This is a genomic window from Oceanobacillus chungangensis (assembly GCF_003369565.1).
Taxonomy (GTDB): Bacteria; Bacillota; Bacilli; order Bacillales; family Amphibacillaceae; genus Oceanobacillus; species Oceanobacillus chungangensis.
Genome location: NZ_PIOD01000016.1, coordinates 80252 through 195594 on the forward strand (window position 1 = coordinate 80252; position 115343 = coordinate 195594).

Annotated in this window: 92 protein-coding genes (2 of these 92 running past the window's edge); 34 read left to right on the forward strand and 58 right to left on the reverse strand. The window is 38.2% G+C overall.

The annotated features are described in order from the left end of the window. The 3 genes in view from CWR45_RS13680 to CWR45_RS13690 are tightly spaced (at most 56 nt apart) and all read right to left on the reverse strand, a layout consistent with a single transcriptional unit that may run on beyond the window. Positions 1 to 677 carry the 5' portion of an ABC transporter ATP-binding protein gene (locus CWR45_RS13680; protein WP_115750423.1) on the reverse strand. 82 nt of this gene lie to the left of the window's left edge, so only the first 677 of its 759 coding nucleotides appear in the window; it begins with the start codon at positions 675 to 677; its stop codon lies off the left edge, out of view. Positions 678 to 681: 4 nt separating this feature from the next. Then, a complete protein-coding gene (locus CWR45_RS13685) occupies positions 682 to 2988 on the reverse strand; it encodes an ABC transporter permease (RefSeq protein WP_115750424.1) in 2307 nt (768 codons plus the stop codon). 56 nt (positions 2989 to 3044) lie between these two features. Next, on the reverse strand, positions 3045 to 3677 hold the full coding sequence (locus CWR45_RS13690; protein ID WP_115750425.1) for a TetR/AcrR family transcriptional regulator: 633 nt from the start codon (positions 3675 to 3677) through the stop codon (positions 3045 to 3047). A 647-nt stretch (positions 3678 to 4324) separates the two neighbouring features. On the opposite strand from CWR45_RS13690, the gene CWR45_RS13695 reads away from it, so the two are divergent. The 4 genes from CWR45_RS13695 to CWR45_RS13710 all read left to right on the forward strand — a co-directional run bounded on the left by CWR45_RS13695 (position 4325) and on the right by CWR45_RS13710 (position 8027). After that, positions 4325 to 5293: a type I phosphomannose isomerase catalytic subunit gene (locus CWR45_RS13695; RefSeq protein ID WP_115750426.1), complete on the forward strand. Its 969-nt coding sequence runs from the start codon at positions 4325 to 4327 to the stop codon at positions 5291 to 5293. Between the two features lie 33 nt (positions 5294 to 5326). Beyond that, positions 5327 to 6856, forward strand: coding sequence for a sodium:solute symporter family protein (locus tag CWR45_RS13700; RefSeq protein WP_115750427.1), 1530 nt, complete (start codon positions 5327 to 5329; stop codon positions 6854 to 6856). A gap of 86 nt (positions 6857 to 6942) precedes the next feature. Beyond that, complete coding sequence (locus CWR45_RS13705) at positions 6943 to 7491, forward strand: short-chain dehydrogenase (RefSeq protein WP_115750428.1); 549 nt, start codon at positions 6943 to 6945, stop codon at positions 7489 to 7491. Between the two features lie 197 nt (positions 7492 to 7688). Then, positions 7689 to 8027: an ASCH domain-containing protein gene (locus CWR45_RS13710; protein ID WP_115750429.1), complete on the forward strand. Its 339-nt coding sequence runs from the start codon at positions 7689 to 7691 to the stop codon at positions 8025 to 8027. A 279-nt stretch (positions 8028 to 8306) separates the two neighbouring features. On the opposite strand, the gene bla is transcribed toward CWR45_RS13710, so the two are convergent. After that, on the reverse strand, positions 8307 to 9233 hold the full coding sequence (gene bla, locus CWR45_RS13715) for a class A beta-lactamase (protein WP_115750430.1): 927 nt from the start codon (positions 9231 to 9233) through the stop codon (positions 8307 to 8309). Between the two features lie 17 nt (positions 9234 to 9250). Further along, complete coding sequence (locus CWR45_RS20330) at positions 9251 to 9382, reverse strand: hypothetical protein (RefSeq protein WP_281271857.1); 132 nt, start codon at positions 9380 to 9382, stop codon at positions 9251 to 9253. 666 nt (positions 9383 to 10048) lie between these two features. On the opposite strand from CWR45_RS20330, the gene CWR45_RS13720 reads away from it, so the two are divergent. The 7 genes from CWR45_RS13720 to CWR45_RS13760 all read left to right on the forward strand — a co-directional run bounded on the left by CWR45_RS13720 (position 10049) and on the right by CWR45_RS13760 (position 16747). After that, positions 10049 to 10648: a trimeric intracellular cation channel family protein gene (locus tag CWR45_RS13720; RefSeq protein ID WP_115750636.1), complete on the forward strand. Its 600-nt coding sequence runs from the start codon at positions 10049 to 10051 to the stop codon at positions 10646 to 10648. Positions 10649 to 10829: 181 nt separating this feature from the next. Then, positions 10830 to 11561 (forward strand): ZIP family metal transporter, encoded by a 732-nt coding sequence (locus tag CWR45_RS13725; RefSeq protein WP_115750431.1) that lies wholly within the window; start codon positions 10830 to 10832, stop codon positions 11559 to 11561. A 132-nt stretch (positions 11562 to 11693) separates the two neighbouring features. Further along, the gene (locus tag CWR45_RS13730; RefSeq protein ID WP_115750432.1) at positions 11694 to 11975 is read left to right on the forward strand and encodes a hypothetical protein; all 282 of its coding nucleotides are present in this window, start codon (positions 11694 to 11696) and stop codon (positions 11973 to 11975) included. A gap of 179 nt (positions 11976 to 12154) precedes the next feature. Next, positions 12155 to 12859, forward strand: a complete 705-nt coding sequence (locus CWR45_RS13735; RefSeq protein WP_115750433.1) for a hypothetical protein — start codon at positions 12155 to 12157, stop codon at positions 12857 to 12859. A 36-nt stretch (positions 12860 to 12895) separates the two neighbouring features. Continuing rightward, positions 12896 to 13414, forward strand: coding sequence for a general stress protein (locus tag CWR45_RS13740; RefSeq protein WP_115750434.1), 519 nt, complete (start codon positions 12896 to 12898; stop codon positions 13412 to 13414). Positions 13415 to 14457: 1043 nt separating this feature from the next. Next, positions 14458 to 15132: a hypothetical protein gene (locus CWR45_RS13755; RefSeq protein WP_115750437.1), complete on the forward strand. Its 675-nt coding sequence runs from the start codon at positions 14458 to 14460 to the stop codon at positions 15130 to 15132. An 88-nt stretch (positions 15133 to 15220) separates the two neighbouring features. Beyond that, complete coding sequence (locus CWR45_RS13760) at positions 15221 to 16747, forward strand: glycine betaine uptake BCCT transporter (RefSeq protein ID WP_115750438.1); 1527 nt, start codon at positions 15221 to 15223, stop codon at positions 16745 to 16747. A gap of 270 nt (positions 16748 to 17017) precedes the next feature. On the opposite strand, the gene CWR45_RS13765 is transcribed toward CWR45_RS13760, so the two are convergent. The 4 genes from CWR45_RS13765 to CWR45_RS13780 all read right to left on the reverse strand — a co-directional run bounded on the left by CWR45_RS13765 (position 17018) and on the right by CWR45_RS13780 (position 21311). Then, entirely contained in the window at positions 17018 to 18286 is a 1269-nt protein-coding gene (locus CWR45_RS13765) for an OFA family MFS transporter (RefSeq protein ID WP_115750439.1), read from the reverse strand. A 186-nt stretch (positions 18287 to 18472) separates the two neighbouring features. Continuing rightward, complete coding sequence (locus CWR45_RS13770; protein WP_115750440.1) at positions 18473 to 18763, reverse strand: hypothetical protein; 291 nt, start codon at positions 18761 to 18763, stop codon at positions 18473 to 18475. Continuing rightward, positions 18763 to 20226 carry a protein adenylyltransferase SelO gene (locus tag CWR45_RS13775; protein WP_115750441.1) on the reverse strand — a complete coding sequence of 488 codons (1464 nt, stop codon included), beginning with the start codon at positions 20224 to 20226 and terminating at the stop codon, positions 18763 to 18765. Before CWR45_RS13775 ends, CWR45_RS13770 begins: the two co-directional genes overlap by 1 nt. A 236-nt stretch (positions 20227 to 20462) precedes the next feature. Next, on the reverse strand, positions 20463 to 21311 hold the full coding sequence (locus CWR45_RS13780) for a pyridoxamine kinase (RefSeq protein ID WP_115750637.1): 849 nt from the start codon (positions 21309 to 21311) through the stop codon (positions 20463 to 20465). A gap of 318 nt (positions 21312 to 21629) precedes the next feature. On the opposite strand from CWR45_RS13780, the gene CWR45_RS13785 reads away from it, so the two are divergent. Next, positions 21630 to 22169, forward strand: a complete 540-nt coding sequence (locus CWR45_RS13785) for an ECF transporter S component (RefSeq protein ID WP_115750442.1) — start codon at positions 21630 to 21632, stop codon at positions 22167 to 22169. A gap of 218 nt (positions 22170 to 22387) precedes the next feature. Further along, positions 22388 to 22804, forward strand: a complete 417-nt coding sequence (locus CWR45_RS13790) for a CBS domain-containing protein (protein ID WP_115750443.1) — start codon at positions 22388 to 22390, stop codon at positions 22802 to 22804. A 99-nt stretch (positions 22805 to 22903) separates the two neighbouring features. Here CWR45_RS13790 and CWR45_RS13795 read toward each other — a convergent pair whose 3' ends face one another. From CWR45_RS13795 to CWR45_RS13805, 3 genes are all read right to left on the reverse strand, one after another. Continuing rightward, positions 22904 to 23260, reverse strand: coding sequence for a hypothetical protein (locus CWR45_RS13795; protein WP_115750444.1), 357 nt, complete (start codon positions 23258 to 23260; stop codon positions 22904 to 22906). A 310-nt stretch (positions 23261 to 23570) separates the two neighbouring features. After that, positions 23571 to 24620 (reverse strand): DUF5050 domain-containing protein, encoded by a 1050-nt coding sequence (locus CWR45_RS13800; RefSeq protein WP_115750445.1) that lies wholly within the window; start codon positions 24618 to 24620, stop codon positions 23571 to 23573. 54 nt (positions 24621 to 24674) lie between these two features. Continuing rightward, positions 24675 to 25058, reverse strand: coding sequence for a hypothetical protein (locus CWR45_RS13805; RefSeq protein WP_115750446.1), 384 nt, complete (start codon positions 25056 to 25058; stop codon positions 24675 to 24677). Positions 25059 to 25987: 929 nt separating this feature from the next. On the opposite strand from CWR45_RS13805, the gene CWR45_RS13810 reads away from it, so the two are divergent. After that, complete coding sequence (locus CWR45_RS13810; protein ID WP_211315973.1) at positions 25988 to 27244, forward strand: dicarboxylate/amino acid:cation symporter; 1257 nt, start codon at positions 25988 to 25990, stop codon at positions 27242 to 27244. A 69-nt stretch (positions 27245 to 27313) separates the two neighbouring features. On the opposite strand, the gene CWR45_RS13815 is transcribed toward CWR45_RS13810, so the two are convergent. From CWR45_RS13815 to CWR45_RS13835, 5 genes are all read right to left on the reverse strand, one after another. Next, entirely contained in the window at positions 27314 to 32869 is a 5556-nt protein-coding gene (locus CWR45_RS13815) for a pullulanase (RefSeq protein WP_115750447.1), read from the reverse strand. Positions 32870 to 33229: 360 nt separating this feature from the next. Then, positions 33230 to 34495, reverse strand: coding sequence for a cytosine deaminase (locus CWR45_RS13820; RefSeq protein ID WP_115750448.1), 1266 nt, complete (start codon positions 34493 to 34495; stop codon positions 33230 to 33232). Then, positions 34485 to 35765, reverse strand: coding sequence for a cytosine permease (gene codB, locus CWR45_RS13825; RefSeq protein WP_115750449.1), 1281 nt, complete (start codon positions 35763 to 35765; stop codon positions 34485 to 34487). Before codB ends, CWR45_RS13820 begins: the two co-directional genes overlap by 11 nt. A 395-nt stretch (positions 35766 to 36160) precedes the next feature. Then, entirely contained in the window at positions 36161 to 36556 is a 396-nt protein-coding gene (locus tag CWR45_RS13830; RefSeq protein WP_115750450.1) for a VOC family protein, read from the reverse strand. Positions 36557 to 36830: 274 nt separating this feature from the next. Then, positions 36831 to 37199: a winged helix-turn-helix transcriptional regulator gene (locus CWR45_RS13835; protein WP_115750451.1), complete on the reverse strand. Its 369-nt coding sequence runs from the start codon at positions 37197 to 37199 to the stop codon at positions 36831 to 36833. A 75-nt stretch (positions 37200 to 37274) separates the two neighbouring features. Here CWR45_RS13835 and CWR45_RS13840 point away from each other — a divergent pair, with 75 nt between their 5' ends. The 3 genes from CWR45_RS13840 (at position 37275) to CWR45_RS13850 (ending at position 40401) form a co-directional block, all read left to right on the forward strand. Continuing rightward, positions 37275 to 38582 (forward strand): MFS transporter, encoded by a 1308-nt coding sequence (locus CWR45_RS13840; protein ID WP_281271860.1) that lies wholly within the window; start codon positions 37275 to 37277, stop codon positions 38580 to 38582. Between the two features lie 51 nt (positions 38583 to 38633). Further along, positions 38634 to 39476 carry an aldo/keto reductase gene (locus CWR45_RS13845; protein ID WP_115750453.1) on the forward strand — a complete coding sequence of 281 codons (843 nt, stop codon included), beginning with the start codon at positions 38634 to 38636 and terminating at the stop codon, positions 39474 to 39476. Positions 39477 to 39777: 301 nt separating this feature from the next. Then, positions 39778 to 40401 (forward strand): hypothetical protein, encoded by a 624-nt coding sequence (locus tag CWR45_RS13850; protein ID WP_115750454.1) that lies wholly within the window; start codon positions 39778 to 39780, stop codon positions 40399 to 40401. Positions 40402 to 40571: 170 nt separating this feature from the next. Here the strand turns inward: CWR45_RS13850 and CWR45_RS13855 are convergent, their stop codons facing one another. The 23 genes from CWR45_RS13855 to CWR45_RS13965 all read right to left on the reverse strand — a co-directional run bounded on the left by CWR45_RS13855 (position 40572) and on the right by CWR45_RS13965 (position 69301). After that, positions 40572 to 41192, reverse strand: coding sequence for a hypothetical protein (locus CWR45_RS13855; RefSeq protein ID WP_115750455.1), 621 nt, complete (start codon positions 41190 to 41192; stop codon positions 40572 to 40574). Positions 41193 to 41523: 331 nt separating this feature from the next. Next, positions 41524 to 42030: an LURP-one-related/scramblase family protein gene (locus CWR45_RS13860; RefSeq protein WP_115750456.1), complete on the reverse strand. Its 507-nt coding sequence runs from the start codon at positions 42028 to 42030 to the stop codon at positions 41524 to 41526. A gap of 468 nt (positions 42031 to 42498) precedes the next feature. Then, positions 42499 to 43929, reverse strand: coding sequence for a 6-phospho-beta-glucosidase (locus CWR45_RS13865; RefSeq protein WP_115750457.1), 1431 nt, complete (start codon positions 43927 to 43929; stop codon positions 42499 to 42501). 96 nt (positions 43930 to 44025) lie between these two features. Beyond that, complete coding sequence (locus CWR45_RS13870; RefSeq protein WP_115750458.1) at positions 44026 to 45459, reverse strand: glycoside hydrolase family 1 protein; 1434 nt, start codon at positions 45457 to 45459, stop codon at positions 44026 to 44028. A gap of 27 nt (positions 45460 to 45486) precedes the next feature. Next, positions 45487 to 47412, reverse strand: coding sequence for a beta-glucoside-specific PTS transporter subunit IIABC (locus tag CWR45_RS13875; RefSeq protein ID WP_115750459.1), 1926 nt, complete (start codon positions 47410 to 47412; stop codon positions 45487 to 45489). A gap of 212 nt (positions 47413 to 47624) precedes the next feature. Next, positions 47625 to 48491 (reverse strand): BglG family transcription antiterminator LicT, encoded by an 867-nt coding sequence (licT, locus tag CWR45_RS13880; protein WP_115750460.1) that lies wholly within the window; start codon positions 48489 to 48491, stop codon positions 47625 to 47627. Positions 48492 to 48859: 368 nt separating this feature from the next. Next, positions 48860 to 50308: a dihydropyrimidinase gene (gene hydA / locus CWR45_RS13885; RefSeq protein WP_115750461.1), complete on the reverse strand. Its 1449-nt coding sequence runs from the start codon at positions 50306 to 50308 to the stop codon at positions 48860 to 48862. Positions 50309 to 50452: 144 nt separating this feature from the next. Continuing rightward, positions 50453 to 51196 (reverse strand): isochorismatase family protein, encoded by a 744-nt coding sequence (locus CWR45_RS13890; RefSeq protein ID WP_115750462.1) that lies wholly within the window; start codon positions 51194 to 51196, stop codon positions 50453 to 50455. A 267-nt stretch (positions 51197 to 51463) separates the two neighbouring features. Beyond that, a complete protein-coding gene (locus CWR45_RS13895) occupies positions 51464 to 52879 on the reverse strand; it encodes a sigma-54 interaction domain-containing protein (protein ID WP_170138869.1) in 1416 nt (471 codons plus the stop codon). A 420-nt stretch (positions 52880 to 53299) separates the two neighbouring features. After that, entirely contained in the window at positions 53300 to 53506 is a 207-nt protein-coding gene (locus CWR45_RS13900) for a hypothetical protein (RefSeq protein ID WP_115750639.1), read from the reverse strand. A gap of 285 nt (positions 53507 to 53791) precedes the next feature. Continuing rightward, on the reverse strand, positions 53792 to 54919 hold the full coding sequence (locus CWR45_RS13905) for a 5-methyltetrahydropteroyltriglutamate--homocysteine S-methyltransferase (RefSeq protein WP_115750464.1): 1128 nt from the start codon (positions 54917 to 54919) through the stop codon (positions 53792 to 53794). Between the two features lie 407 nt (positions 54920 to 55326). Further along, positions 55327 to 56031: a YesL family protein gene (locus CWR45_RS13910; protein ID WP_170138870.1), complete on the reverse strand. Its 705-nt coding sequence runs from the start codon at positions 56029 to 56031 to the stop codon at positions 55327 to 55329. 78 nt (positions 56032 to 56109) lie between these two features. After that, on the reverse strand, positions 56110 to 57153 hold the full coding sequence (locus CWR45_RS13915; protein WP_115750640.1) for a Gfo/Idh/MocA family protein: 1044 nt from the start codon (positions 57151 to 57153) through the stop codon (positions 56110 to 56112). Between the two features lie 45 nt (positions 57154 to 57198). After that, positions 57199 to 58020, reverse strand: coding sequence for a carbohydrate ABC transporter permease (locus tag CWR45_RS13920; protein WP_115750466.1), 822 nt, complete (start codon positions 58018 to 58020; stop codon positions 57199 to 57201). Then, positions 58017 to 58967, reverse strand: coding sequence for a carbohydrate ABC transporter permease (locus CWR45_RS13925; protein WP_245975426.1), 951 nt, complete (start codon positions 58965 to 58967; stop codon positions 58017 to 58019). Before CWR45_RS13925 ends, CWR45_RS13920 begins: the two co-directional genes overlap by 4 nt. Positions 58968 to 59036: 69 nt before the next feature. Then, positions 59037 to 60308 carry an ABC transporter substrate-binding protein gene (locus CWR45_RS13930; protein WP_115750467.1) on the reverse strand — a complete coding sequence of 424 codons (1272 nt, stop codon included), beginning with the start codon at positions 60306 to 60308 and terminating at the stop codon, positions 59037 to 59039. Between the two features lie 30 nt (positions 60309 to 60338). After that, positions 60339 to 61109, reverse strand: a complete 771-nt coding sequence (locus tag CWR45_RS13935) for a sugar phosphate isomerase/epimerase family protein (RefSeq protein ID WP_115750468.1) — start codon at positions 61107 to 61109, stop codon at positions 60339 to 60341. Between the two features lie 416 nt (positions 61110 to 61525). After that, the gene (locus tag CWR45_RS13940; protein ID WP_115750469.1) at positions 61526 to 62854 is read right to left on the reverse strand and encodes a GntT/GntP/DsdX family permease; all 1329 of its coding nucleotides are present in this window, start codon (positions 62852 to 62854) and stop codon (positions 61526 to 61528) included. A 146-nt stretch (positions 62855 to 63000) separates the two neighbouring features. Continuing rightward, the gene (locus CWR45_RS13945) at positions 63001 to 64038 is read right to left on the reverse strand and encodes a DnaB helicase C-terminal domain-containing protein (protein ID WP_115750470.1); all 1038 of its coding nucleotides are present in this window, start codon (positions 64036 to 64038) and stop codon (positions 63001 to 63003) included. Positions 64039 to 64077: 39 nt separating this feature from the next. Further along, entirely contained in the window at positions 64078 to 64254 is a 177-nt protein-coding gene (locus tag CWR45_RS13950; protein WP_115750471.1) for a helix-turn-helix domain-containing protein, read from the reverse strand. A gap of 176 nt (positions 64255 to 64430) precedes the next feature. After that, entirely contained in the window at positions 64431 to 67334 is a 2904-nt protein-coding gene (locus CWR45_RS13955) for a DEAD/DEAH box helicase (protein WP_115750472.1), read from the reverse strand. Between the two features lie 120 nt (positions 67335 to 67454). Next, complete coding sequence (locus CWR45_RS13960; protein ID WP_115750473.1) at positions 67455 to 67853, reverse strand: (deoxy)nucleoside triphosphate pyrophosphohydrolase; 399 nt, start codon at positions 67851 to 67853, stop codon at positions 67455 to 67457. 86 nt (positions 67854 to 67939) lie between these two features. Beyond that, entirely contained in the window at positions 67940 to 69301 is a 1362-nt protein-coding gene (locus CWR45_RS13965) for an MFS transporter (protein WP_115750474.1), read from the reverse strand. 285 nt (positions 69302 to 69586) lie between these two features. Here CWR45_RS13965 and CWR45_RS13970 point away from each other — a divergent pair, with 285 nt between their 5' ends. Then, positions 69587 to 71362 (forward strand): PhoX family protein, encoded by a 1776-nt coding sequence (locus tag CWR45_RS13970; protein ID WP_115750475.1) that lies wholly within the window; start codon positions 69587 to 69589, stop codon positions 71360 to 71362. Positions 71363 to 71648: 286 nt separating this feature from the next. Here the strand turns inward: CWR45_RS13970 and CWR45_RS13975 are convergent, their stop codons facing one another. The 5 genes from CWR45_RS13975 to CWR45_RS13990 all read right to left on the reverse strand — a co-directional run bounded on the left by CWR45_RS13975 (position 71649) and on the right by CWR45_RS13990 (position 77970). Next, entirely contained in the window at positions 71649 to 72194 is a 546-nt protein-coding gene (locus CWR45_RS13975) for a histidine phosphatase family protein (protein ID WP_115750476.1), read from the reverse strand. A gap of 350 nt (positions 72195 to 72544) precedes the next feature. After that, entirely contained in the window at positions 72545 to 74374 is a 1830-nt protein-coding gene (locus tag CWR45_RS13980) for a hypothetical protein (RefSeq protein WP_115750477.1), read from the reverse strand. Between the two features lie 242 nt (positions 74375 to 74616). After that, entirely contained in the window at positions 74617 to 76290 is a 1674-nt protein-coding gene (locus CWR45_RS13985; protein ID WP_115750478.1) for a glycoside hydrolase family 13 protein, read from the reverse strand. 194 nt (positions 76291 to 76484) lie between these two features. Beyond that, on the reverse strand, positions 76485 to 76616 hold the full coding sequence (locus tag CWR45_RS20595; protein ID WP_484203127.1) for a substrate-binding domain-containing protein: 132 nt from the start codon (positions 76614 to 76616) through the stop codon (positions 76485 to 76487). Then, positions 76603 to 77970 (reverse strand): SLC45 family MFS transporter, encoded by a 1368-nt coding sequence (locus tag CWR45_RS13990; RefSeq protein ID WP_115750479.1) that lies wholly within the window; start codon positions 77968 to 77970, stop codon positions 76603 to 76605. Before CWR45_RS13990 ends, CWR45_RS20595 begins: the two co-directional genes overlap by 14 nt. 680 nt (positions 77971 to 78650) lie before the next feature. On the opposite strand from CWR45_RS13990, the gene ggt reads away from it, so the two are divergent. After that, a complete protein-coding gene (gene ggt, locus CWR45_RS13995; protein ID WP_115750480.1) occupies positions 78651 to 80426 on the forward strand; it encodes a gamma-glutamyltransferase in 1776 nt (591 codons plus the stop codon). Between the two features lie 133 nt (positions 80427 to 80559). Here the strand turns inward: ggt and CWR45_RS14000 are convergent, their stop codons facing one another. Both CWR45_RS14000 and CWR45_RS14005 read right to left on the reverse strand, forming a co-directional pair. Further along, positions 80560 to 82548, reverse strand: a complete 1989-nt coding sequence (locus CWR45_RS14000; protein WP_211315974.1) for a methyl-accepting chemotaxis protein — start codon at positions 82546 to 82548, stop codon at positions 80560 to 80562. Between the two features lie 275 nt (positions 82549 to 82823). Next, on the reverse strand, positions 82824 to 83786 hold the full coding sequence (locus CWR45_RS14005) for a helix-turn-helix transcriptional regulator (RefSeq protein WP_115750482.1): 963 nt from the start codon (positions 83784 to 83786) through the stop codon (positions 82824 to 82826). A gap of 418 nt (positions 83787 to 84204) precedes the next feature. On the opposite strand from CWR45_RS14005, the gene CWR45_RS14010 reads away from it, so the two are divergent. Beyond that, positions 84205 to 84684 (forward strand): GyrI-like domain-containing protein, encoded by a 480-nt coding sequence (locus CWR45_RS14010; protein WP_115750483.1) that lies wholly within the window; start codon positions 84205 to 84207, stop codon positions 84682 to 84684. A gap of 105 nt (positions 84685 to 84789) precedes the next feature. Here the strand turns inward: CWR45_RS14010 and CWR45_RS14015 are convergent, their stop codons facing one another. Then, positions 84790 to 85344, reverse strand: a complete 555-nt coding sequence (locus CWR45_RS14015) for an NADPH-dependent FMN reductase (RefSeq protein ID WP_115750484.1) — start codon at positions 85342 to 85344, stop codon at positions 84790 to 84792. Positions 85345 to 85517: 173 nt separating this feature from the next. On the opposite strand from CWR45_RS14015, the gene CWR45_RS19880 reads away from it, so the two are divergent. Then, positions 85518 to 85718, forward strand: coding sequence for a hypothetical protein (locus CWR45_RS19880; protein WP_170138871.1), 201 nt, complete (start codon positions 85518 to 85520; stop codon positions 85716 to 85718). A 105-nt stretch (positions 85719 to 85823) separates the two neighbouring features. Here CWR45_RS19880 and CWR45_RS14020 read toward each other — a convergent pair whose 3' ends face one another. Beyond that, a complete protein-coding gene (locus CWR45_RS14020) occupies positions 85824 to 86972 on the reverse strand; it encodes an ArgE/DapE family deacylase (RefSeq protein WP_115750485.1) in 1149 nt (382 codons plus the stop codon). 455 nt (positions 86973 to 87427) lie between these two features. Continuing rightward, positions 87428 to 88336 (reverse strand): MerR family transcriptional regulator, encoded by a 909-nt coding sequence (locus CWR45_RS14025; RefSeq protein ID WP_115750642.1) that lies wholly within the window; start codon positions 88334 to 88336, stop codon positions 87428 to 87430. A gap of 252 nt (positions 88337 to 88588) precedes the next feature. Between CWR45_RS14025 and CWR45_RS14030 the strand changes: the two genes are divergently transcribed. The 6 genes from CWR45_RS14030 to CWR45_RS14055 all read left to right on the forward strand — a co-directional run bounded on the left by CWR45_RS14030 (position 88589) and on the right by CWR45_RS14055 (position 94486). Next, a complete protein-coding gene (locus tag CWR45_RS14030) occupies positions 88589 to 89656 on the forward strand; it encodes an ABC transporter permease (RefSeq protein ID WP_115750486.1) in 1068 nt (355 codons plus the stop codon). Positions 89657 to 89659: 3 nt separating this feature from the next. Further along, entirely contained in the window at positions 89660 to 90370 is a 711-nt protein-coding gene (locus CWR45_RS14035; protein WP_115750487.1) for an ABC transporter ATP-binding protein, read from the forward strand. A 185-nt stretch (positions 90371 to 90555) separates the two neighbouring features. Continuing rightward, positions 90556 to 91500 carry a methyl-accepting chemotaxis protein gene (locus CWR45_RS14040; protein ID WP_115750488.1) on the forward strand — a complete coding sequence of 315 codons (945 nt, stop codon included), beginning with the start codon at positions 90556 to 90558 and terminating at the stop codon, positions 91498 to 91500. Positions 91501 to 91730: 230 nt separating this feature from the next. Beyond that, the gene (locus CWR45_RS14045) at positions 91731 to 91904 is read left to right on the forward strand and encodes an asparagine synthase (protein ID WP_115750489.1); all 174 of its coding nucleotides are present in this window, start codon (positions 91731 to 91733) and stop codon (positions 91902 to 91904) included. 352 nt (positions 91905 to 92256) lie between these two features. Then, the gene (locus CWR45_RS14050) at positions 92257 to 92742 is read left to right on the forward strand and encodes a staygreen family protein (RefSeq protein WP_115750490.1); all 486 of its coding nucleotides are present in this window, start codon (positions 92257 to 92259) and stop codon (positions 92740 to 92742) included. A gap of 562 nt (positions 92743 to 93304) precedes the next feature. Beyond that, positions 93305 to 94486 (forward strand): NupC/NupG family nucleoside CNT transporter, encoded by a 1182-nt coding sequence (locus tag CWR45_RS14055; protein WP_115750491.1) that lies wholly within the window; start codon positions 93305 to 93307, stop codon positions 94484 to 94486. 205 nt (positions 94487 to 94691) lie between these two features. Here the strand turns inward: CWR45_RS14055 and CWR45_RS14060 are convergent, their stop codons facing one another. After that, positions 94692 to 95540 (reverse strand): MBL fold metallo-hydrolase, encoded by an 849-nt coding sequence (locus CWR45_RS14060; RefSeq protein WP_115750492.1) that lies wholly within the window; start codon positions 95538 to 95540, stop codon positions 94692 to 94694. A gap of 832 nt (positions 95541 to 96372) precedes the next feature. On the opposite strand from CWR45_RS14060, the gene CWR45_RS14070 reads away from it, so the two are divergent. Next, the gene (locus tag CWR45_RS14070) at positions 96373 to 96780 is read left to right on the forward strand and encodes a GNAT family N-acetyltransferase (protein WP_115750494.1); all 408 of its coding nucleotides are present in this window, start codon (positions 96373 to 96375) and stop codon (positions 96778 to 96780) included. Between the two features lie 160 nt (positions 96781 to 96940). Here CWR45_RS14070 and CWR45_RS14075 read toward each other — a convergent pair whose 3' ends face one another. Together CWR45_RS14075 and CWR45_RS14080 are read right to left on the reverse strand one after the other, a co-directional pair. Then, positions 96941 to 98608: a right-handed parallel beta-helix repeat-containing protein gene (locus CWR45_RS14075; protein WP_115750495.1), complete on the reverse strand. Its 1668-nt coding sequence runs from the start codon at positions 98606 to 98608 to the stop codon at positions 96941 to 96943. A 181-nt stretch (positions 98609 to 98789) separates the two neighbouring features. Then, positions 98790 to 101309 (reverse strand): beta-glucosidase, encoded by a 2520-nt coding sequence (locus tag CWR45_RS14080; protein ID WP_115750496.1) that lies wholly within the window; start codon positions 101307 to 101309, stop codon positions 98790 to 98792. A gap of 502 nt (positions 101310 to 101811) precedes the next feature. Here CWR45_RS14080 and CWR45_RS14085 point away from each other — a divergent pair. Continuing rightward, positions 101812 to 103407 (forward strand): acetolactate synthase large subunit, encoded by a 1596-nt coding sequence (locus tag CWR45_RS14085; protein WP_115750497.1) that lies wholly within the window; start codon positions 101812 to 101814, stop codon positions 103405 to 103407. 184 nt (positions 103408 to 103591) lie between these two features. Here the strand turns inward: CWR45_RS14085 and CWR45_RS14090 are convergent, their stop codons facing one another. Both CWR45_RS14090 and CWR45_RS14095 read right to left on the reverse strand, forming a co-directional pair. Beyond that, the gene (locus CWR45_RS14090) at positions 103592 to 105187 is read right to left on the reverse strand and encodes a long-chain-fatty-acid--CoA ligase (RefSeq protein ID WP_115750498.1); all 1596 of its coding nucleotides are present in this window, start codon (positions 105185 to 105187) and stop codon (positions 103592 to 103594) included. 199 nt (positions 105188 to 105386) lie between these two features. Then, positions 105387 to 107240 (reverse strand): 6-bladed beta-propeller, encoded by a 1854-nt coding sequence (locus CWR45_RS14095; protein ID WP_170138872.1) that lies wholly within the window; start codon positions 107238 to 107240, stop codon positions 105387 to 105389. A 379-nt stretch (positions 107241 to 107619) separates the two neighbouring features. Here CWR45_RS14095 and CWR45_RS14100 point away from each other — a divergent pair, with 379 nt between their 5' ends. After that, positions 107620 to 108231 carry a TetR/AcrR family transcriptional regulator gene (locus CWR45_RS14100; protein WP_115750500.1) on the forward strand — a complete coding sequence of 204 codons (612 nt, stop codon included), beginning with the start codon at positions 107620 to 107622 and terminating at the stop codon, positions 108229 to 108231. A gap of 208 nt (positions 108232 to 108439) precedes the next feature. On the opposite strand, the gene CWR45_RS14105 is transcribed toward CWR45_RS14100, so the two are convergent. Then, positions 108440 to 109576 carry an ArgE/DapE family deacylase gene (locus CWR45_RS14105; RefSeq protein WP_115750501.1) on the reverse strand — a complete coding sequence of 379 codons (1137 nt, stop codon included), beginning with the start codon at positions 109574 to 109576 and terminating at the stop codon, positions 108440 to 108442. Positions 109577 to 110194: 618 nt separating this feature from the next. On the opposite strand from CWR45_RS14105, the gene CWR45_RS14110 reads away from it, so the two are divergent. After that, entirely contained in the window at positions 110195 to 111094 is a 900-nt protein-coding gene (locus tag CWR45_RS14110) for an SDR family NAD(P)-dependent oxidoreductase (RefSeq protein WP_115750502.1), read from the forward strand. A gap of 50 nt (positions 111095 to 111144) precedes the next feature. Continuing rightward, positions 111145 to 111738: a TetR/AcrR family transcriptional regulator gene (locus tag CWR45_RS14115; protein ID WP_115750503.1), complete on the forward strand. Its 594-nt coding sequence runs from the start codon at positions 111145 to 111147 to the stop codon at positions 111736 to 111738. Positions 111739 to 111941: 203 nt separating this feature from the next. On the opposite strand, the gene rlmH is transcribed toward CWR45_RS14115, so the two are convergent. Then, a complete protein-coding gene (gene rlmH, locus CWR45_RS14120; RefSeq protein WP_115750504.1) occupies positions 111942 to 112421 on the reverse strand; it encodes a 23S rRNA (pseudouridine(1915)-N(3))-methyltransferase RlmH in 480 nt (159 codons plus the stop codon). A gap of 348 nt (positions 112422 to 112769) precedes the next feature. Here rlmH and CWR45_RS14125 point away from each other — a divergent pair, with 348 nt between their 5' ends. Continuing rightward, entirely contained in the window at positions 112770 to 112934 is a 165-nt protein-coding gene (locus CWR45_RS14125) for an aspartyl-phosphate phosphatase Spo0E family protein (RefSeq protein WP_245975427.1), read from the forward strand. A gap of 48 nt (positions 112935 to 112982) precedes the next feature. Here CWR45_RS14125 and CWR45_RS14130 read toward each other — a convergent pair whose 3' ends face one another. Further along, a complete protein-coding gene (locus tag CWR45_RS14130) occupies positions 112983 to 114236 on the reverse strand; it encodes an MFS transporter (RefSeq protein ID WP_115750505.1) in 1254 nt (417 codons plus the stop codon). Between the two features lie 270 nt (positions 114237 to 114506). On the opposite strand from CWR45_RS14130, the gene CWR45_RS14135 reads away from it, so the two are divergent. Next, positions 114507 to 115343, forward strand: the 5' portion of a protein-coding gene (locus CWR45_RS14135) for an MFS transporter (protein WP_115750506.1). It continues 390 nt past the right edge of the window; only the first 837 of its 1227 coding nucleotides appear in the window; its start codon is at positions 114507 to 114509; its stop codon lies off the right edge, out of view.

Here is a 115343-nt window from a genome sequence, read left to right on the forward strand (position 1 = left end):
AGTTCGCTAACGATCTTTCCATCCCGCATAAACATAATACGCTCCGTCCTTGCCGCAACCTTTGCGTCATGAGTTACAAGCATAACTGCAGTACCTTCCGTGTTAATTTCGGATAAAATATCCATAATCTCCTGGGCAGACTGCGAATTGAGCGCCCCTGTTGGCTCATCCCCAAAGATAATCTTTGGACTGTTCATCAGGGCTCGACATATCCCAGCACGCTGAAGCTGCCCTCCCGAAACTTGGGTAATATTACGCTTTTCAAGCTCTGAAATGCCTACTTTTTCCATAAGAGTTCTAGCCTTCTCCGAAATTTTTAGGGCGTTCTTTCTATTATCCCTAATTGATGGAAGGATGATATTATCAAGAATGTTTAGGTTTTTTAGCATCGTCGGTTGTTGAAAAATAAATCCCATTTCAGATCGGCGTATATCTGAAAGTTGCTTTTCCCCGATTGCCGATAAATCTTTGTTGTCAAAAACTACTTTTCCACTGTTAATACCATCCATCCCACTAAGTGCAAACATTAGCGTCGATTTCCCAGAGCCAGAAGGCCCCATAACCGAAACGAACTCATCCTCGTTTATTTCTACAGACACTCCGTCGAGAATATTACGTTGCTCAATTCCCTCTCCAAACGATTTAACGATATTATCACCAATCACGATCTTATTCATATTCCTACTCCTTTATATTTTCGGATATTTTTATTTGTCCAGCTCGTGCTATGCCAATCACTGTTGCAATAAGTACCATAGAGATCATCATCAATGGACTTACCAGATATGCTGATAACGGATTTACTGCAAAATTAAATGTCGATGCCCCAAAAGAAGAAATTAGCGCGCCTGCAAATATTTCTCCGACTGTGTTTGCCAGAAGTGTGCCAAGAATAATTCCGACAATCAAAACGAAAACCGAACGGGAAACATATTGCACCTTAATATCCGAGTTTGTAAAACCGAATGCTTTCATGACGGCAATAGAATACCTGTCCTTTGCAACAAGCATTTTCATGAATAGCAGTGTAACCAGTGTCGTTATAACTAGCGCAACGGCAACTGCTGCGTAGGAAGCAATTTCGACGGAATTTATTGTCGATCCCAGGGTCTGCGAAACAAATTCATTGATGTCTGAAGTCTTCGCAAAATCAAATTCGCTTGAATACCCTAAAACTTTGCTGTCAACGAAAGATTTATCGGATAGCTCAACACAGACAATAGTCCACATGACATTCGCTGAATTATCGGTGAATACAGCCTTTGCTGTTTTACCACCATTGGTAACATCAGAATATATTCCACTTACCTTAAGCTCTTTCTCCTTCCCTTCATTTATCAGTGTAATGACATCACCGACCTTTTTGCTCATCTCATCAGCATTTATAGCCGAAAGCGCGATTTCGTCATCACGGACAGGGGCCCTACCCACAGAATACTCTATTGGAAATGCGGAGTGATCACCGAGTTCAACCTTCATGTTTTCCCCAGACTCGTTGCTTGTTTTCACTTTGAAAGTTTTTGTTGTCAGAACAGCATACTTCGAAACGTCACTGTCGCTTTCAATCGTCTGTACAATGTCATCGGTTTTTTCATGATCACTAGTCTGAATACGCAGATCGTAGCTCCCGATTCCCATATATTGAATAAAGCTTTTGGAGGAGATTGTGTTGTACAGGTTTTGCGGAACAATAATAATAAAAGCGGAAATTACCAGGACCAAGAGCATTGTCCCATAAAGTCTTTTTCTCGCCAGAACATCCTTGATTCCGAGAAAAATATTCGTGCTAAACACTCTGTTACTACTTAACGTAAAACGCTTAGCGCCAACTTTCTTTTCTTTAGAAGTACCAAAACGTATCGCTTCCGCTGCAGATATTTTCCGAAAGCGTTTTAAAACCAAGTTTACATACGCAACAATTGCAAGAAATACAAGTAATATACCAATGATTCCTAAACCGATGGCTAAGGGAGCGTTTTCGCTTTCGCCCATGTAAACCCTTATATTTTCAAGAAGCACACCTTGGAACATAAGCGAAAGAATAAACCCAAGAATACTGCCTGCTGCTGCAATAACTGCATATTTCGCAAGATAAATCTTTTTTATATCTGAAAGACGAAGCCCTATAGCTTTCATAACACCAATTTCACGATAGTCGTCCTCTATTTTCGCAAGGAGAGTAAAGCGTATACTCATAAAAGCAATAGCTATTACAAGTACACTAACAAGAAGGATAACTGCGATCATCAACCCGTCTGAAATGGCGTTCATCGTTTTGAAAAGCGTATAGGTCACCGTTGGCCCATTCGCTTCTAGTCCAGCCGAAGCGTAAGCTGTTTCGAACTCACCTATCTTAGAGTAATCCTTTAATCTAAACTCAATCAAATACTCAATATTTCCGAGGTCTTTTATTTCAACAAAATCATTGCTGCTTACAAGAAATCGCTTCGACGCGGAGAGTGACGAATTCATGGTAGAATCACGGAGAAATCCCGCAATGGTAAATTCCTTCCCGCTTATTACGGCCGTGTCACCGAGTTCTGCAGTATTGTCCTTCATATAGGCTACTGGAACATAAATTTCGCCGTCAGATATGTTGATGATGTCGCCATTAAGATCAAGGAGGTAATCGAACTTTTCGCTCTGTATGCTAAAGCCGTTATCCTGAACACTATTTGTAAGTGAATTATCGCCTAAAATAATCTGCGAGCCGTCCATGCCTAGAAACTCTACTACCTGATATTCTTCGACGTTGTTATTTTGCTCAGCAAAGGCTGTAAGTCGATGCCTATCAATTTCACCTGAATGCATTTGCATAAAATGTGGTGTTTCGGCCTTTTCCATAAGTGTATCCAGCGCTCCCGTTAGATTGATAACGAGTATTGCCGCTAGTGAAACAAGCATAGCTGCTGCAGCGACAAATATCACGGTAGTCAATGTTATCGCTTTACTCTTTAGAATATCGTTACGGATAATTCTGTTATACATAAGTCACCTCATTTTAATAATTTTTTTCCTAATTATTAATTATGGAATTATAACGGTTATTCTTCGTTTTTAAACATCTGCATAACTTCCATTAAACTTCCACTTTCAGCACCGAGAAGTCTTTCTGCATTGAAAATGAACGCTTGAATTCGCGAAGCACGCACATCCCCTATCATTTCCACCATATCATTATCAAAAATAGTGTTCAGATAGGTCACAACCATTTCCATGCACTCGTATGGATATGGTGTCTGGAATATTCCTTGGTGAATTCCTTCACGGATTAATTCCGTCATGATAGGTGTAACTCCACTAATGATGACGCATTGTATTTTCTGATGCATTAGCGCATTCTGTGGCTTGTGAATATGCTCCATTATTTCCTTGCTGCTCCCACCACTTATGTTTAGTGACATGACAACCTGAACAATGCGCTGGATTATGGGTATACGCTTGTCTGCAGCAATTTCTTGCGCTTTGTTTAGAATACTGCAATTATATCGATCTATTAACGCATCCATAATATCCTCTTTCGACTTGAAGTAATAATATAGTGTTCCTCGTGCAATTCTGACCTTATTAATAATATCTTTGGTCGTTGTACCATCAAAGCCTTTCCGAGCGAAAAGTTCATCTGCTGCATCCAGTATTTCAATCCTCCGTTCCTCGGCCTTTTTAACAACTCTCATATTCGCACCCCCATATTATCGACCGACTGCCTGTCGATAATAGAATAGCATCGTATTTGAAAGAGTAGTGTAAAGGTTTTGTAAAATCAGATTGAAATAGGACATGGCTTTATCTGTCAGCAAGCAGTGAGAGTCATGACTTATTCAGCTGCAATTCTCATCAGTACCTATGCCTTCATCTCTCCCAATCGCTCTTCGTGACTACCTTACATTACTTTAACGCTAACCTTCACTTATTAAATCTAGTTAATATTTTTATTATTTAATTCCACTTAATAAGCCATTTGAAAAAAATAATAACTTGATTAATTAAACGCTTACACATATAATAAAATCAGTTTTATAGTTTGTTTAGTCTACAAATCAATTAGTGAAGCAGAAAATCTAAAAGTTAAACGTCTACTATAATTGCATCTAGTTTATTTGTAGGTATGGGGTTAGTTGAATTGTAAGCGCTATACAATCGATGTCTTATCATTCAAAGATGGGGGGATTATTTTGGGGTAAACAAGGTAGATATTCAAGTAGATTCATCTATTAAACTATCACCAACTAGAGCATGGCGCACATATTTAGGCGGGAAATTAATCGACACGCTGCATCGGGCAGAGCAGCCAGAAGACAGTCATTTCCCAGAAGAGTGGATTATGTCAATCGTTTCCGCTCGAAATGCTGGAAGAGAGCATATTCTTAATGAAGGACTAAGTAAGATAGACAAGCTAAATCAAGATTGCTATTTAAAAGACTTGATCGAGAAAAATCCTAAAGATTTTTTAGGAAAGGAACATATAGAGAGGTATGGTAATCATACAGGGGTGCTTGTAAAAGTAATTGACTCGGCAGAACGGTTAACTGTTCAGGTACATCCGGACCGGGAAAAAGCGAAAGAATTATTTGATTCTAGCTTTGGTAAGACAGAGTGCTGGCATATAATTGGGGGCAGAGAAATTGATCGGGAAAAGCCGCATGTCTATCTTGGTTTTAAGCCGGGTGTTACGAAAGAACAGTGGATAAAGCTTTTTGAACAGCAAGATATCAACGGAATGTTGGATTGTCTCCATAAATATGAAGTAAAACAAGGAGATACGTTTTTGATTGAGGGAGGTACCCCTCATGCGATTGGGGCCGGATGCCTATTAGTGGAGATACAAGAGCCGACAGACTATACGATTCGCATCGAAAAAACCTCACCATCTGGTTTTACGATAGATGATGAGATGTGCCATCAAGGGCTTGGTTTCGAGAAGATGTTTGATTGCTTTAATTATGACGGTTATTCCCGGGAAGAAACGCTTGAGAAATGGAAGATTCCAGCTTCTTTAATAAACGAATCTGAAGACTGGAAGGAAGAAGAAATCATTGGGTATAAGGACACACATTATTTCCGTATGACACTTGTCGAAGTGGAAAATAATCTGGAAATTAAAGGGAATGGTATATTTTCTGGTTTATATATTCTATCTGGAGAAGCAGACATTATTGCAGGGAAAACCAGGCAGTCAGGCAAAACAGGGGAACAATTTTTTATTCCAGCGTCAGTAACCAGTTATACAATAAAAAATTATGGGGATAAAGCCATTCGCGCTTTAAGACTGTTTGGACCTAAAGTAAGATAAATATTGGGATGGGGAAAGGAAAGGTGAAAATTAATGCATGCGCTTGATTGGGTAGTTGTAGGGGTTTTCTTCTTAGTCATGATTGGAATAGGGATATATAGTTATACTAAAAACCATAGCTCTGATGACTTCTTTGTTGGTGGTGGAAAGGTGCCTTGGTGGCTTTCTGGAGTATCTCATCACGTATCAGGTCACAGTGGGGTAGTATTCGTGGCTTACGCAGGAATTGCTTACACTTATGGGATTACCATTTATTTCTGGTGGGCAGTTGCAATCGGGCTTGCTTTATTAGTAACGGCGAAATGGGTTGCGCCGAGATGGCCAAGACTACGTGAAAAATTAGGGATTCAATCGCCTACAGAATATATGGCGCTTCGTTTTGGACTCCCAGCACAACAAGTAACAGCATGGACTGGAGTTCTTATTAAACTTCTTGACATTGGTGCTAAGTGGGCTTCAATGGGTATTTTATTAAGCGGTTTCACCGGCTTGCCAATTTGGACGGGAATTATCTTATCTGGTGCCGTATCGCTTATTTACGTCGCCATTGGCGGACTATGGGCCGACTTGGTGACCGACTTTGTTCAATTTATCGTGCAATTAATTGCTGGTATTGTTATTTTTGTTGGGGTATTCAGCTATCTTGGTGGACCAAGCTCTTTAATTACAATGTGGGGCGACTTACCTGAAGGACATGCTAGTCCATTCAATGGCTCTTATACACCACTATGGATCTTCCTATTTATCATTGTTAAATTCTTTGATTATAGCGGAGGTAACTGGAACTTAGCAGCACGATTCATCTCGACTCCAAATGGGGACGATGCAAAAAAGGCAGCTAGGTTATCTGCAGTATTATACTTTGTATGGCCATTATTAATCTTTTTACCAATGGTTGCAGCACCGTTAATCTTCCCTGATCTAACAGACCCTGCACAACAATTGTACCCTATGCTGACTACAACATTCATGCCAGCAGGTTTAGTTGGGCTTGTATTAGCGGCTTTGTTTGCAAGTACTATGGGTATGACGGTCTCGGATATTAACGCATTGACCGCTGTTGTCCAAAGAGATATCTTACCTACAATGAACAAGAAATTTAAGGAAATTAAGAATGATACAGGGAAACAATCCTTGCTTATCGCAAGATTATTGACGATTTTATTTACGATATTAACAATTACTGTTGGATTAAACCAAGAAAGATTCGGTGGGGTTATCGGTCTGATTATCACATGGTTCTCTGCACTAGTTGGGCCAATGGCAGTACCATTAATCTTTGGTCAATTCTCTAGATTTAAGTACAGTAATGGACCAGTAGCAATCTATTCAATCCTAAGTGGGGTAATTGGCTTCGCAATTACTCAACTAACGAATATAATACCAGCTGATATTGCAACAGCCTTCCCGCTCTTAGTCACATTGATAGTCTTCTTCTTAGGCGGATATATTAATAAGAAGAGAGGACTTGAAGTATCTGCGGAAGTGGATGAATTGCTGAATTATTTAGCAACTGGTAAAAATGATACAATTAAAGAAGAGAATAAAACAGTGAATATGTAAGAGCGTTAGCTGGATCAGTAGGGAATATAAACCCCTGCTGATTCTTTTTTAGTAAAGTATGAATAATAAATAAGGAGAAATTAGAAATGAAACATGCATTAATCATTGGCGGAACAGGTATGTTATCGACAGTATCACTTTGGTTATTAGATAATGGCTATTACGTATCGATCATTGCACGAAATTCTGGACGTATGGAAAGGCTGATAGAAAAGACAAATTTTAAAGGCCATGTAACACCTATATTCGTTGATTACACCAATAGTAAGGATTTGCAGGAGAAAGTAAGGCATGCGATTAAGGAGAATGGCAGCATCGATCTTGTCGTCGCATGGATCCATTCGATTGCTGAAGATGCACTTCCAACAATAGCTGAAGTGGTTTCGAAACAAAGGAATGAATGGGACTTATTCCATGTTTTAGGAAGCAGTTCAAATTTAGAGACAATAAAGCGAAAAGCTAGTGTACCTATTAATTGTATATACCATCAGGTGCAACTAGGATTTGTTATTGAAGGTAATCACTCAAGGTGGTTAACAAATCAAGAAATCTCAAATGGTGTTATTGAAGCGATTAAAACGGGAAAGCAAGTACTTAAGGTTGGTGTAATACAACCGTGGGAAAGACGTCCTTAACAAGTGGATAATGTTTTGAGGTTAGGGAAAACTCGCTAATGCTTTAGTGCTGGATCTGGAAATGGGCTCTCCTGTCGAAGGATAGGGAATTTTTAAATATTTATTTTTTCTTATTCCATGAGAAAGAACTCTGGCTATACTTGTTAGAAATCGTTATGATAGAGTGTAGAAAACAACAGATGAAATGAGGAATTAAGATGAATGAATTTCCCCAAAAAACATGCTCCATTGAACGGCTAGTCACGATTCCAGAGGATATACAAAAAGTATTAAACGGAAAAAAATCTGCTACAAGGAGAAATGGTGTATATGCATACCCAGGTGAAATCATGGTGCTGGATGGCAAAGAGTTTTTAATTGATGCACTATATAGACAGACGCTTGGCGAATTAACTGATGAACACGCACAGCAAGAAGGTTACACAAGTCTAGAAGATTATAAACAATCGATGATGTCCATGCATGCACATGCAAAAATGCCTTGGCTTCCGCAAATGAAGGTTTGGGTACACGAATACAGCCCAGTCGATAAATGACGATTTAACAAGGAATATTATCTCTCTTCAATTAAGCTTTCCAACATACTCACTTCCTTTCTATCCTAGAGGCTTGATTAATCTCTATTTTAGAAGAAGGTGAGTTTTTTTGACGTTTCCATTTATTCCAGCCCTTTCTGCAGATGCTTGGTTTCAATATGCTGCCTCGTCCATAATTCAGTTCGTTATATTAGAAAGCGTTGATTTTATAGCGAGGATGTTAAGGACCAGCGAGAAAGCTATACCCCCTTCTAGTCCTGCATATAAGGTAAATTATTTTTATTTATCTTTAAGAGCATCGAGCACTACCCTCGTTGCCTGTTCGATCAACTTATCATCATAGGTGGCATCCTTTGTATTGCGATCAGAAAGAATTGCCAGAACAATCGGATTTCCTTTCGGCGGCCAAATGATAGCAATATCATTTCGCGTACCATATAATCCCGCTCCAGTTTTATCAGCTACTTCCCAACCTTCTGGCACTCCAGCACGAATTAATGTGTCTCCAGTAGTATTTCTCTTCATCCAATCGATTAATAGTGCACGCTTCTCTGTTGGCAGTACATCTCCAAGTGTGAATGCTTGAAGGCTAATGGCAAGTGCTCTTGGTGTACTAGTATCATGAGTCTCTCCTGGGTTAACCTCATTCAACTCGGGTTCAATTCGTTCAGGATTGGTAACATTATCACCAATTTCACGCAGTGCTTTTTTAAACCCACTAGGACCACCCACTTGTTGTAGGATAAGATTGCCAGCGGTATTGTCACTGTATCGTAGTGAAGCATCGGCAAGTTCCTTAAGGGTCATTCCTGTATCAACATGCTTCTCAGTTATTGGATTATAATTAACAAGATCATCATGTGTATAGGTAATCCTTTGATTAAGGTCGCCTATCGACTTCTGCTGTAAAAGCACTCCTACAGCTAGAGCCTTATGAGTAGATGTATACGCAAATCGCTGATCTGGTCTATAGGTTACGGTTTCGTTTGTGCCAGTGTCTAATGCAAAGACACCAAGTGTAGCGTCAAATTCATCCTCAAGTTTGGAAAAATCATTGTTAGTTGCAGTTTCTTGACTCTTTTGTTTAGGTTGAAAAGATTGAGCATTATCGTCTGAACATCCTACAAGCGTCACAAATGAGAGAAGCAGCAGGGGCGCAATGTTTTTGAATGTTAACGTACGAAGAATTTTGTTCGATAGTTTCATTGGAATCTAACCTCTTTCTAAAAATAGTGTTTATTACTATTAGGCAGACCAGGTATTATTGAATGTATACTCGTTTTAATTCCATTTTCAGCTACATTGATTTCCTGATTTCTATCAAAAAAATTCACTTTCTCGCCTTTTTTCTCCAAGTATGCCTCCTATTTATTATCCTAAAACCATACCTTATCAGATTAATGTAAAGATAGTTTATTGATAAGATTACTATTCTATTAAAAGTATTACTGTTATTATCATATCCTTAGAATAGTCATGGAAGGGCTCGCTTAAACATTAAGCTATAGCGTGCTAACTGAATAGTAATGCAATTCTTTTGAATCAGCCCATTCGCTAGGACGGGATTGCAGTTTTATCTTTCCGAAGAATCAGCTAGTGGGGCAAAAAAAGATTTAAATACGGCCCTGAAAAAAAGAGCCGCCGTTAGTTATTGCATTAATTTTACTAGGAACGCCCAGTTAACCCAAGGACAGGCCCATCTTCTTCACCTTTTAAACGAGCAATTAAATTGGACCGATTGTCATCGTATTCAACTAGTTCGGTCTCTATGCCATGTTCATCAAAAAGGCTATTTTACTTTTTAGCGACCTCTGTTTCATTTCCAGGAGGATTGACGCTTTTGATTTGAATGATTTCTTTTAAAAATGATTTGGCTTGTTCCTGATCCATATGATCACCTGATCACCTCTAAATTCCTTTACCCCTCTTTTCCCCATATTAATCGTATGACCAATGTTTGGATAAATACTGCAGGGGAATTATAAGGAATTATAATAAATAAAAAAGGATGAAAGACGATGATGACATGGGAAGTGCTTAATATTATAGGCACCCTTGCCTTTGCAATTAGTGGTGCTATTATTGCGATGGAAGAGGATTATGACATATTAGGTGTCCAAGTGTTAGGATTCACTACTGCATTCGGGGGCAGTACGATTCGTAATTTGTTAATTGGCATACCAATTGAAACCATTTGGACGCAAGGGGATTTATTTATGGCAGTTTTCCTGACAAATATCTTTGTATTTCTAATACCAAATCGGTGGCTGCAATATTGGAATAAGTGGGGCATTCTTTTTGACGCAATGGGTTTGGCATCATTTGCGATACAAGGAGCTCTTAGTGCTGTTCACGCCGGCGCAACGTTAAGCGCGGTGCTTGTTGCAGCGACATTGACTGGCACAGGCGGAGGAATGATTCGGGATGTTCTTGCAGGGAGAAGACCGATGATTCTCCACAAGGATATTTATGCAATTTGGGCAACACTAGGCGGATTATTCATTGGTCTCGGTTTCATCCAGGGACCTTGGACGACAGGTGCTCTCTTTGTTGCAATTGTTACATTGAGGATGTTATCGGAGCATTACAAATGGGAGTTACCTCAGCGTTCAATCTCTTAATTGGCATGTTTACTAAAATCTATTCTATATGCTTCTTTCATACATTCTATTTCATTATCACCAACTAACGAGCTGATCGGATCGTTGGACTTTAAACTCCCTATAATTAATAGTTTATTATTCTTCTAAAATTCTTTTACAAACATAAAATAAAACAACTATTAATTTCCGGAGGATTATTATGAGCCTGCTCGTTCTAACTAACATTCTGATTTCTTCTTTTTGTACAAGCATAGGTGCTATGGTTGTGCTAATGATTAAAGATGTTTCCCATAAAGGAAGGGATATATTATTGGCCTATACTGCAGGCATTATGGTCTCAGCCTCAGCATATGGGTTAATTCCTTCCGCCATTAAACTCTCTAATATTACAGTCTTAGTTATCGGTATTTTAATAGGTACTTTGGTACTCACCATTTTAGAAAGCCTTTTACCTCATACTGATTTACACCATTCCGAGAATAATTTACCCAAACCGAACATAATGTTATTTTTGATAGCCATGTCGATACATAATATACCGGAGGGATTATCTGTCGGCACTAGTAATATTAGTTCTTCACAAGAATTGGGAGCAGTGGTTACCTTTGCTATTGGTTTGCAAAATATCCCTGAGGGTTTTTTAGTCTCCTTATTTTTATTCACTCAGGGGATGAATCAATTTAAGGCAATTTTGCTTTCCACTATGACTGGGATAATTGAATTTTTTTCAGGAATCATTGGTATATTATTTGGTCAATTATTTGAAGGCGTTGTTCCATATGCTCTTGCTTTTGCAGCGGGATCTATGCTTTTCGTTGTTTATAAAGAGTTAATTCCTGAAAGTCACGGGGATGGTAACGAAAGGGCATCTACTTTTGCTTTTATTATTGGATTTATTACCATGGTTTGGCTAACAAATTGGTTTAGGTAACGGTTGAAACTTTGAGAACTTTTATTATCCCCCATTGAAAACAACTCGACAGGGCGTTGAAAACTGCAAAAATAGATATTAATTTTTTGGTTAAACTATCAGAATCTAGCCTTATCGCTTAGGAGTGATAATATGTTTCTGACAGGGAACATTATTTCTGGAGAGTTTGATAAACAATTGAACGAATTTTCCTTACAGAAAGTCAAACATTTCACTACAGAATCAAGTATTAAAGAAAGCCAGTTAAAAAGCCTCTATAATTATTTGATAAATCATCGAGAAGAAACAGATGGTCAAATTATTACTTTATATGATCAAATGCCTATACGGTTAAGCCAAGAGGAAATTAACCTCTTTATTAGTGATCTAGAAAAAGTTCAGACCATGTACACGCAAGGTGATCAAAGCATTTGATCACCTTTTTCTTTTGAGGAAATCAAGTAAAGAATTTGGAAATTTATGTTAATATTGATGTGTAGAGCTATTGAGCCAACACTGCAGATTGATGCAATCAATCAAGTAAACTTAAGGCCTTACATACAAAACTTGGAACTTTAATTGGTTCTTCAATAATGAAAGGAATGGTTTGACGAATGAAAAAGCTTAAGATTAACCAGATTATTTATTTTATTGTTGCTCTATTTATCCTAGTAGGATGTGCTGACAACACAAACGAAGAGTCTACCACTGATTCTTCGGAAAACAGTTCCGTAATAAAATCAACAGAAGAGAAACCAACCGAAACAGATGAGAGTAAAACAACAAGTGAGTTAGAGGAATCAGGCACTGATGATGCAAATGATGTCTCTTCAGAAGTACCTGCTAATGATGACACGGATAATACCACATCAGAAAATAGTGACTCAGCTGTAGAAGTTAAGGAAGACAATGAAGCACTATCTCCGTATTCTAATGAACAAATTGAATACGCGAGAGTTTGGTTGCAACTTGGACCAAATCAAGATATAGATGGATTATACGCGCAACATCTTCCTGCCGGCACACCACTTGATCCTGATGATGAGACAAGTGTCGCTTATCCAGAAGATGTTATCCAGTTAACAGGCGGTCGATTGGTAGATGGGATAGTAACTTATAGTGGTAATGGGGACGGCACAATCAATGTATACAATGTTCCCAGCCGTTGGTATGGTGGCGTTGCCCCTCCTGAGAATTTGGATAAAGACAAAATCCAAGACCAAATGAATGACATTATTGAGAATACAAAGCTAGTATACGTTGACCCAGGTGACAATGAAGAAATCATAAAATTAATCGAAGTGCTAAATATTCATTAAGCTTTAGCATTAATCGATTGTCAAAGGGGTGGTCCTATGAAGAACAAAATAGAAAATCGATTTAAATATTTATATCAAGGCGAAAGATTTTCAATAATTTTATTTATACCACTCAGTTTCATAATTCATTACGCATTCCCTAACCTGCAATTATATTCACTGCTTTCCTTTTGGATTTCCTTTTTCTTATTAGAGCTAATACTCATTCAAGGAGCTTATTATTGGTATTCCAAGTGGTGGCGTCTAACTACTGAGAATAAATCAACAACTCCAATTAGGACTGTTAGACTGCTGAAAAAAACGAAAATAATAACTATTGGTATGATTATTTTATCTATTATTGTATTTTTTATTGACGTATATATTCACTATCCATTTCTGCCGATTGGAGGATTCTTGGTTAGTGGTTTTATATTCATTTTCGCTATTCTAGAGTTTATTAATTACTTCTACATTCAATTGTCCTATGATAATCCTTCTGATATTAGATTTTTATTAAAAACAAAGAAATTTAAACGCTCTTGTTTAAGGAAGGATTTTAAGCGTATTGCATAATTAGAAGTATTATATTTAATTACTTACCGGTGCTTTTCTTATTTTACGAACGGATGATGCAGTAAAATAAACTAATCTAAGATAGTCGAATCCTTAGCATACTGGGATTTGACTTTTTAGGTTGAAATCAATTAGTTTTCAAAATCCCCTAAATGTTGGCGATGCCCTACATGCAATATATCAAATAGAATAGATCGTCGAAAAGTGAAGACATAAGCTCCATAAATTTCAGCATAGCGCCTCTCACTCACAGTCATCATCCTTACGTACGTCCGAATGCGGGTCATCCTGCTGGAACTCACTGCGCTTTCCATAGCGGATCAAATCATAAACTATCCTACCATTGCTAGGCTGCCCATCCGGGTAGTACATAGGAATAGCATCAAACATAAGAAAGTAAAAGGCGTAAAAGACAAACTGGTTCCAGAACGTCTGATTTTGCAGTATGCCATTTGCCAACAAAGCATTGATGGTCAATGCAACTGCTAAATTGGTCAGCATGGGTGCACTCTAAACAAATACATTCGTCCACCTAGTATTTAATTTAAGCGAATCGTAGTGAGACCAGCAGTACATAAAATAATATTTCCGAACATCAAATATTAGGAATTTTATAATGCTTGGTCCTGATCCAATCGTAATAGTCATACCCTTCCCGCCTAGTAATTTCCCTGCAATAATATACCCCAATTCCCTGATAAGTGATACGGCAGGCAGAATGATGAGCACGGATAAAGTTAGCCTTAGGAAGTCACTGAGGCCAAACATTCTAACCCACCTTCCTTAAAGTTAAATCAATCTGCAGGTGCTATATGTGCTTTTCTCCGACACTCTCATATGATTCATTTGCCCGTTTTCCGGGTAGTAGAGTAGTATGCTGTGGTTAGGTACCTTTTACTTCCTATAAAACCTTTCCCATTCTTTAATTTTCACATTAATATCATTTTTTTTTGAAAATAAGGCATGCTATTAATGAATCAAAGCGAAAAGAAAGAAACCGTAATCGTTATTTTCAAAACCTATGCACGAAGGGAGATTTTCTTGTGAAATTGTATCAAATACGAAGAGGACAATTTGTGTATTACAATAATGCATTACACAAGGTTTATGGGATAAAAGCAATGTATAAACAATCCGTTCATCTTATAAGGCTGAGAGATTTAACACAGCATTTGACCAAAGCAGTACATGTGGAGAGATATAAACCAAAGGAACTTGATAGCTTTAATTTCAATCAAAAAGCATATACGCTAAGAAATCAAAAAGCGGAAGAAGGAGACTATATTTTAATTCATAATCCAAGGCCCGATTCCTTGGATACATATTCGCTAAATGAAATTGAAATGGTTGAAACCGCTGATAATAAAGGAATCATCACAAGTAATTCTCACGGTGTCAAGCACAACGAGTACCTTTTAATGGAACCGGGGCGTGATAAGAACGGCCACCCAATTGATTTTAAAGACATCGAAACTGCTGATTCTGCAAACCTGCAGGACATGGAATCTCAGGAATTAAGTAACCTAACCAGTGAATTATTACCATCTATTGGCGACATCTATAAGCGGGTGGACAATACGGAACTATATGAAGCGATGGTAGTTGCAGTTACGGACGATTTAGTTTATCTGGGCAATGGTACAGTTGTATCACCATTGGAGCTATTGAACGCCGATGAATGGGAATATCTTTATAATCTTCAAGACGATGATACGTAATTATTTTATCTATAAATCAACCCTATTTTTACTAACTAGAAAGCTTGGTTTCCACCCATCAACGCTTTTACTTTACTAGGAGGTTTCTATGGCCAGCAAAAGTCAAAAAGGAAATAGTGTTTTTATTATTTCATTATTACTCACCCTCATTTTTATTATATGGGGAGTCTTTTTTACAGATAATCTAGCATATGTCACTGATATCATCTATAACGGGTCAATCGATTACCTTGGATGGTTATATCTTAGTGCTACCCTATTCTTTGTCGTTTTCTCTGTTTTTTTACTGTTTTCCAAATATGGTAATATACGACTCGGTAAAAAAACAGACCGACCTGATTTCAATACCGCTTCTTGGCTTGCGATGTTGTTCGGTGCTGGGATGGGGGTAGGAATTGTATATTGGGCTGTCGCGGAACCAGTCACCCATTTTACAAACCCACCTTACGGGGAACCTTACACGGTAGACGCGGCAAATACCGCAATGAAATATACCTTTTTCCATTGGGGTTTGGATCCATGGGCAATCTATACTGTTATTGGGCTTGCCCTTGCCTTTTTTCAATATAATAAACGACTCCCTGCAGCTATTAGCTCGGCGTTCTATCCAATACTTGGCGATAGAATTTACGGACCGATCGGGAAAACGATTGATATACTTTCTATTTTTGCTACGGTTTTCGGCATTGCCACATCATTAGGACTGGGTGCGATGCAGGTTACAGCTGGAATGCATTACATATTCGGTGTTCCTAATGAGTTATTCGTCCAGCTGATTGTTATTGCGGTCGCAACAGTCATTTTTACCATCTCAATTAATACAGGCTTAGAGAAAGGGATCCAATACTTATCAAATACAGCGATGGTTTTATCCTTTGCTATTATGCTGTTGATTTTAATTGTTGGTCCTACCCTGACGATTATAAAGGTTTTGTTTAATACGACAGGCCTTTATATCAGTGACTTTATTCAGATGAGTTTACGGCTGGTCCCTTTTGGTGAAGGAGCAGATTGGATTGCAACCTGGACTTTATTTTATTGGGCATGGTGGATCGCCTGGGCACCATTCGTCGGCATGTTTATTGCCCGTGTTTCGAAAGGAAGAACAGTAAGGGAGTTTGTTATAGGCGTATTGATTGTTCCTACGCTTGGGACCTGTCTATGGATGTCCGTATTCGGGGGGTCAGCATTAGAACTTGTTCAACAAACAGGAAATCATAACCTTGCAACTTATATTACTGAAAACGTCTCATTGTCTATTTTTACATTCTTCGATTACTTCCCATTAAGTTCGTTGTTGAGTATTTTGGGATTCGCTGTCGTGGCCATTTACTATATAACAGTTGCAGATACCGCCACATTTGTACTTGGCATGTTAAGTGAAGGTGGAACATTAAATCCTTCCAATAAAATTAAAGTGACATGGGGCGTTATTCAATCAGCTTTAGCTGCCGTATTACTTTTAGCTGGTGGCTTGAACATATTGCAAACAGCTTCGATTGCAGCTGCCCTGCCGTTTACGGTCATCCTGATTATTCTGTGCTTCTCATTACTGAAGGGGTTAAAAAGTGAATTGGAAGTGCAGAAAGGGAGTAAAAGAATTAGGCATCCTTAGATATTAAAAAATCAGGTTGAGCTAGTTTAACTGGACGATCACCAAATTGATCGTATTAACTGGTATAAAAATAATAGACGAACAATGCACTAAATTAGCGGAGGAAATATACCAAGACTCCTATGAGCGTAAAGGAATAGGTGAGTCTCCTGTGGAAAACGAAGTATATTTCCGAAGCGGCTATCTCCGCTAATTTTAGTTCGTTCGGCTTTTTCTTTTGAAAAACTCTTATTCCAACTTCTTTTTTTCTTTTTGCTGATGAATAAACACTTAACCTGCTGCCATTTCCTCTTTAACATTGGACTCTTCACTGTGCAAGAACACCTTATCAGGTTTAACAACGAAAATACTAATTAAAGTCGCAATCACGAAGAAAGCCATAATCACATATAGAACGATTGTATAGGACCCAGTCTTGTCCAGAATAAAGGCACTTAGCTGATTGCCTGTCAGTCCTGCCAATGCCCAGGCAGATAACGCTAATCCATGTACAGTAGAAATACTATGTAAACCAAAACGGTCAGATAATAGCGGCGGTAAGGATGAGAATCCTCCACCGTAACCTGCATTAACGATACATAGCAAGGCGATAATAAGGAACGGAATAGAATTATTAATCCCATCAAGCACAATAGTTAATAAAATGGATGCAATAGATGATATAAAAATAATTTTATAGATCGAGTTACGATCTTGTAATCGGTCTGCCCATGAAGAAAGAGCGAGCCGCCCTCCTGCATTGAAAATGGCTGTTAACGAACTTACAAAACCAATCGCCCCAAATCCAATGTACGCTAAAATGCCTTTTTCTTGTGATATTAAAGCCAATCCGCATGTGATATTAATATAGAACATCAGCCAAATACCGATAAATGTTTTATTTCTTAACACCTTACGATAACTAAATCCCCCAGTTTGCACACTTACCTCTTCATATCCAATGGGTTTCTTTAAAGTTAAGTGTCCAATGAGCATCATCACTAAGTATATACCTGCTAAAATATAAAACATGGTGTATATATTTGCAGCATTTATTAACATTCCCTCATTGTTTCTTTCTCCGAGCAACTTCTCCATTAGAGGACTTGCAATAACTTTTGCTAAGCCAAAGCCTGCTACAGCAAAGCCTGTCGCTAACCCCTTTTGCTTGTCAAACCAAAGCATTAATGTTTTTACCGGTGTTAAATAACCGATACCAAGCCCAATCCCCATCACAATTCCATAGGAAATGTAAATACCGATTAATGACTTCTGATAAATAAAGAAGCCTGTTCCTACCATCCCAACGACAAAAAATATAGCCGCGAGCAAAGATGATTTATGAATGTCTTTTTCGACAAATTTCCCACCAAAAGCTGCGGACATACCAAGAACAAAAATGGCGATACTAAATGCCCATTCTACTTCACCGACAGATTTCCCGATGTATGCGGCAATATCGCCCTTGAATAAGGACCAACAGTAAACCGTACCAATACTGCAATGAATGAATAAAGCTGGAAGTACTGCACGAAACCACTTATTATTAAAATTCCCCATAGTATAACCCCTCCATTTCCAATCAACCTATAAACCCGAAACATACGGATTTATAATAGAATCATAAGCTTAATGTTCGGTTTTTAATCAGAAAATACATGTTTTTTGTTGATTTATAGACTAAATTATACCTATTTACGAAAGTAATAGAATCATTATATATCATCTTTGCTCAAATACAAATAGTTATTTTAAAATGCCTTTCTTTATTTTCCCTTTTTCCATCAATAAAAAGATCTTAGCCACAATGCATAGAAATAAGCCTGTAAATCCTTTTATTGCCAAACCACATATTTTAACAAAAATGGAAACAGAAACATGGATGGTATTCTTTAGATAATGCGTATGCATTAATGAGTAAAGTGCAAGTTTGAAAACACAAACCATTTCTCTGGAGCACCAATAAAACGGAAAGATAATAACCAAAAACAATGCTGCCTCAAGAAGGGCAGCATTATTTTTAATATTTTTAAACATCATGTCCCACAAAAAGTCCGATAAGGCGTTGTTGACACAGGCCCTGCAGCATATTCTTCCTGTTCGGCAGTATATGCATAAGGGGTTGTAAGGACATCCAAAAGCTGCTCCATCACGCTGTAATCTCCCTGGTCGACTGCAGCATCCAGCGCTTCCTCAACCCGGTGGTTCCGTGGGATTATCGCAGGATTATTCTTTCGCATTAACTGATTCGAAGAAACCTTTGACTCCTGCTGTCTGCCTAATCTCGCTTGCCAGCGCTCATGCCACTGAGAGAATTCTGGAGTACCGAACATAGCCATGTCTTCATATCTGTCAGTAGTTAATGTACGGAAGGTATTCGTATAGTCCGCACGATACTTCTCCATCATATCGAGAAGATCTTGGATTAGGGCTTCATCCCCTATTTCGTCGTTAAATATCCCTAGTTTCGCTCTCATTCCTGCGAGCCAGTAAGCATGATATAGCTCATTGAATCCTGAAATCTCATCCTGAGCCAATTTGACAGCCTGCTCCTTATTGCCATCCAATAGCGGCAAAAGAGACTCCGCTAATCTTGCAAGGTTCCAGGCAGCAATATAAGGCTGATTTCCATAGGCATAGCGGCCCTCTACATCAATAGAACTGAATACTGTTTTCCGGTCATAGACATCCATAAACGCACAAGGACCATAATCGATCGTTTCCCCGCTAATCGCCATGTTGTCGGTGTTCATTACCCCATGAATAAAGCCAACCAGCTGCCATTTTGCAATAAGCTCTGCTTGAAGTTTCATCACTTCCTGAAGCAGCGAATAGTACCTGTTCTCATTCGCTTCAATCCCTGAAAAGTGCCGCTCTATTGCATAGTCAGCTAGAATCTTAACTCCCGCCAGTCCCCCGGATTTAGCAGCATATTGAAAGGTACCAACACGTAAATGGCTGGCAGCTACGCGGGTCAGAATCGCACCAGGCAGCTCGGTTTCCCGGATGATGGACTCACCAGTTGTCACCACTGCAAGACTACGAGTGGTAGGAATACCGAGCCCGTGCATTGCTTCGCTGATAATGTACTCACGCAGCATCGGTCCAAGTGCCGCTCGTCCATCACCTCCGCGTGAGAATGGCGTTTTTCCTGAGCCTTTAAGCTGTATATCAACCCTCTCGCCATTAGGTGTAATTTGCTCACCTAGCAGCACCGCCCGTCCGTCCCCAAGCATGTTAAAATGCCCAAATTGATGCCCCGCATAAGCTTGAGCGAGAGGTGAAGCACCTTCTGAAATTTGGTTTCCAGCAAGCATCGCTAAGCCCTCTTCATTTTGCAGTGTCTCAACGTTCAACCCTAGGGATGCTGCCAATTGATTATTAAGAATGATCAACTTCGGTGAACGTACAGGAGTTGGGTCAGTGTTGGAAAAAAATGATTCTGGCAGACGGGCATAACTGTTGTCTAAGTTCCATCCAGTTTCTTTAGTCTTTGTCATAGCTTCTCCCTTTTCTTCTGACTTTTTGAAAAATCATAGCTTTTAATGTTATTTTAATAGTTATCTACATTTCAAAATACAATGCATCCCTTTTAATGTCTGCTTCTGCCAATTTATTATTCCGATTTCACAGGAGGAAAATCCATTCATTGACAGCTGTAAAATGAAATAGGACAAGAGGACAGCATCTCACCACGTCTAGTGTCATGACATATGGTGCCTGTCCCTCTGTCCTACTATAATAACATCCTTAAATATTTCTCAAAGTTAACTCCTTCTACTTCAGGAATCTGTTCCAAAGCGGAATCATTGATAGCCTCTGTTAGGAATGCCATTGCAAGCTGTACAGATTTTTCCAGATCCTCTCCACGCATCATGCTTCCCATAATCACAGATGCAAATAAATCACCTGTACCAGAGTAACTTTTACCATTATACTGCGTCTTACTATAAAAAATTTCACTTCCGTCCAAATAGATATTTCCGATAAACCGTTGATCTAAATCTGCTGATGGTGGATTCACTCCAGTGATGATAACCTTAGCACCTGTTTCTTGCTGCAAAGTACTCCCAGCTTCTTCTATCGCTTTCAAATAGTCTTGCTGATTTGTATAGTGATGAAGTTTCGCATAGGACAATCCAGCTAACAAGCAGCACTCTGTAACGTTTGGCGTAATCACATCTGCACGCTTCACTAACTCTCTCATTTGTACCAATAAATCATCGGTAAAATTTTTATAGACTTCTCCTATATCCCCCATTACCGGATCAACAAGTAAAGTCGTTCCGTTTGTATGGAATTTATCTAAAAAATGATAAATATTATTAATTTGCTCACTACCAGTAACGAAGCCGGTATGGATACCATCAAAGGTTACTTGAAGCTTACTCCATTCCTCTGTGAAATATTTCATTTTAGATGTAAAATCGTCGTAAAAAAAACTCGGATAACCGGTTTGCGCAGAGAGTACAGCCGTTGGTAAAGGACATGCCTGCACACCCATTACAGAAAGAACCGGAATCGCAGCTGTTAATGAGCATTTTCCAAAAGATGATAAATCCTGTAATACAGCAACTTTTTTCATAATAACCTCCATCAGGCCTATCCACCTTAAAATTACAGCATATATTAGTAAACTTGGCATTTGCCAATCTTTTATCGTGATATGCCTTAATTGCACTTATGATTAAAAATATACTTTCTCATCTGCTATGTTCTGTGCCATCATTATATCACTACTTTTGAATCGTCAATATCTTAATGGCAATCATCATCTTTCTCTTCTCAAATAATCTGCATTCCCTCAAACTGACCCTAACACTTTTTAATAAGTTGGCACTTTTGTAAAGACCAATCTTTTGCTAAAGTTATAGGAAAATTCTAATCGGGAAGGAATAGAGAGATGCACAATACACAAACCTATGTAAAACCACGCCAAAAAACGTTAGATTTAATTATAACATCAATGTTAATTGCACTTGTTTTCGTTTCTACTGTCTTTTTAAATATTAGACTGCCAATTGCTGCAAATGGAGGTCTCGTTCATCTAGGAACGGCAATGCTGTTTATTGCATCTATTTTATTTGGGCCTAAAAAAGGTGCGCTTGCTGGTGCAATAGGAATGGGATTATTTGATATGGTGGGAGGCTGGTTGCTGTGGGCGCCTATCACCATTGTGGCGCGTGGCCTGCAAGGATACATCGTTGGCAGAATTGCTTGGTTAAATGGCCACAATGGGAGTAGCATTGCTTTAAATATAACTGCAACTATCGTTTCTGTTCCATTTATGATAGCTGTTTATTACATTGGTGAATCAATTCTATACGGTAATTGGATTGCACCCTTAGCTTCGATTCCCGGAGACCTCGTTCAAAATGTATTAGGAATTATCATTGCCATTCCAATTTGCGTTGCTTTGAAAAAAATCGCTTATTTTAAATAAAAGCAAAGAGACTTAAGATTTTATGTAGTGAAACAGTATTTTTGGAATCACTACATATTTTTCAATCTTCTTAATCCTAAAGTTTTTTTTAATAAATAGAGATGTTTTAACTTATAATTTTTAGGAAATTGTATATTAATCCATGATTAATAGTATTAATCGGGGGTTGCTACGGGTTGCTACAGTATGTCAATTATTATTTTAAGGAGGAGTTTCACATGACAACGCTTCAAGAAATAATGACGGAAAATGTAGTGGAAGTTAAGCCAAGTGACAATTTATTTACGTTAGCACGTGAGATGGAAGCAAATGATATAGGGTTTCTTCCGGTTATTGATGACAAGTTCCTCGGGGTAGTAACGGATAGAGATATCGTGTGTAAAGGTTTAGCGAAAGGCCAAGACATTAACAATATAGAGGCTCAGCAAATCATGACGGAAAAGGTATATACCGGATTTCCGGATATGGACGTGGAAGAAGCATCCAAGCTGATGCAGGTTCAACAAATATCGCGTCTGCTCGTAGTAGAAAATGATCAATTAAAAGGTGTTGTATCATTAGGCGATATTGCTGCTACCAATAATGAACAAGCTGCAGAAAGTGCATTAAGTGAAATAAAGAAATCTACTCCTTAATTCACAAAATTACTTTTTAGAATATAGATGTATTTCCAGAAAGGCCTCTCAATAATTCATTACGAGTTATTGAGAGGCTTTTTAAGAAGAATTATTTCCTCATAAACTAACTACCTTACCTAATTCATCGTGGTACGCTTGATTTGATATGCTTTTCGGAGGATTTTGCCAAGAAATCAGTACTTTCTCATCCTTTATTTCCTTGCGAAGATCGGTAATATAAGCTCTTATTCTTCTATTTTCTTTTTCTTTTAAAGATATTGGTTCTGTAACTGAAGCGATTGCCGAGTGCCTAGAATTGCCGATTTCGAGTGAAATAGGGTACAATCCCGGATCAGGTATTTTTATTGAAGGATTCATGTTCACCGTTACACTATGATAATTATTAAACTTACTTCTAATATTATCTCGGGTTATATAGCCCGGGGTTTGATAATTTGCCTTTTTTACTTTCATATTGGTCACTCCATCTTGTGTGTAAAGCAATTTACTTTGTGAATTAATTCACTTAAATTTATTATACATGGAAACGCTTCAAGAATAAAGGGAGAATTCATGTTAACAATGTAAAGATATTGTAAATGTAAATAAGGGAATTCCTCAACATACGGAAAAAATTGTGATAATCATCACGAAGTATTTATTGATACTATACCTATGAGGTCCTAATACTATGACAACAGTAAAATCCTTATTCTACATTCAAACGATTGCAGAATAAGGATTTTATATAATAGAGCAGTTAAGCATATTAGTATGAATTAAATCATTGCGGATATATTTCCATTATCTCATTATTTTCCCGATTAATTAATATGTATTGAACAAAGCCTTGTCTTGCATATTCTCCAATTACATATTCATCGAAAATATTGATGGAGTAGATGACAGTTCCCAAATCTTGCTTCTGCTCTCCATCTTTGTTCACCTTATATATTGACCGATCAACTTCTGCAGTGGCTGTTGAATAATAGATTGTATCACCATTCACATTGAAATAATCTATTCCTTCAGTAATAATATGTGACACTTCTTTATCTAGTAATGAGTACCGGTATAAACCAGATTCTCGTCCCACTTTCGTGAAATAAAGTTCATTCCCTTCGACGATATAATCGCCATAACTCTCAGAGAATAAAGGTTCATCTTTCTCTCCTTGAAGATCACCTAGATGATAGCCATCATGATTAAAGTAAACAATCGTATTATCAGATACGCTCAATGTTAGTGCTTGATATGGCAAATTAATCAGTTCATCATCGTTCATCTTTAATTTATAGATTTGACCGTCTAAAATAAAGAGGAGATAATCTCCCGATGCATGAACGAAATCCACTGGTTGATTGAGAACAACCTCTTCATGACTGCCATCTAATTTGATTTTATTTATAGATTGTGGAAAAGGATATTCACCCGAATTATCAATTGGAGTATAGTATAGCCAATCTCCGTGAATATGAAGATTTCCTACAGCATGATCTGTAAGTTTCTTTGAATTCGTTCCATCTAAATTCGTTTTGTATAAACTGTTGTTATCTATAAGGTTTGCAAAATATAGCGTATTATCTAACAGGATGTATTTTCCACCAGCAATGATATTCCCACTAGAATTGTTGAGAAATGGAGCTGAATCATCATGTTCTTCAAGCTTTTCATGATTATGCGCTACTGCTTCAGTTTGTAATTGCTCATTATTCGCTGTCTTTTCATCAACCGTCTTTTCTGCATCTATCTGCTCTATGTCACTATCATTACTTTCCTGTGAGCAAGCACTCAGAAAGCATACAATTATAAGTAAAACTAAGATTTTTTTCATTTATAACACCTCATATATAATCCTTCTTTTAACCTTTATGACGAATAACACTGCTTATCTCCGGGTAAAGAGATTTATCCATCCGACTGTCGCTGCTTCGTCAGCTTTTTGATAGGTTGCTATTTCGATCTGTTTTAGTTGTCTAAGTTCATTCATGTGCTCTTGGTGACGCAATTCTTGTTCATATAAATTAATTGCTTCTTTTAAATTATCCGCTCGACCATTTACTACATACTGTTCAAACGTTTGCAATGCACCGATAGATACATATTTTTGAGGAATATTAGAATGATGAATTAACTGTAAGAGTTGTTCCTTTTCAGCTGTTAACGATTGAATCAAGCTTGAATTTTCAACTAATTGTTGATTTGCTCTGTTCTCCTTACGTCGGATATATTTCGTGTATCCGATTATATATAATACTGTAAAAATAATCATCGATAGATAAAAACGAAATCCGTTGCTTCTCCTATATTCATAACCTCTCTAAATGGCCATGTAACGAGATCAACAGCATATATGAAAATAACAAATAAGATGAGCCAAGCGATGAGGTGCTGCCACCATTTTAAAAATTTTACAGATGGGATTAATGCTTGGTAATTCCCATAGTTTTCCTGTAATCGAATTAAATACTGTTTTGTCTGAGAAATATCTTCTAATAGTCTGCTTTACTCTTGTTGCATTATTACATTACATCCCTTCCCTAAATAAATAACTCTCCACTTAAAAATAATGAATGAATTCTATAACTTATATCGGTAGGGGTATATCTATAGTGAATAGTTCCCTCTAATATACTAGGAACTTGGAGAGGTATTTCCTTTTTCACGTTTCTAATCCCTTGATATGCAAGAGATTTGAATTGTGAATTTTATTCTCTTGGATAATCTCCCTAAGAATTACAAATAGACTATTGATTATTATTATAATTTTTGTTAAATTTGAATAATAATACACATTAATAAACTGCTAAATCTAATTGACTTTGCTGAAGAAGTGGAGCTAACCTTAGATAAAACCAGTTTAAGGCTGGGATATGCATTCCTATCCTTATTCTGGTTTTTGTTTTCATTTCTTGCAACTTGCAATAAAGCCTTTTTCGATAACTCGGACTGACATTAAACTGGTAAGTGGGGAAAATTGAAAACCCTCACTGAACGATGTTTAATTTTACATTAATTGAAAGCGCATACATAAATGTGCTCTTTCTTAACTTCCTTATCATCAAAACGTGTTGATACAATACGCCAGAAAGTGACAGTCAATCATTTGGAGGTGATATTACAGTTTACTGCAGGTGAAAAAATGGCAAAGCTTTGGACAGTGAAAAGGAATTAACTTGGTATTTTATAGGAGGGATTATGATGCATGCTCTATGGAAATGGTATCGTGACAAGTCATTTATATTAAAAATTACTGTCGGGTTCTTATTGGGGATTATCGCAGGTCTGGCGCTTGGCCCCTCTGCACAGTTTGTGTCACCTCTAGGTGATCTTTTTCTTCGACTTTTACAAATGATTATTGTTCCACTTATTCTTTTTACGCTAATTGGTGCGGTAAACTCCTCCAATCCAAAGCAATTTGGTCGTGTTGGGGTCAAAATCTTTATCTACTACATGCTGACAACTGCAATCGCAATGTTAGTAGGAATCATAGTCGGTGGCTGGTTCAATCCTGGGGTTGGACTAGAATTAACTGGGGAACATATTGACGTTCCCGAAGCACCATCTTTTATTGATACGATGCTGGCAATTGTTCCGACAAATATTTTTCAATCACTAGTTAATGGGGATATTCTAAGTATTGTATTTGTAGCATTGATTACTGGATTTGTCATTGTTTCGATGCGACATTCAGAAGAAAAAAGAATTAATAATTTTGGTACTCTATTATATGATTTTTCGCAAGCAGGGAGCGAAGTAACATTCCGAATTCTGAATGGCATCCTGCAATATGCTCCAATTGGTATATTTGCGATCGCTGCTTCAAAGATTGGGGAACAGGGATATGGTGTCCTCTATTCACTTGCGGGTTATGTAGGTGCTTCTTATGTAGGTGTAATCATTCAATTCATCTTTGTCTACTTAATGTTCTTGTTATTATTACGCGTTCAAATCAAACGGTTCTTTAAAGGGGTATGGGATGCTTTAATCACTGCTTTTACCACATCAAGCAGTTTAGCAACACTCCCAGTAGCAATCAAAGCTGCTGAGAAAGCTGGCATTCGGGAAAGTGTTTCAAAATTCACCTTACCACTTGGGGCGGCTGTGAATTCCGATGGATCGGCAATCCATTACGGAGTAGGGGCAATTTTTGCTGCGAATGTTGTTGGCATGGAGCTAAGCTTCGCTGCCATGGTAGCGATTGTTCTAGCAGGTACTGTTGCTTCTATCGGTACGGCCGGAGTTCCAGGTGCTGGATTGATTGGACTATCGATTGTACTTACGGAAGTAGGCTTACCAATTGAAATCGTCGCCTTAACAGCAGGAGTGAATGTAATAACCGATATGATCTTTACTACTTGTAATGTGACTGGTGACTTAGTCGGAGCTGCAGTGGTTGATAAGAGTGAGGAAAAATATGAGATCGCAATTAATCCAGATAAGTCAAATGTAGGTTAATGAACAGTACTTAATTGAGCATATTAAAGAGCCGGAACAGTGCCAGGCACTGTTCCGGGTCAAACTTTGTTAACGTTTTTTCCCCTTCCCGGGTTTTTTCTCTCCGCCTACTTTTACAATCACCGCAGTTAGAGCATCGATCGTAATCCCATTCTTAGACAATTTAAATCCAGATGGGTCCTTCACCTCTTTAGTCCCTGATTCATCATTGTCCACTATTACTTTCCCATCACTTAAGTTATAGTCAGTAAGCGTCAGTGTACGTTCTTTATCGTCTGCATTGATGAACACATAATACGCTTCTCTCTCGGATACTTCGGCACGATAGCCAATAATCAAATCTTGCTCCTGTATTTCTGGAGCTTCGATTAGAGTGACGTTAGTATTTACTTCTTCCCTTGTACCCAATGTAAATGCATCGGTGGAACGACGCAGTTCAATAAGTCCCTCGGTATATTCCTTTGTCTCTGTTTGAATAGGATAGGTTTTTGCATTTGTTGCCTTTTTCCAATCAAACTTATTCACGGCATCCGTTGAATCATAGGAATCATGAATAAAATATGGGTACTCAAATGGATTACCCTCTAAATCAGTCATGAACGTTGATTTGTATGGCGGATTAGCTACAGGCTCCTTGTATTCCTCATGCCTGAATTGTTTCGTACGGCCATATTCCTGACCGGAATGCAGGAAGGCTGTTCCTTGTGATGTCAACACCATTGTATTTCCAAGCCGAATGCGTTTATGAATTTCTTCTTCATGGACTTTCGGATCTTTCTTAATCGACTGTGCGATAACGTCATGAAGGGTCAAGTTGTCATGTGCTGCAATATAAGATAAGACATCTCCAGGATCATCTGCCAAGAAATTATGCGGATTAGCTGTAACATTATCGAAAATCTGCTCAATATTCCTTGCTCCACCAGTTAGAAAACGGGGTTCCCCTTCCGAACCGAAACCAGACTTCAGTTCATTTCTTATTTCATCGGAAAATGACGCAACGCTTTCCGTATGCTGCATCCAATCCTGATCTGCTGGCATCACATCTCCGCCATTTTCATCGCCTGTATACGTTCTCCATCCTTCTCCAACCATGATGATGTTTGGATTCAGTTCTTTTGCTTCGTCATAAGCTATTTGGATTGTTTCGGCATCATGGTCTCCCATCATGTCAAAGCGGAATCCATCTACTTTAAACTCATCGACCCAGTATGTGATCGAATCAACTAGGACTTTCCTAGCCATTTCATGTGTCGTACCTAGACGACCACCGCCAAAACTCTCCCTTGGCGTACCGTCTGCATCCATGAAATGATAGTAATTTGGCTCCAAATTTTCAAAAATTTCCACTTTTGCTGTATGGTTGTATACGACATCAAGGACGACACCCATATCACGCTTATGAATTTCCTTAATTAAGAATTTAAATTCCTTAATCCGCTCCTCAGCATCATCGGGATCTTCTGAATACATGCCTGTTAATGAAAAATAACTATGCGGGTCATAACCCCAGTTATAATTGTTGTCACTCGAAGAATAATCGAGCAGTCTTTCACGATCAAGTTCATTTACATTGTAATAGTTCATTACTGGAAGCAGCTGAATATGGGTTACCCCTAATTCTTCTAGATAATCCAGCTTCTTAATGAATGCAGCGAACGTACCAAAGTCGGTTTTTTTCAAGTCACCTGCAATACTTGGATCTGATGTAAAGTCACGGACATGCGCCTCATAAATGATGGCATCCTCCCTTTCTTCAAATCCTTCAATATCCGCGTAACGGAGTTTCGGACCAATTTTTGATGGATCGACAATGGCTGCTTTTCCAATCGGAATTTCATCTGCCTCTTCTATATTCCATGTTGCCATTGATTTTGCATAGGGATCCAAGGCGAGCACTTTTTCTCCATCGCGCTCAATTTCATAATGATAATAATATCCTGTAAGGTTAGAAACACCAGTATTGCCTTTATTTAGTGTAACCTCCCAGACTCCACGATCATCTTTCGTCATTGGAACAGGTTTGCCAACAACTTTATCCTGATTTTTTTTATCGTATAAAATAACTGAAACATTATCTGCACTTGGCGACCAAACCTTTAACGTTGCAGATTTGTTTTTGTTTAAAGTTGCTCCCAGGTCATCGCCATCATAACGGAACAACTTATCCGTAAGCTTATAGCTCTTATTGACCTGTACCGATTGATTCATAAAAGTAACAAGATATGGTGCAAGTTCCGCAGCAAAAGAGCCTTTCAAATGAACGGTCCGGCCATCTTCATTCTTTGTAACCGAGCTAATTTTCACATCATTTCCATCTTTGTCCTTCAACTCAATACCTTCGCAAAGTTCCTGCTCGGAGAAATCAGCTGTTGATGTAAAAGTCAGGTCAATCTGGTCGAGCGTAACCAGTTCGCCATATTTGATCCCTTCTTCAAAAACATAATAAGGATTGGTGTAAACAGTATCATCACCCTCTTTAAGGAAAATCTGGTTATGCTCGTCAAACCCGGAGAAGGACATATCTGCCGTTTGATTGCCTCCAGCTTGCCTCTCCACTAGCAGAAAGCCGATTTCTTCTGCATTTTCATTAAGATCAACATCGACATAGGCACCATATTTTCCAACTTGCTCATCTGAAAACGCATGCGCACCCATTGGCCAGTTCTCACTAGGCTCTGCTACATCGCCCCATGTCCATACTCCCCATGGCTCATAGGCACCGTCCTTACTCATATAATTAATCCGCAGTGTATTCGGATCGAGGTCAGCCGGTTCATATAGCGATACCTCTCCATCTTCAGATAGCCAGATTTCATTCATCTCAGGTGACAGGATATCAACAGAAATATTCGGTGTCACATTGGAACCATTGGAATGATTTACAAGCATCCCAACTGTCTCTGCAGCTTCTGTTAACTTGATATCGACATAGGCACCATAATCGGTTAGAGGATTATCCGCAAATGCCGTGGCTCCATTAGGCCAGCCCCCATTTTGTTCCGACGGTGTTTCCACATCTCCCCAGAACCATAATCCAAGTCCTGTATAATCATTGTCTGATCGTTCATAATGGACCCTCAGTGTATCCTCAGGGATTTCTTCACTCTCTTGATTTCCTTCCTCAATTATTCTCCCATTCGCTGTAGTCAGCAGCACGGTTCCACCATCAGCAAGTGACGGCAGCGAGATGGAAATCGTTTGATCACTATCTGCTCGATACACGTTACCCGAGTAATGGTCCGTCACAACAGTTTCTCCTGAGTCTACAGTTAATGTCACTTCTTTTTCATCGCCAGAGACATTCAATCCCACATATACCGAATCATCCTGATGCGTCCGTTCAACGAGCAGAAATTGTTCCGTATCTGATCCTGCAATATCATCTCGTGAACCACGGGAAAGCGTCTGAGAAAATTCTTCCCGGAAATCCAGTACCTTTTTATAATGCGCTAAAATGGCATTATCTTTGGCAAGTTCAAAGTCCATGTTGTATCGGTTATCCTGTATCGGGTAGTTGTTAGCCCCACTCAAGCCAAGCTCTTCGCCATAATAAATCACCGGCTGACCCTTCGCCGTAAGCTGCAGTGTAGCTGCTGCCTTTAACTTTCCTTCATCATTGCCAATGGAATATAAAAATCCATCTTCATCATGGCTGCCAAGGAATTGTCCGAGCGTTGCCGTATTGGATAAACCGCTGTTTCTGTTTTCAAGGAGTTGATTCGCATCTTCCAGATTGCCATTAACAAATTCCTTAGCAATATCCTTGAACTGGAAATCAAGCAGGGAATCCATTTCCCCTTTATCTAAAAATCCAAAGTCTTCATGCTGACTTGCTCCCCAAGCTTCGCCAATCATTTTGAAGGAAGGATCTTCAGATGTCAGGGCATTCTTAAATGCTTTCCATGTGGTGTGATCGACATGCTTAACCGTATCGACACGGAAATAGGAAATCGCATTGCCATTTTCCGTTCGTGATTTTTCAATCCAATCCTTTTGCCAATCGATTACCTGGGCACGAACTTGCTGGTTTTCTGTTATAAAGTCGGGAAGACCGGCAAGTTCTCCAGTCACCTCATCACTACCTACATTACTCCCCTGTCTTAGCAAAGAACTGTACGCAGATCGTTCTTCATCCGTCGGGTACATATAAGGTTGTTCAGCTTCAGGAAGTTCACCATCAACTTCCTTCAATCCATATCCGGCATGATTAAGGACAACATCGACCATAATTTTCATATCGCGGGCCGCTGCTTCATCTATCAGCTCATGCAAGTCTTCGATATCCCCAAAATGCGGATTCAAGTTCTCGAAGTCACTTCCCCAATATCCGTGGTATCCATAAAAAGGCTGACCAGGATGGGTATCCTGGGAATTGTACCTTACATCATATTTGATATTTTCTACAATGGGACTAATCCAAATCGTATTAACTCCGAGGTTATCGAGATAATCTAGCTTTTTGGTTATGCCTGTTAAATCTCCACCGTGGTACGCTCCCGGCTTGCTCCTATCATAATTTAAACCATAGGGGTCATTATTTGATTCATCCCCGTCAAAAAATCTGTCGGTTAAAAGAAAGTAAATAACTGCTTCGTCCCAATCAAAGTCTTCTCCTTCAGCAAACTCACGTGTTTTTACTTCAATAGTTGTTTGCCCGTTATGTGTCTTTCCGAATTCATCTACGATAGTCAGCGGGATTTCCTTCACGCCAGCAGGAATATCCTCCTTGACAGCAATTGTCACTTCATTTAGTTCAGGATCAATATTTAATTTTTCTGGTCCGCCGAGTGATGATGTATCAGCAAAAATTTCACGAATACTAGCACCACTTTCATTTTCAATATTCACTGAAAGAACTGCATTTTCGTTATAATTAATGCTTTCGGGAGTTATCGTCGCAGATACAGCCATATCCACATTCAGATTTTTAATGATAGACTCCTCATAATACAGATCGGTTACTTCTTCCGTTTGGCCGTCTTTCGTTACAAGAAATGAATAGGGATAGGTTCCTTCTGGAAAATCCGCATATACATATTCAAAGCGTTCATTTGCTTCATCATACGCCATCTCAAATGTATCGCCTGCAACCTTCAATTCTACTTTTTCCAAGCTATCCATCGCATCATTTAAATACAAATCAGAATCACGATAATAGAAAGCTGCATCCCCATTGTTAATCTGTGCCCTTGGTATTTCAGGAACGGTATGGATAGCTTCATTCCCCTGCTGGACAGTTGCTTTGGTGACTGCTTCCTGCTGATTGATCTGGATGAATCGATCGATATGCTGCCCATTCGGCTCACGATCTCCCCAATCTTTCTTTCGAATAATAAATCCTATTTCTTTTGTAGTTGGGGCCACCTCAATAAAAGCAGTAGCTAGTCCATTTTCAAATTCCGTAAAATCAATATTATCGTCCTGGACTCCCGTATTCCAAACCCAAATATCCCAGTCATCATAATTCCTATCCTCCCGTTCATACGTCAGACGAACAGTGCGGTTATCGGTATTCGAATCCGCATTAATCTCCTGAATTGGGGAAAACGGCAGCGTAACACTTAGCAGCATCATGAAAATCATGATTAGCGCAGTAAACCGACGACCTACATTTTTGCACATGGCATTTTTCTCTCCCTTCCTATTTGATTAGTTTCGGTTACGTGGAAACGTTTGCATAAATAGGTGAAAAAAGTAGACTTATAGCTTTCTCATGGAGTTTTAACATACGCAAGCGCTTTCTTGTATTATTACATAATCAATTGCTATTATCAATATGATTTCATGTCGTCTAGATGAATTTCTCATCCCATATTTATCAATGTTAAACACAGTTGCATATATAGACTGGCTATGTTAGAAAACTAAGGTTTAACCAAGCCTTTAGGTGACTGCCTTAGTTGCACTTATTCGTTAAGAAAGTTTATACTTTCTTATCTACCAAAAAGACACAACCCGATTAAAGTTGTGCCTAAATGTCTTCTATCTATTAAAATTAACCTTCTCTACTTCTTCCAACGTAATTGTTGCCTCACTCGGCTTTGTTTCAGCGATAATCTTGCCATTTCTGAAGGAATATCTTACGGTTGCTTGCTTGCGAATTGCTTCATATTCATTTTCTGCAGATAAGACGATGAAGTTCGCTGCTTTGCCTTCTTCGATTCCATAATTATCTTCTATGTGCAAGGTTTTCGCGCTATTCTTTGTGATTAAATCAATTGAGTTTACGATTTGTTCATAGCCCATTAGCTGTGATGCATGGATTCCCATATGCAATACTTGGAGCATATTGCCTGTACCAAGTGGATACCATGGGTCAAAGATATCATCATGACCAAAGCAGACGTTTAATCCTGCTTCCTGAAGCTCTTTTACTCGTGTTAATCCTCTTCGTTTAGGATACGTATCAAATCTTCCTTGAAGGTGAATGTTCACAAGCGGATTTGAAACAAAATTAATATTTGAAAGCTTTAATAGGCGGAATAATTTATACGTATAGGCATCATTATAAGAGCCCATTGCTGTCGTATGGCTCGCTGTTGTACGTGTCCCTATTCCGCGTTTGTAGGCTTCTGCAGCTACAACCTCAACAAAACGAGACTGTTCATCATCAATTTCATCACAATGGATGTCCACTAATCGATCATATTTTTCAGCTAGGTCAAAAGCGATTTTTAATGAATCTACTCCATATTCTCTTGTAAATTCAAAATGAGGAATTCCTCCAACTGCATCTGCACCCATTTTCATTGACTCTTCAAGCAGCTCTGCTCCATTAGGATAGGAGTTGATCCCTTCTTGCGGGAAAGCAACAAGCTGAATATCAACATAGGCCGCCATCTCTTCTTTCACTTCAAACATTGCTTTTAAGGCTGTTAAGTCTGGGTCTGTTACATCCACATGTGTCCGGACATGCTGGATGCCTTGAGCAATTTGCCACTTTAATGCTGTTTTTGATCTTGTTTTAACATCTTCTGCTGTTAGCGTTTCTTTCCTCTGGGACCAGCGTTGGATCCCTTCAAACAATGTGCCACTTTGATTCCACTCTGGTTCACCAGCTGTTAACGTTGTATCTAAATGGATATGCGGCTCAATAAATGGCGGAAGGACAATCGCTCCCTCGACATCAATAACTTCCTCGCCCTCAACAGTATCCAATACTTGGGTAATTTTATGAAACTTGCCGTTTTCTATTATTAAGTGCCATAGACCTTCTTTTCCTCTGAGTGTTGCGTTTTTAATAATCACTGAGAACTTCCCCCTTCTCTTTTAGTTGATTTAATGATACAGATACTTGTTGTTTTGACATTAATTTCATTCCTGCTACATAAATAATTGCTGTTCCTAATAGGCCATTTATTGGCGGAATTCCTGGTGCAAAATTCGCAACGGCGACACCACCTGCCCAAGCTGCAATTGCAATCCAGTTTACTGCTTTAAATTTCATCGCTTCGAACGGCTGATATTTTCCGCGGTTCAAGATGAAGTAGTCTGCCAAGATGATTGCGCCAATTGACGGCAATGCAGTTCCCAAAACGGTCAGGAATCCGACAAAGTTGTTATATAGCCATAATGCTGCGATTGTACCTAGTATTCCATTGAAAACAACTACTTTATGTTTTGGCAGTTTCGTAATATTTGAGAATCCCAGTCCGGAAGCATATAATGCACTATCATTTGTTGTCCATATATTCAAGCCCAGAACGATGATGGCTGGAATCATCAAACCTTGCAGAAACATAACATCCGATATATCAGCTTTTCCAAATGCCATGGCACCGACTGCACCGAATAAGAACATGAGTGAATTTCCTAGAAAGAATGCGATAATATTCGCACTTACTGCAGACTTCGTTGTCTTTGCGAAACGGGCAAAGTCCGGTGTAAGTGTACCAGCGCTAATGAACGATCCGATACAAATCGTTAATGCTGCTGCAAGGCTGATTGCCTGTGCTGGCTCATATGCGAATAATCCTTGAAGTCCCCCAGCAAATTCAGCTGCATCAACCATCGAATAACTGCCGAAGATTGCAATTGCAGGAACCGCAACAAATCCTAAAATCGTTAGAGTCCGCATCCCGAAAATTGCCGATATCGTCATCAGCGACCCAAAGATTATAATTAATGCATACACATTGATACCAGTCGCTTTTGCAACCGGCACTGCAAACATCGCAAGGCCGACACCAAACCAGCCGACCTGTGTGGAAGCCAGTAAAAATGAAGCGATATAAGAACCTTTTTCACCGAATGCATAACGTGTTAGTAAATGTGTCGATAAGCCTGTCCTTGCTGCAATATATGCTAATGCACCTGTATAAAGTCCAAGCAGTAAATTACCTGCTAACACGATCCAAATGAATTGGATAAATGAAAGTCCTGTTCCCAGTGTTCCTCCTGACAGCATGCTTGCTGAGAAGAAACTTAATGAAAGCATAACAGCAAGAATATTCCAGAAACCCTTTCTATTTGTTTGCGGTACTGCTTGTAACGAGAATTCTTTATCAATTTTTGACATCCCAATTCCTCCAATAAGTTAGTTGTAAAAACTGGTACCGAAGAAAGCTTCGATAAAATAAGGAGTGAAAGGATGAAAAAAAGCTTCTTGCCATTTCTGACAAGAAGCTCTTTCCATAATGCACATAGGTATAGGTAGCCTTAACTATAGACTATCCCACGCACATTATTTCCGTTGTCCTTGTCAGCCTCACGGGACTGAATTAAAGGTACCAGTATTAAATTAAACCTATTATTGCAGGAAAATAAGCGGTTGTCAACTGGTATTTACATTTACATACTTCTATTGCAGTGCCTGTTACCCTGCTCTGATTTCCAAAATACGCCGATATATACAGTGAACACGCCGATATTCGACTACTCTGTTTTTTTCACTGAGCTTATAATAATAATCTTCTATTTAGCGTTCTCATCTGGCTGATGGATTCCAAATATATTGCCTTCAGTGTCATGATAGTATCCCTGCCATGCCATACCTGGAAGTGCATATTTTGCCATTGCAACCTTGCCGCCATTACTGATAATTTTTGCTTCCGTTGAATCGTAATCTTCAACACCCATTGTACAAGCATAACCATTTATAGCCTGGTTTACTTCTGGGGGAGCACTTTGACGTTGCATTAAAGCTCCATTAATACCAAGTTCACCATCACTGCCAGTCACTGCGCCGAAATAAGGCATTCCAGCATAGTCACTCCAATCTTCAAATGTCCATCCGAATACCTCACCATAAAACTTCTTCGCTCTTGCCATATCATCGACATGAATCTCGAAATGTACTAATCTTCCCATGATTACCTCCTATTTTTTTCTTATTTCATTTCCTTCTATCATCCAGTAAGTATTGACAGCTTATAGTCTAATTACTCTTTCTTTTTCATTATAATAGACGTGGAAAATTATTCAATTGATACGGTAATCAATATTAAAAATATTCATATTATTATATTGATGATTCAAGTAGTTTTTCAATATTGAATATAAATTGAAATTCACTTACCAACTTTTTTCATTCTTCACGAAAAGTGCATAAGGATTACTTAATAGCCACAACGATTCTCTATTATTACTTCAAATGTTCATTTAGAACGCTTTCCTCCAATACATCGGTTGTAGCGCCATACACTTTGATAATATGCATCTCGCCCCAATTGCAAAGTGAATCTAAGATACCTTGTAAGCTCCAACCATATTCACTTAGTTCATATTCCACTTTTGGCGGGACTTGATTATACACAATTCGATTAATCACGCCATCTGCTTCTAATTCACGTAACTGCTGTGTTAACATCTTCTGTGTAATATTTGGCATAAGGCGTTTCAATTCACTCGTACGCTTCTTGCCATGTGTCAGGTGACATAGAATCACACATTTCCACTTTCCTCCGATTACCTCTAACGTCGCTTCTACCGAAATATTATACTTCTTCTTCATAGATCGTTTCTCCTCATCTATAGGAACTTAAAAGTACCTACAGCACTTATAAGTACGTACTTCCCAATTTATTTTATATCTATCATAATAACATTTATCGATTGCGTTATAACATCATTTTACTTAAAACAATATCGATTATACATTAATAAATTACGAAGGAGGATAATAGTGGATTTAAGTAAAAAACAAAGTACATTCGCACTGTTAGCGTTAGCGATAAGTGCATTTGCAATAGGAACAACAGAATTTATCAGTGTAGGGCTATTACCATTAATAGCGAATGATTTACAAGTTTCCGTTACGACAGCAGGATTAACGGTTTCGTTATATGCATTAGGTGTAACATTTGGAGCACCAATACTAACTTCAATTACTTCCAGTATGTCACGTAAACATTTGCTGCTCTGGATCATGGTTATTTTTATAATCGGAAATAGTATCGCTGCCTTCTCCACAAGCATTGGTATGTTGCTCGTTGCTCGTGTTATTTCTGCCTTTTCACACGGGATTTTCATGTCGATTGGCTCTACCATTGCGGCAGATTTAGTACCGGAAAATAGAAGAGCCAGTGCCATCTCGATTATGTTTACAGGACTAACAGTAGCTACAGTAACAGGTGTACCACTGGGAACATTCATTGGACAACAATTTGGCTGGAGAATGGCTTTCATTATCATCGTTGGCATCGGAATTATTGCCTTCATTGCGAATAGCATTCTAGTCCCATCCAATTTACGAAAAGGTACTCGTACAACGTTTCGTAATCAATTTAAATTAGTGACAAATGGCCGCTTATTACTTTTATTTACGATTACTATCTCAGGCTATGGAGGAACATTCGTTGTCTTTACTTATTTATCTCCCATACTACAGGAAATAACAGGATTTAAAGAAGGAACGGTTGCGGCCATTCTCCTTTTATACGGGATTGCGATTGCTATTGGCAATACAGTCGGTGGCAAGCTATCGAATCACAACCCGATTCGCGCACTATTTTACATGTTTATTGTTCAAGCAGTAATCCTATTTTTCCTGATGTTTACAGCACCATTTAAAATTGCAGGATTGATTACGATTTTCTTAATGGGAGCATTAGCTTTTATGAATGTACCCGGTCTACAAGTATATGCGGTTATGCTTGCAGAACGTTTTGTACCTTCTGGGGTAGACGTTGCTTCTGCTATCAATATTGCTGCATTTAACGCTGGGATTGCCCTCGGATCCTACTTAGGCGGGATTATTACAGACTCTATTGGACTCATTCACACCACCTGGGTGGGAGCACTTATGGTACTAATTGCCGCCTTCCTTGCAGGCTGGAGTACAATCTTTGAAAGAAAAGATCAAAAGGCCAGCAAATTGAATCGGGCAGTATCCTAAGTAATAAAGAAATGTGTAAAATCGCAATATGAAAATTGGAGGTTATTAATAATGAAGAATCATTTACAAGATACAACAACTTTGCATAATGGGGTTAAAATGCCTTGGTTTGGCATCGGGGTGTTTAAAGTAGAGGATGGTCCCGAGCTAGTTGATGCCGTTAAGTTTGCAATCAAACATGGGTATCGCAGCATTGATACGGCAGCCATTTATGAAAATGAGGAAGGGGTTGGACGTGCTATTCAGCAAGGGATAATAGAATCAGATATCCGTAGAGAAGAACTATTTATTACATCAAAAGTTTGGAATTCTGACTTAGGTTATGAATCAACGTTAGAAGCGTATGAAACAAGTCTAAAAAAACTTGGCCTAGACTATTTGGATCTATACCTCATTCACTGGCCTGTTCAAGGTAAATTTAAAGAAGCCTGGCGTGCATTGGAGACTCTTTATAAAGCAGGAAGAGTCAAGGCAATCGGAGTAAGCAACTTCCAAATCCCCCATCTTGAGGAATTAATGAAGGATGCGGAAATCAAACCGATGATCAATCAAGTAGAGTACCACCCACGTTTAACGCAGAAGGATATTCAAGCCTTTTGTCAAAAGCATGAGATTCAGTTAGAAGCTTGGTCACCTCTAATGCAGGGTCAACTATTAGATAATCGATTATTACAAGGAATTGCAGATAAGTATAACAAGAGCGTTGCACAAGTTATTTTGCGATGGGATTTACAAAATGGTGTGGTAACCATTCCAAAATCCACGAAGGAGCATCGAATTATTGAGAACTCCACTGTATTTGACTTCGAATTAACAAAGGAAGAGATGCAGCAGATTGATGCGCTAAATCAAAATCACCGAGTGGGACCTGACCCTGATAATATAGATTTTTGAGTGCAATAAGCATATAGCAATATAAGAAGACAGCTACTTTTTCTGTAAGTAAAAAAGTGGCTGTTTTTTTAAAATGATGTGACTAGTAGTAACAACATAAAATACACTCAGAAGCTTCTCTGTACTTGGCAAATAGCGAATTTGATAAGTAATTATGTAATGGTTTTAATGTCCAACTTAGACTTTGATGGAATTTCAAGGTTGCTTTGCATTAGGAGGTGGCACATATTATCGGACCTGGATTAGATGTACAATCTCATATATATCTGTTTCCATAGATTAATAAAAAGGGGGTGAAGAAGTGAGTAATGAGTATAGCTCTTTACGTAAAGAAAAAGAAAAATTAAAATCAGCACACCAAGAGTGTATTGACCGTGCATACCGTATTCCTGTCTTTTTGAGTACGACAACTCATTTAAATAACAACCAGCAGCGGTTTCTAAACCGTCTAATATTAGAAATTGAGAATGCTTTGCTATTTCCACGTACATTGCCTTTAAGCGAAAGCTATCCCGAATCCATTTTAACTGATATTCGTCGGTTAGTGTCATCAAGCTACGGAATGCTGGCAGTAAATCTTCGTCGTTTTCAAATTGAAACAGTTGGCGTTAATGAAGGACCCCTTCCACCACCAACTCCAGTCTGGACAGGTTCTGTTTATTCACAAGTAGAGCCTTCGATGGCCTATCAATTCGGATTACCCTTATTATTAGTAAGGGAAGAAGATACTGACGCAAATAATGGCATATGGGCAGGAGGAATTGCCCCACTCAACCTATTTATCGTTTGGCATTCTGAAACACAAACAGTTGATCAATTCTTTAATACTCCTGAATGGAGATCAGCCTTTGCAAATTGGTGTGCACAAGTAAGAAATGCCTTTTATATTCAGACAGAGCCTAAGTTCAAGTACAGATGTGATTGATATTCCAATTCGTTAGCATAAAGTCGAATATAGATTTCTAATTTTATTGATATTGTCGGCAGCAGGACAGTTAAAAAACCTTTACCTAATGCTGGTAGAGGTTTTAATAGTTGAAGAATCATTCACGCACATAGTCCCGAAGCTTTTTCTTAACGGAGAGGTAGTAAAAATTAATAGTATTCGTCATAATGGCTTTGCGAAACTATCCCCATTTCTAATGCGCGTTTTGGATCAATTAGGAATATAGGACTAATCGCAAATATGTAGTAGATGATTAGATGCAAGAAGCCAAAAAAGATAACTAGGCTCCCCTCTGTTGCTATTGTAACTCGCATGGTGATAATACCACCTATCCCAAGAACAAGCATTCCTATATAGTAATAGAGCAGAAACTTAGGTGGTGCCCTATTCCCATCTTCATCAATGCCATTAATATTACAGGCAATCTTCTCCCTGTTAATAAACCCAATCATAAATGTAATGATATGGACTAAAATGATTAACCATCCAACCCAGGTCCCCCAAACAATACTAAACAGCGGAATTGCTGAATAGAAAAATATCATAATTAACATGACAAACACATTAATACTATTGAGGTGGATACCACTATATCCATACTTTAACCATAGTATAAATAATAGAAGAACAACGACTGGAATGGTACACATAGTGGCTATGAAAAGCTTCAAATTCTCAGTAAGGGCACCCATTATTGGAGCTATCATTATACATACAATGATAACGTTAAAAATATTGGTTTCTGAAATCCGCTTTCTATTCTCTCTCATCTGACTCCCCCTTATGTCTATCTATGCTAGTTTCTAAAATGACAAGCATGTAAAGCATAATTATCTCGTTACAATATTATACGATTATCGAGCGTAGTCGGTTTCAAACGACAAGAAAAACAGGAATAAAGGGCTAGATGTTATGATTCTACCGAACTGATACTGTCTTTGATACGATGCTCTTCAATGAAAGTGTTTCTATCTTCTAAAAATGTAATATTTACAAAAGTAGACATCACTTTCCTAACAAATTTACCCATAATAAAAAGCAGGAAATCTGTTCATGATTCCCCACTTTTGAATGTTACTTCAACTGTAAATATATACGTCCCTACGCAAAGTCGGCACCGCCTGCTGAGGAAGCAGCTGATTCGTCAGCCTTCACACAATCTATGGCAACTACGAGCGCAATCATAATCGTCTCCATCTCTTCCTTCAATACTTGAACCTTGTAGCTATCGCCCCAAGTGAACCACTCCTTGCTTACTTCTCCGACGACCTCACCATGCTGGTACACTTGGAAATTCATGTCCCACCAATTTCCTTTAACCTCAATACCTGCCGCATCAATCGTATAGCGTGCTTTAAAGAAAGAAAAATCCTTCTTAATCGTCAGCACCTCTTGATTATTCACCTCAACAAAAAACTTCGGCAAAAAGCTGAACATCTTTTTTGTAATGAGCGCAACTTCGTCTCTTGCTGCATTCATAATGGAGAAGGTCTTTGGGATTCGCATAAAACTGCCCTCCACATAATAAACATCTTGTTCCTGCTGATCCTTTACCGTAAACTTGCCGCTTAGACTGAACACCTTTTGTTTAATATACAGTTGCTTCATGCTATGCCTCCTTTGGTTTAGCGCCTATAATACATAAAAATTATATTTTCTAATATAAAGTCTATCACAATTCAATGCTATTGAATTACTCATTAATTTAAAATATCAAAGGATACAAAATTATATAAATAGGACATTTAATAATAAAATCACTTATAGTGTATGATTAATGTAGGCTAGACAAGAACTAATAAAAAAAATACATTGAATGCTTTCTAAAATAACGGACTTTCTACTAGAAAAAGGGCATTTCAACGCGATAAAGAATAGCATAATTGTTAAACGTAATTCATACCATCCTGGCTCTTTTCCCGCTAACCTTCTTTTAATTCATCTGGATAACTATCTAGTTCTATCAATAGTGAAGCCGACCTATATCTATTAGAGTATCCCTTATGCCAATACAATTCTAAGCAAAGGAAAGTCCCACAATTTGACACGATATCAAATGATGGGACTTCATTTTACTTATGATAACTTTTCGCCATTTGTCGCAATTACATTCTTATACCAATCAAAGCTTTTCTTTTTCATACGTTTTAGTGAACCATTTCCTTCATTATCTCGGTCAACATAAATATAGCCATATCGTTTCTTCATTTCTCCAGTAGATGCACTGACGATGTCAATTGGTCCCCAGCTCGTATAGCCGATAATTTCCACCCCATCCTCGATTGCCTCGCCCATTTCAGCAACATGCTTTTGTAAGTAATCAATTCGATAGTCGTCATCAATTGTTCCATCTGCAGTTATTTCATCAACCGCACCAAGACCATTTTCCACGACAAACAATGGCTTTTGATAGCGATCATAAAGCTGATTTGCAGTGATACGGAAACCTTTAGGATCAATCGTCCATCCCCACTCTGAAGTTTCTAAATATGGATTAGTAACGGAACCAAATACGTTTCCACTTGTAATCCCCTTTAAAATCTCTGGATCCGTACTCGTTGTTCTGCTTGAATAATAGCTAAACCCGATATAATCAACCGTGTGATTTTTCAATAATGCGGCATCTTCTTCTTCCATTTCGATTGTCAGGTCGTTGTCTTTAAAGAAGCGTTTGGCATAGCCAGGGTATTCACCTCGGGACTGAACATCAATGAAGAAGAATGATTCACGATCCTTTTCCATTGCTTTGTAAATATCATCTGGATTACTCGTATACGGATAAGTTTGTCCTGCTGCAAGCATGCAGCCAATTTTTGCATCTGGAATCATTTCATGGCATGCCTTCACAGCACGTGCACTTGCAACAAGCTGGTGATGTGCTGCCTGATATTTAATTTGTGTTTCATTTTCACCTTCTTTAAACACAAGGCCAGCACCGACAAATGGCATATGAAGCAGCATATTGATTTCATTAAATGTCATCCAATATTTCACTTTTTCTTTATATCGTTCGAAGATTGTTCTAGCATACGTTTCAAAAAAATCAACAAGCTTTCGACTTCTCCAGCTTCCATATCTTTCAACTAAGTTTACTGGTACATCAAAGTGAGCGATTGTTACGACAGGTTCAATATTGTGTTTGATTAATTCATCAAATAAATCATCATAAAACTGCAGTCCCGCTTCGTTTGGCGCCTCATCATCTCCATTAGGGAAAATTCGTGCCCAGGAAATCGAAACACGCAATGCTTTAAAGCCCATTTCAGCGAACAAGGCAATGTCCTCTTTATAACGATGGTAGAAATCAATTGCCTTATGTGATGGATAATATTCGCCTTCAATAGGCGTTAATGTATCAATGTTTCCTATTGCAATTTGCCAGCGTTTTTCTCCAGTCGGCATCAAATCGACAGTTGTTAATCCTTTTCCACCTTCTAAATATGCGCCCTCCACTTGATTAGCAGCTAAAGCGCCCCCCCATAAAAACCCTTCAGGAAATTTTGACATGATACAGTCTCCTTTTCAACATATGTATAAAGGAAAGGTATTCACTTTCCTTTTCTTTTATCCGACTATCCTTCTATCTATCTGTTATAATAACAATTATAGATTTTCTCCATTTGTAGCAATAACTTCTTTATACCAGTAGAATGATTTTTTGCGTTTACGTTCTAATGTACCAGTACCATCATCATGCTTGTCTACATAAATGAAACCATAACGTTTAGAGTATTCGCCAGAAGAAGCACTTACTAAATCAATACATCCCCAGCTCGTATAGCCGATTAATTCTACACCATCTTCAATTGCTTCTCTCATTTGGTCAACATGCTCACTAAGATAATCAATTCGGTAGTCATCATTGATTGAGCCGTCTGCTTCTACTTTGTCATATGCACCTAATCCATTTTCCACAACCATTAAAGGCTTTTGGTAACGGCCATACAGCTCGTTTAGAGAAATTCTTAAACCAACAGGGTCTATTTCCCATCCCCAATCACTTGCTTTTAAGAATGGATTTTTAATGCCGCCAATTAAATTACCTTGTCCAATTTCTTCAGGTGATTTTACTTTTTTATCTGTGCGTGACATGTAGTAACTGAATGAAATGAAGTCTACTGTCCCTTCTTTAATAGTTTCCAAATCACCTTCCTGGATATCAAGCTCGACATTATTCTCTTTGAAATATCGCTTAGCAAAGTAAGGGTATTCCCCTCGAACCTGTACATCCCCACACAAGAAATTAAATATATCCGCTTCCTGTCTAACATACATTACATTTTCCGGGTTTGAATCATACGAATAAACCGGTGCATAAATCAGCATGCAGCCAACCAGTGACTCTGGAATAATCTCATGGCCCATTTTAACCGCCATTGCGCTAGCAACAAATTGGTGATGCAAGCCTTGGAAGCTATCCTGCATACGAGTTTCTTCGCTATCCGGTGAAAATCCTAGACCAAATAAAGGCATATGCGTTGCGCCGTTTATCTCATTGAACGTTAACCAGTATTTAACTTTATCTTTATAGCGTGTAAAGATAGTTCTTACATATCTTTCAAAGAAACCAATCAATTTACGATTCTTCCATCCGCCGTACTCCTTTATCAAATGCAGGGGAGTTTCATAATGTGCGATTGTAACTAATGGCTCAATTGCATGTTTATGCAGTTCATCAAAAACATTATCATAGAAAGCAAGCCCTTCCTCATTTGGCTCCAGCTCATCACCATTAGGAAAAATACGGCTCCAGGCAATACTCAGACGGAATACTTTAAAGCCCATTTCCGCAAAGAGAGCAATATCTTCTTTATAGCGATGATAGAAATCAATCGCCACATGATTGGGATACGTATATTTCGATTCATCTATTTCAAAGTCAAACCCAGTTTGTGACATTACGTTTAGTCTTGATTTTCCACCAGGTAAAACATCTGCAAGATTGAGTCCCTTTCCACCTTCTAAGGAAGCTCCTTCTAATTGATTGGCAGCTGTTGCGCCGCCCCATAAAAATCCTTCTGGAAATCGTTTTGTCATTTTTATTCCTCCTAAGTATAAATTGATTTATTTTATTTTTAATTTCAATAACAAGTCCCCAGTGTTAACTTTCTGTTCGCTGATTACTTTTATTTCATATTGATCATAGTTTGTAACAACTACAGGAGTTGTTAAAATAAAGCCTGCTTCTTTTATTGCATCCGTATCAAACTCAATTAATAATTGACCTTTTTCAACACGGTTTCCTTGAGCGGTATGAGCCGTAAAATGCTTCCCGCCCAACTGTACTGTATCCATACCAACATGGATTAACACTTCCGCACCTTCATCAGATGTAATGCCAATTGCGTGGTTTGTAGGGAATAATACCGTTACAATTCCAGATACAGGTGAAAACAGCTTCCCTTCAGCAGGTTCAATCGCCACACCTTGTCCTAATGCCCCTGAAGAAAAGGCAGCATCTTCAATAGTTGCTAAAGCTTTTACAGTTCCATTGAAAGGACTAACTAAAACTTCATTTTTTACGCCTTGTGCTGTAGTCGCTCCTGCTTGTTGAGCTGCTTCCTCTGTTTGCACTGTGCCTGCTTCGTTTTTGTTAATGCCGCCAAAGAAGTATGTTAATACGAAGGCTAAGACGGTTCCTACAACAACTGCAATAACAGAACCCCAGAATGCCAAGTTTAAGCCTTCTTCTGGATGGATTAGACTAGGGAATTGGAATATGCCAAGACCACCCAACACATATCCTTTTGTACCAAAGAATCCTAGTAACCCACCACCAATTGCTGATGAAATAATTGTGAAAATAAATGGTTTCTTAAGTGGCAATGCGATACCATACATCGCAGGTTCCGTAACACCAAAGACAGATGATATAAATGCTGGTGCACTAAGTACCTTTGTTTTTTGATTTTTTGTTTTTAACCAAACAGCTAGAATGGCTCCTGCTAATGCAAATGAGTGAACGAATACCAATGCTAAAATTGGGTCAACACCTGCAACTGCAAAGTTATTAATTGCAATCGGAACAAGACCCCAATGCAGTCCAAACATAACAAATACTAACCAGAAACCACCAAGGAATACTCCTGCAATAACTGGACTTAAATCATAAATCCAAACGGTTGCTGTTCCAAGCATCTGACTTGCCCAAGTTGCAATTGGACCAATAATAATAAATGTTAATGGAATAATAATAAGCAATGTAAACATTGGAACTAAAAATGCTTTTATAATTGATGGAATTACTTTAGATAAAAAATTTTCCAGCTTTGTTGCAAAGAATGCGGATACAATAATTGGTATAACGGACATGGAATATGTCATCAAGATAACTGGAATACCAAAAAATTCGATATAAATTGGTGATTCAAACATCGTTCCTGCAAATAGTGTGTATAAAGCCTCTCCTGTCTTAGGTATTCCTTCAAGCGCCGGATAAACCAGTGCCATTGCAATGACCATACCCAAGAATGGCGTTCCACCGAATTTCTTCATTGCTGTATATCCTAAAAGTACCGGTAAGAAGTAGAACAATCCATCACCAATGGCATTTAATATTTGATATGTTCCACCTTCCTGATCGAGCCATCCAATTGCGACAAACAATGCATTAAAACCTTTAATCATACCTGATGCAGCTAATACTCCAAGTATTGGCGTAAAGATACCAGAAATCATATCAATAAAACGATTGAACAAATTCCCCTTTTCCCCTCCATCGGCATCAACTGGAGCAGCGTCTTGGAATCCACCTTCTGTTACTACTGCTTTATACACATCAGGCACGTGATTACCAATAACAACTTGATACTGGCCGCCACTTTTCATAACAGTGACAACACCATCCATATTTTTTAGTACTTCTGTTTGCGCCTTTTCCTCATCTTTCAGCTTAAAACGCAAACGGGTAATACAATGTACAACACTGTTAACATTTTCTTTTCCGCCAACATTTTTAATAATGTCCTCTGCCAATTGCTCGTACTTCATTCTCGCTCCCTGCTTTCCATTTTAAAATATAGTTATGATTCAAATAAAAAACCTGAATTACTTTTGAACACGCAATATACGCATTCAAAATTAATCCAGGTTATGCCCAAAAAGAGGTAACATTCCTTCTATTCAGTATTTAATATTAATTACATTATACGACAGTTTTAATGAATGTCAACGCTTTCTTTACTAAATAAACGAACTCTATTTTAATAATTTGAAAAATCAGTATTTAAACTCAGCCTACTGGTAATACGATGGATATGCAAAGTTAAATAGACCTTTTCATCATTAGAAATCTCCCAATTATAATCTTGAGCAATATAGTTTGCAATTCTTTCTGTACATTGAAATGCATCTGTATATTTTTGTTTTACTTGTTCATATAGAAAATTGTCATACATATTACCCGATTTTTCATTACGGATAAAACGAATCGTAAAAAAGCGTAGATGTGTCAAAAATCGTTCGTAATTAATCGATTCTTCATCTAATTCTATTTTAAAATAGTATTTTACGATATTTAAGATATTATTAACCATTTCAGTAACTTTAACTGCCGCCATCATATTTTCACCGGAAAGCTGACTATTGACTAAATGCAATGCGATAGAAGCTGCTTCGTCTTCCGTTAATCTAACCCCTGTTTCTCTTTCCACGATGTCAAGAGCTTCAAGAGCTATCTGGAATTCCTGTTTATAGTATCTACGGATTTCCCATAGCAAAGGGTTTTTCAGATTAATTCCGTTATTATGCCTTGTAATCGCAAAGCTCAAGTGATCGGTTAACGCAACATATAAATAATCATCCAATTTATATGTAAGACGCGATTTAGCCAATTCGAGAATTTTGTAAGATAGATCAAGGAATTTCCCTGGTGTATCTTTCATTAATTCCGCAAGCTTTAATGCTACATTAGAGCTTTCCAGTACAAAGGTTTTCTCAATATTGGTTGTGTCAATCATATCCCCAACCTTTTTCTGAAACGCTAAACCTTTGCCTACAACAACCATTTCCTGGTCTGATTTATTCTTAGTCATTACTACATTATTGTTTAATACCTTCACTATTTTCATCTACACTCACACCTGAAAAGCGTATTTTATGATACTTTTACTACATATTCTTTTTAGAAAAAAACCTGGATTAACTAAACTGCAGATAAAAAATCCCCCACAGATTAATTAACCCAGGTTTTGCCTGCCTAACAGTAACAACCCTTTAAGTTAAGTTTATTATATATGATTGCGGTTTCAAATGCAATGAAAAGTGTAAATTTTATAAAAAATACCAGGTATCAATACCTAGAATAAAAGGGATATTCAATTCAAAGTCAATCAATCTTGAATAGGCTTAATAATGTATGTATCAATGCGATTAAGACATACAACGAAAGAGACAGGTACCACGTGCGAAATCCCATGATACCTGTTCCTCTTTCATTTTATGATTTAACAGATCCTTGAAGGGACAAGTTGTTTGCCGCATATTCATCTACAGCTTCTTTTTCTTTAAATTCATCATAGCATAAACCATATGGCTTGGCCTTGATGTATTTACCTTGTCCTTTTCTTCCAACAAATTTGCCATTTTCAGCTGTCAGCTGTCCACGAAGGTAAACTTTTTCAGGTCTGCCAATCATTTCCATGCCCTCAAAGGTGTTATAATCACTTTGATGGTAACTTTCTTCCACAGTTATTTTCCCTCTGTACTCTGGATCAAAGATTACGATATCTGCATCGTAGCCGATAGCGATTTGACCTTTTCCAGGGAGGCCAACTACCTTAGCAGGATTCGTAGCAAAGAGTTCGACAAACTTTTCTTTCGTTATCTTTTTTGTTTCTACTCCATAAGTCCATAGCAGGGCAAGCCGATCTTGAGCGCTCGGACATCCATTTGGGATTTTCGTGAAGTCATGTATCCCTTTCTTCTTATCCACTTCAAAACCGCCGACATTTGCTGCATGGTCTGAGCCTACTGCCTTCAGCCATCCTTTTTGAACCGCTTGCCAAAGTGCATCTACATGCTCCTCTTTTCTAAGTGCAGGAGAACATACAAACTTTGCTCCTTCAAAATTTGGTTTTGCCAGGGATTCTTCTGTAAGCGTGAGATAATGGGTACAGGTTTCACCGTAAATGGAAAGTCCTGATTCATAGGCATCTCTGATTGCTTCCATCGATTCCTTTGTTGATACGTGAACGAAAAATAAAGGGGAATCCGCAAGTTCCGCCATATAAATCGCTCTTCTTGTTGCCTCTGCCTCAACGATTGGCGGTCTGGAAGCTGCATGATAGATAGGATCTGTTTTTCCTTCGCTTATAAGCTGCTTTTGCAGCAGACTAACCAATTCGCCGTTTTCAGCATGAAGAAATACAGTTACTCCAGCTTCTTTAGCAACTTGCAGGGCTCTGAAAATCCAATCGTCATTGACCATATATGGTGTTCCTTTATATGCCATAAAGAACTTTATTGTAGATATCCCTGCATCTGGAAGGGTTAAAATTTCATCAAAAAGATCTTCTGTCGGATACATGACCATTCCATGGAAAGCATAATCAACCATGGCAACGTCTTTCGCCTTTTCATTAGCTGCATTTACAGAATCCCTTATACTTCTTCCTTCTATCTGGTTTGGAAAATCCACGATAGTTGTTGTTCCACCAACAACAGGTGCATTACTCGTATTAAAATCCAGTGTTCCGAATGATCCGTAGTGAACATGCTCATCGACTCCGCCAGGAAAAACGTACTTTCCTGTGGCATCTACTATTTGGTCAGCATCATAATTTAAATCCTTACCGATTGCTACGATTTTTTCCCCTTCGACGTAGATATCTGACTTATATTCGCCTTCTGTAGATAGAATGTTTCCGTTTTTTATCAATAAACGCATTCATGTCACTCCCTTTTAAATGGATGGATACCAATTACTGCTTTTACTGCACTTATGTAGTAAGAAAGCAGGTACACCTTCTTCACTACCTAACTACCGTAAAAATCAGGGATGCCTTAAATGAGGCATCCCTTGTTTATATTATTATGTCAATTGCGTTACTTGCTTTGCTTTATAACCATTGTAAACGCTGTCATCTATGCGGTTTAAATATTCAACGACTTCATCAACTGATAAGACATCTGCAAATTTCGCGTCCATATCAAATAGATTCCATTCAACAACTCCCGGAACTCTATCACCAATCGTTCCTTCTGGTACAATTGTTTTAAATCCGTATCCAGTAGAGTCCATTACAGTATGTCTCACACATGCACAAGCTGTTGCTCCCATAACGATTAGCGTATCTACTCCAAGCTTCACTAACGTTTGTGCTAAATGTGTCCCAAAGAAATTACTTGCATACTTTTTATGGATCACAGGCTCTTCTGGTCTAGGTTTTAGTTTTGGATCGATTTCCATCCATTCCGAATCAATTTCCAATTTATCCATTGGAATTTTTTCGTTCCATCTAGGTAAGTCCCATTGTTCTTTTCCTACGTAGCCTGTCGTAGTGTGGAATATTGGAACACCAGATTTTCTCCCCGCTTCTAATACTTTTAAAGCATTTGCACAAATTTCATCATTGTTGTTACAAGTAAATGGATGTCCTTCACTCATCCAAGCTTTAGCCATATCGACTGTAGTAATAGCTGGCGCTTTACCAAAGCCCATTCTTTTTTGAAATCCTCTTTCCTTATAAATTTTTCTTGCCTCGGCAAACGCCTTTTCTAATAATTCCTGGTCAAATTCATAATTCCCTTGATTGTCTTTATACTTTTCGCTCATTTTGTAAATCCTCCTTCATATTTGAAAGTAGTTATCTTACTACCTATATCTATTGCAATAACCATGCCAACTTTTAAAATGTTCATATGAAGGGAAAAGCAATCATAAAAATCTCATTGACTGTTGCGTAAATGCAACAGCAGCTCATAAAGCAAGATAACAAAAGCGGATTGACAACGTTTTCATTTATGCAACAATATTACGAATATTGCATAAATGCAACAGTCTATAAATTCCTTTGGAAACTTGATAATGCTTTATACTTTCTTAACTACCAATATCATATTTTTTTATTTTTCTGGAAAGAGTAGAAGGATTTATCCCTAACGCTTTTGCTGCTTTTCTCAAGGAAGTATGTTTGCTTAATGCAGACTCCAAGATAATTTTTTCATAGACCCCCATCAGAAATTCTAATTTCCCCTTATTTTCTTCGGCGTGTTTATATCCATCCATAAGCACATGTTCATTAAGAATCTTATCTGGCAGCTGTTCAAAGCCTATGACATCTCTTTCGTTCATAATAAACATGTATTCCACTATATTTTGCAATTCTCTTACATTTCCTGGCCATGAATACTTTACCAGTGCATCGATAAGCTCTTCGGATGTGATGACGTTTTTATTGTATTTACTGTTAAGATTCTTCATAAAATAATGGATCATCTCTGGTATATCCTCCAGGCGTTTCCTAAGGGGAGGAATCGTGATGGGAAACACATTTAGCCTGAAATACAGATCTTCTCTAAATGAATTATTTTTAATCTCTTCCAGGAGATTTCTATTTGTTGAAGCGATAATTCTTACATCTAGCTTGATAGGCTTCGTGCCGCCAATTCGAAATACTTCTTTTTCTTGAATCACTCTTAGTAATTTGGATTGAATCGGCATTGTAAGTTCCCCAACCTCATCCAAAAGTATCGTCCCAGTATTTGCAAGCTCAAACATACCAGCCTTTCCAGAGTTTGATGCACCTGTGAACGATCCAGGCATGTAGCCAAAGAGTTCAGATTCAAATAGTTCCTTAGGTATTGCTGCACAATTAACTCTAATAAAGGGTTTATCTTTTCTATTACTGTTTTGATAAATAAAGCTGCTAAGGACTTCCTTTCCTGTCCCAGATTCTCCAGTGATAAGTATCGTACTATCAAATTTAGCTGCAGTAGAAGCAAGCTTTAGCGTCTCCTTCATCGCCTCGCTTTTGTATATCAGTCCTTTTGCGGAGAAATGTTCTTTTCTTAACAGCTGCAATTCCTGAGAGTAGTGCTGTTTAATCAGATTTGCTTTTTCCAGTTCTTTTTTTAGTTTGTTTAAGCCCTCGATATTTCTTGTATTGCATATGACTCCGATAATTTCTTTCTGTGCGTTATATATAGGAGCTGCTGTTGTAAGTGCCGTTCTGCCAGAAATATATCGATGGATTAATGAAATGGACTGTTTTGTTTCTAATACTTTTAATGATGCGGATTCATTGAAGGCTTTTTCTTCTAAAAGTTTTTTTAAATTTTCCCCCAGAATATCTGATCTCTTCAGGCCAGATATTTCCTCATAAGCAGGATTGATATAAAGGACATTTGCATTACTGTCTGCTATTAATACACCGTCTGAGGAAAACTCCAATCCCCCAAATATATAGTCTGGGATTTGTTCTAATAATTCTTCTTTAACCCTCATCAAATGACTCAATATTTTCCCTCCTATAACAAACAACATTAAACTTTCTCTAATAATAAGTAGAACTTTTGCTTAAGAAGCAATGAAGCGCTAAGTCGAAAAGAGCCAGAAGTAGTGTCTAGGATTTCGTTCATTATTGGAAGGTTCTGTCCCTGGGCTTCATACGAATCTGCGCGAATTTACGGTAATATGCCACCTCTATGTGTGAGCAGGGAGACGTGATGTTCCGGAGGAGGATTCTATTCATAGATGCTGATAAAACGCATACATTCTTGCTATAGTTTCATCATACACTCATATACCATTGTAATAAAGCATAAATTATCAAAATAAATAAAATATATAGAAAAGTGAAGACGGTTATTATCATTTTACAAAAAATACCCTAAAGGTAGACTTTTTAGTGTCCACACTATAGGGTATTTTCTATTATTAACCTTCGTATTCTTTTACTACAAAATATTGAACGTTTGCCTTAACAAGAACTAAGTCATCAGTGAGAACAAGAACTGGGCTATCAATATTATCTTCAAATTGATTCTTTATCGAATTTCTTGCACGAGTCAGATTCGTTTCTTCTATTAAATGTCCTACTTCTCCGTTAATCATTGTAAAGGTTACTTCGTATTGTTTCTTCATGTCCTTTTTCCCCTTATACCTATACATATTTCGTTTTATGTCTTCCCACTCTTGCGAAACTTCATGATTCATTTTGTCGAATATACTTGAATCCTGCTTTACTCCCGAATATGCCGGATCTATACATAATATGTATGCGGTAGTTTTTCACTATATTATATATTCAAATTGAAAAACTTCACAACAAACAGCCTAAGTAATTGTCACTGAATTTTTTATAGAACAAAGCCTGTCTCTCTCTTCACTAAAGCTTGAAGTGAGGGACAGGCACCTTTAATTCACTCACTAATTAGCAGGTACTTTACCCCATACACTCTCAGTGATGTTAATTAAGTGACTTATTTTATTCCATTGTTCTGCTTCTGTTAAGATGTTACCTTCTTCCGTACTAGAAAATCCGCATTGAGGACTTAATGCCAGGTTTTCTAAAGGAATATACTTGCTTGCTTCTTTTATTCTATCTTTAATCATGTCTGCATCCTCAAGTTCCGGAAATTTAGATGTGATCAATCCTAGTACGACAACTTTGTCATCACGTTTAAAGCTTTTTAATGGTTCAAAGTCACCGGAACGTTTATCATCATATTCCAGGAAGAGTCCATCTACATTTAAGTCAGCAAATATCGCATCGGATATATGATCATATCCTCCACTAGTAATATAGGTAGATTTGAAGTTCCCGCGACAAATATGCATTGTGATAATCATATCATCGGGTTTCTTAGAAATCGCATCATTTAAACAATTTACTCTAGTATTAATGATGTCCCCTACATCCATGTTGAGCTTTTCAACAACTGCGTTTATACGTTCTTCCGATACAAAGTCGATCCAAGAAGTATCGTCTAATTGCAAATAGCGGCAACCTGCATCATAGAAGGCCTGAATTGCCTTTTGGTAAGCTGCTACTGTATCTTGATAGAATTGTTCTCTGTTCCCGTTATAATACTCATCACCCTGAATTCTCGTGAATAGCATATTCGGACTTGGAATTGCGAACTTAGCAACTTGACTTCCATCACCATATTTTTCTACTGCATCTTTTAAGAATGTAAAGTGTTCGACCATATAATGATTATCAAAGTCTACTTTATTAACAACCTTGATGGCATTATTTCTAGTTTTTGCACCTTTGAAGTTACTTACATATTCCGTTTCAAACTGTTCGACACCTTCTAAACCGGATAAGAAATCTAAGTGCCACCATGAGCGTCTAAACTCACCATCCGTTATTGATTTAAGGCCCACTTCAATTTGTTTTTGTACAAGCTTCTCAATCTCGATATCTTCTACCTCTTTTAAGGAAGTTTTATCAATTTTTCCATTTGCATAATCTGCTCTAGCTTGTTTAATCGGTTCCGTTCTTAGAAAACTCCCTACATGGTCAGCTTTTAATGTTAACTTATTTGCCATCTGTATGCATTCTCCTTCATGTTAGCCAAAATTCTGATATTTAGAATTCTAAGAAGAGAGGTAATTACCGTAAGCCAATCCTCTTCTTTTTTGTTTGATGTTAAATAAGTATACCATTGGTAAATCAATATAGTGTTACACCTAAAATCTATGTTTTGCTATAGCTTTAAACTATGACCCCCATAGCCCCCCATTCAATCATTACATCAGCAACTGCAACGGTATCCACTTTATCGCCATTGCTTGAATAAAAGGGTATGTTAAGCGACCATGTGAGAAACACAGACATAGAAATATTTCTGCGTTTCTCACATGGTCGAGCATGTTCAATTGATTTTTCTGCAAATAAAACATTGATGAATCCTACATCATGTAATAATACTTATCCCAATCAATATTTCTACAAACTACTTTGATCTATGAATTCTTTGCTTCTCAATTGTTTTTAAATACATTCTGTAAAAAAGTTTAAATGATAAGTAGGCAATCAATGTTCCAGTAAAAAGTGGTAAAAGAAAGAGTAAAACATAAAAACTTAAATATAAAATAATGCAACTGCCTATAAGAATCAGTAAAGTAGATATCGGATTACCGATTGTGGCGAGCAATGCATTTTTTAACAATGCCGACAAATTCAATTGATAATGGGATACCACCGAAAAGAAATTCATCGAAAATACAAATAGAAAAACTCCTATTATAATTAGCATATATAACAGAAAAGAATTTTTATCGATAAAATAATAATAGTCGGCAATCAATACTGTCCAAGCAGCTGTAATGATAAAACCACCGAACATACTTTTTTTATAATTTTCCTTATAATATTTCCAATATGATTTAAACAATGGGCTTATCGTACCTTGTATAACCCATTGTCTAATTGCAGCAAACATTGCAGTAGTTGCCGGAAAAAACAGGAATGGCATCATGAGCGCAGCAATAAATACGAATACAAAATATCCTTCTTGCTGCCCGGAAAAAAATATAAGTGTGGCGAATATTATTATCGGTAAATTAAATATTACCCAAAGCAAATTAATAATAGAGAACCTCATGACCCAATCACATAAGCTATAAAGGGATCCCATAAGACTAGTAGAATTCTCCAAATTATTCATCTCCCCCTTTTCCTATCGATTGGTGAATCTTCTCTGTTTCTGTCGGAGTGTTTATTAACTTATCTGCACTCAGATTACTTCAACTTTACGATTAATTGAAATAATCCTCTTCGTTTCATTCGATTCTAATGCCGCTAAAATAACCTCTAATGATTTCATGCCTTCTTCACCGTTAATAAGTGGTTCTGTATCATGAATTACCGAATTGACAAAATGATCAATAACATGTGTATTTGTTTGGCCATCTTCTTCATTTGTCTGAATCTTATCTAATTCATAGTTCACTATTTCACCGTTGCTGTACTGAACAACTAGTGAATACACTGGATCTTCTTCTAATCTTAAGGTTGCATTTTCACCATAAATCACTGTGGAATTATCTCCACCTGACGTATAAGCCCAACTGGCTGTTAACGTACCAATAACTCCATCCTCCGTTTTGACGATGCAAACAGCATTATCATCGACTTCAGTATTTTCTTTAGCATTTGTTTCTACAAATGCACCCACTTCCACAATATCACCTAATAAATATCGTATTAAATCCGATTTATGTACGCCTAAATCTCCTAACGCACCAATAAAGGCTTTCTCTTTATCAAAGAACCAACTTCCCCTTCCATCGATGCTCCAATTTTCTGGTCCTGGATGCCCGAAAGTAGTTTTAAAGCTATATATTTTCCCTACTTCTCCACTTTCAATCAATTTCTTTGCCTTTTGATGTGACGAGACAAAACGCTGATTATGTGCAATCATCATTTTTTTACCATTTTCTTCTGCTGCTTGAATCATTTTCTCTGCTTCCTCTTTAGATACTGCCATCGGCTTCTCACACAACACATGATATCCAGCATTTAAAGCGTCTATGGAAACTGGTGCATGTAAATTATTCGGGAGGCATACACTTACTGCATCAAGGCCTTCAATAGCAAGTAACGCTTTATAGTCTGTAAAAGCTTTTGCATTATATTTAGCAGCCATCTCCTCCGCACGCTCATAAACAATATCGCAAACAGCTACAATTTCCACATTGGGATTTGCCTCGTATTCAATCAAATGCCGTCTTCTCGCGATACTTCCGCAACCAATCACTCCAACTTTTAATGTCTTCATAGCGTTCATGTCCATTCCCCCAAATATCATAATTTTTTTCACCTATTACTCTTTTACTGCTCCACCAGCTAAGCCCGTTGTAACTTTCTCTTGAGAAAACAGGTATATAAGGAGCACCGGTATACTAGCAAGTGTCAACGCGGTCATTAAACCTGGTATATTAACAGAAAACTCTCCCTTAAAGTTTTGCAATCCAAGTGGGAGTGTCATTCTTTCTGACGTAGAAATTAATACAAGTGCAAAGACAAATTCATTCCATAAATGGATAAAGTTATAGATTAGCACCGTCATTAAAGCCGGGGTAACCATCGGTAAAATAACTCTTCCAAAAATACTAAAATGCGAAGCACCATCTAGCTCTGCTGCTTCTTCGAGTGACTTCGGAATTTCTGCCATAAACTGGGTCAATATGAAAACTGATATTGGCAGACTAAATGCTATATACGGACCTAATAATGCCCATAGGCTATCATATAATCCCATACTTTGTGTGAGCTTGAATATAGGGATCAATGTCGCATGAATAGGAAGCATCATTCCAGCAATGAAAAGTAAATATACGACACCTCTGAATTTAAATTTCATCCTACTTAAAGGATAACTGGCCATCGATGCAAACAACATAACAGCCAAAACAGATAGAACAGTTATCAGCACACTATTTGTAAAATATCTCGTTAACCCCATCTCAAAAACTAGTTGGACGTTTTCAAGGTTGAATGAGGTAAACAAGGAAAATGGTGCCTCATAAAATTGCGGCTGGCTTTTTAATGCCGTTGAAATCATGTATATGAATGGATAGCCTGTAAATAATAATAAGACTATAGCGAGGATATAGAGTAAACTGCGCTTAAGTATAGAAATCATAGATAATCACCTTTCTTTTTACGATAATGATCGAGTGACTGAATGATTACCACTACAACTAAGGCGAGCGCAAACATTATAAAAGCAACCGCGCTCCCATACCCCATGTTATAATTTACAAAGGCTTGTTTATACATGTATGTTCCAAGGATTTCTGTACCGTGATTTGGTCCCCCGCCGGTCATAATATAAAATAAATCAAATGATTTTAAAGATCCTACAATCGCTAATATAGACGATGTCACAATAGTAGGTGCAAGTAATGGCAAAGTAATTTTCATGAATTTTTGAAAATAATTCGCGCCATCAATTTCTGCTGCTTCATACATCTCTTCTGATATGCCAACAATTCCTGCTTTAAAAAGAATCATATAAAATGGAGAAAACTGCCACACAATTACCATCAGCACAGAAAATATAGCTATATTTTGTTCACTAAGCCATGCAATATTTTCAAAGCCTAATAGGTTTATCCCTTGATTTATTGCCCCATTAATTGGATCATACATTAATCTCCAAAGTATACCGACCGCAACCGTCGACATAAGAAAGGGAATAAAGTAAACACCATTAAATAATCGTATCCCCCTAATTGGCGCAAAAAGTAACAAAGCCATGACCAACCCTAGTGGTATTTGAATAAAAACCGAAGCGAATACTATCCAAATGTTATTTTTTAATGATACCCAAAAAATATCATCATTGAACATTGTGATGTAGTTATCTAGACCTATAAATACTTTATCGCTTACACCATCCCAATCAAAAAAACTATAATTTAATGTGGCTAATATAGGATAGATAACATACAAAGAGTAAACAATGAATGCCGGGGCAATAAAGAGACTAATCGTTATTGTCTTTCTCAATTTCTGCCTCGATATTTTACTTTTTGATTTTGTTTCCTTTGACTCCATTGAGTCTATTAAAGTAATATCTGTAGTCACGATTTTCCCTCCTTATACATAGGGTTGGAATGGTGGAAGGGCACTAGCGCATCCACCATTTATTGATGTTTAATCCAATAATTCCTTTGCTTTTTCTTCCATTTTCTTCGCTGCTTCTTCCGGTGTCATTTCAAGACCAAAGAGCGCTTGGGTTGTATCTTTATGCAATTCACCTAGTTCTGGTTCTAATGTTTGGTCGTACGGCATTTGGATATGCGTAGCGTTTTCTGCAATGTCATAAAATCTCTTTACTAATGGATCTTCTGGTTCAACCCCAGCAACAGCACTTAATGAACCCGTACGTTCTACATAATCATGAGCAACCTCTTTACTCGTTAGAAGCTTAATAAACTCTGTTGCTAGGTCAGGATGTTCACTCTCTGCATAAACCGAGAATACTGGGGATGCAGAGCCACCAACCTGGGTTTGAACACCTTTTCCACCCGGTATTGAAGGAAAGATAAAGAAATCAAGTTTCTCTTCAAAGTCTGGTGCTTCGTCTCTTACGCTATTTAACAACGAAATAGTCATATCCATCATGGCTGCTTGTCCAGAATATAATAATTGTCGACCTTGGCCTTCATCATATGGAACGCCATTAAAACCAGGGTTAAATGCATTGCTTTCTACTAATTTTTGAATATACTCTCCAGCCTGAACATATGCCGGGTCATCAAATCCTTGGCCTGTACGATTATGTGCATTATTAAACAATTCAGGACCACCAATACGAGCTGCAAAATTCATAAGATAATACGCACCTGGCCACTTCGTTTGGTTTGTTAATGCGATTGGAATGATATCATTTTCATTCAAGACATCGATGATTGTAAGCCATTCATCAAACGTTTCTGGAGGTACTAATCCATATTCGTCAAAAATCTCCTTATTATAAAATACAAGGTCGAGCGTTAATCCTATTGGAAGCCCATACACTTTACCATCATATGTGGAGTTATCTAACGTAAGCTGATTAAAATGACCTTCTTCAACGTCGGCAGTAATATCTAGCACATTACCGTTATCGGCAAAGTTCTTAAGCCACCCCCCGCCCCAGCTCTGGAATACATCGGGCACCTCTCCACCAGACATTGCAACAGAAAGCTTCTCCTTAAAGGTGTCATTTGGAATACGCGTTAATTTTACTTTCACACCTGGATTTTCTTCTTCAAACTGTGCTGCCACTTCTTCGAATATTTTTCCTCTTTCGCCTGGCTCAATATGCCAAAACTCAATTGTCTTATCACCAGCTGATTCTCCTTTCGTTTCAGAAGTACCCCCATCACATGCAACTAATAACAAAATTGAACTGACTACAAACAAAAAAAGTAATTTTTTCATTTTATTACCTCCCTTTTCTATTTTTAATATTTAATCATTAACTAGAGATTTTGTTTTCAAATAGTCTAGACTAATTTTGACACTTTCTAATGGCGTGCGTCTGCTTTGATCCTGCTCTATAACCCACCACTCAACATTTGACTTGCTCGCCTGTTTTAGCACGCCATCAAGGTCAACCCCACCAGTTCCAAGTTCTGCAAAAAACTGTTCACCATCAGTTGTCATGTCTTTTAAATGAACTAATGGTGTTCTGTTATGGTAGCGGTTTATCCATTCAACAGGATTCTCCCCTGCTTTTGTTAACCAATAAATATCAAATTCCGTTTGCACCCATTGCGGATTCGTTTCTTCAAGCAATAACTCAAGCGGAAATTTTCCATTTTCTAATTCAATTAATTCGAAATCATGATTGTGATACGAAAAATTGATTCCTTCGTTAAAGCATTGCTCTCCAACTCTATTTAAAATCGGAATTAAATTATAATAATCTTCTTTGGATCTTCTATCAGGCGGAAGAAACGGACAAACAATATTTTTGCTGCCAATAACATGCTGATAGTTAATTATTTTCGCCAACTCTGTTTCATCCTCTAATGTTGTAAGAGGCACGTGGCTAGAAGCTGCTTTTAAACCTAGATTATCTAGCTCTCTTTTCAATTCTTCAGCTGATAGTTCACCATATCCTGCGAACTCAATTCCTTCATATCCCATTTCAGCTACTTTTGATAGAGTTCCTAGAAAATCCTTCTGGCTTTCCTCTCTCAATGAATACATTTGTAAAGCAATTGGTTTATTCGTCATTTCTTCTCTCTCCTTTGTAAATAAATATTTTTTCCCTGAGTTTTCTTCTACCTTGTAATCTTTTAGACTTTAGAGACAGCGTTAATATTAACGGGATAGACCTAATACCTTTATTTATTAATTACACCAACCACTTTCTAGGCACTGGAGACCGACATTGGTGAACTTTTGAGATTATTTTTTCACCAATATATGTAATCGTTTACAATTTCATAATACTATTATTTCGATTTTTGTCAACAGAATTATCTAAATATTCTATTTGATTTATAGATTTCTGAATTATATAGACCGTTTTCGTTTTGATTTCCATAGCAAAATAGAAACAGAGACAGGCTTTATGATTTAAGCCTGTCTCTGTTTCATTTGTATTTTTTGCCAGATAAATAGAAAGAAGGAAGCAAGAGAACCGTCCCTTAAACAAAAATATCTAAAATAAGCACAAAGATAAAGGTTGCAAAGGATAGAATTGTTTCTAGTGCTGTCCAAGTCTTAAATGTTTCTTTAACCGACAAGCCTAGATATTCTTTCACCATCCAGAAACCAGCATCATTAACATGTGAGAACATTAATGAACCGGCTCCAGTAGCAATAACTAGCAACTCTAAATTAACACCAGTCATTCCTGCAATAATTGGCGAAACAATACCAGCAGCTGTCGTTAAAGCAACAGTTGCGGAACCGGTTGCAATTCGGATTAAACCTGCAATGGCAAAGGCCATAATGATAGGAGATAGGTTTAGATCTTGTGACATACTCCCAATGACATCGCCGATACCGCTATCAATTAATACTTGTTTGAATCCGCCGCCAGCTCCAATGATTAAAATAATGGATGCAACCGGAAGTATACATTCATCGACGAATTTTTGAATGATATTTTTATCCATGCCAGTCCGGAAGCCAAGCAGCCAAAAAGCTACGAAAACAGAAATAAGCATGGCAATTATTGGACTACCGATAAATTCAAGAAAACTAATGACACCTTCACTAGCTGGAATATAAGGTGCAAACGTACCGAATAACATTAAGATAACTGGCAGTAAAACAGATAAGAAAGAAACACCAACACTTGGCATTTGTTTATCGTCTCTTTCTTCTACTTTAACTAGTGTTGGTTCGCCTTGCGGAACTATTCTTTTAGAAATCCAGTTTCCAAAAAGTGGTCCACCAATAAGTCCAGCAGGAATGGCGATAATTATAGAATATAAAAGAACTGTACCTAAATTCGCCCCATAAATTCCAATTGCTGCAACTGCTCCTGGATGTGGAGGAACAATTCCATGAACAATAGAAAGTCCGGCAATGGCTGGTAAACCGATACGTAGAATATTTTGCCTTGACGCCTTTGCTATAGAAATAACAAGCGGTAATAGAATTAAAATACCAACTTCAAAGAAAACTGGTATACCAATAATAAATCCAGAGATAAACATTGCCCACGGTAATCTCTTCTCACCAAATACTTTGATAAAATAGTTAGCGATTACAAGTCCGGCACCTGATTCAGCTAACATTTTCCCAAGAATTGTACCAAGTGCGATTATACCGATTAAATGACCAAGAGTATCGCCAACGCCAGTTTCATAGGCGCCTACAATTTCGTCCCATCCCATACCGGAGAAAATCGCTAAGAATAAACTTGCTACTAGTAAACTAATAAAGGCATGCCATTTAAAATAAGAAACACCAATGATGACAATGACAATTGCTAGTAGTGTAATTACTAATAAATAGATATCCATAAACGTAACTCCCCTTAATTAAAACTATTTTAAACTAACTCCCTAGTAATTATATGGAAAAATATTCCATAAGTAAACCTTTTCAAGTTAGGGAATATTGAAACAAAAACATTAAATAAGTGCACCCACTTCGCAGCACTTCCAACCTACCCCACCTCTCCAAACCACCCATACTCCTTCTCAAACACCAACTGAACCGTCCCAGTCAGCCCATTCCGATGCTTCGATATAATAACCTCCATCCGATTCTTCTGCTTAGGATTATTTTCATAGTAATCCGCACGATGTAGAAAGAAAATGACGTCCGCATCCTGTTCAATATTGCCCGACTCGTGTAGATTAGACATAAGTGGGCGCTTATTCTGCCGTGACTCAACATTTCTTGATAGCTGAGAGATTAATAGAATTGGTATATTCAATTCAATCGCAAGCATCTTCAGCTCACGTGTTATTTCCCCTACTTCGAGGTCTCGTCGATCTCGCTGTTTTGCTGGCGTGATTAATTGCAGATAATCAATGATGACAAGGTGATTGCCATCTGGGGCATCATGGATCCTTTTACGGATAGCTGCTCGTATTTCAAGTATCGTTCGCTTCTTGTCATAGACATCAAGATTCCAATTGGATATTACACCAATCGCCCTGACTGCCCGCTGGTAATCTTCCTCGGTAAATGCGGTTGTTCGCCACTTCCTGCAATTGATTGCACCTTCAGCAGATAGCATCCGCTGCAATAATTGTTTTGTTCCCATCTCCAGACTAAAAACCTGAGCCGATCCACCTTGCTTGCAATGCCCTGCTGCTAGATTAAGTGCAAATGCCGTCTTGCCAACGGATGGTCTAGCTGCAACAACCAGCAGATCTCCGCGCTGCAGGCCACCAGTCATATTATCCAGTTCCTCATATGACGTGATGCATCCCTGCTGCACATGCGCTCGCCCATTTGCTCCACGTTTATAATGGATAAGTCCAAAACTCACAAGTATTTCCCGCGCCTCAGATATACGCTGTTTTGATAGCCCTCCGTATTGTTGGACTAAAGCATTCGGGGCATTAAATCGACGTTTCCATCCAACCATATTGTTAATCAACATTAAAGTGTGCCATAAGAGAATTGCTTTTGACGGTAGTTCATTGAATGCTAAGTAATCTTTGAATGCATTTAATTGTTTGATGTAGTTCATCTTGAAAATCCCCTTTCTTTTTTTGTAGCAATGTTTTTCTTAGCTCCGCTTCGATTGTTCCTCAATCCAAGTATCAACTACTTCCTGTGAAAAGAGAATCTTACTGCGAAGGCGAAAATGTGGAATCTCGTTCGATCGTGCCATTTTATAAACAGTGTCCAGATGCACTCCGAGATACGACGCCATTTCCTTCACCGTCATCGTCTTTCTTTCCATATAAAAAACACCTCCTTTTTGTTCTTTCATATCTATAATCGAAATGAAAGTGTAAAAGGGGGTGTTTTGGGTTGGATTATTTTTAATTATTTTTAATGGTATTAAATTCTTCAAGTACCAATGCATCATCAAGTGGAAATCTTAAATCGGCTTGAATTCACTCTATTGCCTCACTATTAACCATCCACTCCATTCACAATATAATGATATAGCTTACTATCAATCGGCTGTTCCATCACCATATTCATATGTACAACTGGAATTTCCTTACCTTTTTTATCCTTCATCTTATCTTGTTCAACAGTCTGTTTATCAGGAATTGCTTCTCCTAAATAATAAAAACCACTACCTTCATCATCATCCTTTTTCATAAAGATGTGAATATCACTGTTGTTTTCTTCTGCATTAATTATTTTCTCAACCTCTCCTGACTCCAAGGTTCTGTTACTTCTCGTATACCATTTAAGAATTTCTGGACTGATAAATTCATCGCCATAGTCTACACTTGCTTCTACCTCATCATTTTTATGATAGGTAACAAATATAGGGCATGTTTGGTGTTTTGGCTTGTAGCCGTACATCGTTGAACTTTCGTCATTATGCCAGTTCAACAGCTTACAAGCATCTTTTCTGGAATACTTCTCATAAAGTGTTAGTGGCTTATTCGATTGATAGGCTTTGCTCTTTTTCATTGCACTTTGTAGGACATCATTCACTAAATGCTTGAAGTAGGGATTTGAATTTAGATTTTCTCGTATTTCATCATTAAACGAGACGTGCTTATTATCGTCAAGCCAGATTACACTTGGCTTGCCTCCATATTTTCCCTGATCCGCTTGCGTAAAAAATGATAAATCGAGAACACGATGTACCGAGTTTAATGTAGCATCATCTACTAGACAACCCGATTTCTTTAATTCCTCGAGATAATCCGCATAATTCACTTTTTCATTTTGTAATAACAAATTTAGTAAAATGATTTCATGTTTTCTTTTTCCATCTAATATTTCTAATGAAAGCATTGTTAGCACACTATTTTCGTATACATTCAATGTAGGAATTTCTTCTTTCATTTTTAACAAAAATTGATAATAGTTCTTATATTTATCTGCAATAACAACTGGATCAATAGAATGATTCTTTACAAAGTCATAAAAATATGGAATCTTACCAATTCTATTTTTCAATTCAACATACGCATCTTTTAAAATCTTCATTGCTGTTAAATTACTATTATTGATAGATTTAAAGATTTGTTTTTTAGCAATTTCCTCAAAGTTTACTGTTGAAACTCCTTTTATATAGCTAGTTTCTGTGGTGTGTCTGCGGATATTATCTTTGTTCTGTGACTTATCACCTGATAATGCTACCGGAATTAAATAGTTGTTTTTATAGTTACCAATAAAATCAATAATCGTAACAAAATCTTTTGTATCATGCTTACGGAGTCCCCGTCCTAGTTGTTGAATAAAAATGATACTTGATTGTGTCTGTCTTAACATAACAACTTGATTTATGCTTGGGATATCTATTCCTTCATTGAAAATATCCACTGTTAAAATGTAATCGATCGCGCCATTTTCTAGTCTATCTACTTGATGTATTCTCTCTTCCTGTGAATGATCACCAGTTAATGCAACGGTACGGAGGCCTCTTTCATTTAACGCTGCAGATAGTTTTATCGCTTCTTCCTTTCTACTACAGAACATCAATCCTCGTACACTACCACCCGAAAATCCGTAGTAATTAATCTTATCGATGATATGGCTAACACGTTCTTCCGTAACTAGGTTTGACAAAATAGTTGCATCGTCAATAATCTCCCCATCATATTCCAAATCTGTCACACCAAAATAATGGAAAGGACAAAGCATATCCTCCTCCAACGCTTCTTGCAAACGAATCTCATAAGCAATATGATAATCAAATAGCTCATAAATATTAAAATCATCTGTACGTTCTGGAGTAGCGGTCATCCCCATTAAAAATTTGGGCTTGAAGTAATTAATTACATTAAGATATGATTTGGCACCAGCTTTATGGACCTCATCAATAAGAATATAATCGAATTCCTGTGGATCGAACTGACTTAGCGTCTCTTGCTTAGAGATCGTTTGTATTGTAGCAAATAAATACCTAGCATTGGTTTGCTTGTTAGAGCCTGATAAAACTCCGAAATCTTTCGTTTGACCTCCCATTATTCGTTGGAAGTCTGACTTTGCTTTATTAAGTATTTGCTCACGATGAACAATAAATAGCATTTTCTTAGGAGCAAATCTCCTTACGTCAAATGCTGAAAGATACGTTTTTCCTGTTCCAGTCGCTGAAATAACCAACCCTTTATCGTGACCAGCATCTCGAACGGCTTGAATTTGTTTTAGTGCTGCTTGCTGCATTTTATTTGGCTTAATTTGTAGTGCTTCCTCGAGAGGATTAGCATTATATTGTGCAGGTAATTCTATTACCTTTTCTGTTTTATTAAATTCTCCAGGCGTATATGTACTTTCATATTTGGAAATCCACGCGTCGGTTAACGGTTGTGCTTCTTTCCAAACCTCTTCAAATTGACTATTAAAATGATGAATTACCTCACCATCTTCATGAGAAGTAAGTTTTACATTCCATTCATGATTTACCTTCAGTGCATGTGCAGTTAAATTTGAACTTCCAACAATCAAAGAGTAATAGTCTTCATGACCAAATATATAACCCTTTGAATGAAATCCTTCTATATCCGTCAATCTCACTTCGACATTCGTAATCTTCAATAATTCTTTAAACACTTTAGGCTGATTAAAATTTAGAAAGGTAGACGTTAAGATACGTCCATTTATTCCTTTTCTTTTGAGATCTAGTAAATATGATTTAAGTGTTGCGAGTCCGCTTTCTGTAATAAAAGCAACAGAGAAGATAAAAGAGTTACAGCTCTCTAGTTCTTCGAGTATTGAGGTTAGAACGTTTTCATTTTGTCTAGGATTATTTACTAAAAGCTTAGGTGTGTACCTGCTTGATTTAGCATGCTTTTTATCAATAAATCCTTTATGTAACGATGTCTTTAAATTTTGTATAAAATCCTCCATAATAACCACCATTCATTACTATCTTAATAGGATAATTTTACTACTTTATCTACTTAACCGCAAATACATTTTAAAATATTCAAAAAGCTATTCATGATTTATGAATAGCTTTGAAAATTATTATAAGGAATATTCATTTGCTAACTTCTCAATAGCTGGTACGTCTGCAGGCGCCCAATCCAAGTATTCAAGTTCATTTGGCGCTAACCATCTTATTTCTGCATGCTCTGTTAATACAGGTTCACCCTCAATAAGTTTACATATATATGTAGTTAAATGGACAATACCAAAGTCATATTCATAAACCGTATGGTCGACCTTTTCACCAATTTCTATTTTACAATGCATTTCTTCATCTATTTCTCTCTTTAATGCTTCTTGCGGTGTTTCGCCTGTTTCAATTTTTCCACCAGGAAATTCCCATTTGTATGGTAACGATTTATCTGGACCTCTTTGGGCACATAGTATTTTTCCATTTTTAATGATTACCGCCCCTACAACATGTATATATTTCTTCATTTGTATCCTCCTTGTGATAAAATTAGCTTTTACTTTTTAGTATTATTAATACTATTATAGATGAGCCCTACTTTAGTGCAATTATATCACTGTTCTCTTCTACCCGCTCTTTCATGACTAGTCACATAAACCATTCCCGGAAGCAATACAACCGCAACAACAACCAGCACAATCACCATCGTGTCCATATTCCCATCATTCATTCCAGTTGCAAATGCCAGACCATAAATGCTGGATGCCAGGATATTCCCTATAAACCTTGATGTCATCAGGAGGCCCGAAGCAATTCCGCTTTCCGATGCATGGATGAAAGAATACAACAGGTTTTGTAATCCAATATTTTGGACACCGTTGCTGATTCCAAAAATAGCTAACACGACTGCAACCCAATATAACGGAGAATCATATTGAATCGTAAATAACAGGGAAACGCCAATTAACCCTGTAAGCCCACTGAATAGTAAAGGAATTCGGAATCCTGCTTTTTCCATCCATCTTGTAGCAATAGGTGTTGTTACCATAGCAAAGATGGATAAGGAAAGCATGGTAAGACCAGCAGAATCTGAACCTACCCCAATTATACTTTGCAGATACGTAGGCAGACTCAATAAGATAGCAAAGAAAATCACTGTTGATAAAATATATTGAGCATAAATCACAGTGATATTCGAATTTTTCTGGAAGAAGTTCACATTAATAAATGGATCTTCTTTCTTCTTTTCAAATACAAGAAACAGGACAGTAAGCACAATAGCAAGAAGGAATGTGCCAATTTGCAGACCATCTTCAAGTGATAGTAAAAACACCATCCAGTACGTGATGAGTAAGCTGAATAAAATAATGCCGCCGACATCCAATTTGTATTTTTTCGCAGTATTTTTCTCATCCTTTGGTATAAATAAAATAGCTAAGACAATACCAACTGCGAGAACTGGCAGATTAACATAAAAGATCACTGGCCAACCGCCAAACTGGATCAATAAACCACTAATCGTTGGCCCAAATGCAGCAGATGTTGTTGCGAACACAGACAATGTGCCAATAACCCGGTTTTGTTTGTTTTGGATCGTATTTCGGATAATCCCTATTCCGGCTGGTAAAAGTGCGGATGTTCCAATCGCCTGGATGCCACGCATCGCAAGCAATACAGGCATATTCGGAGATAATGGTGCCAGAATGGATGATATGACAACCAAAGTCATTCCAATTAAATAAATGTTTTTCCGGCCATAGGTATCGCTTAATTTACCTATCAGCGGTGTAAAAATTGCACTAATAATGAAATAAGATGCGATAAGCCAGGAAATATCCGTTGTATTCAGTTGAAATTCCTTCTGTATCGATGGTAAAGCAACTGTGATCATCGTTGTATTTAATGGGTTCAATATAACGCCTAGTGCAATGGCCAATATAATCCATTTATCTTGTTTATTATTTCCATTGATCATTCTGTTTTCTCCTCAATTCATTTACTCGGTGATTATGTACTTCCCATCATTTTAACACAACGGGCAATCAACATCTTATGCTTGCGTTTTGTTCGTAGTGACGCATTCAATTGAAGATAATCACCATATACTTCCACTATAAGTTCAATAACCCCCGTCAATAGAACCAGGTCTAATTCACCATAATATTTTAAATATTATTAATACTAGCATCATACTTCCTTAACATTTGAAGATTATCATTATAATAGAAATACTGATTTACATTTTAGGAGGAAATTGTTAATGGACAAGAAAAAGCTAGTCATCCCAGTTTTAAGCGCAGCACTATTATTCCCATCTGCAGTAAACGTATTTGCACAGCCAAATAAACCGCTAGAAGTTGAAAAGGTTGAATTTGTTGGTATGGAGGCGCCTAAAACACAAGAAGAAAAATCAACCATGTATACACACGCTAAAGCTCTTGTTACATTATCAGATGGAACCGAAAAAACGGTTGAATTAGACTATCATTCTTTAGCTAAACCTGGTGAAGTCATTAATGGAAAAATTGTTGGAGGTGCCGTAGATGTCAATGGTAATCCAATTAGACATGCTGATGGCAGTCCAATTTATTCTACTGCTCCAGATATGAATTCCCTTTTGAGTGTAAACGGAAAGAGTGGAAAATTATTTTTGATTAACCATTTTGAAAGCATGCCAAAAAATGAAATTGGTGAAATGCCAAAGGCCGTTTACTTAAATACAGTCACACAAGATAAGAAAACAGGCGAATTGAAGATTACAGATATTGCAGCCGTTGATTTTTCTCGCGATGGTGGTGTTTGGACACCTTGTGCGGGTGTACTATCCCCATGGAATACCCATTTAGGAAGTGAAGAATACGAACCAGATGCACGTGCACATGAAAAGAATCCGAAAAATTCTAAAGTGACTCAGTTTGCACGTAACTATTACCAAGATGCAAATGCTGTAGGAAACCCATACCTTTACGGACACACTACTGAAATTACAGTTTCCCCGAATGGTAAGGCTGATGCCGTGAAGCATTATAGCATGGGGCGTTTATCCTTTGAAAATGTTGCGGTTGCTCCAGATAATCGCACAGTATTTTACGGTGATGATGGTGGATATGTTATGCCATTCATGTATATCGCTGACAAAGCTGGTGATTTATCAGCTGGTACCTTATATGCTGCTAAATTTAATCAAACCAGTGCCGAAAATGGAGGCGCCGGCGAATTAGAATGGATTGAATTAGGATCTGCAACGGATGAAGAAGTGAAGGATCTTGCCGAAAATCTAACCTTCAGCGACATTTTTGAAACAACAGACGATTACGCTTATGCAGAGGCAAACGGATTCTCTCATATTAAAACAACAAATGGCGAGGAATACCTAAAAGTGAAACCTGGTATGGAAAAAGCAGCGGCATTCCTGGAATCCCGTCGTTATGGTGCCATGCTTGGTGCAACGTCTGAGTTTAATAAAATGGAAACTCTAACGTTCAACAAAGCTGATAACAAGATTTATATGGCAATGTCTTATATAGAGGGCGGAATGTTAGAAAATCCAAATGATCCTGTAGATGATATTCACTTACCTAAATTGAGCGCGGGGACAATTTACCAAATGAATATTGCAGATAACCAAAAGGATAGTAATGGCAACACGATTAATAGTGATTATGTTGTTACCGACATGCAAGGGATGCTGAACGGTGAAGATCTCTCTGTTCCTGATGCTGACGGAAATACAGCACATCCTGATAAGATAGCTAATCCGGACAATATTGTATTCGATGAGGAATTAAGAACACTATTTATCGCAGAAGATAGCGGCATGCATACGAATAACTTTGGCTGGGCTTATAATATCGATACGAAACAATTGGATCGAATTATTTCCGCTCCAGATGGCGGTGAAGTAACCGGACTGCAAGCCATAAACGATTTAAATGGGGAAAATTACCTTATGATTAGTTCCCAAAATCCTGGAAACATTGGCTATATTGATCTGCCAAATGTTGGTGAGAAAATAAAACCTGGTAAGAACAAATAACTATTTTTTTCATATGTAAGTACGAATTGACGTAAAGGATTGTACTGCACCTCAGAAGTTAGAGTAACAAATCTAACTTTTGAGGTGTTTATTTATGGCCAAATAAAGTTATAAATTAAGAGAAATTCGGTGCTGGAAGAATTGCTGATATTTGGAATGTAATACTGAATTTGACTATCAAAAAAAGGAAAATAAGCAGTTGGACATTCTAATCATTCTTTCTCGAGTAAACAACTTACTATTTATAATACAGTTCACCACTCCTTTCCAGTCATACAACGTTCTTCTATCTATCCAATGTAGACCAATCTGCTAAAGATAACCGACCAACAATATCATAACCATTTCCTACCCCTTTAGGCTTTACAATAACTGTCCCCATATAAGGTATTTGCCCTAGGCCTACTCCTTCGGGGAAACCGTGAGCAACTATAACCTTATTCCTACCCTCTCCTGGGGGTTGTTCTAAAATAGAATCAAGGTGATTCAAAGTTGCTTGTTTATCACTACTAGGTATATTACCACTCAACCTGTCTATCTCAGCCCAAAATGGATTAACTTGAACATTGCCATTTCCAAATGCTAACTGCGCTGTTTCAATGGTCCTGCAAAAAGGACTTACAGAAACAGGGTATTCAATCGGAATTTGTAAGTATCGAATGATTTCCCCATAGTAAGTAGCCTGCCTCCGTCCATAATCAGAAAGATTTCTTTGGGTTAGACAGTCTTGAAAGTTTAAATAGGGTGAATCACTTCCAACATTTGCTTCCCCGTGCCTTGAATAGAATATAAACCCACCTTTTTTAAGTGAATTAAGTAATGATCCGTTCAACTCAACCTTCCCCTCTCATGTAAACATCTAACAATACTGCTAATGTATGTATGTTATTTACTAACTGTTAAAAGCATTATTTTATCGCACTGTAACGGATTTTCTAGCTCAGAAATGCTATAATCCCATTGGTTATCGAGGCTACATGTAGAGGCATTTTTTCAATATGCAATGATAGCTAAGACTGGATAGATTACACATTGTTTTGAATTGGTTAAAGTATTAAAGTGATAGGGTAAGTATCTTTCTAATATAAAGTATTAAAAAGAACCATCCAAATCGTTGTCTCATCAACGTTTAGATGGTCCTTTTCATAAGTATGTTAATAGATAAAGAGAAAAATCCTGTCCCTATTTTTTCAACAACTGCTTCGCCAACTGCCGATCTTCCTTATCCTTAGTCTTATCTGCAATATCCTTAATAGCTCTCTGCATAGCAGGCTCCTGCGCAAACGACGGCGACCACTCTGTTAGTACACTTAGCGCATGATACTGTAATCCACCATTTTCCGATTTAAGTGCAGCTTCAATCAATGAAACTCCCACTCCCTCATGCTCGTATAAATCCTGAACAATACATTGCAGACAATCCTGTTCATCCTCTGAAAGACTTGTTAACGATAAATGTGTTTCTGCAAATGCACATAGCTTCTGAATATGCTGACGATCATTCGTCTCCATAACCGCAGAATACAGTGCAATGTTTGTCGGATATTTCTCCAGCAAATCGAATAAATTCTGTATGATGTCTAACTGATAAAATTGAGCAATTTCAAGTGCTTTAATATTGCCATCCTGCTTCAGTGCATCCATCGCAAGCTGCGGCCATTTAGGGTCATTTATAAAGGCTTGAATTGCTTCCTGAATCGCAGTGCGTTCATGTTCTTTCCATTGCTCATTAAACCGCTCTTCCCAAATTTCTTCTTCGTCATTGATAAATTCACTTATTTTCATAAGGGCATAGAAATCTTCAAGTGTGGGTTTACAGTGCGTATGAGCATGGTATACGAAGCGTGAAAGAACTGCACCTGCATCCGAATACTCTTCGATGCCCTCGGGAGCATTCTCACTTAGCAGCGCTTCGATGATACGACTCGCTCCATCATACAGCTCTTTTGAAATCGTTTTTTCGTATAGCGCTACGTCGAGCTCTCCATTTACGGCACATGTATAGGCTAAATATTCATTCATAATTGTATTACTGCATCCTTCTGTCAGTAACCAATGCTTTATTTCCGGTGTCGGTGCTTCCAGTTGTTCAACAGCAGCTATTTTCCCCCAGCCATGAAGTGCTTGCGCAAGTCGCCAAATTTCGTTGTTTGCTTGAGTTGTGCCGTTTTTCAATGCAAAGATAACATAAGCTGTAAATTCTTCATGCATCCCCAATGTGAATAATAATTCTTTATATTTTTCGCAATCCGTACAACCAAGTACAGTTATAGCAAATTTTACAACCTCTCGATGTGCTGCATGCTCTAGCAGCCATAATGCTTCTTGCTGTACAAGGGATTCATCCAGCCCAGCTTGTGAGAATCGTTCAATAAATTCATCACGGTAGCTGACGATATTATCAGACATGATTTTTTCGTATGTGCGTTTCCTAGTATTTGTCGCAGGATCATTGATTTGTTCTTCAAAAAGCTTCAGCAGCTTTTTCGCATAGAATGGAAAAGGTGTGTCATCTGTAAAACTATCAGATAAACCTGCAGCCATCCGTGGGTGATTTTCATCATATAAAAATTCCTCATCTGGTAAGCGATCATCTACTATTTTATTATGTGTTTCCATTTGCTTCCTGATAAAGGGAACAATCTTTTCTTTATGCTCCCATGGAATTATTTCCAGCTTGAATGATTCCTCCAAAATCGTTTCATTACCGACTTTTACAATACAATTTACTTGTTTATAACCGCCAATTTTAACGGAGATTTTACGCTTGGTGCCATCCTCCAGCTCAAGCATCCCCGATAACTTTGAATACGGTATAAGATGTGAAAGTATATATTTTCGTTTATTCCGATCAACTGTTATCCCATCAATGATAAGTTGCTCTTCTTTTATCTTGTTTACGATTTCAATACGATGCCCTTTATAATCAATCTCCCACGTTCTATCTACTTCCTTTTCTACATCTTTCATCACATTGCGCATTTCACGTTTAAATTCATCTTTAAAACCCATGAGGTCCTCCTAAAAGTATCGATGGAATACAGTATTTCTTCTTCTTATTATCGTTTCTGATTCCTTCTGTGAATTGGTATTTTTTTAAAAATTTATAATTTCAATATATAATAATACAATATATTTCCAGGAAGTATAGCCTTTATTGGAAAAAATAAGTTAATTATCTACTCTTTGCGAACTCATTAACTTTACATGCAAAAAAAGGCGCTGAGAAACTCAGCGCCCAACAATATCCTTAACTATTTACGACTTAACTTATATACTCTTGCTTCATATGGCTTTAACGTAAATTCGCTAACACTTTCCATTAAATCTACCTCATAATTGGAGAGGCATAGCTCATACGAAAGACTCTTAAGATTTGATGGCATGCTGAACGTTGCTTCTTCAGCAAAAAGGTTCGTGATTACTAGCATCATGTCATCATCCTGTGTCCTTGTATAGGCATAGATCTTTTCATGTTTAGGCAAAATTAAACTATAATGCCCATAAACCATTACATTGTGTTGCTTTCTTAGCTTAATCAGCTTTTTATAGTAAGTATAAACGGAATCTGGGTCTTGCAATGCATCTGCTACATTAATATTCTTGTAATTTGGATTCGTTTTTATCCATGGTGTTCCTGTTGTGAATCCTGCATTTTTCCCGTTATTCCACTGCATTGGAGTTCTCGAATTATCCCGTCCATTTTTCCAGATAATCTCCATGATTTCCTGATGCGTTTTGCCAGCTTCTGTTTCATTTTGATATAGATTTTTTGATGATACATCTCGATAATCATCAATTGAATCGAATTGAACATTCGTCATGCCTATTTCCTGTCCTTGATAAATAAAAGGAGTACCCTGCATTAGGAAGTACATCGTCGTTAAGCATTTTGCAGATTCAACTCTATATTTATCATCATCTGCCCAAGACGAAACAGAACGGGGTTGGTCATGATTTTCAAGGAATAGGGCATTCCAGCCAACGCCATCAAGCCCGTTTTGCCATTTTGTCAGCGTTTCTTTTAATGAATGAATATCGAGGCCACCTGTGCTGCTTTTACCCCAAAGATCAAGATGCTCGAATTGGAAGACCATATTAAATTTCCCTTTTTCTTCGCCTACCCATTCATCTGCTTCTTTTACACTTACACCATTCGCTTCCCCAACGGTCATAATATCGTATTTATCAAATGTTTCCTTTTTCAGTTCTTCCAAAAATTCTTGAATACCATCCTGATTCATATGTCCATCAAAGGATGACACATACTTTAGTTTTTTCGGATTTGGTAAGTCTGGTAAATTAGGAGCCTTTTTAATATGGGAGATTGCATCGACACGGAAGCCATCAATCCCTTTATCCAGCCACCAATTAACCATTTCATATAAATCCTTGCGTACAAGTGGGTTCTCCCAATTTAAATCTGGCTGCTTTCTTGAGAAGACATGCAGAAAGTATTCATCTGTTTTCTCGTCATATTCCCAGGCAGATCCGCCGAAGATGGATTCCCAGTTATTCGGTTCCTTCCCGTTCTTTCCTGGACGCCAAATATAGTAATCACGATATGGATTATTTTTAGAGGATTTCGACTCAATGAACCATGGATGCTCATCAGACGTATGGTTAATCACAAGGTCCATAATCAGCTTCATCCCACGGGCATGTGTTTCCTCTAATAACTCATTAAAGTCATCCATTGTCCCAAATTCGCTCATAATGTCTTTATAGTCGCTAATATCATATCCATTATCATCATTTGGTGATTTATAGATAGGACTAATCCATATTACATCGATGCCAAGCTCTTTTATATAATCCAGCTTGGAAATGATGCCTTGAATATCTCCAATCCCATCTCCGTTCGAATCCATAAAGCTTCGTGGATAAACTTGATATGCTACCGCTTCTTTCCACCATTTTCTTTCCATTTATTTTCCTCCTTGACAGACAAGGCCAATCTATAAAACTTTTTCATCTAAACAAAGTCTGGCCAAGCAATGAAATATTTCACTCGCCGTTTAGAGGAAGCGTTGACTTTCTTTCCACAATAATCGTTGGAATAATAATACGCCTCTTAAACTGGGATGGATCTTTTATTTCTTCAATAAGACATCTTGCTGATTCATAACCTAATTGGAAGATTTGGGCTATCAATAGATGTCAAGATTGGGTCAGAATAATTCGTTAGCTGCGTGTTATTAAAGCTAATGATACTAACATCGCCCGGTACACATTTATCTTTATTGACTGGCACTTGTTTCTTTAATTATGGAAACAGAAAGTGCACCAATGACAAGCAGAATACCTGAAATTAAAATCATAGCTGGCATCGACGATCCTATTGCAGGGAATAGGATAAAGCTTAAACAAGATGCAATGATTTGCGGTAAACAGATACTGCCATTAAATAGTCCAAGATACGTTCCCAATTTTTCGCCTGATAAGGCATTAGTAAGAATCGTAAATGGAAATGTCATCATCGCCGCCCAAGCTATCCCAATCAGAGCAAATGAAACAATTAGTAGCCATTGATTATGAATAAAGAATACGGAACTAAACCCGATACCACCAAGAACTAGACTAAGGGCATATGCAGGTTTGCGCTTGTCGCTCTGTACTCGGGTCAAAACAAGTGACCACAATACGGCTCCAATTGCCTGGACAGCTGACAGCATACCAAACCAGTTACCAGCACTCTGGTAAGCAGCTGTCGTTGGATCAGACGTATTCCAAACATTTGCGGAAATTGCTCCTGTACCATATGTCCATAAATACTGGAAGCCCATCCAGCAGAAGAATTGCACATTCGTAATCGTCCAAAATACTTTGGGAGCTTTACGAAGCAATTGCAGCATGCCTACTTTCTCTTTATTAGACTCTTCTGTAATGCCGTGATATGCAGCATATTCTGCTGGTGAATATTCTTTAACCTTAAATATTGTAAACAGGCTGCAGATTATCAGGATGATTGCCCCTGCATAAAAGGAAATGACAACAGACGGCGGTACAACCCCTTTTGGCGCACTGTTAGCCACACCCATTATAGTTAGGATAAAAGGGAAAATACTAGCTAATACTGCACCACTATTTGAGAGAAAACTTTGAATCGAATAGGCAAACCCTTTTTGTTTTTCGTTAACCATGTCACCAACCATCATTTTGAAAGGCTGCATTGCAACATTTGATGACAAGTCCATAAACAGAATCGCAACTGCACCAAAGGTTAGTGCCAGCACTGAACCAAAACCAAAGCCAAAACTACCGGCATTTGGGAGCAGGAACATGACAATTACTGCCACAATAGTTCCCACAATGAGATATGGAATACGACGACCTAGTTTTGGAATCCATGTACGATCAGATAAATACCCGACAATTGGCTGGACAACTAAACCTGCCAGTGGTGGCAGAATAAAGAAGAAGCCTAATTGCGTCGGATCGGCTCCAAGCGTCTGGAAGATACGCCCCATATTTGAACTTTGCAATGAGAATGCCATTTGTACACCTAAAAACCCAAAACTAATCATCCATATCGTACTAATTGGTAAATTAGGTAGTGATTGCTTAGGTGCTTTTTCATGATTGTCTATCGATTTTGCTTCAAGCATTACGTTTACCCTCCTGTGACCTATAAATTTTTTAGATAAATTGCTACCGCCAATACTTATTGGCGATAATCGCAGCTGACTTATGCAAGAAGAAAGAAAGCGTTATCTTTTCTACCTGCAGTTAAATAACTTTTAAACAATAATGCATCCTTTTTAATCCCTCAATAATTCGTGAGATTGTGCAATCGTTTGCATTAAAACCGAGATTTATGCCTAAAAGGCTTAAGGGGCTATGTACTAACAAAATTAAATATTAGAACATTAAGTATTATATATCAATTTACAAATTTGCGCAATCGTTTGCATAAACTTCTATAAGAACATGAATATAATTGCATACCTTGAGATTACCAGTGTAAAAGAGTTTTCCATATTTAGACAGCCCTAAAAATAATTCAATTCGATAAAAATTACGCTGATTACTCCGACCAAAAAATTAACTCTGAGGAAATTGAATGGGGAGGACTGACGCTATTTCCCTATCTCCAAGCTTAAATCCATTATCTCCATTACTAAATTCCTCTATTAATATAAGAGTCTATGCCAATTCTACCGTTTTTCGTATTATTGAAGGATAACCAAATTGGAATAACGAATGTATAGTCAAACAGTTACGTAAGAAAGGAGCTATTTTTGATACTAATCAATTTTCATGTATACCATTCTAAAGGAGGAAATCGATGAGAAAATTTATTAATCGTCCGATTGCCATATTATTCATTATGTTTTTCATCGTAGGAACAGTTCCATCAACGGGTTATGCAAAAAAATTAGAAACGGATTATGACAAATTTGAATTAGTAGCAACAGCAGACGGTGGAATGGTTTCTACATCACATGGATTGGCTACCCAAATAGGGGCAGAGGTGCTTAGAAAAGGTGGGAATGCGATTGATGCAGCAATCGCTGTTCAATATGCATTGACCGTTGTTGAACCAATGATGTCCGGGATTGGCGGAGGTGGATTCATGATGGTATACGACGGAGAAACAGAGGAAATAACCATTGTGAACAGTCGTGAGCGAGCTCCCGCTGGCGCTACATCAGATATGTTTTTAGATGAAGAAGGTAATCCGGTTCCTTTTAATGAGCGTGTACAGCATGGTACAGCCGTCGGGGTGCCAGGTACGCTTAAAGGGCTTGAAGAAGCTCACGAAATATGGGGTTCTCGTCCAATGCAGCAGTTAATCGGACCTGCCGTCAAACTTGCGCAAAAAGGATTTCCAGTAAATGATTATTTAGCAGAAACTGTTGCAGATAATCGAGACAAGCTGATGCAAAGTGCGGCAGCAGAAGTTTTCTTACCTGATGGTGAGCCGATACGTGAAGGAGATCTTCTTGTTCAGGAGGATCTAGCCAACACACTAAAATTAATCCGTTCACATGGTACAGATGTTTTCTATAATGGAGAAATTGCCGATGCATTAGCAGCTACGGTACAGGATTTTGGTGGATCAATGACAGCAGATGATCTAGCAAACTATGATATCACAATCGATGACCCGATATGGGGAGAATATGAGGGCTATGATATTGCGAGTATGCCTCCACCTAGCTCTGGTGGTGTCTTCCTGCTGCAAATGCTAGGGATATTGGATGGATTAGATTTATCTCAATATGATATAAGATCTTTAGAGAAATATCACCTGCTCGCTGAAACGATGCATCTTGCCTATGCAGATCGTGCTGCCTATGCCGGTGATCCAGAATTTGTCGATGTTCCAGTTCAGGGGCTGCTTCATCCAGACTACCTTAAAGAACGACAAGCTTTAGTCGACCTAAACACTGTCAATCTAAATCCGGCAGCAGGCGATCCGTGGCGATACGAAGAAGGCACACCTAACTATCAACCTACTGAACAGCCAGAGAACAGCCAATACGGTGAAACAACGCATTTTACAGTGGCGGATAAGTATGGAAATGTCGTATCTTATACAACGACAATTGAACAAGTTTTCGGTACAGGCATCATGGTGCCTGGATATGGATTCATGTTGAATAATGAATTAACCGATTTTGATGCAGTCCCAGGTGGTGCAAATGAAGTACAGCCAAATAAACGTCCACTAAGCAGTATGACACCGACAATTGTCTTCGAGGACGGTAAGCCTGTATTAACCGTTGGGTCACCTGGTGGCCCTACTATTATTACAACTGTACTGCAAACGATTATACATACACTTGCATACGATCTGAGTCTAGAAGATGCCATTGCAGAGCCACGAATCTATTCGAACAACCTTAGTTCCTATCGCTATGAAACAGATATTCCAAGAAGCATCCTAAATCAGCTAAATGCGATGGGACATTCATTCGGAGCAAGCCCTACAACCATTGGAAATGTACAAAGTATTTTAATTGATCATGAATCTGGAATGTTTAAGGGGGTTGCAGATGATAGCAGAAACGGTGCTGCTATTGGAGTTGAGTTGAAAGGGAAAAAGAGAGGTAAATAAATAGATAGACATATAAATTATGCTTGACTAGCATAAAAGTACTCCCAATTTTACCGTCAAATACACCAAGTCTAAAAGATCCACCAATAGAAAAAGGAGATGACCAACGACATTCATCTCCTTTTCAAATTATTTACACATCAAATTTCATCACAATGGACTGCAGATTTTGTGCCAGATTTGAGAGGTCCTCACTGGCCCTAGAGATCTCTTCCATGGAAGCCGATTGCTCTTCAATAGATGCTGATACTTCCTCTGTTGAGGCGGCATTTTCTTGGGCAATCGCTGCAAGGTTTTGGAGAGCATCGAAAATTTCATCCTTCATTTTTTCTGTTTCTTCACTGGATGCATTTAGCTTTTCAACAGCCTTCCCTGCAATCTTCATGGCTTCATTGATGGCCGTGTATTTCACCTTACTTACATTCATGCTTTCTTCTTGTTTTCCTAAAATAGAAGAAACACTTTCCATGATTTCAACGGAGCTCTTTGAATTATTCTGTAATTCCTTGACGATATTCGCAATATATTTAGTTGAATTTGCTGATTGCTCCGCTAGTTTTCTAATTTCTTCTGCTACCACAGAAAAACCTTTTCCTGATTCACCTGCTCGAGCTGCTTCAATTGCAGCATTTAATGCCAATAAGTTCGTCTGCTCTGCTATATTGGCAATCACACTGCTAGCTTCTCCAATCTTATTCGCACTATCATTCGTTTTAAGAATTCCTTGATGGACTTTGCCCGTCGCTTCACTCGTTTCACTGGAAATGTTTGTTAAGTTTTGAATTTCCATTAACCCTTCTTCTACCGCTTTATTCACCCTTTGTGAGGCAGAATTAACTTCTTTCACATAGGATTGATCATTTTCAATTAACTCACCTAAAATATTTGCCTTATTAGAGCCTTCTTCTGTATTCCGCGCTTGCTCCGAGGCACCGCTTGCAATTCCCTGCACGGCATGCGCTATTTCTTCTGATGCAGCTGCAGAGGTTTGTGAGGTTGCTGTTAACTCCTCGGAAGAGGCAGAAACTTGTTCCGCTGACTGACTAATCCCGCTAATCACTTCTTTAAGACTATCTGTAATCGTTTGGAGTGCTATTGATAAAGCTCCAATTTCATCCTTCTTTTTAAGAAGAGCTTCTGGAACATTCTCTGTTAGATTTAAGTCGGCTATTTTTTTCGAATGCCCAATAATACTAATAATAGGATGTGTAATCGCATTTCCAATGAAATAGGCAATAACGATACTCACTGCTAAAATGATTATCGTAACAATTACAATATTTCTCAGTAGTGTCGGAATAGCCGATTGAACTTCTTCTACATCTGCATTAATACCTAAAATCCATTCTGTACCCTCAATAGTGGCATATCCAGTATAAAGGTCTTTGCCGTTGAAGCTATATTTACCTACTCCTCCTTTTTCTTTAATCATATTGTTAACTAAGTCGCCTAATGATTGTACCTCTGAATCATTCTTTGCTGCTTCGATAGGTGTAAATTGCTCAGATACAAATTCACGATTTGGATGTCCAACAACCGTTCCGTTCGTATTGACAATAAAACCATAACCATTTTCACCATAAACAATCGCTTCCGCAATCTCACTTAACGTATTTCCATCTCTTTGACCAATGAGCACGCCTACGATTCTGCCATCACGTTCAATAGGAGCAGAGAACATGAGCGTTAACTCCTTAGTTGCTTCATCTACAATCAAATCAGATACATTCGCTTCGCCATTGAAAGCAGATTTCACATAATTCTCTTCTCCGACTTGTAAGGTAGAGCCATCAACGAAATGGGCCTCGCCATCTGGATTAACAATCGCAAGCGTTATAAAATGCCCATTTTCCACTTGTTTCATTAATTCTGGTCTTTGATTTTCCCAATCCATACTTTGAACATTCTCGGTACCTGCCAAAACAGCTAACGATTCTATTTGAATATCCACTTTGGCTTGGGTACTAATTGCTGCTTCATTAGAAAAGGCATCTAGCCCAATTTCTGCTTCGGTAATAATTGCATCTCTAGCACCGATTGAAACAAAGATTCCTAACACACAAGATCCTATTACAATTAACGTGGAAAAATAAATAATTAGTTTTGCTTTTATACCCTTCACTCTGACTATCCTCTCATTTCGCATCATTTTTTAATCTATTACTTTATCGGTAGCCAGAGTGCCTTATTGAGATTATATGGCGAGAAATTAATTGGTACTTTTTACCACGGGACATAAAAACAAGCAGCATTGATAAATTGCTGCTTGTTAGGATAATAATCTTTCCTAGACACCTATCGTATTTCAACATTTTGGAGCTTCTTCCTTACCATCTAATTCCTTAATCAATGATATTATCCCCAAAAAAAGAATACCACGGCATTTACTCGCACCGATTATGGGCAATATAAAGATACTCTCTCTTGCAACATTTCTATAACGGCTTCTGGCATTTCCCTGACAGTAATATCGTTACCTAGGAAAAGGACCCAATTTGTTATCTCGTTTAATTCTTCGCGATTATTAACATTGATAAAAGTCTTTAATATGGCTGTGGTTTGGTAAGGATTCGTATAGGAAATGGATAATTTTAAAGGATGGTATTTTTTGAATTGGGTAATCGCCCTTGGACCAAGTTCTATCACAAGGTTGATAACTTCTTCCTGCTTTCTTAGTTTTTCTAAAATCTTATTCCTGCCTAGTCTTTTTTTCTTCGGGTAGAGTTTAACATCAACGAGGTTGTCGACAGGGAAAATCTGTCTCTTTTCTTCCTTTAAGTTAAAGCCTTCAATCAGCCAAAGGCCTTTTTCACGATAAAGGTGCAAAAGATAAATGGCATGGGACTTTATTTCATTCTCTTCTTTGATGGTAATCAATAAATAGCGATCCAAAAGGAGAATTTGAATGAGTTTTTCTAATATCGGATGTGGGAGATCTGATAAATCAAGCAGGTCGGGATTATGTGGGTTTGTCCCTTCGAAAAGTAAGAGCTGATTTAAAAGAACTAGGGTTTCTTGCTGGTTTTCTGAAAGGAGGCCCAGTAATTTTTCAGCTAAAGAGTGACGACTCTTTAAATAGGGAAGCTGCTGATTTCTTGTCGCCATAAAGGCAATAAAAAGGGCTTTAATCTCATTATCAGTAAAGCGAACATCGGGCAAGACAGAATTGTTCATGACAGAATAACCCCCATCCCTGCCAACTTCAGCGACAAGCGGCATTCCCATTGCTTCAATTTCTCGAATATCTCGAATAGCTGTCGACCTAGAGATATTAAATTCCTGCATGATCTCAGAAATTGTAAAGTGGGCGCGGTTGTTAATATACCGCATGATAACATTAATCCGTTCAACTTTTTTCATCGGAACCTCCTAAACAGTATCATTTTTTGACACGTTTTAAGGGTATCATATAACTATCAAGTGGAGGATACAAGTCATTTGATAAGGTGAAACTTTATTTAGCGGGGGGTTCTTTTCACCCCTCTCTGAATATTAGTTGAACCAATCGGGCCGTTACTGGCTGTTGATCTCCCACCTAGAATTTTCGAGTTTACTCAATCCTTTAAGTCGGAGTCTTACAGCCAGTTACACTGCGATAAAGTGAAACTTTATTCAGTGGGGGGTCTTTTCACCCCTCACTGAATATTAGTTGAACCAATCGGGCCGTTACTGGCTGTTGATCTCCAATTTAGAATTTTCGAGTTTACTCAATCCTTGAAGTGGGAGTCTTACAGCCAGTTACATTGCGAAAAATTTAAAGAAGAGGATGGTTTTGAATATGGCAGATTATACATTAGAAGAAAAAGAAAGCTTTACCGTTTTAGGTATTGGTACTGAGCTTAAAAGTGATTACACAGACTATGCTGGCATCAACAAGGAAAAGGCCGATTTTTGGCAGGCTGTCAATGAGGATGGAAGGCTTGATGCGCTAAAAGCTATCGCTACAAATGACTATATTTTTGTTGTCAACGAAGCAGTAAATAACAAGATGATGCATTATGCAGGTGTCATGACAGAGCAATCCTTACCAGAAGCGTCTAGAGTTATCCAATTTCCTAAAGGGGAATATGTAGTCGTTAAAGGGGAAGCAAATACGGATGAAGAGTTGAGTAACAAGCTTACTGGCATTGCCTTTGGGGAAGTCTTGCCAGCAGCAAATCACGTGGCCTATGTCGGCGGACCAAATGCAGCTGTTGTGATGGGTAAGAGAGATGGCTTAGTTTATGGTGAAATGTGGATTCCTGTTGTAAGGAAATAGTGAGATATATGGCGGAAGGACAAGGTTCACTTCAACCTTGCCCTCCGCCCTTTGTACAAACACTTAAAAACACCCCTTCATCATTTTGAAGAGGTGTCTGTTAAATTAAGCATATTGTTTAATGTATGGCTTTACCCATTCTTGGAATTTTGCAATGACATCATCTAAGAAAGCATTCGTTGCTTCATCTGTTAAGTTTCCTTCAGTGTCAAATTTCTCATGGACTGTACCTACATATACTTCATTTCCACCAAAGACTGGAGAATTTAATCCACCCGCAAATAAGATATCTCTTAGGTGCATTTGTGCTTTAACTGAACCTAAAATACCCATTGAAGACCCCATAATAATTGATGGTTTACCATGCATTACTTGATCTACTCGGCTTAACCAATCAATTGCATTTCCTAACACACCAGGAATAGTTGAATTGTATTCAGGTGTTACCCAAAGAACGGCATCAGCTTCTTTGACTTTCGCTTTGAAATCAAGAACTTCTTGTGTTGCATCTAATTCGATATCTTGGTTGTACATTGGCAATGAAGCTAAGTCTAAAATCTCCAATTCAAATTTATCTGCATAACGTTTTTGAACGTGTTTTGCCAATTGTAAATTATATGAATCTTTACGAATACTTCCTACGATTGCTACTACTTTCATTGTGTTGACCTCCAAATGTTATATGTTAACGAGAATCTCAATTTCTATTTGGATCGCTTCGTTCTTCAAAGAGTATAGATTTTTTATATATTAAAATCAAGAAACAACGAGTGAGTTTCATTATTTGAAACTATTATAAAAAAGGTGTAGATTTTAATCCAGGATAGGAGTCAATGCAAGGACCATTGATTTCACTTACGGTCAGGCTCATCGTAACATATCAAATTGAAGTTATTATATATTCAAGCATATCCAATCGTCTTATTAAGAATGGAGGGTTTTTTATGAAAAAGTTTAATGTTTTTGCAATTGTTAGTGGGGGGATTTCTGGTTTGGCCGCATCTATTTATGTACTAGGGCCGTTTACTCTGTGATTCTTTTGGAAAAATCCAGTCAATTGGAAAGAAAAATAGACGATGCCAATTTTGACTTGACCACCAAAATGGCGGTCAACTCTTTATTGTTTAGCAAATCTCTTTTTATTTCGATAATCCTAAAATTAACTCCTTATAGATATCGAAAAATGCAAAGTAGTAATCTTTGTAGACATATTCATCTGTTTTATGTGCCATTTTTGTTTCGCCTGGACCAAACATCATGAATGGGAAGTTAGCCTCTTTATCTCGTAATAAGTTGGATGCATCCGTCACCCCTGGCGAACCTTTAACGGAAATTTCCAAATCTAAATGTTTTTTACCGAGTTCTTTAGCAAGTTCAACCATTTCAGACTGTCCTGTAGTGAAAACACTTGGTAATGACATTGTCACTTCAACATCTATATTAGAACCTTCTTTATTGTATTTGTCAGCTGTTGTGTTGAATAACTCAATCACTTCATCGTTATCAAATTCGGGAATAGTACGTACGTTTATTTCAGCTACAGCTTTTTCTGGAACTGAGTTTACTTGATTCCCTGCATTGAAAATCGTTGTACTCATAACCAATTTATCCAGAACTTCATTTTTACGATCATCGCCATTCAGCTCTTCGTCTAATTCTAATAGATATTCCATCAATGGATTAATCGCATTATAACCTTGGTCAGGCATAGAACTGTGTGCCGCTTCACCAATAGATGTTAAACAAAAGTTAAGTGATCCTTTGTGAGAGTAAATAATCGTGTCATGAGAAGGTTCAGCTACCCATAGATAATCTACATCATCCATATAGCCTTCTTCGTATAATTTTTTAGAACCTGCACCACCGACTTCTTCACCAGTCGTTGCCATAAAACGGACAGTACCATTTTTTAGTTCATTATTTTCTTTGAGTTCAATCATCACTAAAGCAAGGTTTACTAATCCTGCTTTCATGTCATTTGTTCCACGTCCGTATAATTTTCCGTCTCTTTCAGTCAATGTGAACGGATCCGTTGTCCAATCACTTTCATCACCAGGAGAAACGACATCCATATGACCAGAAACGCCAATGACTGGACTCCCGCTTCCAATTTCGGCTACTAAGTTAACACGAGTGTCTGTAACCGGAACAATTTTAGATTCAATGCCATATTCAGCAAATAAATCTTTCAAGTAATTTGCCACTTCGATTTCATTTTCATTAATAGATTTAATCGCTATAATGTCAGATAGAATCTTTATCTTTTCTTCTTCTGTAAAGTGTTTCATACTAAATCCCTCCAAAATATCATCTGTCAATTCTCTGTAAGAATATTACTGTATTTTGCCGAAAGTCCAGTAATAAGTTAGCCACTTTAGAACTCTGCAAGGTTAAGACCGATTAATAAAAATTCCCATGAAATAAAGGTCACTTACTATTATACAGCTGTTTGTCATGCATACATAATTGTATTGTTTACAGTATCCATCGATAATATTAATATCATTAATTGTTAAAGGAGAGTGGAATTTCGAGCAGCTTTTTGAATGATTTGAGAAGAGGACAGTCTCTGACCTAGCAGGTGCTCCTGCCGTAACATAAACTGCCAAAGGAGTACAAAAACTACAGATAAATTATCAAATTCACCTGTAGTGTAATTCATTACCCTAAACTATATTTTGTAAAAGCACATAAAGATTTCATATCCAACTTGTTTCATGTTAACTTATGCATCACCATTTGTTTATTTCAAAATATCTTCAAGGGAATTTGTCACACGAATGGCCCGTGGTTTATAGTCGGATATATAATTGACTGATCCTTGTCCTCCGAGGTAGAAGGCTATGTCATTTTGCTTTTCAGCAAATTGATCCAATTTTTGCAGCAGCTGAGGATCTGTTTCAAATGGTATTGTGGTTGTTGCGGACAACAGCACTACATTGGGCTTTAGTCTACTTATCAAAGATTCAATTGCGCCGGGTGCAGGGGAAGCTCCGATTAATTGAGTTTTCCATCCCTTTAGCATGAAACGCAATAGTATCAAATGCAGCGGTACTTCATGATGTTCATATGGCAGACATGCTCCGAGAGCAAATGGAGCAGATTCCCGATATTGATAATTCCGCCTGATTTGAACAAGAAAATCCCTTACAACCAGGCTCGATACCGATTCCTGATATTCATCCCACTCATGAGTCTCCCACTTTCTTCCTACCTCTTTTAAAAAAGGAACCACAATATTGGTTAAAAATTGGTCTAGCCCTACATGATGATATGCTTGCTTTAGAATAAAATTTATTTCTACTTCATCACAGTGCCTGCCTTTTTCTAAAAGCAGTAAGACATACTCATTCCATTGCTCATAATGGAGAGATTCTCCCTTCCCCTTCAATGTTGGTACTTCGGGGTTTTCTCCCACTTCTTTTACAAGAAGAGCTGCTTGTTTAAGCGAGTGTCCTTGTTCCGAAAGTAACTTCATTTTCAAAAGCGTTTTAACATCCTCTTGACGATATACTCTATAACCATTTTCAAGTCGCTTCGGTTGAATAACGCCATAACGTTCTTCCCATTTTCTAATTACTTGTTTTGATAATCCTGTCATATCTGCAACTTGTTGAATGGCAAATAATCCATTTTTATTGGATTGTATCATCCATTTCACCTTCTTAGTAACTTGTCCAAATCCATTAGGCATAATTAGTATAGCGAATTCCTTTACCTTGTACAAGGTTATCACGATAAACGTTATACAAAATGAAATTACCACTGTATCCCTTATTATATACCACGATATTTGTATAATGTTTTATATTAATTATTATACAAACATTTGACAAAAAATCCATTTCCATTAATAATATTGTTAAACGTAACTTATTATCTTAAGTTAAAAGGGAGTGACAGAGTGTTTTTAGCATGGCAGGAAATTAAAAAAAATAAACTACGATTTACCTTAATTACAGGGGTTTTAATGCTTGTTTCTTATCTGGTATTCTTTCTCTCTGGACTTGCGACTGGTCTCGCAGACCTGAATAGGGAGGCCGTTGATAAATGGGAAGCATCAGCAATTATTCTTACCGACGAATCAGATAAAAGCTTGCCTCAATCATTCATGTCGATCGATCAGCTAGAGGATATTGATGCGAAAGAAACGGCTGTAATCGGTCAACTAAACGCTATTGCCAGCCAAGGTGACAATAAGCAGAATATCGCTCTCTTTGGCATTAACCAAAAGGAATTTCTTATGCCAAATGTGACAGAAGGAAGGGCATTTGAAGAAGCATATGAGGTTATTGCTGATGGGTCATTAAAAGAAGAGGGATTCGAATTAGGTGATGAATTAACCTTGTCTTCCAGTGACCAACGTTTAACGATTGTTGGATTTACAGACAACGCTCGCTTTAATGCTGCACCTGTTCTCTATACAAACCTTTCTAGCTTCCACCAAGTCAAATTTGGTGAGGCAGCTGAACAGAATAATGATCAAATAAACGGAATTGTTGTACGAGATGATTCCATTTCCAATCTCACCGAAAATGATGAGCTTGAGTCTATTGAAATCGAAACATTTATTGAAAATTTACCTGGTTATACAGAACAAAAGCTTACCTTAAATTTCATGATTTACTTCCTTTTTGGTATTTCATCGATCATTGTAGCGATTTTCTTATATGTGTTAACCGTGCAGAAGATCAGTATGTTCGGGGTCATGAAGGCTCAAGGTATTTCCAGTTCATATTTATCTCGGTCTGTAGTGGCGCAAACCATGATTCTAGCGTTTATAGGGACAGTGATAGGTTTTGTCTTAACACTCATTTCAGGAGCTTTTTTACCAGCAGCAGTTCCTGTTTCGTTTGACCTGGCCTTAATGATAATCTATGGATTAATTCTGATCGCTGTTGCAACTGCTGGTGCGGTTTTCTCAGTTTTAACGATTGTTCGAATTGATCCGCTGAAAGCGATAGGAGGGTAATAAATGGCAGTATTAGAGTTACATCAAGTAAAGAAGAGTTTTGGAAGTGGTCATAAAAAAGTGGATGCCTTAAAGGAAACAGATTTCATTGCTGATCGCGGGGAATTAATTGCGATTATTGGTCCTTCAGGATCTGGGAAAAGTACCTTTCTTACAATTGTTGGAGGATTATTATCACCAAGCTCAGGCGATGTAGTGATCAATGGGAAAAATCTGACCGATTTGAATGAAAAACAGCGTTCACAGCTACGACTCAAAGAAATTGGATTTGTGTTACAAGCGTCGAACCTGGTTCCCTTTCTCTCGGTGGCCAATCAGATGAAACTATTAGACAAAGTGAAAAAAGGAAATATGTCGGAAATGGACCGAAATCAGCTTTATGAGGAGTTGGGAATTGCTGACTTACTCAATAAGTATCCTTCCGACTTATCCGGCGGGCAACGTCAGCGTGTAGCTATCGCTAAAGCTTTGTATAGCAACCCTTCGATTATTTTGGCTGACGAGCCTACAGCCTCTCTTGATTCAGACCGCGCCTATGAAGTTATGGAGCTATTAAAAAATGTAACGAAACAGAAAAAAACAACGACGATTGTAGTAACTCATGATATTCGGCTTGTGGACTATTGTGACAAAATTTACAATATGACAGATGGTGTCCTTACAGAAACAGAAGAACATACGAATAGATCACTTGTTGCTGAAGAAAGTCGATAGCACACCGTTACTTAATGCGAGACACAAGGAAATTCGAAACTCCTTGTGTCGTTTTACTTACACAAAAAAGGCAGATATCGTTTAGTATGACAATAGTCCTAACTTATAGTAGAATTTAGTTCAGTATTTACTGAAAATTATCTATGTATTGGTTCGATAAATATATAATAGGAGATTGAATAGAGATGAAGTTTGACTATCTTTCCAAAAACACCTTATCTAGTACTCAAGTGTTAGATAAAGATGCGGTACTTACTGCTTTAGAACATTCATTAGCTATGATTGAATTTGATCCTTATGGAACTGTAGTTTGGGCAAATCATAATTTTGCAAAAGCGATGGGTTACAGTGTAGAAGAATTGCCTAACACACATCATCGTCAATTCTGTATTCCACAGTTTGCTCAAAGTCTGGAATATGATAATTTTTGGAGAAACTTGCGAAATGGAGAGTCTTTTCAAGAAAAAATACAAAGAGTGACGAAGCAAGGGAATGTTATATGGCTTGAAGCAACCTATACACCTGTTTTAGATAAAAATCAAAAAGTACAAGCCGTCATTAAAGTCGCTACGGATATTACAGCACGTGAAAATGGTGCTTCGAAGGTAACACATGAATTGCAAGAAATGGCAGAGAATCTAAAGAAACGTGCGGATGATGGCATTGCCCGTAGTCAAGAGGTTACCTCTGCAATTAACCTAGTTATTGAACAAACCAATGGAAACATGGAAATTTTGCAAACACTTATTAATCAAACCGATGCCATTCACGGTATAGTGAAAACGATTAATGATATCGCTTCTCAAACAAATTTATTAGCTTTGAATGCGGCAATTCAAGCAGCGCATGCTGGAGAACATGGACGAGCCTTTAATGTTGTAGCAAACGAAGTAAGAAAGTTAGCAAATCAATCGAAGGAAGCAACCCAAGAGGTACATTCCAATGTCGGAAAAATCATTGAACAAGTGCAAAATATAAGTACTGGAACCAAAGATTCAGAAAAGATTATTTCTGATTGCCATTCTCGTATTGAGCAAGCAGTTCATGCTTTTATTGGCATTGGAGAATCAGCCCGTCAGCTTGATATACAAGCAAAAACTTTAGTAGATCAGATACAAGGACAATATTAAACGCTTAAATTTAAATGACTTTATTGTTATGTGTCAATATGCGGATTAAAAATTAAATAATTTTATTTTAACCCCATGCTAAAATCAGCATGGGGTTATGCATGATTTTGTCATTAAAAACTTTGTTTCAAGGACTTCTCCTTTATAAAATTAGCATATTAGAACATATAAAGGTAACAATAATGATGGTGAACAAACACCAACTAACTTCGATGTAGGGGGATTTTACTATGAATATTCGTGAAGGAGTAATACCAACTGCATTAGGGACAGCTGTAACGGCTGCAGGTTACGCAATGAAACAAAATCACGGTTCAAACAAAATGATTGCAAATACCGTTTTTGGTTTCGGTTTGGCACACGTAGTATTAGGCGTAATAGACCTTGTAGAGCATCGTCGTTAAAAATAGGAAGGTCGAGCAGTGTTATGCTCGCCTTCTCTAATAATCAACTAATCAACAGATATGCCTTCTTCGCTACTGAAATTCTGTAAATACATGTTTACAACAGGTGAAGGGGTTTCGGTATATATTTATATTGCGACTACAATAGATCAGTTCACGATAAGCAAATGTGTGGTAGACGTTGCATCAATAATAATCTTGAGCCACTATCAAAATATGATAGTGGCTCAGTTCTCCCATAAGTGGATTATTTTCTTGTCCGGGTGGATTTAACCTATGTCCTTCTTCATTATATTTACGAACAGACCAACGACCATCAGCATAATGATAAAAAAAGATGGGAGTTGATTACATGAGCACTTTTGATCCAGAAAAACTATCTGTAGAATTTATGGAAGGTACTACTGCTACCGAACCCATTATTCCAAGGCGTTACACACTAACGCACTCCGATTTAACTGGAGAACTATTTTTAAACATCGGAACGAATTATGCCTGGGGGAAAATTAATCCTTCGAGGGACGAAGTTTTGGGCGAGTGGAGACAATGTGGAACTGCTTTATTTTTTGATGTTTGTTTATACGTAGATCAAGGGGAATTTTCACTGTCTACTTCTGCAAAAAGAAATGAAATATTTAGACGTGAATTACCACTTGCATTAAATGCGATACGATACAGTGATAGGTATTTCTTCAAAACATATCCATATTTAGATCAAGCTCCTATCATTGTTAACTTTATGTCCACTTATCCCCAGTTTGCAAGGCGCGAAAATTGGGGGACTTTCGAGAGCTTTGCCACCTTCCCAAAAGGCAGCCTCACAGAACGCAATAATTAATGTGAATTCAACAGAAGAAAACATTGCGTCAATTCCAATAGCAATTGCACCATCTTTGCCTGTACTTCGTTATTAATATAAGTAGGTAAGCCTTAATAGCTTACCTATTATTTATCCTAATATTATATTAAATCCTCTGTTCCATTTCCGGGGTTAGAATTGGCTCTAATCATCAATTTCTGCCTATTAACAATTCCTTCAATTAACCTCCTAAGGCAAGCTTCTTGCTGTGATTCAGTAAGTTCTTTCGTTCCTCCATATCCAACAAGTTTTTGTCTGAAATCCGGCGTAGCGAAAGTATGCGGAACCGGTGAAACATTTTTTATTGTAACAAGGACAAACTAATATAGGTATAGAATTCAATTTTTCATACCTTTGGAATTTAAGGATAAACTCACAGAATAGATATTTTTACTTGAATAATCTATGCCCGGTTCTTTTTTATAGAATTGGGGAAAATATTTATTGAGTCATAAATAAAATAATCTCTATTCTGGTAACTTTAATAATGGTAATATACAAGAGGTGCATATATTATTTAAATTCATCAGGAGGTTTACATATGAAATATGGTATTGCGATTATAGGTATTCTTGTTGTATTGTTTTTGGCTTGGCTGGTAAGCTCAAATCGAAAAGAGATAAAATTTAAACCAATTATCACGATGATTGTCATTCAAATTATTTTCTCAGTAGTACTGTTAAATACGGAATATGGCTCCATCATCATTCAGGGAATTTCTGCTTTTTTTAACAAATTGCTCGAATACGCAAGCGAAGGGGTCAACTTTGTATTTGGCGGCTTAGCAAACGAAGGTGAGGCTCCATTCTTTTTAACTGTATTGCTGCCAATCGTATTTATTTCTGTATTGATTGGTATTCTCCAGCACCTGAGAATTCTGCCTTTCCTTATGAAGGGAATTGGGTTGCTATTAAGCAAAGTGAATGGGATGGGTACCATTGAATCGTATAATGCAGTTGCTTCGTTGATGGTCGGACAATCCGAAGTTTTCATCACATTAAAGAAACAACTTGGACTACTTTCGAAACAGCGTATGTATACACTATGTGCTTCGGCAATGTCGACTGTATCGATGTCCATCGTTGCTGCTTATATGACAATGCTCGAACCACAATATGTTGTCACAGCATTAGTTTTAAATTTATTTGGCGGTTTTATCATAGCCTCTATTATTAATCCATACGAGGTAAATCCAGAGGAAGATATGTTAGTAATAAAGGATCAGAGAAAGCAGTCATTTTTTGAAATGCTCGGGGAGTATATCCTTGATGGTTTTAAGGTTGCTGTTATCGTTGGCGCCATGCTGATTGGGTTCATTGCTTTAATGGCAGGAATCAATCACGTGTTCGAACTAATATTCAGCATTTCCTTCCAGCACCTATTAGGTTATCTATTTGCTCCTTTTGCACTGTTAATGGGAATTCCTTTATCAGAGGCAGTTAGTGCCGGAGGGATTATGGCAACTAAATTAGTGACCAATGAATTTGTCGCGATGTTGGATTTATCCGGTGGCAGCCATGAATTCAGTTCCCGTACACTTGGGATTCTTTCTGTGTTCCTTGTATCGTTCGCCAACTTCTCATCAATTGGCATTATTACCGGTGCTGTTAAAGGTCTGAACGAAAAGCAAGGGAATGTAGTCGCAAGTTTTGGACTGAAGCTATTATATGGTGCTACACTTGTTAGTATCCTTTCAGGTATCATCGTTAGTTTCGTTTTATAAAATACTAAAGCGCAAGCGCCCGTTTAGCGACGTAGGTGAGGGAAGTCTCGCTAACGCTTTAGCGCTGGAGCTGGACGTGGCAACTGTTGTCACAAGAATTGAATAGGAGGATTTTATACTTTCCTCTTCTGTAAGATAGGCAGTGGTTCGCTACCACTGCCTTTTTCTAATTTCCCATAAAATAATAATTTCTGGCTAAAACGATTTAATATCCATTTACAAAGTCGGTAATTGTTACCATTTCGTCTTCTGTAAGTTCTCTGTTTACGTATTTACCGTATTCCTCGATTATTTTCTGTTTATCTCCACCGCAACTATCTGTATATTTCGCAATGGTTCTAAGCTTGGCTGCTTCCTGATTAAATTCCTCTTTGGATATTGGCTTTTGATGCGAAGGTATATATGTATCTGCATCAAATGATTCTAATTCATCTAATAGCCGCAGTGTTTCCTTGATTGTATAGTTTTCTCTAGCGGCATACATATTCGGATAAATACAGTCAGCAAGGAAGAGGATTTTATCTTCTTTGATATACACAATTACTGAATCTGCAGCGTGGTCTCCTCCAACATACTGCACAATACAAGTTACCCCGCCCAGATCTATTTCCACTCGTTTTTCAAAAGTTAAATCTGGCAAGACAACCTTAATATCTCGGTGGTCCTTGTATTCCTCTTTAATTGCCTTCGCGCAAAATTCAATTTCTATTCCTTCTTTCACTCGTTCATCTAATGCATCGTCTGACCATGAAAATGGAATCAGCTCTTCCATTGCTTTTTTTGTTTTATTGGAAGCAATCGAAACGGTATTAGGCAATGCTGAAAGACCAAAGATATGATCCCAATGCCAATGAGTAAGAACAACCATGTCAGGATGTGGGACCTCTCTTTTTAAAAGTTCTTTTAAAAAATAATTTGTATGGTCTTCCGAGTTGCCTGCATCAATCATTAATGTCTTGTTATTGCCAACCACCATCCCGAGAATAGGCCGATCTGTCAACGATATTGCAGTGATATACCAAAAATGCTTCCCTATTTTATTAATTGAGTGCATAAAGTGCTGCCACCTTTCTTTTTTTTATATTTTTAGTCAAACAGCTGTTGTTTACTCATAGGTGAATTTTCTAAAAAACTTCCTCTATTTTATAGATAAAGCGAGTATAAAACATATAAACCTTCTTTAATCTAATAAAATTACAGTTGAAATACTAGAATTGCATAAGAAAAGACCTTAAACACTAAGGTCTAATTAGCTTTCCTAAATATTACTTTTTTTACAACAAAGTAAATTGGCATAAAGATTGCCACGAAAAGACCTATATCAACTAATAATGATGACAAATTAAATTCGTCACTAAACAAATGATAATTAAAACCGATAAGTGCCGTTACCCCTTCGTAGGTAAGAACTGTTAATAAAATACTAATCATTCCTAAAGTAAAGTCCTTCAAATAATCCACCCCAAAAATAATAATTTCATTTGTCTACATTACCATAATTCACACGTTAAACCACTTTATTAGATAAATAAAAACAACAATCTTTTAGAAAAACTGCCTTGTTTTTTAATATTGCTACTCGTCCCAGCTATAATTCTGTTTTTCACTGGGTAAGTCACCTCAGACTCGGTGAATGAGGATGAATTGGTATTACTAGTGTGACTGTAAAAAAGATTTTCGTAAACAAAGGTTCCATTTGGGAGCCAAGATTAATAATACTTCCAATAATAATCCTTGGAGAATCTTTGAAATAATTTAAAGGAAATGAATAACTTTTGTCGAAATACTTAATAGCATTACAAATGTATTTTGGGAGGTCCAAGTATGTTACTTTACAATTGATATCATCTGCCTAATTTCATAAAAAAATTTAGGAGCTGATGATAATGTTATATAAAAATAGCCTTGAGAACATTTACCATGAGATGTTAGAAGGTTTTTTTGTAGACTGGCCGAATCCACCAAGTACCGAAACTCATTTAAAAATATTGAATAACAGCAGTAAAATAGTCATTGCAATAGATTCTAATACAAATAGAGTTGTCGGATTCATTACAGCAATCAGTGATGGGGTTATTTCTGCATACATTCCACTTCTAGAAGTTCTTCCAGCATATAAGAATAAAGGCATCGGTAAGGAATTAGTTCATAGAATGCTTCAACAACTTGACGACATTTATATGATTGATTTGTGCTGCGATGAAGAATTAGTTCCCTATTATAAAAAATTTGGAATGATGACTGCTACAGGCATGATAAAAAGAAATTATAAGATGCAATCAGGGGAAATTTAATATATTCTTGATTTTGGTTGCTAATAATCATATATTACAAAACCACATACAAGCAGTAAATATGGTTTATGTTGAAAATGAGTGAACTTATTAGAAAGAACCCAGCCCTCTTTTTGATGAAGGCTGGGTTAATTATTGAAGTTAAAATAAGATTTACTAGTTATTCAACTTTCACACCGTTGATTCCGTCGGCCACCCTCAGCTTGGACCCGTCAATGCCGTCAACGATGTTTTCGACTATGCTGAGTTCCTCCCCGGCATCGACTCTGATGCCGTTGGCGGACTGTCGAATAACGTTGGCCTCGATTCTGATCCCTGAGGGCATTCCTGTTCCCCGTCCGTCTGTACCGCTATCCTCTTTAAGACGGATGGCCCAGAACCCGTCTGTCCCTCCAGTGATGTGGTTACCGTGCAACTCCGTTCCCGGGCCATTGCGGACTTCGATTCCGACCTTCGAATCCTCTCCGGCTGTGATCCTGTTGTCCTCAATGAGGGTGTCAGGAGTTCCCAGGATGACAAGGACTCCTTGACGGTTTCCAATCAGGTCGTTGGAGTGCACCCAGTTTCCAGGTCCTGAAGCGTCATGTTTGTTCTTGGACCCTCCGGAATTTCCGAGTGCGATACCCGCCCGCTGTCCGCCAACGACCGTATTATCCCGGACTTCGTTTAAGTATTCACCCTCGCCGTGCAGGTCGATGGCGTCGAGGTGACTGCCAACGATTGTATTCTCCGCCACTAGATTGTTATGCGTGGGGAACTGCAGCAGAATGGCGTGCCGCAGATGCTTGCCATCAAAGGTATTGCCGATTACGACGTTGTGCCTGGAATCGTTGGAGGCATTCGGATCATGCTGGTCCGCTGAGCCCTCAATAGCAATGCCGTAACCCTGTCCTCCGGGACCGACAGCAGTTGCCTCACTGATGTAGTTTTCAGAAAGGGTTACTTCACGACTTGCCTTGACGGAGATGCCATGGCGCTCGAACTTACGGATGCCAAGGTTTTCCACTAAGACCCTGGAGCTGGCCTGCCCTTCGTTGGCTCCGAGATGAATCCCGTACATCGGGCCACCGCCCGCGTCGCTGTCGTCGGGGTCATCACCGAGTGAACCCTCATGACGGGAGGTGATGGTGAAGTCAGTGATAATGACGTCCTGGACTCCGGAGCCACGGATTACCCGGCTGTCTTCCTCGCCATCGAAGGAGGTCAGCAGTACAGTTCTCTCCTGACCCTCGCCGCGCAGGTCTACACCACTGCTAAGCACGATGTTCGCCGACTCGTCGTCCGCGTCAGTGGAGCGCAAGTCATACGTGCCAGCCGGCAGCAAGACTTCGTCACCCGGTTCAGCCGCGTCCAGGGCAGCCCGAATGGCTGCTGCGTCATCGTCTGAGTCCGGATCTGGATTTGCCCCAAAGTCCGTAACATCTAGCGTCCTGCCCATGGCCGGACCCGGTGTCGGCACCTCGATTGGTGCTCCTGACCGGTCCACCAAGCCGGGGAGCTGCCAGTCTCCTCGCTCAGATGGAGCAGGTTCCACGGCTTCGTCACTCTCGGACGGTTTGGGTTCTACGACCTCATCACTATCAGACGGTGCGAGTTCTACGGCTTCATCACTCTCGACCGGTGCAGATTCTACGGCTTCATCACTCTCGACCGGTGCAGATTCTACGGCTTCATCGCTCTCGACCGGTGCAGATTCTACGGCTTCATCGCTCTCGACCGGCTCGTTGGATTCCTCAACGGCGCATGCGGTCAAGAGGACCAACAGGACAAGGACCATCCACCATGTATGCGCCAGCCCTCGCCGACTGTTCTGAACAAATTCCTTCATCAGACTTCTCACTTCCTCTATACACTCTTTTTGTCCCTCCCGTCGCACATGAAAGCGACGAGAAAAGCGGTGAGCCAACTCGCTCACCGCCTCCGGGATGTCTCGACGCCCTCTATTGGGTCACCGATGTCATCTCATGACCAGGGGCCTACATATTAAAGCCCCCTTGCCATTGCTGTTATCATTGGCTATTGCCATCGTTGTTGCCATGTCCATGACCATGGCCTTTGTGGTGGCCTTTGTGGTGGCCTTTGTGGTGGCCTTTGTTACCTTTGTTATTGTCCTTGCCGTTGTCCTTATTGAGTTTGAAGTTCAACGGGATGTTCTTTTCCAACGGAGTGTCTGCCGAGGAACCACCGACATGTACACGGTATTTTCCATCAACAGTAGCCCACTCGCCATCAGCCCAGTTCTCAAGATTGTCCGGTTCTTCCGGAATAAAATATGAGAATGGGTGGTTAGAATCAGCCTGGTTAATTCGTACAGTCACGCGTTCGCTCTCACCTGGCTCAAGATCAACTTTCTCGAAGTTGACAAGTCGTTTGGTCGGTTGCCCTGCCTCGTCCGGCAGTGTTAGGTAGACCTGTGCCGATTCTTTTCCGGCAACGTCACCAGTGTTCGTAATTGTAAAGGACACGTCAATACCGGACAATGATCCTTTTTTGCCTTTACCTTCACCGCGAACTTTCTTCACTTTAAGCTTGTCATACTCAAAAGTCGTATACGATAGACCGTACCCGAATGGGAATACTGGCTTCACATTATTAGCTTCATACCAGCGGTAGCCCATCTCTAGACCCTCAGTATACTGGGCGATTAGCTGGTCTGAACCATCACCGTATGGGCCTGGTCCGCCTGGCTTGCCTGTATCTTGACGCGTTCCAGGGAATTGTTCTTCTGTCGCGAAGGCAGCTTCACGCTCGGTCGCACCGAATGTCATTGGTAGCTTACCAGAAGGATTGACTTTACCGTAAAGCAAGTTAGCCACGGCATTTCCATCCTCCATGCCTGGGAACCAAGCTTCAAGTACTGCAGGTACCTCATCCAACCACGGCATTAGCACCGTACCAGAAGTCTTTAGGACCACAGCAGTATTCTCTGCATTTGCCTCTAACACCGCATCAATCATCGGCTCTTGCTCCACCCAGTCCTCTCGATCCTTGTGTTCGTCAAGGTCGATAGCCGGGAAACCAAGAGTATCACGGTCCACAGTCTCATGCGGGTTGTCACCGATCATGAGAAGCACGACGTCGGACTCAGCAGCAAGCTTAGCAGCAGCCTCCGGGTCACGGCCATCGTTGTATGTTACTTCAGTGTCATAGCCTAGTTCCTCGATAACATTCTCTAGTCCCTCCTGTGGAGTGACCGTGTAAGGAGTTACAACGTTCTCGTTATTGTCCCGAACAGAGCGTGGAGACATCTTAGCCTCACCAGCAAACCATTCAAGACCGATTAGTGCGATTGACTCTGGCTCACCGTCTAGCGGCAGGAAGTCGTTATCGTTCTTTAATAGCACAGACCCTTCTTCTGCCATCTTCCGTGCGCTAGCACCATTAGCAATCGGATCAACGATCTCCGGCAGGAACTCGTCGTAAGGCTCATCCATATGGCCATATTCGATCATCTTAATGTAGCGCGGACGAAGAAGATTGTCGATGTCGTCCTCGTTTACCTCACCTGAATCAAGTGCATCCTGGATTATTTCTTGAGTGTAGTACTGCGGTGCCCAGTCGAGCTCAACATTCGTTCCTGCCTTAATGGCAGCTACCGTGTCGTGAATCGCGCGACGGTCACTCATAACGTATCCATCAAAGCCCCAGTTGTCCCTAAGTGCATCTTGGAGCAATTCAGAGCTATCACAAGCATAAGTACCGTTAACATCCGGGAATGAGCACATCACGGAGGCTGGATCAGCATCCTTGACTGTCATCTCGAAAGGTAGCATGTACAGTTCGTTCATAGCCTTTGAAGGAACCTGAACACCCATCGTCCAACGCTCAGTCTCCTGCTCGTTACCGGCCAAGTGCTTAAGTTGTGCCTGTACTCCCTGGTCCTGGATACCCTTGACCTGCTGGGTCGCCAGGATACCCGTCAAGTATGGGTCCTCACTGAAGTACTCATAATTACGGCCACCGTATGGATGACGAATAAGGTTCATACCCGGCCCAAGCAACACGTGATGTGCAAAGGCACGAGTTTCTTCGCCGAGAATACGGCCTGCTTCATAGTTAAGCTCGCTGTTGAAAGTTGCAGCTAGCGCTGGTGTCGAAGGCAGTCCTGTCGCTATCGGGTCATTGCCACACGATCCACCTTTTACGCCCGTACCACCGTTTGTCATACGGATTGTGGGAATACCTAAATCCTCAATCCCACGGATTTGACGGCCAGTGTCCTGCCATTCACATCCAGGCAAAGTGCCCTCTGGAGCGAATTCACCATTCTGGTATTTACTAGTACCGCCCTTGTTGATGACAACCGTCTCACCGGTGTCGTTCTCATTGAAGCGTGAGATAGCGATTTGCTGGATCTTCTGCTCCATTGTCATCTCATCGAGAAGCAGTTCAGTGCGCTCCTCAGCAGACAGCTTGGTGTTCATCCAGGGGTTGACCCCTTCCGTTCCACTGTTCATCGCATTAGCAGGAACTAATGAAGACATAAAGATTATTGCTGTCAAAAAAATTGTACTTATTCGTTTTATCATCCTAGTTTCTCCCTTACTATGTATTAATCTATTAGTAGTAAAGTAATTCTTATTATTATCATTATCCTTACTAACCTACCAAGTCTCTTAGTATAGAGAAAAACTATTACGCTAATATGAACGGTAGATTACAGTACAGTAATAAAAACCACGATATTAGTAACGCTCCCAAAGTCCTGAAAATGGTGCTCAAATGCTGTAGCAATCAATGATTTGCCAAATAAGCAATCAAAATAAATAAATTTAAATGAGCATTATTCTAAATATACAGACTGGAATATTATGGGTTAATATACATTTATTGTATAAGCATTGTTACTATAATATTTCAAAATCTATCGAAGGTGGCAAGTAATGTATGAAATATAGCTAATATACCGGAAAGCAGGATTCCTAGCGATTAGTTTTGATAATGTCCACCTCACCATAAGTATAGACGGGTTTTTAAAAATGTTTTAAGGGGATAATAGGGAAAACACAGTTGATAGAGGGGCGTAGTATTATGAAAGCAACAGATGTACTTGTTCAGTGCTTAGAAAATGAGGGGGTTGAGTATATTTTTGGCATCATGGGTAAGGAAACCCTTGACCTGATTGATTCATTGTCTAAGTCTAAAAAAATTCAGTTCATAAATGTTCGTCATGAACAGGGAGCAGCTTTTATGGCAGATGTTTACGGCAGACTAACAAATAAGGTTGGGGTTTGCTTAGCAACTTTAGGACCAGGAGCGACAAATCTTTTGACTGGAATATCTAGTGCAAACCTGGACCATTCTCCCGTTGTAGCCATTACAGGACAGGCAAGTGTTGAAAAGCAACATCAAGAATCTCATCAATATTTAGATATAGTTAAAATATTTGAACCTGCTACTAAGTGGAGTGTTCAAATTAAAGATTCGCAAACCATACCAACAATCATTCGCAGGGCATTTAGATTGGCGCAAATGGAAAAGCCAGGTGCTGTTTTAATTGAATTACCGGAGAACATAGCTTCAGAAGTGGCTTCCGCCCGCCCATTACCAGTATTGCCTATTCCAAAAAGTACTCCTGTTTCACAAGCTATTGAGGATGCTCGTACATTAATAGGTAAGAGCCAAAAGCCACTTGTCATAGTGGGAAACGGAGGTATCAGGCAAAATGCTATGTCAGGGCTCCTGACTTTCGTAGAGAACTTACAATCACCTGCTATCCATAGTTTTATGGCAAAAGGAGTTTTGCCCAAAGGACATCAGCTAAATTATTTTACATTTGGGTTTAAAAAGAAGGATGAAGTATTACCAATAATCGAGCAATCTGATTTATTAATTGTCGTTGGTTTTGATTTTGTGGAAAGTCCGCCTATGGATTGGAATAAAACGATGCAACCCATTTTGCATATCGACACACTTCCTGCCGAAATAGACGAGCATTACCCCGTGAAAGGAGAACTGGTTGGTGATTTAAATGGGATTTTTCAGGAACTTAATAAACTAGATATACAATCTAAACCATGGGTTCCAAGTGGAAATCTCAAGGAACGGATTAAGACAGCTTATCAAATTGATTTAGATGTGAAGGACAATTTGCCACTTACGATTGAGAATATCTTAACGGTTATTGAAAAAAATACTACTGAAAAGACCATCGTGATTTCTGATGTCGGTGCCCATAAGCTCTCGATAGCTCGTACCTATCAATCAAAACAGGAAGGACGACTCATCATCTCAAATGGATTTGCCTCAATGGGGATTGCGTTACCCGGTTCGATTGGTGCTAAATTAGCTTGCCATGACGATCCAGTTATTTGTATTACTGGGGATGGAGGGGCTTTAATGAATATTTCCGAATTAGAGACTGCCAAACGACTTGGCCTGTCATTTATCATCATTGTATTAAATGATTCAACGTTAAAGTTAGAGGAACAAATGATGCAGGAGAAATTCAGTAATAGCTTTGGTACGGCATTCGGAAACCCTGACTTTGTGCAGCTTGCTGAAAGCTTTGGAATAAAAGGAGTTAGACCCAAACGACTGGATGAGTTTGAACAAGTATTGAAAAATGCCTTAAACCAAAACAATGAAATTACACTGATAGATATTCAAATGGGGATGGATAGATAATAGACAAAGGGGGCAGGGGCAGGTGTTCTACTTTTTGAGCAAAAAGCACCTTCCCTTATGTTAAAAACTAACCTTATTTCAAACTAAATGGTTTCCCCCTTCGAAACCTCTCATTTTTAATAAGTAGAGATTCTATTTTTGGCACATAGCGATGGAATTGAATACCAGTGCTCCACTTAACTTCTTAATTAACCATTTTGTTCATGCTTTTCCAAAATTGGTTTCGCAGATACGCCTTCTGTATTTTGCCTGAACCTGTTTTAGGTAGTTCTTCTACAAAGCTTACAGATGTTGGGGCTTTATAGTGGGCGACCCGTTCTCTTGCAAAAACAATGATTTCCTCTTCCGTTACCGCTTCTCCATCGCGGACAACCACAACGGCGTGCGGGGTCTCTCCCCATTTTTCGTGAGGGATTGAAATTACGGCCGCTTCGATTACCGCTGGATGTTCATACAGAATATTTTCCACCTCAATGGATGAAATATTTTCTCCACCGCTGATAATGACATCTTTTTTCCTGTCAACAATTTCTATATTTCCGTCACTGTCGACGACTCCCATATCCCCGGTATGAAACCAGCCATTCCTGATGACTTCTTTTGTCGCCTTTTCATTTTTCCAATAGCCTTCCATCACACCGTTGCTCCGGATGACAAGTTCTCCGATTTCCTGACTGTTAGGCGCCACTTCCTTACCTTTTTCATTAACCACTTTCACTTCTGTTAAGTACATTTGATAGCCTGCCTTTGATTTCATCCGATTTTGTACTTCTTTAGGCTCATCCAAATGTTGGGCGCGTATTATGGATGTTGTGGTCAAAGGGGACGTTTCTGTCATTCCATAAATCTGAATGAATTCCCAGCCCATTTCATCCTCCACTTTAGCTATAAACGTAATAGGTGGTGCTGAACCGCCAATGACAACCCTTACATTTTGATCTTTACTTATATTCCGTTTGTTTTCATCATAATATTGGATCAGTGAATTCAGTACAGTTGGAGCCATGTGCATTATTGTCACACCATGCTTTTGCAGTTTCTCAAAAATGATATCGGGACGGGTTTTTCTTAACATGACCTGGGTAGCACCGTTTCCTGTGTAATAAAAGATAGAGCCCCAACCATTGACGTGAAACATGGGCAATACATGAAGCAGCACATCCTGATCACTTACACGCAAATGATGCATCACTTGAAGGGCTTGAATATAATTGTTTCGGTGAGTGAGCATAACACCTTTCGGATCTCCTGTCGTTCCGCTTGTATAAAGCAGGCTGGCAATATCCTTTTCATCCATTTCTGCACGATCAAACGGCTTTGCTGGAAATTGAGCCAGCCACGCTTCGTAATCAAGATCATTTTCCTCAAGTTTGACCTTGCGTCCTCCGTGGACAATAATTTGTTCAACATTTAACTGATCTCGAACTGGGTCAATAAGACCGTATAATTCATAGTCTACTAATAAGATTTTGGTTTCACTATGATTTAAAATAAACAAATAATCATTCGGTTTTAACCGAATATTTAGTGGGACGGTAACTGCTCCCAGTTGAAATGCTCCATAGAATCCTTCCAGCATTTCCAATGTATTCGGTGCCAAAATAGCGACCTTGTCGCCTTTTGCAACGCCCAGTTTTTCCAACCCATAGGAAAGCCTGTTTACTCTTTCATTCAGTTCGAAATAAGTAACAACCTTTTCGTCATCAATGACTGCTATTTTATCGCCATATAGCTTAACAGCTCGATCTAGAAAATCTGTCAATAGTAATGGAATGTACATGTTAACCCCTCCAATAAGTATTTTATCTGTCATATTGTATTTTGTTATCAAGAAATTTAGGCAGTATTTTTTGTGTAAACAAAAGTACTGGCGATCCAACAGGATGTTGCATTTTAATACTATTAATTGCTTCACCAGTGTATTATAACCCCTAAATTATGCCTAACTAAAAATGATGTCACTCAGATCAAAGGGATGGCTATGGTCTGAATTTAACAACTCGATTTAATAGCGTGTCAGCAATATAAATGTCACCATTTGCCCCTACAGCAATTCCTTGAGGAGAAAAGAAATTATGATCCTCTCCGCCAAATTGCCCTATCGTATCTAAATATGTTCCGTTTGAACTAAACTTTTGTACGCGATTATTTGATGAGTCTGTGACATAAACATTATCGTTTTGATCAACAGCTATGCCAACCGGGAGAAATAAATCTCCGTTTCCTTCACCCCAATTGTCTAACGGATCAGTTTGTGGGTTCCCGCCATTCGTCCCCCACTTCGTAATAAAGTTTCCTGATTTATCAAACTTTTGAATTCGGCTATTATATCTGTCAACAACGTAAAGATTATCCTGAGAGTCTACTGTGATAAATGTTGGTTGTCTAAATTCGCCATTGTTTAATCCTTCTGCTCCCCAGCTGCTAACAAATACTCCAAATGGATTAAAATTTACAACTCGATTATTCCCAGTATCGGCCACATAATAATAGCCGTCGCTCGTTGTCGTTACCCCCATTGGAAAGCTTAAATGATAGTAACCAAAATTAGATAACCATGAGCCGTTTTTACTAAATACTTGGATTCGGGAATTTCCTGTATCGGCAATGACCATCTCATTATATTTCCCGTTATATGTTATCTGTTTAGGAGCGATAAACTGCCAATAGTTAATCCCGTAAGCCGATGGACCACCATCTCCATTGTTGCCACCCCATTTATTTAAAAGGGTTCCACTGTTATCGAATTTTTGCACCCGATGGTTAAACGTATCTGTTATATAAACGTCGTCGTTATTGTCGACCGCAATTCCTACAGGCTCCGAAAACACACCATCAGCATTTCGCAAATTTCCTAAATAGGATTGAACAGAAGCATAAGTTGAATACCCTCTAAATTTAATTAATCGACTATTACCAGTATCAGAAACGATAAAGTATCCATCTCCAAGCGGTAATACTTGGGAAGGGAAACTAGGTTCTAAATAATATATACCTAGGTCTGTCGAATATTGATATTGGTGATTACTATTATATTTCTTAACTTTATGGTTTGTTGTGTCAACAATATAGACATCTCCGTTTGTGTCTAAGTTGACTCCTCTAGGATAAAAAAGTCGGCTACCACTATCTCCGCTTTGACCAGTTACGCCAATCTGACCAAGATAATTTCCATTTACGTCTAAAATTTGTACTCGGTGGTTAAAAGTGTCGACAACATATACTTTATCACCATTAGCATCTTGCTTTATCGCGATTCCCTGAGGTAAGCGAAATTGGCCGTTTGCCGTCCCACGGCTACCATATTGATACAAGTAGGTTCCATTTTGATCAAACACCTGGATACGATCATGAAATTCATCTGTAACATGATAGTGATTTTGACTATCAATGGCGATTTCTCTAGCTAGACCAAACTGGCCATTTCCTGAACCATGGGATCCCCAAGCTGTAATAAAGTTAAAATTAGAATCAAACTTTTGGATTCGATTATTTGCCGTATCCCCAACTAAAATATTTCCATCGTTGTCAATCGCTACCCCAAATGGCGTATTAAATTCCCCATTACCGCTTCCTAGCTTTCCGAACTTTTTAATAATATTTCCATCTTGATCCATCTTGACAATCCTATGATTACTCATATCACTTACGTAAATATTTCCACTTGCGTCCTTCGCCATCGCTACTGGTGTATTAAAAATTACTCCCGTTCCTTCATTGGCTTTTCCCCAAATATCAACAACAGAATGAGCACTAACTGATCCACTAAATAGTAAAAATGCGATTAAAATAAGAGGCAGTATTTTTCCTAACCGTTTAACGCTTTGATTCATCATGTCTCCTCCTTGTATTAAACATGACTAGCTAATGAGGCAGTTTCTTTGCAGGATCATCGCTCCGGGCTTATAAAATTTACTGATACCTTGGCTGGGACAAGCTCATATCCATCACGCTACTTCCGCCTTTGCACGAATAATTCACCTCCGTCGGTATTTTTCTATACAGTTTTGATACGATATAAACGGATTAGAAGCTATTGGGACAGTAATGATGCCAGAGACTCTCCTTAATAACCAATTTGTGCTGTTATCCATTTATGACAAGTGAGTCACTTTTCTATTTTTGATTATACTAAATTTTTAAAAATTTTCAACATATTTTTGAGTTTTTAATTCTCGTTTACCGTTTACAGGTTGGAATGGTTAAAATAGAATGAAGCAAGGGGTGATTCACTTGTCACATAACACTGGAAGGGAATTAACGAAAAAGGGGTTAAATACACGAAGGAAACTATTAAAATCTGCTGAAAAGGTATTTGGTGCGAAGGGGTATTTTGAAGCGGGAGTTGTTGAAATCACTCAAGAAGCAAATGTTGCGCAAGGAACATTTTATAAGTATTTTCCTTCTAAAAAGGCCATTTATGATGAATTAGTTCAGCAAATGAGTCGAGATCTGCGGCTTTTTATTAAACAGGCAATCGAAAAATCCCCTCAGGACGATATGTTTCGGAAAAGTTTTGAGGCATTTTTTGAATGGGTAGGGGAAAACCAGAACTTATACAGCATTGTTCTGCAGGCAGTTATTGTTGATAAGCATTTATATCGCTGGTACTACGAGAAATTAGCAACAGGTTTTATTAAAGCTTTAAAAGAAACTGATAAACATGGCGAATCTAAGCCACTAAATCACGAAGCTTTAGCTTATAGTTTAATGGGCATCGGTCAGTTTCTAGGGATGAGATGGATTAATTGGGAAGGGGAAGAGGTCCCTAAGGAAGTGTTGGATACAGCAATGGGAATGGTTTTACATGGAATTTTGAAGTAAGAAAATTGCTGAACTAGCGCTGCCAAGAAGTCACTTAGTTTACACATAAAATGATTTTTTTCTTCTTTTGCTATTTTATATTGAAGGCCACATTTTGTTATCTTCGAAATACTAGTTTATGAATGATTCCAGTTTCTAAGTCAAAAAAATCATTCACATAAAACACCCCAATTATGATTAATTGGGGTGTTTTTGAAATCTTAACAACTTATTTTAAGTATTCTTTGTAAATTGCTTTGTAATTGTCAATCATTTCTAGGTAGTTTTCAATTGATACGTACTCGTCTGTTTGGTGAGGTAAATCTGAAATGCCAGGACCATAGATTACAAGGTCGAATTCATTGTCAGCTTTCGTAAATGCAGCTGCGTCTGTCGTTGGTGAAATACCTGTTACAGGCAATTCCTGGTTTGAAACAGCTTGGATAGCTTTCATTAGTTCAGAATCAGCTTTAGATTCTACAGGGTAAATATCATAATCAACGATTAATTCTAAGTCAGTTCCTTCTTTTTTGTTCAAGTCATCAACAATACTTTGTAACAATACTTTCACTTTGCTGTTATCAAATTCAGGAATTGTACGAATATTACCTTGTAAGGTTGTAATAGCAGGAATACTATTAACTTGATCCCCACCATTGATGATTGTAATAGAATGAGCAGTTTCACCTAATACCTCATTTTTGTATTTGTTAGTGACTTCCTGCATTTCTGCATTAGCGCGAGTCACAAATTCATTAATATTTGCGATTGAGTTAATACCTTCTTTAGGCATTGAACTGTGTGCAGACTTCCCTCGTGAAACAACGGTATAGTTCATTGAACCTTTGTGAGTGTAAATCAGTGCCGGGCCAGTTGGTTCACCAATAATCAATCCATCAAGATCATCTGCATAACCTTCTTTTGTTAATTGTTCGGAACCTAATTCACCGACTTCTTCACCAACAGTTCCCATGAATTTTAGTGTACCGTTAATGTCTGCATCTTCTTCTTTAATTTCAATCATAGCGATTGCTAAAGCTACTAGACCAGATTTCATATCTGATGAACCACGGCCGTATAATTTGTCACCATCGATTTCAGCCGAGAATGGTGGGAATTTCCATTCGCTTTCGTCACCAGCTGCTACAACATCTTCGTGCCCGCTAATACCTAAAACTTTACCGTCACCTTTTTTGTAGGTGGCTACTAAGCTTTCACGGCCTTCACGATATTTTACTTTTTCAGATTCAATCCCATGTTTTTCGAATAGATTCGCTAAGTAATCTGCTACTTCTGCTTCTTTATCATTTACCGATTTTATTTTTATTACATCTTGTAAAATTTTAATTCGTTCCTCTTTATTCAATGTATTAGTCTCCCTTCGTTATATATTCTAGTAAGCTTCCAAAAAGACAATTAACTATTTTTCAAACTACATATAGCATTTCTTTCTCTAGTTAAATCGCAATATATAATTTATTACAACGATGAAAGATAATACCACCTTTTTGGATAATAACCAATATACTATCTACCTCATCAAAATGAACTTTTGGTGTTAGTCATACCATACCCCCATAATGTAAAAAGTAATCGAAAGCGAGTAAAAACAGGAAAGATTTGTTTAAAACTATGGGAAAACTCTTATTAAAACAGCAAATTAACCTTTTATGGCTATAAGTATTTCCAGCATTTCGTCAATGAAAAAACACAGGAACACTATATCTCCTGTGAAAAGTTTAATACCAGACACTGCGCACCTTGTTAAATTTATTAGAGAAACCACATTTACTTATGACCGCACTAATCCAAATGAGGTTTTATTTGCTGTCTTTCCTTTCCCAGTCTTGAATAATTCCAAACTTATCTATTAATTATTTAAACTTTAAAATACGAATTTTTGTGGCATTTCCCAAAATACTAACATACACTATAAAAAATGAATGAATCATTCATTCATAAGAGAGGGGTGTTTTTTATTATTATGAAAGAATATGAATGGATTCTTGAGGAGAAATATGTATTGATTACTGGCGCAACAAATGGAATCGGGCTTGCAGCAGCAGAAGCCCTAGCTGCACGTGGGGCAAATATCGGAATTATTGCCAGAAACCAGGGAAGGGCCGAAGAAATTTCTAAACAATTAAAGAAACAGACCAGCAAACCAATTAAAGTGGATATTTTCATTGCTGATCTTTCCTCTCAAAGAGCCATTCGCCAAGTAGCTCAACAAATTTTGGAAAGGTTCCCACGGATTGATATATTAGTGAATAATGCAGGGGCTTTATTCGATAACTTTCAAATGACGGACGAAGGTGTGGAAATGACATGGGCATTGAACCACTTAGCACCTTTTCTTCTCACTTCACTGCTTTTAGACCGTCTAAGGGAAAGTGACTCAGCTAGGGTTATTAATACCTCTTCACATGGGTACAAGATGGTGAAAAGTGGTTTGGATTTTGATAATATTAACAGTGAGTATCTCTATAAGGGAATTAAAAAGTTAATGGGCGGTCCAACACTGCGCTATGCACAGACTAAGCTCGCTAATATTTTATTTACATCTGAATTGGCACGCCGTCTAGAGCGAACAAATATTACCGTTCATTGTTTTGATCCTGGACTCGTTGCCTCGAATTTTAATCAAAACAATGGAAGGATGGCCAAAGCAACAATGGCTGTGATGAAGCTCTTTTCACGTACACCGGAAGAGGGGGCGGATACATTAATATGGCTCGCGGAAAAGAAGGATGTCTCCGGACTAAACGGCCAATACTGTGCTGACAGACGATTGAGGGAACTGACGGAAGTGGCTACTGACAAAGAAATGGCAAAAAGACTTTGGAAAATTAGTGAGGAACAAGTTGGGTTATCACAGAAATAATTGTTATAATTTTTCGTGTGAAAAAGGCTTATAGAAGAGGATGAACGAAGGTGACTCCATTAAATAATGACCAACTGGACCAGCTCCGTGATGAGCGGAGAGAACAAATAAAGAAAGCGGCCCTAAAAGTATTTGCTCGGAGAGGACTCGTTGGAACTAAAATGAGCATGATTGCTAAGGAAGCAGGCATTAGCCAAGGTCTATCCTATCGATATTACAGTTCCAAGGATGAGCTTTTTATCATACTTGTTAAGGATGCGATGGAAGAAACAGCTAAGGCATTTGCAACATTAGGACTTATGCAAGGCTCCCCTTCAGAAAAAATCAGAGAATTTACCATAAGAATGCTGGATGCAAGCAATAGACATTCCTTTATGCTTGTACAGCAGGTACAAACATCAGATGAAGTACCTGACCAGGCTAAAGATATTGTACAGCAATATCCAACCAGTTCTTTTATTGAGCAAGTGTTCCCCATATTTAAAGAGGGGCAAGAGAAAGGGGTATTTAGCAAAGGCAATCCATCTGAGCTTTTGATGCTCTATTTCTCAGTCATCTCTGGTTTGATGTTGCTGCCTCATGGATTAGATGGGATTAACTTAAATCATAATGTTGACAAATTAATGAAAATATTAAAGCAATGAAACTAACAAATTCAAGTCACCTATCGTCATGGACTCTAACCGGATCGTTATGACAATAGGTGACTTATTTTCTGAACGTATTCAATCCTCATAAGTGAAACTAATCTCATAGTATTTCATAATTATTATCTTGTTTTTTTTTGGAAATTTATTCGAGGATTATAACTGAAATATCTTTAAATATATTATTATTTTTCTCTCATTTACTTATGATATGGTTCATTCCTAATAATCCGAAACCCACGATACACCTGCTCAACCAATATCAACCGCATCAGCTGATGTGGAAACGTCATCTTAGAAAATGACAACCCCATATCGCTGCGCTTTTGAACTGCTTCACTAATCCCAAGCGATCCACCAATAACAAACGCAATCTTGCTTTTGCCATATGTGGCGAGCTCATCCATCTTCGCTGCCAGTTGCTCCGAGCTTAGCATTTTCCCGTTTATTTCTAATGTAATGACATATGTGTCAGCACTAATATGACTTAAAATCCGTTCTCCTTCTTTCCGTTTCACTTCCAGCATTTCCGCTCCACTCATATTTTCCGGTGCTTTTTCATCCGGTACTTCGATGATGTCTACCTTTGCATAGGCAGTTAATCGTTTTAAATATTCCTGGATTCCTTGTTTTAGGTATTTTTCCTTTAGTTTTCCGACGGTTACAATTGAAATTTTCATCTATTTTCCGATCCTTTTCTAATTGCTTTTAGGCAATGATGTTTTTATTAACACAAGCTTCTAATTAGAGTTTACCCTATAACATAAGCAAAATAAATGATTACTCAAACCTCACTGCGATAGTCTTTCATATTTGAAATTTGGCGCTCCCCAAGCCTTTTGGCGATTGCCTTAGTTGCACTTATGTAGAAAGAAATATGCTTTTTCTTTCTTTACTGCCATAAATGTTTTACCTTTTTACAACTGCTTACTCTACTCTCACATTTTCATGATTTAGGAAAATATTTCCTAAATATGTTTAAAAATATTATTATTGGTAATATACCCTATTAAAGGTGTGATGATAAATTGAAAACAAGGGAAACATTAGAGCTTCAGATTGAGAAGCTTAGATCTAAAATGTACCATGCCCTCGAAAAGGGCGAGCATTACGATCAAGTTGTTGCAATATCCAAGGAATTAGACCGATTGCTTAATAAACTGGAGGATATACATAACAAGACGAATACATAACAAAAATGACTCCCCTAAGTGAAAATAGGCGAGTCATTTTTGTTAGCTTTATTCTGCAGCCCTATTATCTGGTACAAAGATAAGAAAAATAAACCCAATAACAAACAAAATAATGAGGCTAAATACACCATATGACGTACTTCCTGTTAGCTGCGCAGTAACACCAACTAAAAACGGACCGAGAATCGCAGCAAATTTGCCAAATATATTATAGAAGCCAAAGAACTCATTCGCTCTTTCCTTCGGTACAATTTGTGCGAAATATGAACGGCTAAGTGCCTGAATCCCTCCCTGTGCGGTTGCCACAAGCATTGCCAGTACCCAGAAATCGGTAATCGTTTCTAGAAATATCGCATAGATACAGATGACGATATAGATTAAGATACCGGTATAGAGCATCCGCTTCGCACCGAATTTCTTGGCGAGGTATCCGAATAATATCGCAAATGGCGCTGCAACTACTTGTACAGCTAGTAATGCAATAATAAGATCGGTTGCGCCGAGTCCTAAATCGGTTCCATATGCTGTCGACATTGAAATTATTGTACCAACACCATCAATATAGAAGAAATAGGCGATTAAAAATAAGAAGATGGTACGATATTGCTTAATATCTCGGAATGTCTGCCACAGGCGTTTGAAGCTGCTGGCGATAATTCTAGGTTCCCGCTCAACATAGTGGAGCTGATGGACGTTTTTAATCATTGGAATGGCAAAAGTGATCCACCATACCGCTGTTATTAGGAAAGCAATTCGACTTGCTGTCGTTGACGAAATCGGAATGATTTCTAGCTGTGCTAGCATGATGACGGCGATACTTAAAACAAAGGGAATCGAGCTCCCGATATAGCCTAAAGCATATCCCCTTGCCGACACATCATCCATCCGCTCCTTCGTTGTGACATCGACGATAAACGCATCATAGAAGACGACTGCACCCCTGGATCCTATAGAGGTAAACGTATAAATAATTAATAATAATATCCAACTATCACTTGGGACGAATAGAAGTGATAACGTCGCTAATGTACCCATCGTGAAGAAAAATCGGAAGAACTTCTTCTTCATTCCCTTATAATCGGCAATTGTCCCTAATATCGGACCGAGCAGCGCTAAGATTAATGTTGCAATTGAAATCGTATACCCTAAATATGCTGTTGAATCTACATCGGCGACACCTGCATTTTCTGCAACGGCTTTATAATAGATTGGAAATATAGCGGTTGTAATGATAATCGAATAAGCAGAGTCCGCCCAATCATACATCATCCAGCTCTTCTCTTTTTTACTAAACTTTCCCAAGCACATTCCCTCCTCCAATAGACCTATATTCTAGTGTACAACATCAATTAGTAGATTACAGTTATAATATGAAAAACTTTACAATTTTAAAACAATTATCAGGAAAGGTAGGTAGTTTTCTTTTCCCATATAATCAGATAGAACAATAATAACAGATTACTGTTTGAAGAGAATGAATTTATTGACAGATTTTTTCTATGTTTATTATACTTAGGTAACTAAATAACAATATAATGTTCCATATTATGGTTAAGAAACGAGGATCATCCGTTGCAAAAACAAACGAAAGCTTCAGAAAAATTATGGTCAAAATATTTCATTCTAACATTTGTATACGCTTTATTTACATCCACTGCTAACAATATGTTATTAACAGGACTCCCGCTTTACGCAATCCATCTTGGTGGCGATAATTCCATCTCAGGATTGCTTTTTGGTCTTTTCATGCTTTTCGCTATTTTGACCCGTCCGCTTTTTGGTAAATTGATCGACGAAAAAAGCAGAAGATTGGTGCTGATTGCCGGGGGGGTTATATCAGCGGTTCTTAGCCTTTCCTATGTATTCGCCTTTTCCATCGGTCTATTGCTTTTATTTAGAGCGTTACACGGATTCGGATTCAGTGCAACGACAAATGCTTCCGGAACGATTGTTTCCGATATAGTTCCAAAAAGCAAACTAGCAGAGGGGATTGGCTATTTTGGATTAGCAAATACGCTCGCTACTGCTGTAGGTCCCGCCTTAAGCTTGTTTATCATCATGAATTTTAATTATAATCTGCTATTTATCGTTTCATCATTTATCGGTTTCATCGCATTATTCTGCAGCTTTTTTATTAATTATGAGCAAAAGCATGTGGAGCCTGAACATAAATTATCCACTATTAAAGTAAAAAGAAAACTCACGGATATGATTTACGAAAAAACAGCATTGCCAACAGCTTTAGTAACGATATTTATTTTTGTAGCGATGGGGGCAACATTGACGTTTATCCCAACGTATGCACTTTCTCTAGGGATAGAGGATATTGGGATATATTTTACAGTCTATTCATTTGCTCTATTGTTTACGAGAATTGCTGGTGGGAAATTGGCTGATAAATACGGATAT

Excerpts from the sequence above, each read along its gene's own strand:
- CWR45_RS13685 (WP_115750424.1), bottom strand. The coding sequence starts at position 2,988 with ATGTATAACAGAATTATCCGTAACGATATTCTAAAGAGTAAAGCGATA.
- CWR45_RS13690 (WP_115750425.1), bottom strand. The coding sequence starts at position 3,677 with ATGAGAGTTGTTAAAAAGGCCGAGGAACGGAGGATTGAAATACTGGAT.
- CWR45_RS13695 (WP_115750426.1), top strand. The coding sequence starts at position 4,325 with ATGTCAATCGTTTCCGCTCGAAATGCTGGAAGAGAGCATATTCTTAAT.
- CWR45_RS13700 (WP_115750427.1), top strand. The coding sequence starts at position 5,327 with ATGCATGCGCTTGATTGGGTAGTTGTAGGGGTTTTCTTCTTAGTCATG.
- CWR45_RS13705 (WP_115750428.1), top strand. The coding sequence starts at position 6,943 with ATGAAACATGCATTAATCATTGGCGGAACAGGTATGTTATCGACAGTA.
- CWR45_RS13710 (WP_115750429.1), top strand. The coding sequence starts at position 7,689 with ATGAATGAATTTCCCCAAAAAACATGCTCCATTGAACGGCTAGTCACG.
- bla (WP_115750430.1), bottom strand. The coding sequence starts at position 9,233 with ATGAAACTATCGAACAAAATTCTTCGTACGTTAACATTCAAAAACATT.
- CWR45_RS13720 (WP_115750636.1), top strand. The coding sequence starts at position 10,049 with ATGACATGGGAAGTGCTTAATATTATAGGCACCCTTGCCTTTGCAATT.
- CWR45_RS13725 (WP_115750431.1), top strand. The coding sequence starts at position 10,830 with ATGAGCCTGCTCGTTCTAACTAACATTCTGATTTCTTCTTTTTGTACA.
- CWR45_RS13730 (WP_115750432.1), top strand. The coding sequence starts at position 11,694 with ATGTTTCTGACAGGGAACATTATTTCTGGAGAGTTTGATAAACAATTG.
- CWR45_RS13735 (WP_115750433.1), top strand. The coding sequence starts at position 12,155 with ATGAAAAAGCTTAAGATTAACCAGATTATTTATTTTATTGTTGCTCTA.
- CWR45_RS13740 (WP_115750434.1), top strand. The coding sequence starts at position 12,896 with ATGAAGAACAAAATAGAAAATCGATTTAAATATTTATATCAAGGCGAA.
- CWR45_RS13760 (WP_115750438.1), top strand. The coding sequence starts at position 15,221 with ATGGCCAGCAAAAGTCAAAAAGGAAATAGTGTTTTTATTATTTCATTA.
- CWR45_RS13765 (WP_115750439.1), bottom strand. The coding sequence starts at position 18,286 with ATGGGGAATTTTAATAATAAGTGGTTTCGTGCAGTACTTCCAGCTTTA.
- CWR45_RS13770 (WP_115750440.1), bottom strand. The coding sequence starts at position 18,763 with ATGTTTAAAAATATTAAAAATAATGCTGCCCTTCTTGAGGCAGCATTG.
- CWR45_RS13775 (WP_115750441.1), bottom strand. The coding sequence starts at position 20,226 with ATGACAAAGACTAAAGAAACTGGATGGAACTTAGACAACAGTTATGCC.
- CWR45_RS13780 (WP_115750637.1), bottom strand. The coding sequence starts at position 21,311 with ATGAAAAAAGTTGCTGTATTACAGGATTTATCATCTTTTGGAAAATGC.
- CWR45_RS13785 (WP_115750442.1), top strand. The coding sequence starts at position 21,630 with ATGCACAATACACAAACCTATGTAAAACCACGCCAAAAAACGTTAGAT.
- CWR45_RS13790 (WP_115750443.1), top strand. The coding sequence starts at position 22,388 with ATGACAACGCTTCAAGAAATAATGACGGAAAATGTAGTGGAAGTTAAG.
- CWR45_RS13795 (WP_115750444.1), bottom strand. The coding sequence starts at position 23,260 with ATGAAAGTAAAAAAGGCAAATTATCAAACCCCGGGCTATATAACCCGA.
- CWR45_RS13800 (WP_115750445.1), bottom strand. The coding sequence starts at position 24,620 with ATGAAAAAAATCTTAGTTTTACTTATAATTGTATGCTTTCTGAGTGCT.
- CWR45_RS13805 (WP_115750446.1), bottom strand. The coding sequence starts at position 25,058 with ATGATTATTTTTACAGTATTATATATAATCGGATACACGAAATATATC.
- CWR45_RS13810 (WP_211315973.1), top strand. The coding sequence starts at position 25,988 with ATGCATGCTCTATGGAAATGGTATCGTGACAAGTCATTTATATTAAAA.
- CWR45_RS13815 (WP_115750447.1), bottom strand. The coding sequence starts at position 32,869 with ATGTGCAAAAATGTAGGTCGTCGGTTTACTGCGCTAATCATGATTTTC.
- codB (WP_115750449.1), bottom strand. The coding sequence starts at position 35,765 with ATGTCAAAAATTGATAAAGAATTCTCGTTACAAGCAGTACCGCAAACA.
- CWR45_RS13830 (WP_115750450.1), bottom strand. The coding sequence starts at position 36,556 with ATGGGAAGATTAGTACATTTCGAGATTCATGTCGATGATATGGCAAGA.
- CWR45_RS13835 (WP_115750451.1), bottom strand. The coding sequence starts at position 37,199 with ATGAAGAAGAAGTATAATATTTCGGTAGAAGCGACGTTAGAGGTAATC.
- CWR45_RS13845 (WP_115750453.1), top strand. The coding sequence starts at position 38,634 with ATGAAGAATCATTTACAAGATACAACAACTTTGCATAATGGGGTTAAA.
- CWR45_RS13855 (WP_115750455.1), bottom strand. The coding sequence starts at position 41,192 with ATGAGAGAGAATAGAAAGCGGATTTCAGAAACCAATATTTTTAACGTT.
- CWR45_RS13860 (WP_115750456.1), bottom strand. The coding sequence starts at position 42,030 with ATGAAGCAACTGTATATTAAACAAAAGGTGTTCAGTCTAAGCGGCAAG.
- CWR45_RS13865 (WP_115750457.1), bottom strand. The coding sequence starts at position 43,929 with ATGTCAAAATTTCCTGAAGGGTTTTTATGGGGGGGCGCTTTAGCTGCT.
- CWR45_RS13870 (WP_115750458.1), bottom strand. The coding sequence starts at position 45,459 with ATGACAAAACGATTTCCAGAAGGATTTTTATGGGGCGGCGCAACAGCT.
- CWR45_RS13875 (WP_115750459.1), bottom strand. The coding sequence starts at position 47,412 with ATGAAGTACGAGCAATTGGCAGAGGACATTATTAAAAATGTTGGCGGA.
- licT (WP_115750460.1), bottom strand. The coding sequence starts at position 48,491 with ATGAAAATAGTGAAGGTATTAAACAATAATGTAGTAATGACTAAGAAT.
- hydA (WP_115750461.1), bottom strand. The coding sequence starts at position 50,308 with ATGCGTTTATTGATAAAAAACGGAAACATTCTATCTACAGAAGGCGAA.
- CWR45_RS13890 (WP_115750462.1), bottom strand. The coding sequence starts at position 51,196 with ATGAGCGAAAAGTATAAAGACAATCAAGGGAATTATGAATTTGACCAG.
- CWR45_RS13900 (WP_115750639.1), bottom strand. The coding sequence starts at position 53,506 with ATGAAGAAACAATACGAAGTAACCTTTACAATGATTAACGGAGAAGTA.
- CWR45_RS13905 (WP_115750464.1), bottom strand. The coding sequence starts at position 54,919 with ATGGCAAATAAGTTAACATTAAAAGCTGACCATGTAGGGAGTTTTCTA.
- CWR45_RS13915 (WP_115750640.1), bottom strand. The coding sequence starts at position 57,153 with ATGAAGACATTAAAAGTTGGAGTGATTGGTTGCGGAAGTATCGCGAGA.
- CWR45_RS13920 (WP_115750466.1), bottom strand. The coding sequence starts at position 58,020 with ATGATTTCTATACTTAAGCGCAGTTTACTCTATATCCTCGCTATAGTC.
- CWR45_RS13930 (WP_115750467.1), bottom strand. The coding sequence starts at position 60,308 with ATGAAAAAATTACTTTTTTTGTTTGTAGTCAGTTCAATTTTGTTATTA.
- CWR45_RS13935 (WP_115750468.1), bottom strand. The coding sequence starts at position 61,109 with ATGACGAATAAACCAATTGCTTTACAAATGTATTCATTGAGAGAGGAA.
- CWR45_RS13940 (WP_115750469.1), bottom strand. The coding sequence starts at position 62,854 with ATGGATATCTATTTATTAGTAATTACACTACTAGCAATTGTCATTGTC.
- CWR45_RS13945 (WP_115750470.1), bottom strand. The coding sequence starts at position 64,038 with ATGAACTACATCAAACAATTAAATGCATTCAAAGATTACTTAGCATTC.
- CWR45_RS13950 (WP_115750471.1), bottom strand. The coding sequence starts at position 64,254 with ATGGAAAGAAAGACGATGACGGTGAAGGAAATGGCGTCGTATCTCGGA.
- CWR45_RS13955 (WP_115750472.1), bottom strand. The coding sequence starts at position 67,334 with ATGGAGGATTTTATACAAAATTTAAAGACATCGTTACATAAAGGATTT.
- CWR45_RS13960 (WP_115750473.1), bottom strand. The coding sequence starts at position 67,853 with ATGAAGAAATATATACATGTTGTAGGGGCGGTAATCATTAAAAATGGA.
- CWR45_RS13965 (WP_115750474.1), bottom strand. The coding sequence starts at position 69,301 with ATGATCAATGGAAATAATAAACAAGATAAATGGATTATATTGGCCATT.
- CWR45_RS13970 (WP_115750475.1), top strand. The coding sequence starts at position 69,587 with ATGGACAAGAAAAAGCTAGTCATCCCAGTTTTAAGCGCAGCACTATTA.
- CWR45_RS13980 (WP_115750477.1), bottom strand. The coding sequence starts at position 74,374 with ATGGGTTTTAAAGATGAATTTAAACGTGAAATGCGCAATGTGATGAAA.
- CWR45_RS13985 (WP_115750478.1), bottom strand. The coding sequence starts at position 76,290 with ATGGAAAGAAAATGGTGGAAAGAAGCGGTAGCATATCAAGTTTATCCA.
- CWR45_RS13990 (WP_115750479.1), bottom strand. The coding sequence starts at position 77,970 with ATGCTTGAAGCAAAATCGATAGACAATCATGAAAAAGCACCTAAGCAA.
- ggt (WP_115750480.1), top strand. The coding sequence starts at position 78,651 with ATGAGAAAATTTATTAATCGTCCGATTGCCATATTATTCATTATGTTT.
- CWR45_RS14005 (WP_115750482.1), bottom strand. The coding sequence starts at position 83,786 with ATGAAAAAAGTTGAACGGATTAATGTTATCATGCGGTATATTAACAAC.
- CWR45_RS14010 (WP_115750483.1), top strand. The coding sequence starts at position 84,205 with ATGGCAGATTATACATTAGAAGAAAAAGAAAGCTTTACCGTTTTAGGT.
- CWR45_RS14015 (WP_115750484.1), bottom strand. The coding sequence starts at position 85,344 with ATGAAAGTAGTAGCAATCGTAGGAAGTATTCGTAAAGATTCATATAAT.
- CWR45_RS19880 (WP_170138871.1), top strand. The coding sequence starts at position 85,518 with ATGCAAGGACCATTGATTTCACTTACGGTCAGGCTCATCGTAACATAT.
- CWR45_RS14020 (WP_115750485.1), bottom strand. The coding sequence starts at position 86,972 with ATGAAACACTTTACAGAAGAAGAAAAGATAAAGATTCTATCTGACATT.
- CWR45_RS14025 (WP_115750642.1), bottom strand. The coding sequence starts at position 88,336 with ATGATACAATCCAATAAAAATGGATTATTTGCCATTCAACAAGTTGCA.
- CWR45_RS14035 (WP_115750487.1), top strand. The coding sequence starts at position 89,660 with ATGGCAGTATTAGAGTTACATCAAGTAAAGAAGAGTTTTGGAAGTGGT.
- CWR45_RS14040 (WP_115750488.1), top strand. The coding sequence starts at position 90,556 with ATGAAGTTTGACTATCTTTCCAAAAACACCTTATCTAGTACTCAAGTG.
- CWR45_RS14045 (WP_115750489.1), top strand. The coding sequence starts at position 91,731 with ATGAATATTCGTGAAGGAGTAATACCAACTGCATTAGGGACAGCTGTA.
- CWR45_RS14050 (WP_115750490.1), top strand. The coding sequence starts at position 92,257 with ATGAGCACTTTTGATCCAGAAAAACTATCTGTAGAATTTATGGAAGGT.
- CWR45_RS14055 (WP_115750491.1), top strand. The coding sequence starts at position 93,305 with ATGAAATATGGTATTGCGATTATAGGTATTCTTGTTGTATTGTTTTTG.
- CWR45_RS14060 (WP_115750492.1), bottom strand. The coding sequence starts at position 95,540 with ATGCACTCAATTAATAAAATAGGGAAGCATTTTTGGTATATCACTGCA.
- CWR45_RS14070 (WP_115750494.1), top strand. The coding sequence starts at position 96,373 with ATGTTATATAAAAATAGCCTTGAGAACATTTACCATGAGATGTTAGAA.
- CWR45_RS14075 (WP_115750495.1), bottom strand. The coding sequence starts at position 98,608 with ATGAAGGAATTTGTTCAGAACAGTCGGCGAGGGCTGGCGCATACATGG.
- CWR45_RS14080 (WP_115750496.1), bottom strand. The coding sequence starts at position 101,309 with ATGATAAAACGAATAAGTACAATTTTTTTGACAGCAATAATCTTTATG.
- CWR45_RS14085 (WP_115750497.1), top strand. The coding sequence starts at position 101,812 with ATGAAAGCAACAGATGTACTTGTTCAGTGCTTAGAAAATGAGGGGGTT.
- CWR45_RS14090 (WP_115750498.1), bottom strand. The coding sequence starts at position 105,187 with ATGTACATTCCATTACTATTGACAGATTTTCTAGATCGAGCTGTTAAG.
- CWR45_RS14095 (WP_170138872.1), bottom strand. The coding sequence starts at position 107,240 with ATGAATCAAAGCGTTAAACGGTTAGGAAAAATACTGCCTCTTATTTTA.
- CWR45_RS14100 (WP_115750500.1), top strand. The coding sequence starts at position 107,620 with ATGAAGCAAGGGGTGATTCACTTGTCACATAACACTGGAAGGGAATTA.
- CWR45_RS14110 (WP_115750502.1), top strand. The coding sequence starts at position 110,195 with ATGAAAGAATATGAATGGATTCTTGAGGAGAAATATGTATTGATTACT.
- rlmH (WP_115750504.1), bottom strand. The coding sequence starts at position 112,421 with ATGAAAATTTCAATTGTAACCGTCGGAAAACTAAAGGAAAAATACCTA.